This window comes from Citrobacter sp. wls619 (assembly GCF_005281345.1).
Lineage (GTDB): Bacteria > Pseudomonadota > Gammaproteobacteria > Enterobacterales > Enterobacteriaceae > Citrobacter.
The window spans coordinates 1-111564 of record NZ_SZXJ01000038.1 but is presented as its reverse complement, the minus strand read 5'-3'; the positions used below and the strand labels follow the sequence as shown (position 1 = coordinate 111564).

Annotated in this window: 92 protein-coding genes, 4 pseudogenes and 1 other annotated feature; of the genes and pseudogenes, 43 read left to right on the top strand and 53 right to left on the bottom strand. The window is 51.1% G+C overall.

Going from position 1 to position 111564, the window contains the following annotated elements; translation table 11 throughout:
- Positions 1-64 precede the first annotated feature (64 nt).
- The 4 genes and pseudogenes from plaP to FDX19_RS07740 form a co-directional block, all read right to left on the bottom strand.
- Positions 65-1426, bottom strand: a complete 1362-nt coding sequence (gene plaP / locus FDX19_RS07755) for a putrescine/proton symporter PlaP (protein WP_040231916.1) — start codon at positions 1424-1426, stop codon at positions 65-67.
- A complete protein-coding gene (gene yoeI / locus FDX19_RS25665) occupies positions 1416-1478 on the bottom strand; it encodes a membrane protein YoeI (protein ID WP_101741514.1) in 63 nt (20 codons plus the stop codon). The genes plaP and yoeI overlap by 11 nt, the downstream gene beginning before the upstream one ends.
- A 162-nt stretch (positions 1479-1640) precedes the next feature.
- Positions 1641-2625: pseudogene (locus FDX19_RS07745) on the bottom strand (LysR substrate-binding domain-containing protein).
- Between the two features lie 41 nt (positions 2626-2666).
- Complete coding sequence (locus FDX19_RS07740) at positions 2667-3491, bottom strand: SDR family oxidoreductase (protein ID WP_137382273.1); 825 nt, start codon at positions 3489-3491, stop codon at positions 2667-2669.
- A 174-nt stretch (positions 3492-3665) separates the two neighbouring features.
- Between FDX19_RS07740 and hisL the strand changes: the two genes are divergently transcribed.
- The 9 genes from hisL (at position 3666) to hisIE (ending at position 10989) form a co-directional block, all read left to right on the top strand.
- Positions 3666-3713, top strand: coding sequence for a his operon leader peptide (hisL, locus tag FDX19_RS07735; RefSeq protein WP_101741515.1), 48 nt, complete (start codon positions 3666-3668; stop codon positions 3711-3713).
- Positions 3689-3811 (top strand) — a sequence feature (His leader region). Its footprint overlaps the gene before it by 25 nt.
- 45 nt (positions 3812-3856) lie before the next feature.
- Positions 3857-4756 carry an ATP phosphoribosyltransferase gene (gene hisG / locus FDX19_RS07730; RefSeq protein WP_005128078.1) on the top strand — a complete coding sequence of 300 codons (900 nt, stop codon included), beginning with the start codon at positions 3857-3859 and terminating at the stop codon, positions 4754-4756.
- Positions 4757-4854: 98 nt separating this feature from the next.
- Positions 4855-6159 (top strand): histidinol dehydrogenase, encoded by a 1305-nt coding sequence (gene hisD, locus FDX19_RS07725; RefSeq protein ID WP_137382272.1) that lies wholly within the window; start codon positions 4855-4857, stop codon positions 6157-6159.
- On the top strand, positions 6156-7235 hold the full coding sequence (hisC, locus tag FDX19_RS07720; RefSeq protein WP_137382271.1) for a histidinol-phosphate transaminase: 1080 nt from the start codon (positions 6156-6158) through the stop codon (positions 7233-7235). The genes hisD and hisC overlap by 4 nt, the downstream gene beginning before the upstream one ends.
- Positions 7232-8299, top strand: a complete 1068-nt coding sequence (hisB, locus tag FDX19_RS07715; RefSeq protein ID WP_137382270.1) for a bifunctional histidinol-phosphatase/imidazoleglycerol-phosphate dehydratase HisB — start codon at positions 7232-7234, stop codon at positions 8297-8299. Before hisC ends, hisB begins: the two co-directional genes overlap by 4 nt.
- On the top strand, positions 8299-8889 hold the full coding sequence (gene hisH, locus FDX19_RS07710; protein WP_137382269.1) for an imidazole glycerol phosphate synthase subunit HisH: 591 nt from the start codon (positions 8299-8301) through the stop codon (positions 8887-8889). Before hisB ends, hisH begins: the two co-directional genes overlap by 1 nt.
- Positions 8889-9626, top strand: coding sequence for a 1-(5-phosphoribosyl)-5-[(5-phosphoribosylamino)methylideneamino]imidazole-4-carboxamide isomerase (gene hisA / locus FDX19_RS07705; RefSeq protein ID WP_137382268.1), 738 nt, complete (start codon positions 8889-8891; stop codon positions 9624-9626). The genes hisH and hisA overlap by 1 nt, the downstream gene beginning before the upstream one ends.
- A complete protein-coding gene (gene hisF / locus FDX19_RS07700) occupies positions 9608-10384 on the top strand; it encodes an imidazole glycerol phosphate synthase subunit HisF (protein WP_137382267.1) in 777 nt (258 codons plus the stop codon). The genes hisA and hisF overlap by 19 nt, the downstream gene beginning before the upstream one ends.
- Entirely contained in the window at positions 10378-10989 is a 612-nt protein-coding gene (gene hisIE, locus FDX19_RS07695) for a bifunctional phosphoribosyl-AMP cyclohydrolase/phosphoribosyl-ATP diphosphatase HisIE (protein WP_137382266.1), read from the top strand. The genes hisF and hisIE overlap by 7 nt, the downstream gene beginning before the upstream one ends.
- A gap of 46 nt (positions 10990-11035) precedes the next feature.
- Here the strand turns inward: hisIE and ugd are convergent, their stop codons facing one another.
- From ugd to FDX19_RS07575, 24 genes are all read right to left on the bottom strand, one after another.
- The gene (ugd, locus tag FDX19_RS07690; RefSeq protein ID WP_137382265.1) at positions 11036-12202 is read right to left on the bottom strand and encodes a UDP-glucose 6-dehydrogenase; all 1167 of its coding nucleotides are present in this window, start codon (positions 12200-12202) and stop codon (positions 11036-11038) included.
- 235 nt (positions 12203-12437) lie between these two features.
- A complete protein-coding gene (gndA, locus tag FDX19_RS07685) occupies positions 12438-13844 on the bottom strand; it encodes an NADP-dependent phosphogluconate dehydrogenase (RefSeq protein WP_040231903.1) in 1407 nt (468 codons plus the stop codon).
- 209 nt (positions 13845-14053) lie between these two features.
- Entirely contained in the window at positions 14054-15211 is a 1158-nt protein-coding gene (locus tag FDX19_RS07680; protein ID WP_048212025.1) for a glycosyltransferase family 4 protein, read from the bottom strand.
- Between the two features lie 242 nt (positions 15212-15453).
- Positions 15454-16470, bottom strand: a complete 1017-nt coding sequence (galE, locus tag FDX19_RS07675) for a UDP-glucose 4-epimerase GalE (RefSeq protein ID WP_137382264.1) — start codon at positions 16468-16470, stop codon at positions 15454-15456.
- Between the two features lie 385 nt (positions 16471-16855).
- Entirely contained in the window at positions 16856-17749 is an 894-nt protein-coding gene (gene galF / locus FDX19_RS07670; RefSeq protein ID WP_137382263.1) for a GalU regulator GalF, read from the bottom strand.
- A gap of 165 nt (positions 17750-17914) precedes the next feature.
- The gene (wcaM, locus tag FDX19_RS07665; RefSeq protein ID WP_137382262.1) at positions 17915-19303 is read right to left on the bottom strand and encodes a colanic acid biosynthesis protein WcaM; all 1389 of its coding nucleotides are present in this window, start codon (positions 19301-19303) and stop codon (positions 17915-17917) included.
- Positions 19304-19314: 11 nt separating this feature from the next.
- Complete coding sequence (gene wcaL / locus FDX19_RS07660) at positions 19315-20535, bottom strand: colanic acid biosynthesis glycosyltransferase WcaL (protein ID WP_137382261.1); 1221 nt, start codon at positions 20533-20535, stop codon at positions 19315-19317.
- The gene (gene wcaK / locus FDX19_RS07655; protein WP_137382276.1) at positions 20532-21812 is read right to left on the bottom strand and encodes a colanic acid biosynthesis pyruvyl transferase WcaK; all 1281 of its coding nucleotides are present in this window, start codon (positions 21810-21812) and stop codon (positions 20532-20534) included. The genes wcaL and wcaK overlap by 4 nt, the downstream gene beginning before the upstream one ends.
- A gap of 63 nt (positions 21813-21875) precedes the next feature.
- Positions 21876-23354 (bottom strand): colanic acid undecaprenyl disphosphate flippase WzxC, encoded by a 1479-nt coding sequence (wzxC, locus tag FDX19_RS07650; RefSeq protein ID WP_137382260.1) that lies wholly within the window; start codon positions 23352-23354, stop codon positions 21876-21878.
- Between the two features lies 1 nt (position 23355).
- A complete protein-coding gene (gene wcaJ, locus FDX19_RS07645) occupies positions 23356-24750 on the bottom strand; it encodes an undecaprenyl-phosphate glucose phosphotransferase (RefSeq protein ID WP_137382259.1) in 1395 nt (464 codons plus the stop codon).
- A 53-nt stretch (positions 24751-24803) separates the two neighbouring features.
- Positions 24804-26174 (bottom strand): colanic acid biosynthesis phosphomannomutase CpsG, encoded by a 1371-nt coding sequence (gene cpsG / locus FDX19_RS07640; RefSeq protein ID WP_137382258.1) that lies wholly within the window; start codon positions 26172-26174, stop codon positions 24804-24806.
- Positions 26175-26284: 110 nt separating this feature from the next.
- Entirely contained in the window at positions 26285-27721 is a 1437-nt protein-coding gene (gene cpsB / locus FDX19_RS07635) for a mannose-1-phosphate guanyltransferase (RefSeq protein ID WP_137382257.1), read from the bottom strand.
- A gap of 3 nt (positions 27722-27724) precedes the next feature.
- Positions 27725-28948: a colanic acid biosynthesis fucosyltransferase WcaI gene (gene wcaI / locus FDX19_RS07630; RefSeq protein ID WP_137382256.1), complete on the bottom strand. Its 1224-nt coding sequence runs from the start codon at positions 28946-28948 to the stop codon at positions 27725-27727.
- A complete protein-coding gene (locus FDX19_RS07625; RefSeq protein ID WP_048212036.1) occupies positions 28945-29424 on the bottom strand; it encodes a GDP-mannose mannosyl hydrolase in 480 nt (159 codons plus the stop codon). Before FDX19_RS07625 ends, wcaI begins: the two co-directional genes overlap by 4 nt.
- Before the next feature lie 2 nt (positions 29425-29426).
- Positions 29427-30392, bottom strand: a complete 966-nt coding sequence (locus tag FDX19_RS07620; RefSeq protein WP_137382255.1) for a GDP-L-fucose synthase — start codon at positions 30390-30392, stop codon at positions 29427-29429.
- Between the two features lie 2 nt (positions 30393-30394).
- Positions 30395-31516 (bottom strand): GDP-mannose 4,6-dehydratase, encoded by a 1122-nt coding sequence (gene gmd, locus FDX19_RS07615; protein WP_137382254.1) that lies wholly within the window; start codon positions 31514-31516, stop codon positions 30395-30397.
- A gap of 24 nt (positions 31517-31540) precedes the next feature.
- The gene (gene wcaF, locus FDX19_RS07610; RefSeq protein WP_137382253.1) at positions 31541-32095 is read right to left on the bottom strand and encodes a colanic acid biosynthesis acetyltransferase WcaF; all 555 of its coding nucleotides are present in this window, start codon (positions 32093-32095) and stop codon (positions 31541-31543) included.
- A gap of 9 nt (positions 32096-32104) precedes the next feature.
- Positions 32105-32851: a colanic acid biosynthesis glycosyltransferase WcaE gene (gene wcaE / locus FDX19_RS07605; protein WP_137382252.1), complete on the bottom strand. Its 747-nt coding sequence runs from the start codon at positions 32849-32851 to the stop codon at positions 32105-32107.
- 5 nt (positions 32852-32856) lie between these two features.
- Entirely contained in the window at positions 32857-34074 is a 1218-nt protein-coding gene (gene wcaD, locus FDX19_RS07600) for a colanic acid polymerase WcaD (RefSeq protein WP_137382251.1), read from the bottom strand.
- On the bottom strand, positions 34049-35266 hold the full coding sequence (gene wcaC / locus FDX19_RS07595) for a colanic acid biosynthesis glycosyltransferase WcaC (protein WP_137382250.1): 1218 nt from the start codon (positions 35264-35266) through the stop codon (positions 34049-34051). The genes wcaD and wcaC overlap by 26 nt, the downstream gene beginning before the upstream one ends.
- Positions 35267-35303: 37 nt before the next feature.
- Positions 35304-36146, bottom strand: coding sequence for a colanic acid biosynthesis glycosyltransferase WcaA (gene wcaA / locus FDX19_RS07590; protein WP_137382249.1), 843 nt, complete (start codon positions 36144-36146; stop codon positions 35304-35306).
- Between the two features lie 77 nt (positions 36147-36223).
- The gene (wzc, locus tag FDX19_RS07585; RefSeq protein ID WP_137382248.1) at positions 36224-38386 is read right to left on the bottom strand and encodes a tyrosine-protein kinase Wzc; all 2163 of its coding nucleotides are present in this window, start codon (positions 38384-38386) and stop codon (positions 36224-36226) included.
- Positions 38383-38832: a low molecular weight protein-tyrosine-phosphatase Wzb gene (gene wzb, locus FDX19_RS07580; RefSeq protein WP_137382247.1), complete on the bottom strand. Its 450-nt coding sequence runs from the start codon at positions 38830-38832 to the stop codon at positions 38383-38385. The genes wzc and wzb overlap by 4 nt, the downstream gene beginning before the upstream one ends.
- Before the next feature lie 5 nt (positions 38833-38837).
- Entirely contained in the window at positions 38838-39977 is a 1140-nt protein-coding gene (locus FDX19_RS07575) for a polysaccharide export protein (protein WP_040231878.1), read from the bottom strand.
- Positions 39978-40633: 656 nt separating this feature from the next.
- On the opposite strand from FDX19_RS07575, the gene FDX19_RS07570 reads away from it, so the two are divergent.
- Positions 40634-42217 (top strand): TerC family protein, encoded by a 1584-nt coding sequence (locus FDX19_RS07570; protein WP_137382246.1) that lies wholly within the window; start codon positions 40634-40636, stop codon positions 42215-42217.
- A gap of 43 nt (positions 42218-42260) precedes the next feature.
- On the opposite strand, the gene asmA is transcribed toward FDX19_RS07570, so the two are convergent.
- The 3 genes from asmA to udk all read right to left on the bottom strand — a co-directional run bounded on the left by asmA (position 42261) and on the right by udk (position 45455).
- A complete protein-coding gene (asmA, locus tag FDX19_RS07565) occupies positions 42261-44114 on the bottom strand; it encodes an outer membrane assembly protein AsmA (protein WP_137382245.1) in 1854 nt (617 codons plus the stop codon).
- Between the two features lie 26 nt (positions 44115-44140).
- On the bottom strand, positions 44141-44722 hold the full coding sequence (gene dcd / locus FDX19_RS07560; protein ID WP_003036774.1) for a dCTP deaminase: 582 nt from the start codon (positions 44720-44722) through the stop codon (positions 44141-44143).
- 91 nt (positions 44723-44813) lie between these two features.
- On the bottom strand, positions 44814-45455 hold the full coding sequence (gene udk, locus FDX19_RS07555; protein WP_005128328.1) for a uridine kinase: 642 nt from the start codon (positions 45453-45455) through the stop codon (positions 44814-44816).
- Between the two features lie 315 nt (positions 45456-45770).
- Here udk and FDX19_RS07550 point away from each other — a divergent pair, with 315 nt between their 5' ends.
- Entirely contained in the window at positions 45771-49100 is a 3330-nt protein-coding gene (locus FDX19_RS07550) for a diguanylate cyclase (RefSeq protein WP_137382275.1), read from the top strand.
- On the opposite strand, the gene alkA is transcribed toward FDX19_RS07550, so the two are convergent.
- Complete coding sequence (alkA, locus tag FDX19_RS07545; RefSeq protein ID WP_137382244.1) at positions 49068-49937, bottom strand: DNA-3-methyladenine glycosylase 2; 870 nt, start codon at positions 49935-49937, stop codon at positions 49068-49070. The genes FDX19_RS07550 and alkA overlap by 33 nt on opposite strands.
- 136 nt (positions 49938-50073) lie before the next feature.
- Here alkA and yegD point away from each other — a divergent pair, with 136 nt between their 5' ends.
- Complete coding sequence (gene yegD / locus FDX19_RS07540) at positions 50074-51426, top strand: molecular chaperone (RefSeq protein ID WP_137382243.1); 1353 nt, start codon at positions 50074-50076, stop codon at positions 51424-51426.
- A gap of 99 nt (positions 51427-51525) precedes the next feature.
- Here yegD and FDX19_RS25275 read toward each other — a convergent pair whose 3' ends face one another.
- Positions 51526-51585, bottom strand: a complete 60-nt coding sequence (locus FDX19_RS25275) for a type I toxin-antitoxin system Ibs family toxin (protein ID WP_137378378.1) — start codon at positions 51583-51585, stop codon at positions 51526-51528.
- Between the two features lie 279 nt (positions 51586-51864).
- Between FDX19_RS25275 and FDX19_RS07530 the strand changes: the two genes are divergently transcribed.
- The 7 genes from FDX19_RS07530 (at position 51865) to yegQ (ending at position 64374) form a co-directional block, all read left to right on the top strand.
- The gene (locus FDX19_RS07530) at positions 51865-53112 is read left to right on the top strand and encodes an MdtA/MuxA family multidrug efflux RND transporter periplasmic adaptor subunit (RefSeq protein ID WP_137382241.1); all 1248 of its coding nucleotides are present in this window, start codon (positions 51865-51867) and stop codon (positions 53110-53112) included.
- Complete coding sequence (locus FDX19_RS07525; protein WP_137382240.1) at positions 53112-56234, top strand: MdtB/MuxB family multidrug efflux RND transporter permease subunit; 3123 nt, start codon at positions 53112-53114, stop codon at positions 56232-56234. Before FDX19_RS07530 ends, FDX19_RS07525 begins: the two co-directional genes overlap by 1 nt.
- The gene (gene mdtC, locus FDX19_RS07520; protein ID WP_137382239.1) at positions 56235-59315 is read left to right on the top strand and encodes a multidrug efflux RND transporter permease subunit MdtC; all 3081 of its coding nucleotides are present in this window, start codon (positions 56235-56237) and stop codon (positions 59313-59315) included.
- Positions 59312-60724 carry an MFS transporter gene (locus tag FDX19_RS07515; RefSeq protein WP_137382238.1) on the top strand — a complete coding sequence of 471 codons (1413 nt, stop codon included), beginning with the start codon at positions 59312-59314 and terminating at the stop codon, positions 60722-60724. The genes mdtC and FDX19_RS07515 overlap by 4 nt, the downstream gene beginning before the upstream one ends.
- A complete protein-coding gene (baeS, locus tag FDX19_RS07510) occupies positions 60724-62127 on the top strand; it encodes a two-component system sensor histidine kinase BaeS (protein WP_137382237.1) in 1404 nt (467 codons plus the stop codon). The genes FDX19_RS07515 and baeS overlap by 1 nt, the downstream gene beginning before the upstream one ends.
- Positions 62124-62846 carry a two-component system response regulator BaeR gene (gene baeR / locus FDX19_RS07505; RefSeq protein ID WP_137382236.1) on the top strand — a complete coding sequence of 241 codons (723 nt, stop codon included), beginning with the start codon at positions 62124-62126 and terminating at the stop codon, positions 62844-62846. Before baeS ends, baeR begins: the two co-directional genes overlap by 4 nt.
- Before the next feature lie 166 nt (positions 62847-63012).
- A complete protein-coding gene (gene yegQ, locus FDX19_RS07500) occupies positions 63013-64374 on the top strand; it encodes a tRNA 5-hydroxyuridine modification protein YegQ (protein WP_137382235.1) in 1362 nt (453 codons plus the stop codon).
- Between the two features lie 269 nt (positions 64375-64643).
- Here the strand turns inward: yegQ and clpA are convergent, their stop codons facing one another.
- Both clpA and clpS read right to left on the bottom strand, forming a co-directional pair.
- Complete coding sequence (clpA, locus tag FDX19_RS07495) at positions 64644-66920, bottom strand: ATP-dependent Clp protease ATP-binding subunit ClpA (protein ID WP_040231864.1); 2277 nt, start codon at positions 66918-66920, stop codon at positions 64644-64646.
- 30 nt (positions 66921-66950) lie between these two features.
- The gene (gene clpS / locus FDX19_RS07490; RefSeq protein WP_005128368.1) at positions 66951-67271 is read right to left on the bottom strand and encodes an ATP-dependent Clp protease adapter ClpS; all 321 of its coding nucleotides are present in this window, start codon (positions 67269-67271) and stop codon (positions 66951-66953) included.
- Positions 67272-67593: 322 nt separating this feature from the next.
- On the opposite strand from clpS, the gene cspD reads away from it, so the two are divergent.
- A complete protein-coding gene (cspD, locus tag FDX19_RS07485) occupies positions 67594-67818 on the top strand; it encodes a cold shock-like protein CspD (protein WP_005128369.1) in 225 nt (74 codons plus the stop codon).
- A gap of 84 nt (positions 67819-67902) precedes the next feature.
- Here cspD and macB read toward each other — a convergent pair whose 3' ends face one another.
- Both macB and macA read right to left on the bottom strand, forming a co-directional pair.
- Positions 67903-69849: a macrolide ABC transporter ATP-binding protein/permease MacB gene (macB, locus tag FDX19_RS07480; RefSeq protein WP_137382234.1), complete on the bottom strand. Its 1947-nt coding sequence runs from the start codon at positions 69847-69849 to the stop codon at positions 67903-67905.
- Positions 69846-70961: a macrolide transporter subunit MacA gene (macA, locus tag FDX19_RS07475; RefSeq protein ID WP_040231863.1), complete on the bottom strand. Its 1116-nt coding sequence runs from the start codon at positions 70959-70961 to the stop codon at positions 69846-69848. The genes macB and macA overlap by 4 nt, the downstream gene beginning before the upstream one ends.
- Before the next feature lie 161 nt (positions 70962-71122).
- Between macA and FDX19_RS07470 the strand changes: the two genes are divergently transcribed.
- The gene (locus FDX19_RS07470) at positions 71123-72073 is read left to right on the top strand and encodes a VirK/YbjX family protein (protein WP_137382233.1); all 951 of its coding nucleotides are present in this window, start codon (positions 71123-71125) and stop codon (positions 72071-72073) included.
- Here FDX19_RS07470 and FDX19_RS07465 read toward each other — a convergent pair.
- Positions 72070-73728, bottom strand: coding sequence for an ATP-dependent endonuclease (locus tag FDX19_RS07465; protein ID WP_048212060.1), 1659 nt, complete (start codon positions 73726-73728; stop codon positions 72070-72072). The genes FDX19_RS07470 and FDX19_RS07465 overlap by 4 nt on opposite strands.
- 364 nt (positions 73729-74092) lie before the next feature.
- Here FDX19_RS07465 and aqpZ point away from each other — a divergent pair, with 364 nt between their 5' ends.
- The 4 genes from aqpZ (at position 74093) to hcr (ending at position 78618) form a co-directional block, all read left to right on the top strand.
- The gene (gene aqpZ, locus FDX19_RS07460) at positions 74093-74788 is read left to right on the top strand and encodes an aquaporin Z (RefSeq protein WP_170974360.1); all 696 of its coding nucleotides are present in this window, start codon (positions 74093-74095) and stop codon (positions 74786-74788) included.
- Between the two features lie 143 nt (positions 74789-74931).
- Positions 74932-75831 (top strand): lysine exporter LysO family protein, encoded by a 900-nt coding sequence (locus tag FDX19_RS07455; RefSeq protein ID WP_137382231.1) that lies wholly within the window; start codon positions 74932-74934, stop codon positions 75829-75831.
- Positions 75832-75986: 155 nt separating this feature from the next.
- Positions 75987-77639, top strand: a complete 1653-nt coding sequence (gene hcp / locus FDX19_RS07450) for a hydroxylamine reductase (RefSeq protein ID WP_137382230.1) — start codon at positions 75987-75989, stop codon at positions 77637-77639.
- 10 nt (positions 77640-77649) lie between these two features.
- Positions 77650-78618 carry an NADH oxidoreductase gene (gene hcr / locus FDX19_RS07445; protein WP_137382229.1) on the top strand — a complete coding sequence of 323 codons (969 nt, stop codon included), beginning with the start codon at positions 77650-77652 and terminating at the stop codon, positions 78616-78618.
- An 87-nt stretch (positions 78619-78705) separates the two neighbouring features.
- Here hcr and FDX19_RS07440 read toward each other — a convergent pair whose 3' ends face one another.
- Positions 78706-79140, bottom strand: coding sequence for a DoxX family protein (locus FDX19_RS07440; protein WP_040231860.1), 435 nt, complete (start codon positions 79138-79140; stop codon positions 78706-78708).
- A gap of 153 nt (positions 79141-79293) precedes the next feature.
- On the opposite strand from FDX19_RS07440, the gene poxB reads away from it, so the two are divergent.
- The 4 genes from poxB to FDX19_RS07420 all read left to right on the top strand — a co-directional run bounded on the left by poxB (position 79294) and on the right by FDX19_RS07420 (position 84721).
- Complete coding sequence (gene poxB, locus FDX19_RS07435) at positions 79294-81012, top strand: ubiquinone-dependent pyruvate dehydrogenase (protein WP_137382228.1); 1719 nt, start codon at positions 79294-79296, stop codon at positions 81010-81012.
- 155 nt (positions 81013-81167) lie between these two features.
- Positions 81168-82169, top strand: a complete 1002-nt coding sequence (gene ltaE, locus FDX19_RS07430) for a low-specificity L-threonine aldolase (RefSeq protein WP_137382227.1) — start codon at positions 81168-81170, stop codon at positions 82167-82169.
- A 10-nt stretch (positions 82170-82179) separates the two neighbouring features.
- Entirely contained in the window at positions 82180-83610 is a 1431-nt protein-coding gene (locus FDX19_RS07425; protein WP_137382226.1) for an SDR family oxidoreductase, read from the top strand.
- A 97-nt stretch (positions 83611-83707) separates the two neighbouring features.
- Positions 83708-84721 carry an NAD(P)-dependent oxidoreductase gene (locus FDX19_RS07420; protein ID WP_137382225.1) on the top strand — a complete coding sequence of 338 codons (1014 nt, stop codon included), beginning with the start codon at positions 83708-83710 and terminating at the stop codon, positions 84719-84721.
- Here FDX19_RS07420 and FDX19_RS07415 read toward each other — a convergent pair.
- Positions 84718-85548 (bottom strand): N-acetylmuramoyl-L-alanine amidase, encoded by an 831-nt coding sequence (locus tag FDX19_RS07415; RefSeq protein WP_137382224.1) that lies wholly within the window; start codon positions 85546-85548, stop codon positions 84718-84720. The genes FDX19_RS07420 and FDX19_RS07415 overlap by 4 nt on opposite strands.
- Entirely contained in the window at positions 85545-85868 is a 324-nt protein-coding gene (locus FDX19_RS07410; RefSeq protein ID WP_001160726.1) for a heavy metal-binding domain-containing protein, read from the bottom strand. Before FDX19_RS07410 ends, FDX19_RS07415 begins: the two co-directional genes overlap by 4 nt.
- A gap of 126 nt (positions 85869-85994) precedes the next feature.
- Between FDX19_RS07410 and FDX19_RS07405 the strand changes: the two genes are divergently transcribed.
- The 6 genes from FDX19_RS07405 to artJ all read left to right on the top strand — a co-directional run bounded on the left by FDX19_RS07405 (position 85995) and on the right by artJ (position 90576).
- Positions 85995-86510: a lipoprotein gene (locus FDX19_RS07405; protein WP_137382223.1), complete on the top strand. Its 516-nt coding sequence runs from the start codon at positions 85995-85997 to the stop codon at positions 86508-86510.
- Positions 86511-86736: 226 nt separating this feature from the next.
- Positions 86737-87465 (top strand): arginine ABC transporter ATP-binding protein ArtP, encoded by a 729-nt coding sequence (artP, locus tag FDX19_RS07400; RefSeq protein ID WP_137382222.1) that lies wholly within the window; start codon positions 86737-86739, stop codon positions 87463-87465.
- 16 nt (positions 87466-87481) lie between these two features.
- Complete coding sequence (gene artI, locus FDX19_RS07395; protein ID WP_003027298.1) at positions 87482-88213, top strand: arginine ABC transporter substrate-binding protein ArtI; 732 nt, start codon at positions 87482-87484, stop codon at positions 88211-88213.
- 6 nt (positions 88214-88219) lie between these two features.
- Positions 88220-88936, top strand: a complete 717-nt coding sequence (gene artQ / locus FDX19_RS07390) for an arginine ABC transporter permease ArtQ (protein ID WP_040231854.1) — start codon at positions 88220-88222, stop codon at positions 88934-88936.
- Positions 88936-89604 carry an arginine ABC transporter permease ArtM gene (artM, locus tag FDX19_RS07385; RefSeq protein ID WP_137382221.1) on the top strand — a complete coding sequence of 223 codons (669 nt, stop codon included), beginning with the start codon at positions 88936-88938 and terminating at the stop codon, positions 89602-89604. The genes artQ and artM overlap by 1 nt, the downstream gene beginning before the upstream one ends.
- Before the next feature lie 240 nt (positions 89605-89844).
- Complete coding sequence (artJ, locus tag FDX19_RS07380) at positions 89845-90576, top strand: arginine ABC transporter substrate-binding protein ArtJ (RefSeq protein WP_137382220.1); 732 nt, start codon at positions 89845-89847, stop codon at positions 90574-90576.
- 178 nt (positions 90577-90754) lie between these two features.
- Here the strand turns inward: artJ and phoH are convergent, their stop codons facing one another.
- The 4 genes from phoH to efeU all read right to left on the bottom strand — a co-directional run bounded on the left by phoH (position 90755) and on the right by efeU (position 95370).
- A complete protein-coding gene (gene phoH, locus FDX19_RS07375) occupies positions 90755-91543 on the bottom strand; it encodes a phosphate starvation-inducible protein PhoH (protein ID WP_170974359.1) in 789 nt (262 codons plus the stop codon).
- A gap of 519 nt (positions 91544-92062) precedes the next feature.
- The gene (efeB, locus tag FDX19_RS07370) at positions 92063-93346 is read right to left on the bottom strand and encodes an iron uptake transporter deferrochelatase/peroxidase subunit (RefSeq protein ID WP_137382218.1); all 1284 of its coding nucleotides are present in this window, start codon (positions 93344-93346) and stop codon (positions 92063-92065) included.
- A 5-nt stretch (positions 93347-93351) separates the two neighbouring features.
- Positions 93352-94479: an iron uptake system protein EfeO gene (gene efeO / locus FDX19_RS07365; RefSeq protein ID WP_137382217.1), complete on the bottom strand. Its 1128-nt coding sequence runs from the start codon at positions 94477-94479 to the stop codon at positions 93352-93354.
- A 57-nt stretch (positions 94480-94536) separates the two neighbouring features.
- A complete protein-coding gene (gene efeU / locus FDX19_RS07360; RefSeq protein ID WP_137382216.1) occupies positions 94537-95370 on the bottom strand; it encodes an iron uptake transporter permease EfeU in 834 nt (277 codons plus the stop codon).
- Between the two features lie 162 nt (positions 95371-95532).
- Here efeU and FDX19_RS07355 point away from each other — a divergent pair.
- A pseudogene (locus FDX19_RS07355) lies at positions 95533-95778 on the top strand (integrase core domain-containing protein); the annotation flags it as partial.
- Positions 95779-96025: 247 nt separating this feature from the next.
- Positions 96026-96430, top strand: coding sequence for a GNAT family N-acetyltransferase (locus FDX19_RS07350; protein WP_137382215.1), 405 nt, complete (start codon positions 96026-96028; stop codon positions 96428-96430).
- A gap of 126 nt (positions 96431-96556) precedes the next feature.
- On the opposite strand, the gene FDX19_RS07345 is transcribed toward FDX19_RS07350, so the two are convergent.
- Complete coding sequence (locus FDX19_RS07345; RefSeq protein WP_137382214.1) at positions 96557-96928, bottom strand: hypothetical protein; 372 nt, start codon at positions 96926-96928, stop codon at positions 96557-96559.
- A 141-nt stretch (positions 96929-97069) separates the two neighbouring features.
- Between FDX19_RS07345 and FDX19_RS25430 the strand changes: the two genes are divergently transcribed.
- Together FDX19_RS25430 and FDX19_RS07335 are read left to right on the top strand one after the other, a co-directional pair.
- On the top strand, positions 97070-97948 hold the full coding sequence (locus FDX19_RS25430) for a hypothetical protein (RefSeq protein WP_249357536.1): 879 nt from the start codon (positions 97070-97072) through the stop codon (positions 97946-97948).
- A 165-nt stretch (positions 97949-98113) separates the two neighbouring features.
- The gene (locus tag FDX19_RS07335; RefSeq protein ID WP_137382213.1) at positions 98114-98422 is read left to right on the top strand and encodes a hypothetical protein; all 309 of its coding nucleotides are present in this window, start codon (positions 98114-98116) and stop codon (positions 98420-98422) included.
- A gap of 564 nt (positions 98423-98986) precedes the next feature.
- On the opposite strand, the pseudogene FDX19_RS07330 reads toward FDX19_RS07335, so the two are convergent.
- Positions 98987-100180: pseudogene (locus FDX19_RS07330) on the bottom strand (IS4 family transposase).
- Between the two features lie 126 nt (positions 100181-100306).
- The gene (gene putP, locus FDX19_RS07325) at positions 100307-101815 is read right to left on the bottom strand and encodes a sodium/proline symporter PutP (RefSeq protein WP_137382212.1); all 1509 of its coding nucleotides are present in this window, start codon (positions 101813-101815) and stop codon (positions 100307-100309) included.
- A gap of 422 nt (positions 101816-102237) precedes the next feature.
- Between putP and putA the strand changes: the two genes are divergently transcribed.
- Both putA and FDX19_RS07315 read left to right on the top strand, forming a co-directional pair.
- On the top strand, positions 102238-106200 hold the full coding sequence (gene putA / locus FDX19_RS07320; protein ID WP_137382211.1) for a trifunctional transcriptional regulator/proline dehydrogenase/L-glutamate gamma-semialdehyde dehydrogenase: 3963 nt from the start codon (positions 102238-102240) through the stop codon (positions 106198-106200).
- A gap of 59 nt (positions 106201-106259) precedes the next feature.
- Positions 106260-106655, top strand: a complete 396-nt coding sequence (locus FDX19_RS07315) for a lysozyme inhibitor LprI family protein (RefSeq protein ID WP_137382210.1) — start codon at positions 106260-106262, stop codon at positions 106653-106655.
- Here FDX19_RS07315 and rutR read toward each other — a convergent pair.
- The 3 genes from rutR to FDX19_RS07300 all read right to left on the bottom strand — a co-directional run bounded on the left by rutR (position 106652) and on the right by FDX19_RS07300 (position 108599).
- Positions 106652-107290: an HTH-type transcriptional regulator RutR gene (gene rutR, locus FDX19_RS07310; protein WP_137382209.1), complete on the bottom strand. Its 639-nt coding sequence runs from the start codon at positions 107288-107290 to the stop codon at positions 106652-106654. The genes FDX19_RS07315 and rutR overlap by 4 nt on opposite strands.
- A 58-nt stretch (positions 107291-107348) precedes the next feature.
- Positions 107349-108263, bottom strand: coding sequence for a DMT family transporter (locus FDX19_RS07305; RefSeq protein ID WP_137382208.1), 915 nt, complete (start codon positions 108261-108263; stop codon positions 107349-107351).
- Positions 108264-108425: 162 nt separating this feature from the next.
- Entirely contained in the window at positions 108426-108599 is a 174-nt protein-coding gene (locus tag FDX19_RS07300; protein WP_003036022.1) for a general stress protein, read from the bottom strand.
- A gap of 385 nt (positions 108600-108984) precedes the next feature.
- On the opposite strand from FDX19_RS07300, the gene wrbA reads away from it, so the two are divergent.
- Together wrbA and FDX19_RS07290 are read left to right on the top strand one after the other, a co-directional pair.
- The gene (gene wrbA / locus FDX19_RS07295; RefSeq protein ID WP_003832057.1) at positions 108985-109581 is read left to right on the top strand and encodes an NAD(P)H:quinone oxidoreductase; all 597 of its coding nucleotides are present in this window, start codon (positions 108985-108987) and stop codon (positions 109579-109581) included.
- Positions 109582-109601: 20 nt separating this feature from the next.
- Positions 109602-109829, top strand: coding sequence for a YccJ family protein (locus FDX19_RS07290; protein WP_003036015.1), 228 nt, complete (start codon positions 109602-109604; stop codon positions 109827-109829).
- A gap of 40 nt (positions 109830-109869) precedes the next feature.
- On the opposite strand, the gene agp is transcribed toward FDX19_RS07290, so the two are convergent.
- Both agp and FDX19_RS07280 read right to left on the bottom strand, forming a co-directional pair.
- Positions 109870-111111 carry a bifunctional glucose-1-phosphatase/inositol phosphatase gene (gene agp / locus FDX19_RS07285; protein WP_137382207.1) on the bottom strand — a complete coding sequence of 414 codons (1242 nt, stop codon included), beginning with the start codon at positions 111109-111111 and terminating at the stop codon, positions 109870-109872.
- A gap of 88 nt (positions 111112-111199) precedes the next feature.
- Positions 111200-111564, bottom strand: a pseudogene (locus FDX19_RS07280) (transcriptional regulator); the annotation flags it as partial.

Genomic DNA, 111564 nt, shown 5'->3' with positions numbered 1-111564 from the left:
AACTGTCCAACATTATGGGGTCAGTTCAACAATGTCTCCGGTTTTTCGATGTCAGATTAGATTATTACGCGATATCTTCATCGTACTGCGGTACCGGGTTGCGGAAACTCTTGGTCACACAAGCCAGGTAGATCAGGCCAATACCAGCCCAGATCAGCCCCAGAACCATAGAGCTCTCTTCCAGGTTCACCCACAGCGCACCCACGGTCAGCGCACCGCACATCGGCAGGAACAGATACTGGAAGTGGTCTTTCAGCGTCTTGTTACGCTTCTCACGGATCCAGAACTGGGAGATTACCGACAGGTTAACGAAGGTAAACGCCACCAGCGCACCAAAGTTAATCAGCGCCGTCGCCATAACCAGGTCGAAGTTGATTGCCAGCAGGGCAATCGCGCCAACCAGGATGATGTTCATGGACGGAGTACGCCATTTCGGGTGTACATAACCGAAGAAACTTTTCGGGAATACACCGTCACGCCCCATCACGTACATCAGACGCGCTACGCCTGCATGCGCCGCCATCCCGGATGCCAATACGGTAATGGTGGAGAAAATCAGCGCGCCAACCTGGAAGAACTTACCGGCTACGTACAGCATAATTTCAGGCTGTGAAGCATCCGGGTCCTTGAAGCGAGAGATGTCCGGGAAGTACAGCTGCAACAGATAGGTGGAGACAATAAAGATCAGGCCACCGATCAGCGCGGTCAGGAAAATTGCACGCGGGATCACACGCTCAGCATCCTTGGTCTCTTCAGAGAGGTTGCTGATACCGTCGAAACCAGTGAACGAGAAGCACAGGATAGTGGCCCCCGTGATCATTGGAATCACGTGCGCATCACCTGACCAGAACGGACGGCTGCTCACCAGCGTACCCGCACCTTCCCCTTCGAACACGCCATAAACGACCATGCCGAGGATCACCGCAATCAACACGACCTGCAACAGCACGATCACGGTGTTGAAGTTCGCGACAGATTTGAGGCTGCGCAGGTTAAAAGCAGTCATAAAGGCCACCAGTGCTACCACGAAAATCCATGACGGTATCGACGGCACCAGCGCTTCAAAATAGATTTTCGCCAACAGAATGTTGATCATCGGTGCGAACAGGTAGTCCAGCAGTGATGACCAACCCACCATAAAGCCAACGGTCGGGCTAATGGATTTCTGGGCGTAAGTGTAGGCAGAGCCTGCAGACGGATAGCGACGCACCAGTTTACCGTAGCTCAGTGCGGTAAAAAGGATGGCGATCAGTGCAAAGGCGTAAGCTGTCGGGACGTGACCATCGGTCATTCCTGATACGATACCGAATGTATCGAACAGCGTCATCGGCTGCATATAGGCAAGGCCCATCATGACAACCGGAACCAGCGTAAGCGTTTTACGTAATTCCACGCGAGAGGTGTTTGGAGTAGCGTTATGCGACATGGTTATCCTCCATTACGGCGGAAACCGTCGCGTAAGCAAAAAATTGCCCCATTTTTTGTTAATCCTCAGCGACAACAACTGTCGATTTTTAAGTAAGTATCTATCCGGTACGAAGCCCGGCCTCTTTTATGAATGATTGGTTTGATGCAAAAAAATAACCGACGCGTATTAAAACGTCGGTTAATCTCATTTTTTGCAAGCGGCGCATTGTGCCCTAAATTAGGGCGAAATGACAAGAGAATGAGAGCCTCGTCAAAAAATATTTTTTCCTAACTGATTGATTTATCGACAACCGTTTTTACATAGACCCCCGCGATAGCACTATTTGCTAAAATTTCATCCCGCCACCATGCACTGGCTAATCCCGCGGTCTGCTCGTTCCAGCCAATCCACACGGGTTCAAACAAAATTTGCGCGACAACTTTCTTCTCAATCAGGGCCCCGCTGTCCAGAAATCGTTGTGCCAGATAGCGCGGAATATAACCACATCCCAGGCCACTTATCTGCAGTTCCAGTTTGGTTTTGAAGTCAAAAACGGTGATGGCTTCCTGATCGTCAAGAAGCTGAGAAGCCGATACGTTCGCGGGATGCACATTATCGCCGACCACAATGGCGCGAAAACGTTTGATCGTCCGGCGACTCAACGGTTCCGGCTCCTGCGCCAATGGATGATGGGGGGCAACAACAAAAGCCTGTTCAAGCACACCCAGACGCGCAAAACCAAAGTCACTCGCTGTGGGTGGGTCACGCATGGCACCCACAATGATATCGGCCCGGCCCTGAATCAGGGCATCCCAGGAGCCGCCCAGTACACCATTGATAAATTTAAGACGCGTCACGCTGTGGTGTTGATAGAAAGCTTCGATGAGCGGGGCAAGAAGCGAAAAGGGAAAGGTATCGTCTACGCCGATAACCAGTTCATTCTCCCAGCCTTCATGCAGTTTGATGGCCTGCTTTTCAAGTTCGCGCACGGTATGTAATACCTCGCGTCCCTTTTCCAGCAGCATCTGTCCGGTACGGGTAAATTTGGCCCGGTGTCCACTACGATCCAACAACTGAATATTGAGATCGCTTTCCAGTTTGTGGACGGTATAACTCAGCGCTGACGGCGTCTTAAACAATTTTGCGGACGCCGCCGCGAAACTCCCCTCTTTCTCTAACGCATCAAGAATGATCAGAACATCCAGCAGTGGTTTCATACTCGCCCCCTGGCGGTATACAGCGACACTCTGCTGATCTGTCACTCCATCGGCATCACCAGCGGATCGGGATACTGGTACTCAAATCCAAGCTCATTACAAATTCGGTTGCCATCAATGACTTTACCTTTACCGTTATCCACTCCGTCCCGGAAATCCGGTGGTTCCATCCCCAACAGACGTGCCATCTGAGGGTAGAACACATTGCGCGCCGGATGCATAGGCGCACATATATTATAGATGTGTCCCCCTTTAGGCGCTTGTAGCAGCAACGTGATAGCAGAAACCACGTCATCCAGATGCACCAGATTGACGCCATGCTGCCCATCAGGTGCAGTTTTACCCGCAAAAAAGCGACCGGGATGTCTGCCCGGTCCCACCAGGCCTGCCAGGCGCAGAATATCTACCGACGTTCCCGGCAAATTGTGCAGCCAGTCTTCGAGTTCTTTCAGGACACGACCACTTGCCGTGACCGGATTGCGTGGTGTGCCCTCTTTCACTGTCCCCTGCACATCACCATAAACCGAGGTAGAGCTGGTAAAAATAATCCGTGGAATACGATACGCCAGCGCACTGTCGACCAGTTCCTGCATTGCCTGCAAATAAAACGTCTCACCCGGGCCACTACGGCGTGCAGGTAGGGTGATGACCAGCGCATCCACATCCATTAGCGCATCGAGATCGTCAGGTTCACAGACCAGTTCAGGCTCCAGGCGCAGCGAGTAGCTTTCAATACCGCTCATTCGGGCCGCTTCCACCCCATCCAATGTGGTTTTGCTGCCGGTAACCTGCCAGCCCCTGGCTGCCAGAGACATGGCTAACGGCATGCCTAACCAACCTAATCCGACAATTGCGACCTTTTTCATGCCTTTTCTCCTGACTTTTGGCCTATAACCCAAGGCTACGCCAGCCCACGGTGGCTGACAATTCATAGTATCAATATGAAATGAATTAATGATCAAAAAAAGCCCTTGCTTTCCGTGGCTAAAGTGGTTTAGGTTAAAAGACATCAAATGAATAAGCATTCATCGAGAAAATTTATGACACGCGCTCAATTTAATCACCATCATCACCATCATCCTGACTAGTCTTTCAGGCGATGTGTGCTGGGAGACATTTAAATCTTCCAGCGGTGCATGAGCGTATGAGAAAGCCCCCGGAAGATTTCTTCCGGGGGCTTTTTTTTGTGCGTGACCCAAACCGATTCAGACAGGATAACGAGGAATAGAGAATGTTAGACAACACCCGCTTGCGCATAGCTATGCAGAAATCAGGCCGTTTAAGCGATGACTCACGCGAATTGCTGGCCCGCTGTGGCATTAAAATTAATCTTCACACCCAGCGTCTGATTGCGATGGCAGAAAATATGCCTATCGATATTCTCCGCGTACGCGATGACGATATCCCGGGTCTGGTCATGGATGGCGTCGTTGATCTCGGCATCATCGGTGAAAACGTGCTGGAAGAAGAACTGCTCAACCGCCGGGCACAGGGTGAAGATCCTCGTTACTTTACGTTACGTCGTCTGGACTTCGGCGGCTGTCGTCTTTCGCTGGCGACCCCGGTAGACGAAGCCTGGGACGGTCCGTCTGCACTGAATGGCAAACGTATCGCCACCTCTTATCCGCACCTGCTCAAACGCTATCTCGACCAGAAAGGGGTTTCGTTCAAATCCTGTTTGTTAAATGGGTCTGTCGAAGTTGCTCCCCGTGCGGGACTTGCAGATGCAATCTGCGATCTGGTCTCCACCGGTGCAACGCTTGAAGCCAACGGCCTGCGTGAAGTGGAAGTCATTTACCGCTCCAAAGCCTGTCTGATTCAGCGCGACGGAGAAATGGCCGATGCTAAGCAACAACTGATTGATAAGCTGCTGACTCGTATTCAGGGGGTTATTCAGGCTCGCGAATCTAAATACATCATGATGCACGCGCCAAGTGAACGTCTGGACGACGTTATCGCCTTGCTGCCAGGCGCTGAACGCCCAACGATTTTGCCACTGGCCGGCGATCAGCAGCGCGTGGCAATGCACATGGTTAGCAGCGAAACCCTGTTCTGGGAAACGATGGAAAAACTGAAAGCGCTTGGCGCCAGCTCCATCCTGGTGCTGCCTATTGAGAAGATGATGGAGTAATTCCACTTATGCTGCCCGGTGGCGCTTCGCTTGCCGGGCCTACAAGACCCGTAGGCCGGATAAACAACGTGCCATCCGGCAAAAAAAGGAAGACGATTATGAGCTTTAATACCATCATCGACTGGAATAGCTGTACTGAAGAGCAGCAAAGTGAATTACTGATGCGCCCGGCAATCTCGGCGTCAGAGAGCATCACCCGTACCGTGAGCGAAATTCTGCATAACGTAAAGTCGCGCGGTGACGCAGCGCTACGTGAATACAGCGCAAAGTTTGATAAAACTAACGTGAATGCGCTGAAAGTCAGTGCTGAAGAGATTGCCGCCGCCGGCGCACGTCTTGGCAATGACCTTAAACAGGCCATGGCAGTCGCCGTGAAAAACATTGAGACGTTTCATAACGCGCAACAACTGCCGGTCGTCGATATTGAAACGCAGCCTGGTGTACGCTGCCAACAGGTTACCCGCCCGGTAAATTCTGTTGGACTGTACATTCCCGGTGGCTCCGCGCCGCTCTTCTCAACGGTGTTAATGCTCGCCACCCCGGCCCGCATTGCAGGCTGTAAAAAAGTGGTGTTGTGCTCTCCCCCACCTATCGCCGATGAAATTCTGTATGCCGCGCAGCTCTGCGGCGTACAGGACGTGTTTAACGTTGGGGGCGCACAAGCGATTGCCGCGCTGGCGTTTGGCAGCGAATCCGTGCCGAAAGTGGACAAAATTTTCGGCCCCGGTAATGCCTTTGTGACCGAAGCCAAGCGTCAGGTTAGTCAGCGTCTGGACGGTGCCGCCATCGATATGCCAGCAGGCCCGTCTGAAGTACTGGTGATTGCCGACAGCGGCGCCACGGCGGATTTCGTTGCCTCTGACTTACTCTCACAGGCCGAACACGGCCCCGATTCCCAAGTGATCCTGTTGACGCCGGATGCCGGTATGGCCAGCCAGGTTGCTGAAGCAGTAGAACGCCAGCTTGCCGCGCTGCCACGCGCTGAAACCGCGCGGCAGGCGTTAAGCGCCAGTCGTCTGATTGTCACCCGCTCTCTCGCGCAATGCGTAGCGATTTCTAATGCGTACGGCCCGGAGCACCTGATCATTCAGACCCGCAATGCTCGCGAACTGGTCGATGACATCACCAGTGCGGGCTCTGTCTTTCTCGGTGACTGGTCACCGGAATCTGCCGGTGACTATGCCTCCGGGACTAACCACGTGCTGCCTACCTACGGCTATACCGCAACCTGCTCAAGTCTTGGACTGGCCGATTTCCAAAAGCGGATGACCGTACAGGAATTATCGCCGCAAGGTTTCTCTGCCCTGGCCGCAACCATCGAAACGCTGGCCGCCGCTGAACGACTGACAGCCCACAAAAATGCCGTTACCCTGCGCGTTAACGCCCTGAAGGAGCAAGCATGAGCACTGACAACATTCTCAGCGTTACTGATTTAGCCCGTAAAAATGTCCGTGAGCTAACACCGTATCAGTCTGCCCGCCGTCTGGGCGGAAATGGCGACGTCTGGCTCAATGCCAATGAGTTCCCCACCGCCGTTGAATTCCAACTGACTCAGCAAACACTGAACCGTTATCCGGAGTGCCAGCCGAAGGCAGTGATCGAGAACTACGCGCAGTATGCAGGCGTTAAGCCAGAGCAGGTACTGGTCAGCCGCGGTGCTGATGAAGGTATCGAGTTGCTGGTACGTGCTTTTTGCGAGCCGGGTAAAGATGCGATTCTCTACTGCCCGCCAACCTATGGCATGTATAGCGTCAGTGCTGAAACCATTGGCGTTGAATGTCGCACCGTACCGACTCTTGCCGACTGGCAACTGGATTTACAGGGTATCGCTGACAAGCTTGATGGCGTGAAAGTGGTTTACGTATGCAGTCCAAATAACCCGACGGGCCAGTTAATTAACCCGCAGGATCTGCGTTCACTGCTCGACATGACGCAGGGCAAAGCCATCGTGGTCGCCGATGAAGCGTATATCGAGTTTTGCCCGCAGGCCACACTGGCGGGCTGGCTATCGGAGTACCCAAACCTGGTGGTACTGCGCACCCTGTCTAAGGCGTTTGCCCTTGCCGGTTTGCGCTGCGGATTTACGCTAGCTAATGAAGACGTTATCAACCTGTTGTTGAAAGTGATCGCGCCTTACCCGCTCTCTACACCGGTGGCAGATATCGCCGCTCAGGCACTAACGCCGCAAGGCATTTCCGCTATGCGTGAGCGCGTGGCGCAGATTCTGCAAGAGCGTCAGTACCTGGTTGATAACCTGAAAACCCTCCGCTGTGTCGAACAAGTTTTCGACTCTGAAACCAACTATGTTCTGGCGCGCTTCACCGCATCAAGCAGCGTATTTAAATCTTTGTGGGATCAGGGCATTATCTTACGAGACCAGAACAAACAACCTTCATTGAGCGGCTGCCTGCGTATTACTGTCGGAACCCGTGAAGAGAGCCAGCGCGTCATTGACGCCTTACGTGCGGAGCAAGTATGAGCCAGAAGTATCTTTTTATTGACCGTGATGGAACCCTGATTTCCGAGCCGCCCAGTGACTTTCAGGTTGATCGCTTCGACAAGCTTGCCTTTGAGCCGGAGGTGGTCCCGGTCTTGCTAAAACTGCAAAAAGCAGGTTTTAAGCTGGTGATGATCACCAACCAGGATGGACTGGGAACACAAAGCTTCCCGCAGGCGGATTTTGACGGTCCGCACAACCTGATGATGCAAATTTTCACTTCACAGGGCGTTATATTTGATGAAGTACTGATCTGCCCGCACCTGCCGGCAGACGCGTGTGATTGTCGTAAACCCAAAGTGAAGCTGGTCGAGCAATACCTGATTGAACAGGTGCTGGATACCGAGAACAGCTACGTGATCGGCGATCGCGCAACCGACATTCAACTGGCGGAAAACATGGGCATCACCGGGTTACGCTATCACCGCGACACGCTGAACTGGGCAATGATCGGTGAGCAGCTAACCAAACGGGATCGCTACGCCCACGTTGAACGTAATACAAAAGAAACGCAGATTGACGTTAAAGTCTGGCTGGACCGCGAAGGCCGCAGCAAAATTAATACCGGGGTCGGCTTCTTTGACCACATGCTGGATCAAATCTCGACCCACGGTGGTTTTCGCATGGAGATAGCCGTCAAAGGCGATCTGTATATTGACGATCACCACACCGTTGAGGATACCGGGCTGGCTCTGGGCGAAGCCTTAAAACTGGCGTTGGGCGATAAACGAGGCATCAACCGTTTTGGTTTTGTGCTGCCGATGGACGAGTGCCTCGCACGCTGCGCCCTGGATATCTCCGGGCGTCCACACCTGGAGTACCGGGCTGAGTTTACCTATCAGCGCGTCGGCGATCTGAGTACGGAGATGATCGAACACTTCTTCCGTTCGCTCTCTTACACCATGGGTGTCACGTTACACCTTAAAACCAAAGGTAAAAATGACCACCACCGCGTGGAAAGTCTGTTCAAAGCCTTTGGCCGCACGCTGCGCCAGGCTATTCGCGTAGAAGGCGACACGCTTCCTTCTTCAAAAGGAGTGCTGTGATGAACGTGGTGATCCTCGACACCGGCTGTGCCAACCTGAACTCGGTGAAATCCGCCGTCGCACGCCACGGCTATGAACCGGTGGTTAGCCGCGATGCGGATGTTGTGCTGCGTGCCGATAAACTGTTTCTGCCTGGTGTGGGTACCGCACAGGCGGCAATGGATCAGCTACACGAGCGTGAGCTGATTGAACTGATTAAAGCCTGCACACAACCTGTACTGGGGATTTGCTTAGGTATGCAGCTGCTTGGTCGGCGCAGTGAAGAAAGCAACGGTGTCTCCCTGCTGGGGATTATTGATCAAGACGTACCCAAAATGACCGATTTTGGTCTGCCGTTGCCGCATATGGGCTGGAACCGTGTCTATCCACAGGCCGGAAACCGCCTTTTCCAGGGCATTGAGGATGGGGCGTATTTCTATTTTGTACACAGCTACGCTATGCCGGTGAACCCATGGACTATTGCGCAATGCAACTACGGTGAGCCCTTCACCGCAGCGGTACAAAAGGATAATTTCTTTGGCGTGCAGTTCCACCCGGAGCGTTCAGGTGCCGCTGGCGCGAAGTTGCTGAAAAACTTTCTGGAGATGTAATGATAATTCCGGCATTAGATTTAATCGACGGCACTGTTGTGCGTCTTCATCAGGGCGATTACGCAACGCAGCGTGATTACGGTACCGATCCCCTGCCCCGTTTACAAAGCTATGCCGCACAAGGCGCAAAGGTGCTGCACCTGGTGGACCTGACCGGTGCAAAAGATCCGCAGAAACGGCAAATACCGCTGATTAAAACACTGGTGGCTGGCGTAAACGTACCGGTGCAGGTAGGGGGCGGCGTACGTACTGAAGAAGACGTCGCCGCTTTGCTGGATGCGGGCGTTGCACGTGTGGTTGTCGGCTCGACGGCGGTAAAATCGCCCGAGCGTGTTAAAACCTGGTTCACGCGCTTTGGTGCTGACGCGCTGGTTCTGGCGCTGGATGTGCGGATCGACGAGCTCGGGAATAAACAGGTTGCGGTCAGCGGCTGGCAGGAAGACTCCGGCGTTTCACTGGAAGAACTGGTTGAGGCCTATTTACCCGTCGGTCTGAAGCACGTGCTGTGCACCGATATCTCCCGCGACGGCACGCTGGCTGGCTCAAACGTTGCACTGTACGAAGAAGTCTGTGCGAAATACCCCCAGGTGGCATTTCAGTCATCCGGCGGGATTGGTGGGATTGAAGATGTCGCCGCCCTGCGCGGAACCGGCGTTGGCGGCGTCATTGTGGGTCGTGCTTTGCTGGAAGGTAAATTCACCGTTGAGGAGGCCATCCAATGCTGGCAAAACGCATAATCCCTTGCCTTGATGTTCGTGACGGGCAGGTTGTCAAAGGTGTTCAGTTCCGCAATCACGAGATTATTGGCGATATCGTTCCTCTGGCAAAGCGCTATGCCGATGAAGGCGCAGATGAGCTGGTTTTTTACGATATCACCGCATCGAGCGATGGTCGCGTGGTGGACAAAAGCTGGGTATCATGCGTAGCAGAAGTAATCGACATTCCGTTCTGTGTCGCCGGTGGAATTAAATCACCCGAGGATGCCGCAAAGATACTGTCTTTCGGCGCAGATAAAATTTCTATCAACTCCCCTGCTCTGGCTGACCCAACGTTGATCAGCCGCCTGGCGGATCGCTTTGGCGTGCAATGCATCGTGGTGGGTATCGACACCTGGCATGATGCACAAACCGGGAAGTATCACGTCAATCAGTACACCGGAGATGAAAACCGTACGCGCGTTACACAGTGGGAAACGATCGACTGGGTAACAGAAGTGCAAAAACTGGGCGCCGGTGAAATCGTACTTAATATGATGAATCAGGACGGCGTGCGTAACGGCTACGATCTTGAGCAATTGAAAAAAGTGCGCGAAGTTTGCCACGTTCCGCTGATCGCCTCAGGCGGTGCCGGAACGATGGAGCACTTTCTCGAAGCCTTCAGGGATGCGGATGTCGATGGCGCGCTTGCCGCCTCCGTCTTCCATAAGCAAATTATCAATATTGGCGAATTAAAAGCGTACCTGGCAACACAGGGCGTGGAGATCAGGATATGTTAACCAAGCAACAATGCCGCGAGCTGGACTGGGAAAAAACCGATGGAATGATGCCAGTCGTCGTACAGCATGCGGTTTCCGGTGAAGTGCTGATGCTCGGGTATATGAACCCGGAAGCGCTGGATAAAACGATCGAAAGCGGCAAAGTGACCTTTTTCTCGCGTACTAAACAGCGCCTGTGGACCAAAGGTGAAACCTCTGGTCACTTCCTGAACGTAGTGAGCATTGCACCTGACTGCGACAACGACACCCTGCTGGCGCTGGTTAACCCGATTGGGCCAACCTGTCACAAAGGCACCAGCAGCTGTTTTGGTGAGTCCAGCCACCAATGGCTGTTCCTGTATCAACTGGAGCAACTGCTGGCTGAGCGCAAAACGGCAGATCCCGCCAGCTCCTATACCGCAAAATTGTACGCCAGCGGTACGAAGCGAATTGCCCAGAAAGTTGGAGAAGAAGGTGTTGAGACAGCACTGGCCGCGACCGTGCATGACCGTTTCGAGTTGACCAATGAGGCATCGGACCTGATGTATCACCTGCTGGTTCTGCTGCAGGACCAGGATCTCGATCTAACGACTGTGATTGAGAATTTACGCAAACGCCATCAGTAATAGAACGATACCGGCATCATGCCGGTATCGTTATTTCGCCGGGCGTTTAATCGTTACCGAATAAATCGCGGGTATACACTTTATCAGCGACATCCAGCAGTTCTTCAGCCATCCGATTTGAGATAATAACATCGGCCTCACTTTTGAATTTAGCCAAATCACGCTCAACCCGTGAATGGAAAAAACTCTCGTCTGCTATTACCGGTTCATAAATTATGACCGGGATACCTTTCGCTTTAATGCGCTTCATGATGCCCTGAATAGACGATGCCCTGAAATTATCCGAGCCGCTTTTCATAATCAGTCGATAGATACCGACAACTTTGGGTTTACGCGAAAGAATAGCATCAGCAATAAAATCTTTTCGTGTGCGGTTAGCATCAACGATGGCTGAAATAATATTATTAGGTACAGATTGATAGTTGGCGAGTAATTGCTTTGTGTCTTTTGGCAGACAGTATCCACCATAACCGAATGAAGGATTGTTGTAATGGTTACCAATGCGCGGGTCCAGACAAACCCCTTCGATGATCTGTCGTGCATTAAGCCCCAGGCTTTCTGCATAGCTATCAAGTTCGTTAAAATAGGCAACACGCATTGCCAGATAGGTATTTGCAAAAAGCTTAATGGCTTCAGCTTCAGTAGAATCGGTGAACAGCACCGAGATATCCTGCTTTATTGCCCCTTCCTGTAACAAGGCAGCAAAACGCTCAGCACGAGCAGACCGTTCGCCGATGACAATTCGTGATGGGTATAAGTTATCATACAGCGCCTTTCCTTCGCGCAGGAACTCAGGAGAAAAGATAATATTATCCGAGTTAAATTTCTGTCGCATAGTCTGCGTAAAACCAACGGGCACCGTTGATTTAATCACCATGAGCGCATCAGGATTTATTTCAATCACATCGCTGATAACTGATTCAACGCTGGAAGTATCAAAATAGTTTGTTTTCGGGTCGTAATCTGTCGGCGTTGCAATAATAACAAAATCTGCATTCTGGTAGGCGTCGTACTTGTCCAGCGTGGCTTTGAAATTTATATCGCTTGATTGTAGATACTGTTCAATTTCTTTATCGACTATCGGAGATATCCGATTATTTAGCATCTCGACACGTGAAGGGACAATGTCCAGAGCAATGACCTGATGATGTTGGGCGATAAGAAGACCATTTGACAGGCCAACATATCCGGTACCAGAAATGGTAATTTTCATTTCATGCTCTCAGTATTAACTTAATATTTAATCATGATGTCGTACATCCTGATAAGAGAATAATGTTTTAACGTTTTGTCGAATATTGTGTCAACGAAGGTTAAAACAATTCAGATTTTCTTGATCAGGGTACGCCAGAAATATTAAGTAAAGATTAAGCAATCAACGTAAATCAATCAGATTTAAGATAAAAAAAAGCCCGGTTAGAGAACCGGGCCAGTGACTATCAGAAGACTTATTCCATCCATTCGGTATGGAAAACACCTTCTTTATCAGTACGTTTGTAAGTATGCGCACCGAAGTAGTCACGCTGGGCCTGAATCAGGTTAGCGGGCAATACTTCTGCACGATAGCTGTCGTAATAAGCGACAGCAGCAGAGAATGTCGGAACCGGGATACCATTCTGCACGGCATAGGCTACGACATCACGCAGTGCCTGTTGGTATTCATCGGCAATATTCTTGAAGTACGGGTCGAGCAGCAGGTTCGCGATACCCGGATTTTTAGCGTAGGCATCGGTGATTTTCTGCAGGAACTGCGCACGAATAATACAGCCCGCACGGAAGATTTTTGCAATCTCGCCGTAATTCAGGTCCCAGTTGTGCTCGTCGGATGCGGCACGCAGCTGTGAGAAGCCCTGAGCATAAGAAACAATCTTACCGAGGTACAGTGCACGACGTACTTTCTCAATAAATTCGGCCTTATCACCCGCAAGCTGAGCCTTAGGTCCAGACAGGACTTTAGAGGCAGCAACACGCTGATCTTTCAGCGAAGAGATATAGCGTGCAAACACAGATTCAGTGATCAGAGACAGCGGTTCACCAAGATCCAGAGAGCTTTGGCTGGTCCATTTACCGGTACCTTTGTTTGCCGCTTCATCCAGAATGAAATCCACCAAATATTTACCATCTTCATCTTTTTTGGTGAAGATATCTTTGGTGATGTCGATCAGATAGCTGCTCAGTTCACCGTTATTCCACTCGGTAAAGGTGCTGGCCAGTTCTTCGTTGCTCAGGTTCAGACCACCTTTCAACAATGAATAGGCTTCGGCAATCAGCTGCATGTCACCGTATTCAATGCCGTTGTGCACCATCTTCACATAGTGACCTGCACCGTCGGCACCAATATACGTCACACACGGCTCACCATCTTCAGCAACCGCTGCGATTTTGGTCAGGATTGGCGCGACCAGTTCATAAGCTTCTTTCTGGCCACCCGGCATGATGGATGGGCCTTTCAGCGCACCTTCTTCACCACCAGAGACGCCAGTTCCGATAAAGTTAAAACCTTCAGCGGAGAGCTCACGGTTACGACGGATAGTGTCCTGGAAGAACGTATTACCGCCATCAATGATGATGTCACCTTTATCCAGATAAGGTTTCAGGGAGTCGATAGCTGCATCAGTGCCAGCACCCGCCTTCACCATTAACAGGATACGACGGGGTGTTTCAAGGGATTCAACAAACTCTTTTACCGTATAGTAAGGAACCAGTTTTTTCCCCGGATTCTCGGCGATAACCTCTTCCGTTTTTTCACGTGAGCGGTTGAAAACGGACACGGTGTAACCACGGCTTTCGATGTTGAGCGCCAGGTTGCGCCCCATCACAGCCATACCAACGACGCCGATTTGTTGCTTAGACATTATGTACTCCTGTCAGGTGTGAGTATCACGAGTTAATTTTCTCGCACTCTTGATGAAAGTATATTAACTCAAATGTAGCATTGTTCAGTAAACTGTCACAGCCCCATATTTACCTCAGTATGTCTCTTATATAAGAGCTACTTGCCAGGAATGAATTGGGGAATTGTTGGAGTTAACATATGTATTCAATTTTGCCATCCTGGAATATATTATTCTTTCTCGGGCGTTTTCAAGCATTCAATTTCCAGCTGGAGTATCTTCATCAACTTAGCATTTACTATGCTCGAATCAAATTTTTGTTGGGCAATTTGATAACTTGCATTTCCCATCTGGGGAATCAACTCAGGATTATATAAAAAGCAAAGCATTTTTTCAGCCAATGCTACTGGTGACCGAGGCTCAATTAAAAAACCATTAACACCATCAACAACGGTCTCCCGACACCCGGGTACGTCGCTGGTTATTACAGCACGTCCCATGGCCATCGCTTCCTGAGTACTGCGAGGAAAACCCTCACGCCATGAAGGCAAAACAAAAACACTCGCTTTAGCGAGCCAATCCTGAACATTATCCACATGACCAGGTAACTCAATGATGTTATTACTTTTTAATTCGTTGAGTCTCTCTATCGTGAGGCTACCAGGATTATGCAGATCAAGACTTCCCAGCATACAAAATTGTGTCTGTGGAAACTGATGTTTGACTATCCTTGCTGCTTCTATAAATTCGTAGACACCTTTTTCTTGTAAAAATCTGGCAACAAATATAAAAGAGACTGGATCAACTGGCGGAGGACAATACGGATAGTCCGACATATTTAAACCAATGCCGCCTAATACATGAACGTCTTTAACATAAATATTTTCATTTACTAAAAGATCTCTTTTATCATCGACATTCAATAACACTAAACTATCAATATGTTTAAAACTAATTTTGTATAACGAAACAAGTAATTTCTTTAGTAATTTTTTGCGTACAGAGACATGCCCTCCAGAATTGGTAAAAAAGAAACCAAGACCTTCAAGCATTGCATAACGCTTCTGTATTTTTGCAAACTTTGCTGCCAGTGTACCAAAAATGGCTGGCTTTGAAAAATATGAAAACACTAAATCCAAATTTAATGATTTCAGAGTTTTATATAACTTGTAAGTATTAACAACATCGGTAAATGGATTTAAACCAGTACGACTAAAAGAATAACAAACAGGAATAGCGCCAAATGATTTTACTTTTTCTTTAGTGCTATTATCATAATCAATTGCAAATGCATAGACCACATGCCCATTCTTACACAATGAATTAATCAGTTCTTTTCTGAATTGGATTAGACTTTCTGCTGTAGTACCGATTAATGCTATTTTCATAGTCAAGTTCTAAACTCTATTTCTGCATGTACTTTCAGATAATATCCTATCAGGAAATTATTTTAAGTTAGAATTTTACAAACAACACTATCCTATATGTAATAGTTATTTATTGTAATGACCTAAAAGACTGGTTTTATCAAAATAACAACGAGATAATCGTCGCAACTCACTCAGGAGGACAATAGTAATCAAATTAAAACGGGGGTAATATAAGACACAGTTTCATGATTTTAGATCTATCATGCCCTATAACCATTAGGATTTTTCTTTTGCCAGTTCCATGTATGATACATCATATCATCAATGTTAAATCTAGCTTTCCAGTTTAATATTTTCTCTGCTTTTGAAACATCAGCCCATGAAGCTGCGATGTCGCCAGGTCTCCTGGCTACAATCTCATAATTTATTTTTAGGTTACTTGCTTTTTCAAATGCTTTAATGACTTGTAAAACTGATACACCTTGTCCAGTTCCAAGATTGAATACTTCATATCCTTCAACATGATCAAGATGGCGTAATGCACTTACGTGTCCAGCGGCAAGGTCTACAACATGGATAAAATCCCGAACTCCCGTACCATCTACTGTGTCATAATCACCGCCGTAGACGAACAATTTTTCTAACTTACCAATTGCAACCTGCGAAATATACGGCACAAGATTATTTGGGATGCCATTAGGATCCTCACCAATCAAACCACTTGGATGTGCACCAGCGGGATTAAAATATCGTAACGCAATAATTTTTAATTTATTATTCGATTTTGCATAATCTGATAATATCTCCTCTAGCACCACCTTTGTCGTTCCATATGGACAAGATGCACTACCAACAGGAGAATCTTCCAGATTTGGTACTGGCGAACAATTTCCATAAACAGTTGCAGACGAGCTAAAGATAAACTTGTAAACGTTCGCTTCCTTCATCGCCTCAAGTAACGCAAGTGAACCGCTGACATTATTAATATAATACTCTAATGGTTTATCAACAGACTCGCCTACTGACTTCAGCCCCGCAAAATGAAGAACGGCCTCGATATTATAGCTCGTTAGGATTTTTTTGAGCTCATCTTTATCATTGATGTCTGCTTTGACGAATGGAATATTTTTTGCAACTAATAACTCAACGCGACGAAGCGATTCAATAGATGAATTGCTCAGATTGTCGAGCACCACAACTTCATACCCGCCCTCAATTAACTGTAAAACAGTATGTGAGCCAATATAACCTGTACCACCAGTCACGAGTAGAGTCATGCCATTTCCATAAGATGAATTTATTTTATTCTAACTGCAAATCTATTTGTTTAAATATGTACGTGTTCTTGTCAACTATTGTCAGAATAAACGAACCTACTTCAACACAATTACCTGCATGTTTTTTAAACACGCTACCGCCCTAGGCTCAACAGCTACCAATGCACTGCACACTTAAATTTTGGAGATCCTGAACAGCAGGATCTCCTCAATATTGTCGTATTAATTGTAGAAAGAAACAAGGAAAAAAGATGCGGTTAAACACCAATCGATACTTGTTGTTACTCATAAAAAAGCCAAGAGAAGCATCAACCAGCTAAGATATCACCCAGAATCTTCCATGCTTATTAAAACAACTAAACCTAATTAATATCGACCAAGACAGCTAAACACCAAGCAATTTCTCGATGCTCTTACGGAACTTCGGTCCCTCTTTCAGGTTACGCAGCCCGTACTTCACAAATGCCTGCATATAACCCATTTTTTTACCGCAGTCGTAACTGTCGCCCGTCATCAACATGGCATCAACAGACTGTTTTTTCGCCATCTCAGCAATGGCATCCGTAAGCTGGATACGTCCCCATGCGCCAGGTTGCGTGCGCTCAATTTCCGCCCAAATATCAGCAGAAAGCACATAGCGCCCTACGGCCATCAGGTCCGAATCAAGGGTTTGCGGCTGGTCGGGTTTTTCAATGAATTCAACGATGCGGCTGACCTTACCTTCGTTGTCTAAAGGCTCTTTGGTCTGAATAACGGAATACTCGGAAAGATCGCCAGCCATACGTTTTGCCAGCACCTGGCTACGCCCGGTCTCATTAAAGCGAGCCACCATTGCGGCCAGGTTGTAACGCAGTGGATCCGCGCTCGCCGTGTCAAGAATGACGTCAGGTAACACCACCACGAAAGGGTTGTCCCCGATTATCGGGCGAGCACAAAGAATAGAGTGGCCCAGACCAAGTAATTGCGCCTGACGGACGTTCATGATAGTCACACCTGGAGGGCAGATGGACTGCACTTCGGCCAGTAGCTGGCGCTTAACACGCTGTTCAAGCAGCGATTCAAGTTCATAAGAGGTGTCGAAGTGGTTCTCAACCGCGTTCTTAGACGCATGTGTTACCAGAACGATTTCTTTGATACCTGCAGCTACAATCTCGTCGACAATGTATTGAATCATCGGCTTATCAACGATCGGTAGCATCTCTTTTGGGATGGCCTTCGTGGCAGGCAACATGTGCATCCCGAGGCCCGCTACCGGAATAACTGCTTTTAAATTAATCATTAAGTCATTCACCTATTCAATAATTGCTGAATTATAGCTTTTTAGCTTGTTTTAGCCAGTATGAATTACATCACTCTGTTGGGACGCATGTTACGCCGCTTGCCGGCAGAATGCAGTAATCATATTCTTAGCCGGGTAGGTTTTTAGCCAGGAATGGTCGTAAAATTACCGGCCCGGTAGTCGAAAATTCACTGCCGCAACATTCACGACCTGCTGGTTTACGCTGTCAATATCAACTGAGCTTTGTCCTGCTTCATTAACGGCATGAACGTTGGCCAGCGAAAGCAAGGTACCCTGTTTGGCCATAAACTTACCGCGGACATCTTTGCGCAGATCAAAGTGCATCTTTAGCGCTGGTCCTGTAGTGGATTGCTGCATCACCTTGATATTTCGCAAGAAAAGATGCTGAGGTTTGTTGTGCAGCTCCAGCGTCGCGTGCTTCATCTCAACGTTGGTAATGGCCACAAATGAAGTTGCATTCCCTGAGGAAATCTGAATACCCCGTAATTTATAATCGAGATGTGTGTTATCCAGTTGAATATTATTTAACTTAAAGTTTTGTGGGATGGACAAATATCGTCCTTTGATCACACCGTAACCAATCAGCATCCCTGCGCTATTTTTCATATTGATATTATCGATAACGAAATTATCACATCCATAAATAGCGACTGTAGCATTATCGATACCCGCTTTCTTGCTGAAATCCGGGGTGATATTTTGCGCGGTAATATTACGAATGATAAAATGTTTGCCGTTCTCAACATGGACTAACTGCCGACAATCCGAGCCCGTTATATTTGCTACCACAAATCTTTTCACCGCCAGTTCGTCTGGATAGGTGTTGTCGTACGTACTACCTGCCAGCCCAATACCGATACCCCAGTTAACATTGCCGTTCGTACAATTAATACGCTCTATAACATGGTCTGAAATCACGATGTCACTGTCGTTTATCGCCACATTCCACTCGATGGCGTCACCCTGTAAATCACTAAAACGACAGTTGGTTATCCGTACGCCATCCATCTGGTTATGAAACCCCTGACGCAAGATCCCATAATTCGCATGAGTGACGGTAATGTCATCAATGGTGAGGTTACGCATCGCTCGCGGCGTTTTCCCCCCGATATAAATTTGCGCCACCGGGGCGAAACCGCTCATAGCTATGCCTTTTATCACACAGTCGGAGCCCCGAACATCAAGGGTAATATTTCGCAAGCGCCCCCCCTGCCCCCCTGTCACGCTACAGCCATCCTGCAGAATAAATCGCCCACGACTGCTGCTACTGACCCCGCCTTGCAGATGCAACGTTTTACCTGGCGGGATCTCGATTGCGGTATTGATATTCTTGCACTCCAGACCAGCAGGCACGACGACGGTTTGCGCGTCTATAAATGCCTGTCGGAAGGAAACCACCCAATCCTCGGGATTGTAATCCTGAATGTTGACGCTACCCGATGATTTAAGCGCCCGGGCAACGGGAGAATGGAGAACGACAAGCGCAGAACCTGCCGTCAGAAAAGTACGTCGGGAGAGTTTTTTCTCTGGCATACAACCTCGATTTACATCGTTTGCAGCAGGCTGGCTAGCTGTTTATTGATCGCCTGCTGGTTAAACTCAGCGGCTATTTTTTCGCGGGCGCACGCCACCACCGGCTTCACTTGCTCACAGTCGAGCATACTGACCGTCGCTAATCGCTCCGCGAGGGCCTGAGCATCATTTTCTGGTGCCAGCCAGCCTGACTTTCCAGAGTCCACCAGCTCAGGGATCCCACTGTGCACGGTAGAAACGACCGGTATCCCTACGGCCATGGCTTCCATCAACGCCACAGGGATCCCTTCCATGTCACCATCAATTCCCGTGACAGAAGGCAACAGGAAGACATCCGCCTGCTCAAGCATCGCCTTAACCTGATGGCTGGGTTTAAATCCTGACATTTCAATCACGTCATCCAGTTGATATTGCTCGATAAGCGTACGTAACCGACGCTCCCAAGGGCCAATTCCCAGAATGCGATAACGAAATGAGATACCTCGCGCCTTCAACTGGCGGCACGCGTCAATAGCGACATGCAGCCCTTTTTTCTCGGTTAACCGTGCAACGGAGAGAATTTCCAGCGGCGTGCCCGGCGCTTTCACCTCACGGGGTGTAAAACGCGTCATATCAATCCCCATACGCGATACCGCTATTTTATGCGGTGGACATCCCATATTCCGCAAACGTCCGGCCCAGAGATTGCTAATGGGCAACATCAAATCACCGCGCTGAAACAGCTTCTGATATTCGGGGGTATAGCGGGCAAGGATGTCACGATGTGAAACATCAATACCATGGAAGACAGTGGCTATTTTGCCGCGGATCACGTCGAGTTCACGTAGTTTGGCCGCCGTTACCCCTGCGGGTCCAAAGTGCGCAATAAAGACATCGGCCTGGAATGCTCGCGGGGTAAGCGCACAGATGGACGCTAAAATCAGATTACGCGCCTCATCGCCATAGCGTGGGACATTGAGCGCTTTCCAGGTCGCTGTCCGGGTAATGCCCTGTAACATCGTCGTGGTGCGATATTTCAGCTTTGCCAACCTGCCAGCCGGTTCTTTCAATAACCATCGTGTTTTTTCGCCCAGGCGGTAGTCCACATAGGAAGCATGGGTGTTATCAAGATCGCCCTGATATAACGCGATAATTTCAACATCATGCCCCATATCGATAAACGCGGTGATCTGATTCAGCACAAAGGTTTCAGAGGACAGCGGAAATTTAAGCAGGAAAAAGCTGACTTTCATTTCTCCTCCTGAATACGCGTTAATACCGATTGCACCATACGCCTACCGTGTTCACGTTCACGCTTAACGGCCTCCGCCACTCTGACGTTAAGTTCAACCAACTGTCCCAGGGTATTGGCAACCTTGCCTTCAAGGCTACCGTCCAGCAGATGGCGGATATCAACCGCCATTTCCGCTAACCCCAGTTGCTGCATAATTCCTGCCGATTTGTGTTCATAATTAATGGCTATCGCCGGCGTCATAAAGTTCATCGAGATGATGGCAGAGTGCAGGCGTGTGCCCACCGTCAGGTCACATGCGCCCAATATTTTTCCCATTTCGAGATCGTTTAGTTCATCCATGACCACGTGATAACGGGCCGGATCGTTAACGTACTGACGCAGGTTCAGTGCAACCATGCGATCATCTTTGTTGTAACTATCAATACCGGTACAGGTTGAGAGCGCTATCACCTGGTAACCTTCATCAAGGATCCGATTAACCACGCCGGCAAAGGCTCGCTCATAGAGCTGTTGTGTGGTCCCAAGACGCTCATCAAACGGCGCCAGTTCACGTAGTGTAATGGCGACTGTCTTCTGCTTTGCTGCCGTTTGTAGCCAGTGCTGTACGGCATAACCCGGCTCAAAGTCATCGTGATGGTTGTCGACCAGCCAGGCGGTATCCACACCCGACTCGACCTTCTCTGTCGTTATTTCACTGCGTTTCATCAGTTCCAGACTGACCGACTCTCGTAAAATTAACGCATTGCAGTGCCCAAAAGCGTAGTTCGCCAGCTGATTGAACTGTTCATCCTGAAATGGCCCGACGCTGTGACCAATCATGTACAGCGGTTTTTTAGCCATAAACGAACACAAGGCATGTTCAAACTGCGGCACGCCATACAGATCGACAAAAAACGATCCGCCAACCTGGATAATGGCGTCATAACGCGACAACAGGCGGACAAAGTCAGTAAATCCCTGAGCAATAGCGATATTGCGCAGATTTCCGGAATCGGTGACGCGCGAGAGCAGCACCTGATGCTGATAGCGACGACGCAGCACTTTCTTTACACGGCCCATGACGCCTGCAGCACTGTTATGCTGCTTCATTTGTGAATACAGTGGATCGCCCATCACCGGTCGGTTTAGTAACCAGGAGGAACTCACCGGGTAGCGGCTCATCACATCCACTTCCGTCTCTGGCTGGATCGTATTAATGGCATCCAGCAAACCGCGCAAAATGGCGCTGTCCCCGCGATTCCCGCAGGTGTGGTTGCCCAGAATCAGTAACTTCATCATGACCTCTTAAAATCAGTGCGGATGACGGTTTCGCCGTCCCCGGACGACAACACATGCAATTCACCCTGCACGGAGCAAGGCTTTCATTTTTTCACCACGGCAGAACTGGCGTTTGATTTCCACCACCAGCGGATCACGTGACAGCACAATCATCACGACAAACGCCAGCGCGCCAGCGGCTATCTGCAGGCTCAGCAACACACTTAACGGCAACTTGTTTTGCAATGTCATTCCCAGCGCGTAGCTCACCACCAGCGTGGGTAGGGAGAGCCAGAACGGTAGCCACAGGCTGAGCATGTACTGCCGATAGCTCGGTCCCAGTACCGGTTTGATCATCACGAAATAGCTCAGGATGGTGTTTATAATCTGTACCAGTAAAAAACCCAGCGTGACGCCAATCACACCCGCCATATTTCCGCCAACCAGGATGGCGGGGATAAACAAAAAGGTTTTGAAAATGTTGAATTTGAAACTGATATCAACCCGTGCTTTGGCCATCAGCAGAGAGCCTATCGGATTTCCGACTGAGCGCAGCAGACCTACAACACACAGCAGTTGCAGCACCGGAACAATACTGTTCCACTTTTCACCAAACACCAGCGGTACAACGTTATTCGATACCACCATCAGTCCCAGTAGGGCCGGGAAATTGATAATGCCAACAACAGATAGCAACTTGTAAAAATTGACCCGTAGTTTTTCGGTATCGTCCTGAATTTTGGCAAACGCAGGAAACAGTACTCGGGTAATTATCGGATTCAGTTTGATGGGCGGTACAACTGCCACGTTCCAGGCAAGATTGAAGCCTCCCGCCACGCCAGCCCCCAGGGTTCTGGCCAGCACCAGCGTTGAAAGGTTGGTGTTCACGTAATTGATAATGCTGTCCGCCGTCAGCCACGCCCCAAAGCGCAGATTTTGCGACACGGATGAAAGTGAAAAACACAGCCCTGGTCGATATATTTTGCGGCCAAAATAGCCAAACAACAGCGTGCGTAGCGTACTGTTCACCAGATACCCAACAATGGCCGTCATGGCGATCGGCCAAAAATGCGCGCTAACCACGGTAAAAGTAAAACCGGCCAGTACTGAACTGGTTTCAATCATGCCAATTTTGTTGAACGCCAGTTCTTTTTGCATCAGCGCACGGAACTGCTGCCCATGCGGGATCACCACAAACGCCAGCGCTAAGGCTTTAATCAGTGGTGCCAGCCCAGGGTTATTAAGCACATCGGCAATGGTTTCGCTGAGCGAAAACATAGCAATACAGACGACTATCCCCAGCCCAACGTTTAACCAATACAAGGTGGTTAGTTCAAGATAACCTATCTCTTTGCGCTGAATAATCGAGTTGGCGATTCCAAAATCAGACAGCGTGTCGGCCAGCGCGATAATCACCAGCGACACCGTTAATAACCCGAACTGATGATTATCAATAATCCGCGCCAGAACCGTCATCTGGATGAGCCCCAGACCGATGATGATTACCGTAGCAATGGCTGACCATTTGGCACCGTTGAGGGTTTTTTCTCGTAAACTCATCTTAATATGCCGCTTTATTGACGAAGCCTTTAAACACAGTCAGAAAAACGATTTTGATATCGAACCACACGCTCCATTCGCGAATGTATTCGAGGTCAAACTCTACCCGTTTTTCCATTTTTTCCAGCGTATCGGTTTCACCACGCCAGCCGTTGATTTGCGCCCAGCCGGTAATGCCTGGCTTCACCTTATGGCGCAACATGTACCCTTCTATCAGCTGACGATACTGTTCGTTATGCGCCACCGCATGTGGACGCGGCCCGACAATAGACATCCCTCCTGTCAGCACATTGATAAACTGTGGTAATTCATCCAGAGACGTCCGCCGTAGGAAATTACCCACGCGGGTCACACGCGGATCGTTCTGGGTGGCCTGGGTAACCACCGCATCGTTTTCCATCACCTTCATGGAACGAAACTTCCAGACTTTGATCGGTTTCCCGTCCATCCCGTAGCGGGTCTGACGAAAAATTACCGGCCCCTTTGAGGTCAGCTTCACCATCAGCGCAATGGCGCATAGCACAGGAGAAATAAGCAGCAGGATTAACGATGCCAGGACGATATCCTCCGCGCGCTTCAGCAGACGATTAATGCCTGAAAGCGGTGTGTCATACAGCGGTACCACCGGAACGCCGTTCATCTCTTCAATCCGCGAGTGCAGAATATTGAAGGTAAAGACATCAGGGATCAGGAGCACCGAACAGGTGGTATCAGCCAGTTCGCGTACCAGTTTTTTTACGCGCGCCCCATCGCTCATCGACATAGCGATATAGACGTTATGAATACGCGAAGCTTTGGCATCATCCACCAGCTGCTGCAGATTTCCCGCCCAATCCCGGGCGTTTTTCCCCGGTATGGGGTCGTGATAAACACCCGCGACCTCAAATCCTAACCACGGCTCATGGCGAAAGCTGTCCAGCAGCATCTGTCCAGCAGGAAGGTTCCCTGCTACCGCTACCCGTCGCGTGTTATAACCACGATTTCGCAACCATCCCGCCCCGTAGCGAATAAACGCACGACACAGCACCAGACCAATACTTGACAGCAGATACCATGCCAGCCAGAGCGCAAACCGATTATCAAAATCGTTATTAAAGGCAATCAGACCCGCGCAAAAAATCAGACTCAGCGTCCAGTTTTGCAGCAGCAGCACCAACTCAGTTGAAATTTTCACCCCGCGCCAGGAGCGGTAAAAATCCGTTATCCCGCCCAGCATTTGAAAAACGACCAGCGTGATTAACGCTACCAGCAGGTGCATATACAGGAAAGGCAAACCGCTCAGTTCGCAGACTATCCATAATCCACCAAACATGATGGTGATATCTGAAAAGCGTTGCACCATCGATATTAACGACGCATTGGTTTTGGCTCGTTCGCGCTTTTTTAGATGTGTCATCGTGGTTCCTGTTAGTCACCACTTGCCCTTATCGGGCAAGGGAAATACCAGCATTACTGATTTAGCAATGCCAGGAGAGTGCGCGTTCGCGCTTCCATCAGCGGAATGTCTCCGCGCGATTCCACGTTCAGACGCACTACCGGTTCGGTATTAGAGGAACGCAAATTAAAGCGCCAGTCGACAAACGACATGCTGATGCCGTCCGTTCTGTCCACCGCCAGCGCCTCACGCGAAAAGTACTGTTCTACGCGTGCAATCGCCGCCGCAGGTTCTGCCAACATGCTGTTAATTTCCCCACTCGCCGGGTACGCCGCCATTCTGTCCCGCACCAGTTCGCCCAAAGATAGTCCTTTCAGACAAACCAGTTCCGCAACCAGCAACCACGGGATCATCCCGCTGTCGCAGTATGCAAAATCACGAAAATAGTGATGGGCACTCATTTCGCCACCGTAGATTGCATCTTCAAGACGCATGCGCTCTTTGATAAATGCATGTCCTGTTTTAGACATCACTGGCGTACCGCCCGCAGCAACCACTCTGTCCACCGTGTTCCAGGACAAACGTGGATCGTGAATGATTTTCGCTCCTGGATGTTTCTCCAGAAACGCTTCTGCCAACAGACCAACGATGTAGTACCCCTCAATAAACCGCCCCTTTTCATCAAACAGGAAGCAGCGGTCAAAATCTCCATCGAAAGCAATCCCCATATCAGCACCGTGCTCAAGTACCGCATTACATGTATCCGCGCGGCACTCCGGCAGAAGAGGATTAGGGATACCATTAGGAAAATTGCCATCCGGGGTGTTGTGAATTTTGATAAACTCGACCGGCACCCCCATCAACCTGAAGCGTGCTTCGATGGCATCCACTACCGGGCCTGCTGCACCATTACCGGAATTCAACACCAACTTCATTGGCTTAAGATTGCTGGTGTTGATGTACCCCAACAGGTGGTTGATATAGGCATCACGCAGATTGAGAAGGGTAAAACTGCCACGATTTGCCTGATTGACGGGCGGGAATTCATTCGCTTCTGCCAGGCGTTGCACGTCACGTAGGCCGCTATCACCACTGATCGGCCGCGCACCTTCACGTACCAATTTCATGCCGTTGTAATCCATTGGATTATGGCTGGCGGTCACTTCAATACCGCCGTCAACACCAAGATGAAATGTGGCAAAATAAATCTCTTCGGTGCCTGACATACCAATATCCAGCACATCCACACCTGCATCCTGCAATCCTTTTGCCAGCGCCAGCTTGAGCGACTCACTGCTCAGACGCACATCACCGCCCAGTACCACCGTTTTCGGTTTCAGCAATTCACCGAAGGCACGGCCAATTCGCCATGCGATATTCTCATTCAGTTCTTCGCCCAACCTGCCGCGAATATCGTAGGCTTTGAAACAGGTTAATTCCGTCATGATTTACCCTTCTTCAGGCAACAGTTAGCCCTGACCCTATAAATGGCCAAAAATAGTGTTGTCGTAATTTGCCGGATGACGTAGCGCTTTCCCGGCGGAGTTAATAACCGTTAGACCCGCCCGTAACGATCTTCAAAACGCACTACATCATCTTCTTCAAGATAAGAACCAGAGCGTACTTCAATCAGATCGAGCGGAATTTTCCCGGGATTCTCCAGGCAATGGGTTGCTCCCAACGGAATATAGACTGACTCATTTTCCGCGAGCAGTTTGATATCATCATTGATTGTGACTTTCGCCGTTCCTGCCACTACAACCCAGTGTTCGGCGCGGTGCAAGTGCATCTGCATCGATAATCCCTCGCCAGGCTTAACGGTAATACGCTTAACCTGATAACGATCGCCTGCGTCAATAGAGTCGTATTTGCCCCACGGACGATAGACTTCACGGTGGTTATGATGCTCATGCCGGCCATCAGCCTTAATTCTCTCCACCACTTTCTTCACATCCTGTACCGCGTTGCGATCGGCAATCAGCACTGCATCTTTGGTCTGCACCACTACCAGGTCCTTCACGCCAACGGTAGTCACCAGGCCAGATTCCGCATATACATAGCTGTTTTCTGTTTCGTGGCTAATCACGTCACCGTGATGCACATTGCCTTCAGCAGTATGCGCACTGATTTCCCACAGTGATGACCACGAACCTACATCGTTCCAGCCAGCATTCATCGGCATAACTACCGCGTCTGCAGTACGCTCCATTACCGCATAGTCCACAGACTCTTCCGGACAGGCTAGAAAGGCCTCTTCACCTACACGAATAAAATCGAGATCGGGATCAACCAAGTTCATAGCTTTCTTGCAAGCTTCCAGAATATCGGGCCGGAATTTATTCAGCTCTTCCAGGTAGCGGCTAGCGCGGAACAGAAACATACCGCTGTTCCAGTAATAGTCACCGCTTGCGACATAAGCCTGAGCGGTTTCCAGGTTCGGTTTTTCAACAAACTGCGCAACATCAAAAGCAACCGCATCGGTATTGGCGGGGGAAATATCTCCACGTCGAATATAACCATAGCCAGTTTCAGCCTGATCCGGCACGATACCAAATGTGACCAGCTTTCCCGACTCGGCATAGGGCATAGCATTGAGAACCGCCTTGCGGAACGCCTCTTCATCAGCAATCATGTGATCCGCTGCCAGCACCAGCAGCAGCGGATCGCCCTGCGGGTTATGGCGTGTTGCCGCCAATGCAGCCAATGCAATAGCCGGAGCCGTATTGCGCCCAGCGGGTTCGAGGATAATATTATCGGTTAACTTGTGCAGTTGCCGTAGTTGTTCCGCCACAATGAAACGGTGTTGCTCATTGCAGATAACGACCGGGCTTTCACACTCCACACCCTTTAGACGGCAAATTGTCGTCTGTAACATCGTGAGGTCGCCCTTAAGACACAGGAACTGCTTTGGATACAACACACGGGACAATGGCCATAAACGACTACCCGAGCCACCAGCCATCACAACCGGAAAGAGTTTGGACTGACTCATCTTTTATCCCCGTATATCTGCAATAAATTGACCAAGCACGTTTTCTTTATCCAGCGTGCGTTCGGCATAGTGACGAGCCACTATGTTGACTTTCGGCATCAATAACGTCTGTTCAATACCACTTACAAGTGCGTTCACCGATTCCGGCTCCACGCAAACAGCAATACCAGGAAAGGTGTCACATAGCTGGCCCAGTTCGGTATCAGGCTCAGCGGTAATCACTGCATTACCACCAACAGCCAGGATATTGGTCAGTTTGGAGGGAAGAACGGCATCTGCTGCACCACGCTTTTGTACGACTAAATGGCAGTCCCCCATCTTCAGTAGCGCAGGTAGCACCTCATAGCGTTGCAACGGGAGAAATGTCACGTTACTCAGGCTCCGCCCGCTGACCATGTTTTCCAGCCTCGCTTTACCGCCTCCTTGCCCAACGATCACAAAATGCCATGGCTGATTACTGAGCCAGGCTGCCGCATCTATCACACTATCAAGTCCCTGCTTTTCACCGATGTTGCCTGAGTACAGAATAATTTTTTTATCCTTAGGTAACCCCAGTTCATGGCGCAGCGCCCAAGCTTCAGCGTCAGTTACATCACGAAAACGAGCCACTTCCGACCAATTTGGAAAGAAAATAACTTTCTCTGCTGACACGCCTTTATCCAGAGCTTTGTGCATCATTGAGCGAGAGATCGTTGAAACAAGATCCATGCGCTGCAGACCATTGCGTTCGAAGACGCTAGCCAACTTTGCCACTGTTCCGAATTTACCTTTCCCAGCCATCCCAAGGCCAAGCATGGCGTCAACTTCATAATCCTGAATGTGCAACAGCGTACGCGCGCCAGACAGCTTCGCCAGCAGGCGCATACCAGGTGTACAGAACAGTGTCGGCACAACGCCAATTATGCGATCCGGCTTCCAGCGACGCTGTGCCATCAGAGGGAAAAAGCTGGTCAGGGCAAAACTGCCTAAATGCAGCAGACGTTTGATCGTTGACGGTTGTTTCGGCACATATAGCGGACAGCGCCAGACGATCGCATCCCCCTCTTCACGGCGATAACGCCATGATGAATAGCAGTCATTGACTTTCCACTGGGGATAATAAGGCGGCGCGGTAATCACCCTAACGTCATGCCCCTGACGCGCCATCCATTCCACCATTTCACCGGTGTACTTGCCGATGCCTGTAAGCTCAGGAGAATAATTAATGCCATACACCAGGATCTTCATAAACCAGGCACCTCAGCCTGACGTTCCGACATAAAGTATGCCCGACTGTTTTCATGCACGTTGTCAGTCGCTAACAGCGACTGCGGCATCATCCAACGCCAGGTCTCGTGCTGCTCTCCGGGAAGTTGTAACTCTTTTTCCAACACCCTCAGACGAAAACCCAGCACGATGTAATGTGTCGAAAAATCCTGACCAGAAAAGTTATCGTCATAGAAGTGCTGCCAGACACCATAAAACTCAGCGGAGGACAGCGGTAAACGCACCCCCAACTCGGCTGTAGTTAACCGCTCAAAGGCCGTATGTAGCGACTCATCTTTTCGCACCCTACCGCCAGGTACAAACCAGTAGCCCTGTGCCGGTCGGTTAAGGCGTTTACCGAGCAAAAATTCCCCCTGAGCATTCTCCACAATCAAATCGATAGAAATCAGCGGAGTAGAACGTACAACGCCGGCAAACTCCTCATGACGTAAAAACATCGCTACCCCCGGTACCGTTGCTGATTCTCAAGGAACCACTGATACGTACTGGCAAGCCCCGCTTCCAGGGGTATCTCGTGATACCAACCAAGCTGGTGCAACCGTGTCACATCCAGTAGTTTGCGTGGTGTTCCGTCCGGTTTACTGGCGTCAAACACTACACGTCCTTTATAACCAACAACCTGCGCGATCGTTTGTGCCAGCTCACGGATAGTGCAATCCACGCCAGTGCCCACATTGATATGTGATAGCATCGGTTGGGTATACTCCTGCCAAACTTCTCGATCTAACTCCATCACGTGGATACTGGCTGCCGCCATATCGTCCACATGCAGAAACTCACGCATCGGCGTGCCACTGCCCCACACCACCACATCCGGCGCATTCTGCTCACAGGCTTCATGAAAGCGACGCAGTAACGCTGGGATAACATGCGAATTGCTGGGATGAAAATTGTCGTGGGGGCCGTACAAATTTGTCGGCATCACTGAACGGTAATCACGGTCATACTGACGGTTATATGACTCACAAAGCTTAATTCCGGCAATTTTGGCTATCGCATACGGTTCGTTAGTGGGTTCCAGCAACCCCTGCAGCAGTTCACTTTCAGCTATTGGCTGCCTGGCCAACTGCGGATAAATGCAGGATGAACCGAGAAACAGCAGTTTATTCACGCTATGCAAATGAGCCGCATGAATTACGTTGCTCTCAATAACCATATTTTCGTAAATAAAATCAGCAGGATAAGTATTATTAGCCACAATCCCGCCCACTTTGGCTGCCGCCATATAAACCTGGTCAATACGTTCAGTGGCAAAAAACGCCTGCACAGCACTGGCGTCCAGCAGGTTAAGTTGAGCGCGGGTACGCAGCACCAGCTCCACGTTTTCTCGCTGTGCGAGTTGCCTTACGATGGCGGCCCCCACCATCCCAGAATGGCCCGCCACAAAAATTCGTTGTTTCATCATCCTCAATGCTCCAGCGCAATGGCGACATCGTAACCATGAGATTTCAGCAGTGAATGTTTCTTCGCGGCATCCAGATCGTGAGCAACCATTTCAGAAACCATCTGGCGCAGTGTGATCTCCGGTTTCCAGCCCAGTTTTTCGTGTGCCTTTGTCGGATCGCCCAACAGCGTTTCCACCTCTGCAGGACGGAAATAGCGCGGGTCGACGGCGATCATCACATCCCCCGGTTTCACCCCTGGCGCATCATGCCCAGTCACCGAAACCACAATGCCTTTTTCATTCACGCCCTCACCTTCAAAGCGCAACGTAATACCGAGTTGGGCAGCGGCCATTTTCACAAACTGACGGACGGAATACTGCACGCCAGTGGCGATCACGAAATCTTCCGGCTGTTCCTGCTGCAGCATCATCCACTGCATCCTGACGTAGTCTTTGGCATGTCCCCAGTCACGCAGCGAATCCATATTGCCGAGGTACAGGCAGGACTCCAGCCCCTGGGCGATGTTGGCAATTGCACGGGTAATTTTGCGTGTGACGAAGGTTTCGCCACGACGCGGAGATTCATGGTTAAACAGAATGCCGTTACAGGCATAGATGCCATAAGATTCACGGTAATTGACGGTGATCCAGTAGGCATACAGTTTGGCGACGGCATAGGGCGATCGCGGATAGAATGGCGTCGTTTCTTTCTGTGGGATCTCCTGAACCAGACCGTACAGTTCAGAGGTGGAGGCCTGATAGAAACGGGTTTTCTTTTCCAGACCCAGGAAGCGAATCGCTTCCAACAAACGCAGCGTGCCGATCCCATCAACATCAGCAGTATATTCTGGCGAATCAAACGACACCGCCACGTGGCTCATTGCGCCCAGGTTATAGACTTCATCCGGCTGAACCTCTTGCAAAATGCGGGTCAGATTAGAGGAGTCCGTCAAATCGCCATAATGCAGATGGAATTTGGGATTACCCGCATGCGGGTCCTGGTAAATATGGTCTACCCGTTCGGTATTAAATGACGAGGCCCGGCGCTTAATACCATGAACTTCATAACCTTTTTCCAGCAGAAACTCTGCCAGGTAAGAACCATCCTGCCCGGTTACGCCAGTAATGAGAGCGACTTTTGACATGTTATTACCTCTTAAAATTCCCCTTCAGGGAGTAACGTTCTCGACGCGTTTACGCGTAACTACTGCGGGGTTACCCCGACATATGGCATTGGCCGGCAACGATTTAAAAACGCTGCTGCGTGCACCCACGACGGTGCCGTCACCAATCGTCACGCCAGGCGCGACAAAAACATCTGTCGCCAGCCAGCATTTCTCGCCAATCACAATTGGCGCGGCGCTAATATCAAAGTGTTGGCTGGCATAATCATGACTTCCGGTGCATAAATAGCTTTTCTGCGAAATAACCGCATGAGCCCCAATCGTAATATTACCCAACGTATATAGAACCGCGTCATCCCCCACCCAGGCGTAATCACCCAGTGTCAATTTCCACGGATAAGTAATTTTTACTGAAGGCCGAATAACTACGTTTTTTCCTATTTTTGCGCCAAATATCCTTAATAAAAAAGCACGCCAGCGGTACATAACCTGTGGTGACCAGTGAAATAATGTTGCCTGAACCGCCCACCATAATTGCACTTTAATTGCACCGCCGCCGCGAAAACCCTTCGGCACTGCGAAGCCGTTTAAATCCTGCATAGTGTGACCTTACGTTTTACCATATAAATGTTTTGTTTTACCGGTTGTACGCAGACGTATGTATTCAGAAAATTCAGCCCAAAAAACGGGCATGCGCAATATTTGACGCTGGACTCTTTTGGCATCCCGACACAATTCCAGATTATTCGTAGTCGATACCCCGCCCATGGAAAACTCCGACACTAAACCAGTCAACTTTTTAAAGGCGAACCCGGACTTGTATAATTTTGCTGCCAGCGCATAATCCGATGATACTTTATATTGCAAGTCATAATGCCAGGTTTGCAGGCCCGTCAGTGGAAAAAATATTGCCTGATGACTGGCTGGCAAACTGTGGTAGATATACCAACCGGGTTTAGCCCGGCGCGTCATTTTTTTACCATTGCCAAAATCCAGCAAAGCATCGCCAATCACCATCGTTTTATCACTCTGCGTTTTTAACTGGCGAATAAAATGTGCAGAATCAGCATGCAGAATATCTCCAGAGTTGAGAAAGAGAGCAAAACGCCCGTGTGCCATAGCGATACCTTTGTTCATTGCATCGTAGAGACCGTTATCAGGCTCGCTGACAAAACGTAACTGATGCTCTCCATTGAGATTCTCCAGGAACGCCGGCGTGCCGTCTGTAGACCCCCCATCGATAACAATCCACTCAAAGCTGATATCGCGCGCCTGCGCAAGATGCGCCAGTGACGCATGGGTTTTGACGATCCCGTCCAGATTGCGAAAAGCGACGGTGATAATACTCAGCAGCATGTAAATTACCTCGCGATATTCAGCGCTTTGCGCAAAATAAACGGACATACGATTAAAAATGCGTATTCCGGACTAAATACTGAACCGGTGAAAAACAACGACAACGGTGTAAAAAGATAAAGCTGCACCCGATAATTCTGATTATCACCAAACGCATTCATCATCATTTTCGTTACTTTTCCCAGGTACCACAGGGATAATATTACGGCGAACCACGAAAAATAGATAATTAACAGATACAAACCATTGTCTATCGTTTTACCTACATCTGCACCGTTAAAGATTCCGAATGATGCAACATATTCATAAAGTGAGCCAAATCTCACTACACCGTCGACATTCAGTAATGAATATCCAACCATAACCAACGGCCCGACTATGCGATAATAAGATGAAGAGCCTTCAGTGCCTAAATCACCAAGACGCGTCGCGATGTAGGGGAAGGCAAATATCACGCCCACCACAAACACACTCAGTGAGATAATCGCCAGGGGTAACTTCTTTTTTATCGCATCCTTATTCAGGTACTGAAACGTCCACTCCAGCAGGTAAAACAAAATAAATGTCATTACCCCTGAAAACGATCCTGACAATATCACCCCAGTCAGAATCATAGCATCGGTCTTGGGCGTTTTGATACCAAACTGTTTGATGCTGAGCCAAATTGAGATTAACGCCAGAGCGAAAAATGCGGGTTCAAAATAGAGTGCAGTGGTACGTTTTCCACCAAACTTAATAAAGTTCAGCACATAGCTATTGCTGTAAATAAGATATTTCGAAATAGCTTCCATTATACTGCTGCCACCGCTGAGAATGATCTGTGCCATTTCAACGGCCGCCAGACCGACCACTAACCCCACCACCAGCCAGAATAAACGCAAAATCTTAGGATAGTTATGTGGCGAAATGGTTTTGAAGCGAATACTCCACACCATGCCAATAATGATCACGGTATAGATAAACAACATGGCGGATGTTACATACTTACTGGCATCCAGCGATTGGCCAAACAGGTAGTTAAACACCGTCAGCCCCGCACCCACTCCCAACGCAATCAACAGCTTTTTAATATTGATACGGTCGACGAACAGCAGTAGCAACAGCGGTAAAAAAGTGACAACGGTGACAGGGAAACTTTCGCCCAGTTGCGCAAGCTTGACGTTAACCAGCAGATAAAGCAGCGGCAACACCAGATAGCTACAGACCCTGATAGTACGAGACATATTCCTCCAGCATCTGTTGTCCGCTGTATGCTGTCCGGCTCTGCTGGCTAAAGGTAGCCAACGTGGTGTCAAAGACTGCCTGTGCAATTTCTGATTTTTTCAGTTGTACCAGATGCAGAACATCCGCTTCACTGAACGTTTTACCGCCTGATTTTGCCAGCACTTCTTGTGCCGCCTCACTGTGCGTGGCGATAACCGGTACACCGATAGAAAGCGCTTCGCACAAGATCAGCGGATAGTTATCAACCCGCGAACTGAACACCAGCCCATCCATCTGATTTAGCGCCCCCATCAAGGTTCGTTTGTCACTTTCAAACCCATGGTTGACGACGTTTGATCCGGCAAACGGGGAAAACTTACCGAAGGTATGCAGCTCTATTTTGTCACCGAGCGCGATAAGCGCCTGGACCAGTTGCTGGCTGGTTTTGCCGTCATAGCGCAAATCGTGGGCTACCACGGCAATTTTCGGTCTGCCCAGCGGCTCATGCTGAACCGGCAAATCAGCAAGAATCGCTTCCGTCGCCACATCGATACCGTTATTGATGATGTGACAACGCCCGGCGCCGTACAGGCTATTAAATGCTTCCGCCACATGTTGACTGGGCGAGATAAACTGGCAGCCAAGCGCCAGCATCGTGCGAAACATTTGACGTTTTCCGGGCAGTTGCTGATGTGCTTTATCAACGTTAACCGGGGGATAGTTGCTTAACGTTGGGCATTTCTGGCAGCCCGTTTTCCAGCCTTCGCAGCCATCGGTAAAGGCGCAGCGTCCGGTAACACTCCAGTGATCGTGCAGCGTCCAGACCAGGGTGATATCGGGCTTATGTGCCTTTACCTTTTGGCAAAACGCCACCACCTCTTCGAGGTTCAGCCAGTAACTGTGCAGCACATGGAAATGCAGAACCAACGGGCCCGCGGTGCGGGTGATTGTGCGGTACATATTGTCGAGATTGCCAAACAGATCGCGGTTTGCGAGGCGAAACAGCGCAATATTCGCCGCCGACGTCAAACGCGGCGCATGTTTAATCACGTGCGGATAATTCCCGTGACTGGCGCTTTTCTTGCCTCCTTTGCCATAACCGTATACAAACCGCGACGACCACCCTTTTTCCAGTGCGCGCAGGTGTAAATCCAGCGCGACCCCGGCCGCCCCGCCTTCGGCAAGCCGAACATTAAATTGCAGAATATTCATTGCATTACCTTTGCTCTCACATGTTGACGCAGCATACTTAACGTCCTCGCAGACCGTCAGCCAGGCGTTTGCCGTTACGGATGGAAAGCAGCGTCAGCAATGTGCGCCAGTTCATCCGCTTGTTACGGATCTGATAAAGGGTAAACAGCTGATATTTTTTACTCGCCCGGTCAAATTTACCTTTGTGCTTGCGATAGAACTGGAAATAACCGGAGAACTTATGCGGAGAAGAAGTAATGCGCATCTCGCCGTGATTCACATGCAGGATCTGCGTCGCCTCTTTTACCTTCCAGGGTTTACCGTAGGCCACCACCATGCGCAGAAAAATGTCGTAATCCTGCGCGGCTTTTAACGTCGTATCAAACAGGCATGCTTTGAAACGCCAGGCCCAGCTAAAAACCTGATTACCAATGATATTGCGTTTATAAAATCGGCGGCGTGAGTACATCGATTTTGGATACAGCGGCAGACTGGCTGGCTGTGAATAAACCTCACCTTCACAGACATAATCATCAGCGTAGAGAAAAGCGTGCGTTACCAGTTGATGACGAGACTGAAGGAACGTGCTCAGGCGATTCGGCGTCCACTCATCGTCATCATCAATCCCCGTAATGTACTGCCCACTGGCCTGCATGATGGCCTGATTGCGTACTGCGCACGCGCCGGAGTTAATCTCGTTATGCGTATAGCTCACGCGTGGATCGTTTAACGCCTCAACAAACTGTTGCAGCTGCTCATACTCGCAAGAGCAATCATCGACAATGATCATTTCCCAGTGGCTATAGTCCTGGCGCAGCACCGATTTAATCGCCCGAATAGCCAACTGCTGGCGGTTCCAGGTGGGCATATAAATAGAAATTAGCGGGTTGTCTGTAGTCATTTTTTTGTCCCAGATAAAGTTGCCAGATAGCGCTACGCTTATCAGGCCTACATTCGATATGCGTTGCTGTGAGTTATCTATTTCGAATCCGACGTGTATTCGTATTCGTAGTAACCGTAATCCTGATACCCGCTGGCGCGCCGGAAAATGGAGTTGAGGATCACCCCTTTCACCTGAATACCGTTTTGATCGAAGCGACTCAGACTGGTTTCCACCTCTTTCAGCGTGTTGACCGCGTAACGCGCCACCATCAGCGTGGTTCCGACGTGGCGACCAACGATAGCCGCATCGGTCACGGCGAGTATTGGCGGCGTATCGATCAGCACCAGGTCATAGTTTGCGCTAGCCCAGGTCATCAGCTCGCCAAAGCGTTCACTCATCAGCAGTTCTGAAGGATTAGGAGGAACCTGCCCGCGAGGGACCAGGTCAAAATGTGCAATTGAAGTCGGCTTTGCGCAGGAGGGGATGTCTCCCTTGCCGCTCAGGATCTCAGACAGACCGTTGACGTTATTGGTCCCGAGCAGCTCATGGGTATAGCCTTTACGCATATCACAGTCGATCAGCAGCACGCGCTTGTGGGTCTGACTGATAACCGCAGCCAGGTTGGCACAGACAAACGTTTTGCCAATCGACGGGCTGACCCCGGTCAGCATCAGCACATTATTACGTGATTGCATCATGGCGAAGTGCAGGCTGGTACGCAGGCTGCGCACCGCTTCTATTGCCAGGTCAGTCGGATTACCTACCGCCAGCAACTGGCTCTGCTTATAGCGCTTAACGCCTTTAATGGTCTGCACGTTATCACGGGATTTTTGCCATTCGGACAAAGGAATGCTGGCATACACGCTGATGCCGTGCTCTTCAAGCACCTGCGGGCTTTCAATACCGCGATTGAACAGCGATCGCAGCAGCACGCCAACCACTGAAAGCATCAAGCCAAGCAGGATACTGCCGAGAATAATCAGCGCCGTTTTCGGTTTCAGGACACCGGGCTGGGCAATGGCGGGATCGACAATACGCACATCGCCGACCGTACTGGCTTCCGTGATCTTCAGCTCCTGCTGTTTATTCAGCAGTTGCATATAGACCTGCTGGCCGGACTCCACGTCACGCGTCAGGCGGACAATTTCCTGCTGCGTCTTCGGCATCGCCGTCACGCGCCCGTTCAGCTTGCTTTTTTCATCTTCCAGCGCCTGGCGTTTTTCCAGCAACGTGCGGTACGCTGGGTGCGCTTTGGTGAACAGTTTGGAGATTTCAGCTTCTTTAAAGGTCAGTTCATTTAACTGGGCATCAATATTGACCATCGAGTCCAGCACCGCTTTGGCCTCCAGCGGTAAATCAACGGAGTCTTTATCCTGACGAAATGCATTCAGCTTGTTTTCGGCAACGTCCAGACGGTTGCGCACCTCCGGTAATTGCTTTGCCAGAAACGCCAGGCTTTTAGCGGCCTCTTCAGATTTACGCTCCACGTTTTGTTGCAGATAGTTGCGGGTAATACTGTCGAGGATCTGGCGGATTTGCTCACGATCTTCTCCCGTGAAGGTCAGACTCAGCACCCCAGTATCTTTACCTGTTTCCGTCACCATCAGATTATTTTGCAGGTTGTTAATCGTGCCAAGCGTGGAGAACTTACTGACGGTAAATTCGCTATCCGGAATGGCATGAATCGCCTCAACCCGCATCGTTACACCGTCATGGTTCAGTAACTGCCCAACCTGACCACGCGCGCTAAAGCCGCCGTCACTCACCAGCTGATAACTTTTGTCGTTCAGTACGCTCAACGTGAAGGTCTGTTCATTCATTGACGTTGGCAAGGTGAAGGTCGTCACATTGACCGTTTCATTCTGGCGGCCCATCAGACGGTCCCAGCCGGCACCAAAAAGAGGAAATGAATCTTTGGTGACGGAAATGTCCAGATTGAGATCGTCTACCGTTTTGCCCAATACCCGTCGTGACTGAATAAGCTGAATTTCAGCTTCAGATGCAGGTGGCTTGTTGGATAACGCCGAGCCAATATCCTGAACTAACGAGCTGCCGGTGTTTTGCTCAATTTGTACCAGCGCATCGGCACTGTAGATCGGCGTGGCAAACAAAGTGTAGACCGCCGCACACAGCGCAAATGCGGCGGTTATGCCCAGTACCCACCAGCGTGCTTCGACTACGGTCCCCACCAGACGTCCGATATCGATTTCATCGTTGCCCGTTACCGGCGTGGCAGACTGTTTTTCTTTTTCTGTCATGATTTTCCCTGCTCCGCATTCAGTGCCTGGGCCCATTGATGGGCAGACCGCTCAAGTAGTGCATACACCGCATCAAACGCATCACGGCTTTTACGATACGGGTCAGGTATTTCGCGTTCGCTGTCCCAATGGCCGAACAGCATCACTTTGCCGCGCATCTCCGGCACCATTTCACACAACGCCGTAATATGGCGTTTTTCCATAGTCAGGATCAGGTCATACTCCCGGCACATCCGCCCCGAGATCTGCCGTGCACAATGGTTTTCCAGCGACACGTTATGTGCCTGCGCCACACTGATGGCGCACGGATCGGCGCCCTTGCCTACCAGCGCGCCGAGGCCAGCGGAAGACACCGTCAACGCCGGATGGAATTGCCTTAACAAGCGCTCTGCCGTCGGAGAGCGGCAAATGTTCCCCACACAGACAACTAAGATTTTGTTAAACATGGCGATTACCAGTTGTGAAGGTCGCTGGCCGTATCCGTCATATAACGAACACCGCTAATGGTCGGCAGCAACTGATTGATCAAACGGTTCCAGCGAGCAACCGGCGCGGTCGTGACATACACCACATCGTAAGGCTGAAGTCGGAAAGAGGTCGCCATCACCAACGATGTCGCATCAGACATATCAAGCTGGTAGATATTGGCTATCTTGCCGTTATGCCCACCCTCGCCTTTTAATGGACGAATAACAAAGATACCGCTGGCATTGGAGGTGGTCAGGTCGATGCCTTCCGCATTACCCAGCGCTTCGGTGAGTGTCATACCGCTGAAGTCCATCTTGAGGGTGCTCTGTTTTTTCACTTCACCCATCACGAACACTTTCAGATCGTCATTTCGCGGAACAAACAGAATATCGCCAGGATAGAGCAGACGGTTCTGGCTCAGATCGCCATTTTGCATTAGCGCTTGCAGAGAAATTCGTTGCTCCTGCCCTTTGTGGGTCAGCACAACGTTGCGCCAGTCGGCTGCTTCTGTAAGGCCGCCTGCGGCATTGATAGCATCAAGGATGGTAAGAGGTACGTTGGTGATGGCCTGTTGACCGGATTTATTCACTTGCCCGGAGACATACGCCTTTTGCGAGCGGAATGCGGCGATATTAACGTCCACCTGCGGGTCTGCGATGTACTTCGCTAAGCGCCCGGTAATATCACTACGAATTTCTGCCAACGTTTTTCCCACCACGCTAACTTTGCCAATGTAGGGATAAAACATGGTGCCGTCAGGTTGCACCCAGTTTCCCGTATCGCTTGAGCTACGATACTGTCCCGCAGGCGTGGTGAGTTCGGGATGATCCCAGACGGTGACATTCAGGACATCGCCGGGACCGACCCGATACTGATACCCGGAGATCTCCTGATCCAGCGACATATTAGGTTGAGCAACATTCGGGCGCGGACGCAATTGTTCAACCAGTCGTGGGGTAAGCGGATAAACATTCACCATCCGGTTGATATCAAAATCGGCATCCTGCTGCTTAATCACATCTTTGCCCATGGTAGACATATTGCTGCCCGGAAGCACGGTACAACCGTTGATCAATATTACCGACACCAATACTGGTATCAATTTAAGTTTGGATTTCATCATTGATTATTTATCACTTTGGCAGAGTCATTATCACGTGCGTTTTAAATAGTGATTACGCCTGTTTGCATTTACCTTGCCGTTAATTGAATAAGAATTTAACTGGCATCAGTCCTAAAAAAAATGAATTCATCTGCAGTCTCTTGACAGAATAATTTAGGTTTATCATCAGGCGACCAGGCACGCTACCGCCCCTGGCTTCATTAGCTACCAATGCACTGATTAATTTATATTTTTACCGTCCTCGCAATTTTCATCATATTCATAGAACCTGCCCATCAGAAATAGCATGGTGCGATACTGGCAACATATTTCTCTTTTGATTATTACGGGAAGAATTGTTGCAGCTAACCGAATAGCAGGCAAGATAACAAGTCCTGAAACGTAGTCTTTTAAGATTAATATTAAGCGTGAGATTTTTATATTTTTAGGATTTTATTGATGTTGACAATGTTAATATATAAATATCCAATCTGCGATATTTCCTAAATATAACTGGATGAATAAAGCCATTTCTTGCAGTTACCTTCAGGCTATTTTCTCGCCCCTGTCCTGATATAAAGGGCAGAGAAATCCCTTCTCGCCATTGCATTTTTCGTCGGTTTTACCCATGATCGAATTGTGACAATTGTCATATAACTATGGGTATAGCATTTACTATGGAATGGATTGCCGATCCGTCAATCTGGGCCGGACTCGTCACGCTAATCGTGATAGAACTCGTTCTTGGCATTGATAATCTTGTTTTTATTGCCATCCTCGCGGAGAAACTCCCGCCATCCCAGCGAGATAAGGCGCGTATTACCGGGCTACTATTGGCAATGGTTATGCGCCTGCTGCTACTGGCGTCAATATCATGGCTGGTGACGCTGACCACGCCTCTGTTCAGCATTCGGGACTTCAGCTTCAGTGCCCGTGACCTGATCATGCTATTTGGCGGCTTCTTCCTGCTGTTCAAAGCGACGATGGAGCTTAACGAAAGGCTGGAAGGGAAAGACAGCGACAATCCCACCCAACGTCGGGGTGCGAAATTTTGGGGCGTGGTCGCGCAAATAGTGGTACTGGATGCCATTTTCTCACTGGACTCGGTGATCACCGCTGTTGGTATGGTTGATCATCTGGCGGTCATGATGGCGGCGGTAATTATTGCCATCAGCCTGATGATGCTGGCCAGTAAATCGTTGACCCGTTTTGTTAACAGCCACCCAACTATCGTTATTCTGTGCCTGAGCTTCCTGCTGATGATTGGTTTCAGCCTGGTCGCGGAAGGCTTTGGTTTTCGCATCCCGAAAGGCTATCTGTACGCAGCTATCGGCTTCTCAGTCATGATAGAAGCCCTGAACCAGTTGGCTATTTTTAATCGTCGTCGTTTCCTGTCGGCTAACCACACGTTACGCCAGCGTACCGCCGAGGCGGTGATGCGCCTGATAAGCGGTCAAAAAGAAGATGCCGAGCTGGATGCCGAAACTGCCGCCATGTTGGCGGATCATCATGAAGGTCAGATTTTTGCACCACAAGAACGGCGGATGATTGAGCGCGTACTGAACCTTAATCAGCGAACCGTCAGCAGCATCATGACGTCACGCCATGATATCGAGCACATTGATCTCAATGCGCCGGAAACAGAAATTCGCACACTACTGGAGAAAAACCAGCATACGCGTCTGGTCGTAACCGGAGAAGATGAGCAGGAAGAACTGCTCGGTGTGGTGCATGTGATTGACCTTCTGCAACAGTCGCTGCGTGGCGAACCGCTCGATTTGCGCGTCTTGCTTCGCCAGCCATTGGTATTCCCGGAAACCCTACCGCTTCTTCCGGCGCTGGAGCAGTTCCGTAATGCCCGTACGCACTTCGCTTTTGTGGCCGATGAGTTTGGTTCGGTGGAAGGAATTGTGACGCTGAGCGACGTGATGGAAACCATCGCGGGTAACTTGCCAAATGAAGTCGAAGAGATCGACGCTCGTCATGATATTCAGAAAAACGCCGATGGGTCGTGGACGGCAAACGGTCATATGCCGCTGGAAGACCTGGTGCAGTATGTCCCGATCCCATTAGATGAGAAACGTGAGTATCACACCATCGCCGGGCTGTTAATGGAGTATCTGCAGCGCATCCCGAAAACCGGAGAGGAAGTACAGGTTGGTGATTATTTGCTGAAAACCTTGCAAGTAGAAAACCATCGGGTGCAGAAAGTCCAGTTGACACCACTGCGCAGTGAAGAAGAGATGGATTACGAGGTATAAGCGATATGCCGGATGGCGCTAAAGCGACATCCGGCAATAGAGATCAGAGTTTATCCAGCAGCTTTTTAACGTCTTTGCCGTTGCGAGAGTCTTTGTTGCGATCGGCCCAGTCGTTCAATCGACGTTTTGCTTCATCCTGCATATGCTTACGCAAGAGTTGGTCCACCTGCAGGTTATAGTTCAACGACTGCCACTTGCCATAGACCCTGAGCGGAACCGGGGTCGCTTTGAGGAAATCGATTAATTTGCTTTCCCCATGCCATCCGCCCAGCACGCGTACGTTAAACTGAGTATCACAATTTTGCTCAACCAGATCTAACGTGCCCTTACCCGAAAGCGCCAACATGGCAGACTCCCCTTCCATGTTATCCAGCGTAACCTTGCCATTATCCAGCGTCAGATCGGTCACTAAGCGATCCAGCCGCGTCGCATTATCCAAATCCTGTTGTGAGCTTGCATTGCCGCCGCTACGTTCAACCGCCTGTTGCACCAGTTGCTGGAAGTTCATGCCTTCCATACGCGTGCCGCTCATCTCAACATTGGCCTGTCCTTGCCAGCTGTGACGAAACGCCTGCGCATCAATGTCAGAGCCCGAAAAATCGCCAGTCAGTGACAGCTTGCCAGTAAGGGCTATCGGATAGTCAAAGGCTTTCAGGATAGTGCCGATTTCTACGCCTTCCAGCCGTGGGTGAAAGACTGCCCGTGGAGAGCCTTTTCTGGCATCCAGCGAGCCAGGAAGCGAGATCAATCCACCGTCACTTTTTCCCTGCAACTCATTGATATTCAACAAGCCAGCCTGGTTGACGATTTTTGCAGAAACATTATCAAATGCCATTTTCCGCCAGAGAACTTTATCCGCCTGTAGTGCAATATTGGCGGAAAATCCTTGCAGCCCCTGATAAGAGACGGCATCAACCTGCGAGGCAATGACCGGCCGCGCCAGCGTCGACTGGCTCTGACTCTGCTGTGCCCCGGTATCTGTCGCCGCCAGAGCGTCATGCTGTACGATCAGGTTATCCAGATTGAGCTGGCCGAATTTCAGATCGACGTCCCATGCGGGTTTCTCCGCCAGCGTCACCTGCGCTTGCCCGGCGAGTGAACTGTCATTGGCAGTTAAGTTAATCTGCGTAAAGTTGAGCTGTTTTTTCTCTTCCTGCCACCGGGCCTGAAGCTGACCCTGGCCGCGGATCCCCTGCGGCGGCAAGTCTGCGCCCTGTAACTGCCAGCTCAGCTGCTCAATGTTAGCGACTAAATCATGCGGATAGTCAGACGCATCGACAGCGCCGCTGATCGACAACGTCAGGTCGCGCTGGTCGCGGTTAACACGGCCGGTGAAATCGAACGTTCCGCGATGCTGGGCGTCCTGTTCCATATTCAGGTGAATATCACGAACCGTTATCTGTTCATCGTCTTCATGCTGGAATACCAGAACGCTGTCAGCCACGCGCAGGCGAGCGATATCGAACGACCATCCACGATCTTCTGCCAGATCCGGCAGTGTATTATCTTTTGGCGCAACAGGGGCATCGACTCCGCGCACAGCCTCGGTTTCAGGTATGAGTTGAATCACCGCGCCTTTGAGCATGACTTGCTTTACGCTGAGTTGGTGACTCAACAACGGCCACAAGGCGACGTCCAGACGCATATTGTCGGCACGAACCAGAGGTTCGCTGGCGCCTTCGGCCGTTAGTACCATGCGCCCGGAGAGAATGCTCAACTGGGGCCATACGTGCCAGCGCAGAGGACCATCCAACTGCAGTTGATATCCGCTACGCGCAGCAACTTGCTTCACCATGTATGCGCGGAAATCGTTCGGATTCACCAACAATACTAACGCAGAGAAACCGGCCACCAGCACGACCAGAAGAATCATCAGCGTCGTCAGAAATCGTCTCATGCTATCCCCAATGGACTGAAAAACACTCAGTCTTTATCGATCCGGCTGGCTACCGCGCCCTGCTGATCGCGATACTTCGCATCCTGGCGACGGTTGTAAGGTCGCGCTGCCGGGCCGGAAAGCGGTTCGAAGCTCAGCGCACCAATCGGCATACCGGGGCGCAGCGCCAACGGTAATTTTCCTGAGTTGTAAAATTCCAGGACGATGCAGCCCGACCAACCCGGATCAATACGGTGTGCCGTAACGTGTACCATCAGGCCCAGACGTGCCAGCGAAGAACGACCGTCTAACCAGCCAACAAGGTCGGAAGGCAGCGTAACGGATTCGAAAGTTACCGCCAGCGCTAATTCACCCGGATGCAGGAAAAACGCTTCACCATCTTTGAGGACAATTTCATCACTCATTACGCGGTCAAGCGCAGCGCTGACCTCATCCTTCGGCCCGCTCAAATCGATATACGCCGCCGTATGACCGCGGAACGTACGAAATTTGTTACCAAGACGCACATCTACCGTTGCGCCATTGATACGCTCGACAGGAGGACGTGGATTGATCGACAGACGACCTTCATCCAACCAGGCTTCAATATCTCGGTCACATAAACGCATGGCACTTTCTCCTTTCGTGCTTCAACCCCTTAATGCCAGGCGCGTTAAGGGTGAACCAGGTTATCACTGAACGGTACACAATTCGCTGAACTTATTCAAAGAACTGACTGATTTTCGCCTTCAGAATATCGATAGCAATGCGGTTTTTACCGCCGCGAGGCACGATGATATCGGCGTATTGTTTTGAAGGCTCAATAAATTGCAGGAACATCGGACGTACGGTTTTTTGGTATTGCGCCATCACCGAATCCATTGAACGACCACGTTCATTCACATCCCGCTTGATACGGCGCATCAGGCAAATATCCAACGGCGTATCAACAAAAATAGAGAAGTTCATTTCATCGCGCAAACGCGCATCCGTCAGCAATAAAATGCCTTCCAGGATAATGACTTTCTTGGGTTCAATATGAATAGTTTCTTGTGTGCGCGTGTGTTCAACATAGCTATAAACGGGCAATTCAATGGCGGAACCACGTTTAAGTGTTTGCAGATGCTGAAACAGCAAACTGTGATCCATTGCGTTCGGATGGTCGTAGTTCGTTTTTACGCGTTCTTCCATCGACAGATGGCTTTGATCTTTGTAATAGCTGTCTTCGGGAATAACGCCAATATGTTCGTCACCGACTTGTTCACGCAATTCGCGATAAAGGGTGCTGGCAATAAGACTCTTGCCGGAAGCCGATGCGCCGGCAATGCCGATAATGACGCACTGATGGGACTGATCAGTCATAAATTTAGCGACCTGATTAACCTGGATGTAAGGAAGGGCGGCGTCGAAACGCCAAACGCGGCAATTATAGGGATTTCAGCAGCGCGATGCCAGCCCAGGCTGCACCAATGCTTTCCCTGTCGCAAATTAAAACGGTTAATTTTAAAGCAGGCTCAATTTTTATTCACCCGCCTTAGGAATTAATGGCTTGAGCGTGTTAATTTATGAGCAACTGGCGTATAAATTGTAAATTATTTGTACTAGCATAAACAAAGATTAAACGTGATGCGGCTGGTAACTCTGCTGGCCGACATCGGCTATTTGGGTAAAGTGGTAATGAGTAAACAATTCCAACATGTTTTAGTTACCCTACCCCATCCTCTGCTGCGCCTGGCCAGTTTAGGTCTGGTAGCATTTATCTTTACGCTATTCTCGCTGGAGCTGTCGCGTTTCGGTACCCAACTGGCACCGCTTTGGTTTCCAACCTCAATCATGATGGTGGCGTTTTACCGCCATGCAGGAAAAATGTGGCCCGGGATAGCGCTGGCTTGCTCATTCGGCAGCATCGGTGCGTCTTTGCTGTTTTTTCCTGGCGGTTCGCTTAACTATGCCTATACGACCATCAATATTATTGAAGCGGTCGCCGGCGCGATGTTATTGCGCAAACTGCTCCCCTGGTATAACCCCTTACAGAATCTGAATGACTGGGCGCGTTTGGCGTTAGGTAGCGCCGTCATACCCCCGCTGTTAGGTGGTGTGCTGATGTGGCTACTGCTCCCGGAGGGAACCTCGTTAAATACGTTTCTCATTTGGGTGCTTTCCGAATCCATCGGCGCGCTGGCGCTGGTGCCATTAGGTCTGTTATTCAAGCCTCATTATCTGCTGCGCCACCGCGATCCACGTTTACTGCTTGAGACCCTCATCACGTTGCTCGTCACCTTAACGTTCAGTTGGCTCTCCATGATGTACGTGCCGTGGCCGTTTACCTGCGTCATTGTTTTGCTGATGTGGAGCGCCGTCCGTTTGCCGCGTATGGAAGCATTTTTAATTTTCCTCAGCACCGTCATGATGGTCTCTCTGATGTTGGCTGCCAACCCATCGCTGCTCTACACGCCAAAAGCGAATGTGATGACAAGTATTCCGTGGCTGCCGTTTTTGATGATTCTGTTGCCAGCCAACATGATGACTATGGTGATGTACGCATTTCGGGCCGAGCGAAAACACATCTCTGAAAGCGAATCGCGTTTTCGTAATGCAATGGAATATTCCGCGATTGGCATGGCGCTGGTCGGTACCGAAGGGCAGTGGTTACAGGCAAATAAGGCGTTGTGTCAGTTTCTTGGCTACAGTCAGGAAGAGCTGAGAGCGCTGACCTTCCAGCAACTCACCTGGCCGGAAGATCTGAATAACGACCTCGAACAACTCGGCATGTTGGCCCGTGGTGAAATCAACAGCTACTCCATGGAAAAGCGCTACTACACGCGCGCGGGCGACGTCGTCTGGGCATTGCTGGCCGTTTCGCTGGTACGCCACAGCGACAACACCCCGCTCTACTTTATTGCGCAGGTTGAAGACATAAACGACCTGAAGCACACCGAGTGGATGAATAAGCGGCTGATGGAGCGCATTACCCTCGCCAACGAAGCGGGCGGTATCGGTATCTGGGAATGGGAACTGCAACCCGACGTGATCAGTTGGGATAAGCGCATGTTCGATCTCTATGAAGTCCCGCCACATATCAAACCCAGTTGGCAAGTCTGGTACGAGTGCGTCGTGCCGGAAGATCGCGAGCATGCTGAAAATGTGATTCGCGACTCTCTGGCCGCACGAATTCCCTTTAAGCTAGAATTTCGTATTGCAGTACGTGACGGAGTGCGACACATCCGCTCGTTGGCTAACCGGGTACTAAATAAAGACGGAGAAGTTGAACGCTTACTCGGCATCAATTTGGATATGACCGAGGTGAAGCAACTCAACGAAGCGTTGTACCAGGAAAAAGAGCGCCTGCACATCACGCTGGACTCAATCGGCGAAGCGGTGATTTGTATTGATGTCGACATGAACGTGACCTTTATGAACCCGGTGGCCGAGAAGATGAGCGGCTGGCAGCAGGACGACGCGATAGGTATTCCGTTACTGACAGTGCTGCGTATTACCTTTGGCGATAACGGCCCATTGATGGAAAACATCTACAGTGCCGATATGTCGCGTACTGCCATAGAGCAGGAGGTGGTTCTGCATTGCCGTAACGGCAGCAGTTACGACATTCAGTACAGCATTACGCCACTCAGTACCCTTGACGGCGGCAGCATTGGCTCCGTGCTGGTCATTCAGGATGTCACCGAGTCACGTAAGATGTTACGCCAACTGAGCTACAGCGCGTCGCATGATGACCTCACCCATCTTGCTAACCGGGTCAGCTTCGAGAACCATCTGAAACAATTACTACAAGCCGTACACGATACGCATCAACGCCATGTTCTGGTCTTTATCGATCTGGATAGGTTTAAAGCCGTGAACGATAGCGCGGGCCATGCCGCTGGCGATGCCCTGCTGCGCGAACTGGCTTCTCTGATGCTCAGCATGCTGCGTACCAGCGATGTACTGGCACGTCTCGGTGGCGATGAATTCGGTCTGTTGCTGCCTGATTGCAACATCGAAAGCGCTCGCTTTATCTCAGGCCGTATTATCAGCGCCATCAACGAGTATCAGTTCAGATGGGAAGGCCGTCTGCACCACATAGGCGCCAGTGCGGGTATTACGCTGATCGATGAGAAAAATAATGTCGCGACTGAGGTCATGTCTCAGGCAGATATCGCCTGCTATGCCGCCAAAAACAGCGGACGTGGCCGGGTCTGCGTGTATGAGCCTCAGCAAAGTCAGACGCACACCTCACGGGAACTGCTGTCGTTTGATGAACAGAAACACATTATTGCGCACAACCCGATGCTCATGATCGCCCGGGGTGTGGCCTCTCCACGCATTCCTGAGACATTCAGCTTCTGGCTCCTCTCACTGCGCCTGGGAACAGAGGACGGTGATGTTATCGAAGAGCATATCTTCCGTACCGGACTCGTTGACCCTGCGCTTAATCATGCACTTGACCGCCGGGTTTTTAACGAATTTTTCCAGCATGCTGCGACGGCGATTGCCAGTAAGGGGCTCAGTATTGCCCTTCCCCTTTCTGCCGCTGGGCTGTTGAGTACCGAACTTGTGGATGAACTGCTGGCGCAGTTACAACGTAGTCCGCTACCACCTCGCTTATTACACCTGACCATTCCAGCCGGAGTGATGAAATCGCATCCAGCTCAGAGCCTATCGGCCATTCAGCGGCTTCGTCACGCGGGTTGTCGGATTATTTTAAGCCAGGTTGGACGCGACTTAGAGATCGTTGAAAATCTGAAATTTCACACCGTCGATTACCTGTTACTCGACAGTGAGATCAGTGCCAGTGTTCACGGCAACCTGATGGATGAAATGTGGGTTTCTATTATCCAGGGCCATGCACAGCGACTGGATATCAAAACGATCGCCGGCCCCGTGCAAATGCCGCTTATTATGGACGCACTTTCTGGTATCGGTATTGATATGATCTACGGCGACATCATTGCTGATGCTCAGCCGTTGGATCTGCTACTCAATACCAGCAACTTCGCTATCAACTGACGGCTGCCACCCTTCCGTATACCAGATATGCAATAACGCATAGGAGCGCCACGGCTTCCAGCGCTCGGCATAACGCCGGATCTGGGCTGGTGTCATGCCCGGAAAGCGTTGTTTGATCAAATAATCGTCAGGAAGAAAAACATCTTTCGCCTGCCAACCGCGTAGAGCGAAATAATTGGCAGTCCAGCGGCCTATACCGGGAAACGTTTGTAAGTGCTTTACGCCTTGCTCAATATCAGCTGGTGCAACCAATGCAAGCCTTCCGGTAAGCGTTGCTCGTGCCAGATGAATGAGCGCTTCGGCGCGTTTGAGCGGCATCCCTAAGGCTTTCAGATGCAAAGGCTCAGCAGCAGCCAGCGCTTGTGGTGTGGGAAAACACACATACTCAGGCGCCTCATCAAGCCTGTCACCGTAGGCGTGTACAACTTTCGCGGTCAGTTTTGCCGCCATGGCAACGCTCACTAACTGGCCTAATATCGCCCTCACACCTTGCTCAAAAGCATCGACAGAGCCAGGCAGTCGTAGGCCAGGACGCGCTGCGCCCAGACTGCCCAGTGCGTTAGCAATATGCTGTGGGCAGCAGCCAAGATCGAATAACCGCTCAATTTTGGCCAGGCATTCTGGCGCAACGGGCTGTAGCCCCGGACTTAGCCTGACCTGAAGCTGGTTTGTCTTCAGGTCAGGCATCACGCTCACCAGCCCGCGATACTCACCGATTGCCAGGCTCCTGGCGTAATGCAGCTCCCCGACGGTTTCGACGCCCTCCACCGCACGGGCGGCAAGAAACCCTAGCATCCAGGACCAGTCATAGGGCGGCTGCCAGCTCAGTGTTAACATTCAGGTGTCCTTTTTAGTTAAACCTACAGCATAAACGGTATTCAATCGATACGCCTTGCTTTCATATTCCAGTTGTCGGGGCGGCAACATTTCGCTAAAGTCACGCCCCTTCTTCACTGGCATGGGGATTTCTACGGTGTTTATTGGTTTTGACTACGGTACGGCAAACTGTTCAGTAGCCGTAATGCGTGACGGGCAGCCACACTTGCTCAAAATGGAAAATAACAGCACATTACTGCCCTCAATGCTTTGTGCGCCTACGCGTGAAGCGGTGAGCGAATGGTTGTATCGCCATCATGATGTCCCTACGACGGATGCCGAAACACAGGCGCTACTGAGTCGTGCGATGCGTTATAACCGTGATGAAGACATCGATGTTAGCGCCAATAGCGTGCAGTTTGGTCTGGCGTCACTGGCGCAATACATTGACGACCCGGAAGAGGTTTACTTTGTTAAATCGCCAAAATCATTCCTGGGTGCCAGCGGCCTGAAGCCGCAGCAGGTTGCGCTGTTTGAAGATCTGGTCTGCGCGATGATGCTGCATATTCGCAATCAGGCGCAAAACCAGCTACCTGAAGCCATCACCCAGGCCGTTATCGGTCGCCCGATCAACTTCCAGGGGTTAGGCGGTGATGATGCCAACGCCCAGGCGCAGGGTATCCTTGCGCGTGCTGCAAAGCGTGCTGGTTTTCAGGATGTGGTTTTTCAGTACGAGCCGGTAGCCGCGGGTCTGGATTTTGAAGCAACCTTGCAGGAAGAAAAACGCGTACTGGTGGTGGACATCGGCGGTGGTACCACTGACTGTTCGCTACTGCTAATGGGACCGCAATGGCATCAGCGCGCCGATCGCGAAAACAGCCTGCTGGGACACAGCGGTTGCCGCGTGGGCGGTAACGATCTGGATATTGCGCTGGCCTTTAAACATCTGATGCCACTGCTGGGTATGGGCGGCGAAACGGAAAAAGGCATCGCATTGCCGATTTTACCCTGGTGGAACGCGGTCGCGATCAACGATGTTCCGGCACAAAGTGATTTCTACAGCGCCGCCAACGGACGTTTACTCAACGATCTGATCCGCGATGCACGTGAAGCAGATAAAGTGGCGCTGCTGCTTAAAGTCTGGCGTGAACGCCTGAGTTATCGCCTGGTTCGCAGCGCAGAAGAGAGCAAAATTGCGCTTTCTGACCAGACAAACGTTACCGCGGCACTGCCGTTTATCAGCGATGCGCTGGCCACCGCTATCAGCCAGCAAGGACTGGAAGCGGCGTTAAACCAACCGCTGGCACGTATTCTCGAACAGGTTCAGTTAGCGCTGGATAACGCGCAGGAAAAACCGGATGTCATTTATCTGACCGGCGGTAGCGCCCGTTCACCGCTTATAAAAAAAGCCCTTGCTGAACAGCTTCCGGGGATCCCTATCGCCGGTGGCGATGACTTTGGCTCTGTCACCGCAGGGCTGGCTCGCTGGGCGGAAGTGGTTTTCCGCTAAGTCGCTCGCAGGCTGAAAAACGTGCATATTGACATCATCGTTACTGTGGATTACTTTCAGGAGTGAGGGTTAGGGAGGTTTTACCCTCCCCCTGGTGTCTTAGTAAGCCGAGAAGCTAATGACTAAGAGTATCACCAGTATGATGACCTGCTTCATCATAACCCTTTCCTTTTTTTGGCCCCTTCCTCGGGAGGGGTTTTCCCGTTCCAGCGTCCCGCTGAAATCTCTGGCTTGCCTCCTTATTGCCTTGACCACACTCTGGCACACTATTTCGCATTGGTGATTTTCGCTGCTGATTGTTGCGTAATGCCTCGCAAAGCCGCGCCGTCATTCAGACGAATCCCTACAGTGTTTCATAATTCCTCCATTTTTCTCCCTTGTTCACTGGCTAAACTAGTATCATTCCGCGAAACGTTTCAGGATGAGAAACTCATAACAATGAAAGGCCGTAACAAATCCCGCTGGGTGATAGTAATCGTGATCGTCGTGGCCGCCATCGCCGCCTTCTGGTTCTGGCAAAGTCGCAGCGAACCCCAGGGAACAGCCCCCGGCGCAACCCGTCAGACACAACCCGCTCCGGCAACGGGACGGCGAGGAATGCGTTCCGGTCCGTTGGCTCCGGTTCAGGCGGCCACGGCAGTCGAACAAGCGGTTCCACGCTATCTGACCGGGCTGGGTACCATTACTGCCGCGAACACCGCGACGGTGCGCAGTCGCGTGGACGGCCAACTCATCGCCATACACTTTCAGGAAGGGCAACAGGTGAAAGCCGGCGATCTGCTGGCCGAGATCGACCCGAGCCAGTTTAACGTTGCGTTGGCGCAGGCGCAGGGACAGTTAGCGAAAGATAAAGCCACGCTAGCCAATGCGCGTCGCGACCTCGCCCGCTATCAGCAATTGGTCAAAACGAATCTGGTCTCTCGTCAGGAACTGGATGCGCAACAGGCGCTGGTCAACGAAACACAAGGGACGATAAAAGCCGATGAAGCCAGCGTCGCCAGCGCGCAATTGCAACTCGACTGGAGCCGGATAACGGCTCCAGTTGATGGTCGGGTAGGTCTGAAGCTTGTGGATGTGGGTAACCAGATATCCAGCAGCGATACCACCGGGATTGTCGTCATTACACAAACCCATCCTATTGATCTGGTTTTCACTCTGCCAGAGAACGATATCGCGACCGTCGTACAGGCACAGAAATCGGGGACGCCACTGAAAGTTGAGGCCTGGGACCGTACCAACTCGCAAAAACTGAGCGAAGGCGTGCTGCAGAGCCTCGACAACCAGATTGACGCCACCACCGGCACCATCAAAGCAAAGGCCCGCTTTAACAACCAGGACGATGCCTTGTTCCCGAATCAGTTTGTTAACGCTCGCATGCTCGTCGATACGGAACAAAATGCCGTCGTGATCCCGACTGCCGCACTACAAATGGGTAACGAAGGCCACTTTGTCTGGGTGCTGAACAGCGACAACAAAGTCAGCAAACATCTGGTTAAACCGGGAATTCAGGACAGTCAGAACGTCGTTATCTCCGCCGGGCTGTCCGCGGGCGATCGCGTCGTCACCGACGGGATTGATCGTCTGACGGAAGGGGCTAAAGTCGAGGTCGTGGAGGCTCACGCCGCCACCGCTAGCGACGACAAAGCCGCACCGCGCGGCTATGGCAAAAAAGGAGCGAGCTCCTGATGCAGGTGTTACCTCCCGGCAATACAGGCGGCCCGTCCCGCCTGTTTATTCTGCGCCCCGTCGCCACCACGTTGCTGATGGTCGCGATTCTGCTTGCCGGTATCATCGGCTACCGTTTTCTGCCCATTGCGGCATTACCGGAAGTGGATTACCCCACCATTCAGGTCATAACGCTCTATCCCGGAGCCAGCCCGGATGTCATGACGTCTGCGGTTACCGCTCCACTTGAACGCCAGTTCGGGCAGATGTCCGGCCTGAAACAAATGTCCTCCCAAAGTTCCGGTGGTGCATCGGTCGTCACGTTGCAGTTTCAACTGACCCTGCCACTGGATGTTGCCGAGCAGGAAGTTCAGGCCGCCATCAATGCCGCCACCAATTTATTACCGAGCGATCTGCCTAACCCACCGGTCTACAGCAAAGTTAATCCAGCGGATCCGCCGATCATGACGCTGGCCGTCACCTCGACCGCCATGCCGATGACGCAGGTGGAAGATATGGTGGAAACCCGCGTCGCACAGAAAATCTCCCAGGTTTCTGGTGTTGGCCTGGTGACACTTTCTGGCGGCCAGCGTCCGGCGGTCCGCGTGAAGCTTAATGCCCAAGCGATTGCAGCGCTCGGTCTGACCAGCGAAACCATCCGTACGGCGATTACCGGTGCCAACGTCAATTCCGCCAAAGGGAGTCTTGATGGGCCAACGCGCGCCGTTACACTTTCCGCTAATGACCAGATGCAGTCTGCCGATGAGTATCGCCAGTTAATCGTTGCCTATAAAAATGGTGCACCGGTACGACTTGGTGATGTCGCCACCGTCGAACAAGGTGCAGAAAACAGCTGGCTTGGGGCATGGGCCAACAAACAACAAGCCATCGTGATGAACGTACAGCGTCAGCCTGGCGCAAATATTATCGCCACGGCGGACAGTATTCGGCAAATGCTGCCGCAACTGACGGAAAGCCTGCCGAAATCGGTGAAGGTAACTGTACTTTCGGATCGTACGACCAATATTCGCGCTTCCGTTGCCGACACTCAGTTCGAACTGATGCTGGCGATTGCGTTGGTCGTCATGATTATCTACCTGTTTCTGCGCAATATTCCTGCCACCATCATTCCTGCGGTTGCCGTTCCGCTATCGCTGATCGGGACCTTCGCTGTAATGGTCTTTCTTGATTTCTCCATCAACAACCTGACATTGATGGCGCTGACCATCGCCACGGGTTTTGTGGTGGATGATGCCATTGTGGTTATCGAGAATATTTCGCGCTATATCGAAAAAGGGGAAAAACCACTGACCGCAGCCCTGAAAGGTGCAGGCGAGATTGGTTTTACCATCATCTCCCTGACGTTTTCATTGATTGCAGTATTGATCCCACTGCTATTCATGGGCGATATCGTCGGGCGCTTGTTCCGCGAATTCGCCGTTACGCTGGCGGTGGCGATTCTGATTTCTGCCGTCGTATCGCTCACCCTTACGCCGATGATGTGTGCGCGCATGCTCAGTCAGGCGTCATTGCGTAAACAAAACCGCTTCTCCCGCGCCTCAGAAAAAATGTTCGATCGGGTGATTGCCGGATACGGACACTGGCTGGCAAAAGTACTTAACCACCCGTGGTTAACGCTTAGCGTAGCCCTCGGTACGTTGGCGCTGAGCGTCATGCTGTGGGTGTTTATCCCAAAAGGCTTCTTCCCAATTCAGGATAACGGCATTATTCAGGGTACGCTGCAGGCTCCGCAATCCAGTTCATTTGCCAGCATGGCCCAGCGTCAACGCCAGGTTTCTGATGTGATCCTCCAAGATCCCGCGGTAGAAAGCCTGACGGCCTTTGTGGGCGTTGACGGCACTAACCCCGCGCTGAACAGTGCGCGTCTGCAAATTAATCTTAAACCGTTGGATGAACGCGACGATCGCGTACAGAAAGTGATCGCCCGATTACAGGATGAGGTAGACAGAGTCCCTGGCGTTGACCTTTATCTACAGCCCACGCAGGATCTGACGATTGATACCCAGGTCAGCCGAACGCAATACCAGTTTACGTTACAAGCTAACTCTCTTGACGCCCTCAGCACGTGGGTCCCACAGCTGCTTGAAAAACTGCAGCAGTTACCACAATTGTCTGATGTTAGCAGCGACTGGCAGGATCAAGGGTTGGTCGCGTATGTGAACGTCAATCGTGACAGCGCCAGCCGTTTAGGGATCAGTATGGCGGATGTCGATAACGCCCTGTATAACGCCTTCGGACAGCGTTTGATTTCGACTATCTACACGCAGGCGAACCAGTATCGCGTGGTGTTAGAGCATAACACTGACAGCACACCGGGACTTGCAGCGCTGGATACCATTCGTCTGACCAGTAGCGATGGCGGAATCGTACCGCTCAGCGCCATCGCCAGCATTGAGCAGCGTTTTGCCCCGCTATCGATTAACCATCTCGATCAATTCCCGGTAACGACTATCTCGTTCAATGTGCCAGATAATCAGTCGTTGGGCGATGCGGTACAGGCGATTCAGGATGCCGAAAAAACACTTAACCTGCCCGCAAATATCACCACTCAGTTCCAGGGCAGTACGCTGGCCTTCCAGGCTGCCCTGGGCAACACTATCTGGCTGATTGTGGCGGCAGTGGTCGCGATGTATATCGTGCTCGGCGTATTGTACGAAAGCTTTATTCACCCGATTACGATTCTCTCTACGCTTCCCACTGCGGGTGTCGGGGCGTTGCTGGCGCTCATGATTGCCGGCAGCGAACTGGACGTGATCGCGATCATCGGCATTATTTTGCTCATCGGGATCGTGAAGAAAAACGCCATCATGATGATTGACTTTGCCCTTGCCGCGGAACGTGAGCAGGGAATGTCACCGCGCGATGCCATTTTCCAGGCCTGTCTGCTGCGTTTTCGCCCTATCCTGATGACCACGCTGGCAGCGCTACTGGGGGCGTTGCCACTGATGCTAAGCACCGGTGTAGGTGCAGAGTTACGCCGTCCATTAGGTATTGGCATGGTTGGCGGTTTGCTGGTCAGCCAGGTCCTGACGTTGTTTACCACACCGGTGATTTACCTGCTGTTTGACCGACTGTCGCTGTATGTGAAAAACCGCTTCCCGCGTCAGCGAGAGGACGCGTAAATGAAATTTTTCGCTCTCTTCATACACCGTCCGGTGGCGACCATTCTTATTTCCGTCGCCATTACCCTGTGCGGCATACTGGGCTTTCGTCTGTTGCCAGTGGCCCCCCTGCCGCAGGTTGATTTTCCGGTAATCATGGTCAGTGCATCACTACCGGGAGCATCACCAGAAACAATGGCGTCATCTGTAGCAACCCCACTGGAACGCTCGCTTGGGCGGATCGCGGGCGTAAATGAGATGACATCAAGCAGCTCGCTTGGTAGCACGCGCATTATTCTCGAATTTAAATTTGACCGCGACATCAACGGTGCAGCACGGGACGTACAGGCCGCCATTAACGCGGCGCAAAGCCTGCTGCCCAGCGGGATGCCCAGCCGCCCAACGTATCGGAAGGCCAACCCTTCAGATGCCCCGATCATGATCCTGACGCTGACATCGGACACGTACTCGCAAGGTGAATTATACGATTTCGCCTCGACGCAACTGGCGCAGACCATCGCACAAATCAACGGCGTCGGTGATGTGGATGTCGGAGGAAGCTCTCTTCCCGCCGTGCGCGTGGGGCTTAATCCGCAGGCGCTGTTTAACCAAGGGGTATCGCTGGATGCGGTGCGTAGCGCTATCGATAACGCCAACGTGCGCAAACCGCAGGGCGCTATCGAAGATGAAACCCATCGCTGGCAGGTACAAACCAACGATGAGCTAAAAACCGCGGCGGAATATAAGCCAGTTATCATCCACTATAACAACGGCGCAGCTGTGCGACTGGGGGATGTTGCATCTGTCAGTGATTCAGTGCAGGACGTACGCAATGCGGGGATGACCAATGCCAAACCGGCCATTCTGCTGATGATCCGCAAACTGCCAGAAGCCAATATTATTCAGACGGTCGACAGCATTCGCGCCAAATTACCGGAGCTACAAACGATGGTCCCGGCCGCTATCGATCTGCAAATCGCCCAGGATCGTTCACCCACTATCCGCGCCTCGTTGGCTGAAGTAGAGCAAACGCTGATTATCTCCGTGGCGTTGGTTATCCTGGTGGTATTTGTCTTCCTGCGCTCCGGGCGTGCCACCCTGATCCCCGCCGTTGCGGTTCCGGTCTCGCTGATTGGTACGTTTGCCGCGATGTATCTGTGTGGATTTAGCCTCAACAACCTGTCGTTGATGGCGCTAACCATCGCGACGGGTTTTGTCGTCGATGATGCCATTGTGGTACTGGAGAACATTGCGCGCCATCTCGAAGCGGGAATGAAACCGTTACAGGCGGCGCTACAAGGCACGCGCGAGGTGGGTTTCACCGTTCTCTCCATGAGCCTGTCGCTGGTGGCGGTGTTTCTGCCACTGCTGTTAATGGGCGGGCTGCCAGGCCGTCTGTTACGCGAGTTTGCCGTCACCCTGTCGGTGGCTATCGGTATTTCACTGCTGGTATCGCTGACGTTGACGCCGATGATGTGCGGCTGGATGCTCAAATCCAGCACGCCACGCGAACAATCGCGTAAGCGGGGATTTGGCCGTGTACTGGTGGCATTACAGCAAAGCTACGCCACGTCGCTGAAGTGGGTGCTACGCCACACACGCATGGTGGGCGTGGTGCTACTCGCAACCATTGCCCTGAACGTCTGGCTCTATATTTCAATCCCCAAAACCTTCTTCCCGGAGCAGGATACCGGCGTACTCATGGGCGGGATCCAGGCCGATCAGAGCATTTCGTTTCAGGCGATGCGGGGCAAACTGCAGGACTTTATGAAGATCATCCGCGACGATCCTGCGGTGAATAACGTCACCGGGTTTACCGGCGGCTCACGCGTCAACAGCGGAATGATGTTTATCACCCTGAAGCCTCGTGGCGAACGTCACGAAACGGCGCAACAGGTGATCGACCGCCTGCGTGTGAAGCTTGCCAAAGAACCCGGCGCAAACCTGTTTCTGATGGCGGTGCAGGATATTCGCGTCGGCGGTCGTCAGGCTAATGCCAGCTACCAATACACTCTGTTGTCAGATGACCTCGCCGCACTACGCGAATGGGAACCGAAAATTCGTAAGGCGCTGGCCGCCCTGCCCCAGCTGGCGGACGTTAACTCCGATCAGCAGGACAACGGCGCAGAAATGAATCTGACCTACGATCGTGACACCATGTCACGTCTGGGAATCGACGTTGAAGCTGCCAACAGCCTGCTGAATAACGCCTTTGGTCAGCGACAAATTTCAACCATCTATCAGCCGATGAACCAGTACAAAGTGGTGATGGAAGTCGACCCACGCTACACCCAGGATATCAGCGCCCTGGACAAAATGTTCGTCATCAACAGCGATGGCAAAGCAATACCGTTGTCGTACTTTGCCAAATGGCAACCGGCAAATGCGCCGCTATCGGTGAATCACCAGGGGTTGTCTGCCGCCTCAACCGTATCATTTAACCTGCCGACCGGTTCTTCACTTTCTGAAGCAACGGAGGCCATCAACCGAACCATGACCCAGCTTGGAGTACCGTCAACGGTACGTGGTAGCTTTGCGGGTACCGCGCAGGTATTTCAGGACACCATGAACTCACAGGTGATCCTGATTATCGCCGCCATCGCCACCGTCTATATCGTGCTGGGTATGCTGTATGAAAGCTATGTTCACCCGCTGACTATTCTCTCCACGCTGCCTTCTGCCGGCGTTGGGGCCTTACTGGCGCTGGAGCTGTTCAATGCCCCGTTCAGCCTAATCGCCCTGATAGGGATCATGCTATTAATTGGCATTGTGAAGAAAAACGCCATCATGATGGTCGATTTTGCGCTGGAAGCGCAGAGAAATGGCAAGCTGCAGCCGGAAGAAGCGATTTTCCAGGCCTGCCTGCTGCGCTTTCGCCCAATAATGATGACCACGCTGGCGGCCCTGTTTGGTGCGCTGCCGCTGGTATTATCCGCAGGTGACGGCTCTGAACTGCGTCAACCATTGGGGATAACCATTGTTGGCGGGCTGGTTGTCAGTCAGCTACTGACGCTGTACACCACTCCGGTGGTCTATCTCTTTTTCGACCGTCTGCGTCTGCGTTTTTCGCGTAAAAACAGCAAACCGGTAGCAGAGTTATGACAGAACTTCCCGACAGCACCCGCTGGCAGCTTTGGATTGTGGCATTTGGCTTTTTTATGCAATCGCTGGATACCACCATCGTCAACACCGCGCTTCCCTCGATGGCCAAAAGCCTCGGGGAAAGCCCACTGCATATGCACATGGTCATTGTGTCGTATGTACTTACCGTCGCCGTAATGCTCCCTGCCAGCGGTTGGCTGGCCGATAAAATCGGTGTGCGCAATATATTCTTCACCGCGATCATTCTGTTTACGCTGGGATCGCTATTTTGCGCCTGGTCCGGAACGCTGAATGAACTGGTAATGGCTCGCGTGTTACAAGGTGTAGGCGGCGCGATGATGGTGCCCGTCGGCAGGTTGACGGTGATGAAAATCGTCCCACGCGAGCAATACATGGCGGCAATGACATTCGTCACCTTGCCCGGTCAGATTGGTCCTCTTCTGGGCCCGGCATTAGGTGGTATCCTGGTGGAATATGCCTCCTGGCACTGGATATTTCTGATTAACATTCCGGTTGGCATTGTCGGGGCAATAGCGACGTTAATGCTGATGCCCAACTACACCATGCAAACTCGCCGTTTCGATCTTTCTGGATTCATGATGCTGGCTGTCGGCATGGCGGTACTCACGTTAGCGCTCGATGGTAGTAAGGGAACCGGCATTTCCCACATCACGCTGGCAGCGCTGGTTATCTGTGGCGTACTGGCGATCCTGCTGTATCTGAAACATGCCCACAACAACCCTCGTGCGCTGTTTAGCCTGCATCTGTTTCGTACACACACCTTCTCGTTAGGGCTGTTCGGCAGCTTTGCCGGGCGGATTGGTAGCGGGATGTTACCGTTCATGACCCCGGTATTCCTGCAGATTGGATTGGGCTTTTCGCCATTTCATGCCGGATTGATGATGATCCCGATGGTGCTGGGCAGTATGGGAATGAAACGCATCGTGGTCCAGGTCGTCAACCGGTTTGGGTACCGTCGCGTACTGGTCACCACCACGCTTGGCCTGTCGATAGTCAGCCTGTTGCTGATGAGCACCGCGTTACTCGGTTGGTATTACGCCCTGCCGTTCATACTGTTCTTACAGGGGATGGTCAATTCTACCCGCTTCTCCTCAATGAACACGCTGACGCTAAAAGACCTGCCGGATGACCTCGCGAGCAGCGGCAACAGCCTGCTGTCAATGATCATGCAACTGTCGATGAGTATCGGGGTAACCATCGCCGGTCTGTTGTTAGGCATGTTCGGACAGCAGCATATCGCCATCGACAGCGCGTCTACGCATACCGTCTTTATGTATACCTGGTTGTGCATTGCGTTCCTTATCGCACTGCCCGCCCTCATTTTTGCCCGCGTGCCGAACGACACGCAGACCAACGCGGTGATTTCACGGCGCAAAAGGAGCACCTGATGAAGTTCTGGCGGCCCGGTATCACCGGCAAACTCTTTCTGGCTATTTTCGCCACCTGCATTGTGCTGCTGATCAGTATGCACTGGGCCGTGCGCATTAGCTTCGAACGCGGTTTTATTGACTACATCAAACACGGTAACGAACAACGCCTGCAAATGCTCAGCGATGCGTTAAGCGAGCAGTACGAGCAGCACGGCAACTGGCGATTCTTACGCAATAACGATCGTTTTGTTTTCCAGATCCTGCGCTCTTTTGAACACGACAATGACGATGATAAACCGGGACCCGGCATGCCGCCGCACGGCTGGCGTACGCAATTTTGGGTGGTCGATCAAAGTGCCCGTGTGCTGGTCGGCCCGCGCGGCCCAGTTCCTCGTGACGGCATGCGCCATCCCATACGCGTTAACGGTAGCGAAGTGGGCGCCGTGATCGCCTCCCCCGTAGAACGGCTGACGCGGAATACGGATATCAATTTCGACATGCAGCAAAGACGATCCAGTTGGCTTATTGTGGCGCTCTCCACGATCCTTGCCGCGCTGGCGACGTTTACGCTGGCGCGCAGCCTGCTCGCCCCGGTTAAGCGGTTGGTGGAAGGCACACACAAACTGGCGGCCGGCGATTTTACCACCCGCGTGGTTCCCACCAGTACCGATGAACTGGGTAAACTGGCGCAGGATTTCAACCAGCTCGCCAGTACGCTGGAAAAAAACCAGCAGATGCGCCGGGACTTTATGGCTGATATCTCTCACGAACTGCGCACGCCGCTGGCTGTTTTGCGCGGCGAACTCGAAGCCATTCAGGATGGTGTCCGCCAGTTCACGCCCGACTCCGTTGCCTCTTTGCAGGCTGAAGTGGGTACGCTCACCAAACTGGTAGACGATCTCCACCAGCTTTCTATGTCTGATGAAGGGGCGCTGGCCTACCAGAAAACCTCGCTGGACCTGATCCCTCTGCTGGAAGTGGCGAGCGGCGCGTTTCGCGAACGCTTCGCCAGCCGTGGACTGACGATCCAACTTTCACTCCCGGACAGCATGACGGTCTTTGGCGACAGGGATCGCCTGATGCAACTGTTTAACAATCTACTGGAAAACAGCCTGCGCTACACCGACAGCGGTGGCGGTCTGCATATCAGCGCCGAACAGCGCGAACGGATGGTGTTATTAACCTTCGCCGATTCCGCCCCCGGCGTTAGCGACGAACAGCTACAGAAACTGTTTGAACGTTTTTATCGCACCGAAGGGTCCCGTAACCGGGCCAGCGGAGGGTCCGGGCTGGGGCTGGCGATTTGCGTCAACATTGTCCAGGCGCATAATGGTCTGATCCGCGCCGCCCATTCGCCTTTTGGCGGGGTTAGCATTACAGTAGAGTTACCGCTGGAACGCGACTTACAGAGAGATGTATGACTGAGTTACCCATTGATGAAAACACGCCGCGTATTCTGATCGTGGAAGACGAACCCAAGCTGGGGCAACTGCTCATCGACTACCTGCGTGCGGCAAGCTATGCCCCTACGCTCATCAACCACGGCGATCAGGTGTTGCCTTACGTACGCCAGACGCCGCCCGATCTGATCTTGTTAGATCTGATGTTGCCAGGTACCGACGGTCTGACTTTGTGTCGGGAAATTCGTCGTTTCTCTGACGTCCCGATTATGATGGTGACCGCCAAAATCGAAGAGATTGACCGCCTGCTGGGGCTGGAGATCGGTGCAGATGACTACATTTGTAAACCGTACAGCCCGCGGGAAGTCGTCGCACGAGTGAAAACGATCCTGCGCCGGTGTAAGCCACAGCGCGAGTTGCAACAGATGGATGCAGAAAGTCCGCTGATCGTCGATGAAGGCCGTTTTCAGGCATCGTGGCGTGGAAAAATGCTCGACCTGACGCCCGCTGAATTTCGCTTACTCAAAACGCTATCGCATGAACCGGGAAAAGTGTTCTCCCGCGAGCAATTGCTCAACCATCTCTACGATGACTACCGCGTCGTTACCGACCGCACCATCGACAGCCATATCAAGAACCTGCGCCGCAAACTGGAATCGCTGGATGCAGAGCAGTCGTTTATCCGCGCGGTCTATGGCGTAGGATATCGCTGGGAAGCCGATGCCTGCCGGATTGCTTAATCTGCCAAAAGTCAATCAAGGCCGGGTAAGGCAAAACGCCCACCCGGCACAATAACTTTACCTGCCCGTCACGCAGCGATACAATGCCCGCCCTTAATGTGGGGGCACTCCCCCAACCGTTTCATTCAGTGAAGCGAGTCTGACCTGTCATCAGAACGAGAAAACTATGTTTAAACCGGAACTCCTTTCCCCGGCGGGAACGCTGAAAAATATGCGTTACGCTTTCGCCTATGGCGCAGATGCTGTGTATGCGGGCCAGCCGCGTTACTCACTGCGCGTACGCAACAACGAATTCAACCACGAAAACCTGCAGCTCGGCATTAATGAAGCCCATGAACTGGGTAAAAAATTCTATGTGGTGGTTAACATTGCCCCGCATAACGCCAAGCTGAAAACCTTCATTCGTGACCTGAAACCCGTTGTGGAAATGGGGCCGGATGCGCTGATCATGTCCGATCCGGGTCTTATCATGCTGGTGCGTGAGAACTTCCCCGATATGGACATTCACCTGTCGGTACAGGCTAACGCCGTAAACTGGGCAACGGTAAAATTCTGGAAGCAGATGGGGCTGACCCGCGTGATCCTGTCCCGCGAACTGTCGCTGGAAGAAATTGAAGAGATCCGCACTCAGGTGCCGGATATGGAGCTTGAGATCTTCGTTCACGGCGCCCTGTGCATGGCCTACTCCGGTCGCTGCCTGCTCTCTGGCTACATCAACAAGCGTGACCCTAACCAGGGTACCTGTACCAACGCCTGTCGCTGGGAATACAACGTGCAGGAAGGTAAAGAAGATGTGGTGGGTAATATCGTGCACAAATACGAACCCATCCCGGTACAAAACGTGGAACCGACGCTTGGGATCGGCGCGCCTACGGACAAAGTGTTTATGATTGAAGAAGCCCAGCGTCCGGGTGAATACATGACCGCGTTCGAAGACGAACACGGCACTTACATCATGAACTCAAAAGATTTACGCGCAATTGCCCACGTTGAACGCCTGACCCAGATGGGCGTACATTCGCTGAAAATCGAAGGCCGCACCAAGTCTTACTATTACTGCGCCCGTACCGCACAGGTCTATCGTAAAGCCATTGACGATGCTGCAGCCGGTAAACCGTTCGATCCGCAACTGCTGGAAACGCTGGAAGGCCTGGCGCATCGCGGTTACACCGAAGGGTTCCTGCGCCGCCATACGCATGACGACTATCAGAACTACGAATACGGTTTCTCCGTTTCCGAGCGTCAGCAGTTTGTCGGCGAATTCACTGGCGAGCGTAAAGGCGAGCTGGCAGCCGTACTGGTGAAAAACAAATTCACCGTCGGTGACAGTCTGGAGCTGATGACGCCACAGGGTAACGTCAATTTCACCCTTGAGCAGATGGAAAACGCCAAAGGCGAAGCCATGCCAGTTGCGCCGGGCGATGGTTACACCGTGTGGATGCCAGTACCAGAGGATATCGATCTGAATTATGCATTGTTGATGCGTAATTTTACCGGTGAGTCCACGCGCAACCCACATGCTAAGTAGTTAATTACGGTTATTTTTCAGCGTTCGGAAGATTCTTAGAAATCGATCACATACCGTTTCGTTCATTAAGGGTATTATCGCTTCCGCTGAAAAACATAACCCATAAATGCTAGCTGTACCAGGAACCACCTCCTTAGCCTGCGTAATCTCCCTTACGCAGGCTTATTTTTTGCCTGCCGTTTAAACTCTGCGAGTCCCCCCTATTCTATTCACGACTTTCAGGCGAAAAAAAACCGGGCATTACGCCCGGCTTATTATGTGATTAGAAATTAATGTGCAGCTTCTGGCTTGTGCTTTTGCGCACTCTGGAAACCGTAGGTCAGCTCATTTTTTTCTTTATCCAGCGCGACGGTAACCTGACCGCCATCCACCAGCGAACCAAACAGCAATTCGTTGGCCAATGGTTTTTTCAGGTTGTCCTGAACCACTCGCGTCATCGGACGTGCGCCCATTGCGCGGTCGTAGCCTTTTTCCGCCAGCCAGTTACGTGCTTCCTGACTCACTTCCAGAGAGACACCTTTCTGATCCAGCTGAACCTGCAGCTCAACAATAAATTTATCCACCACCTGATGAATCACCTCAGTAGAGAGATGATCGAACCAGATAATGTTGTCGAGGCGGTTACGGAATTCCGGCGTAAACACTTTTTTGATTTCGCCCATCGCATCAGTACTGTTGTCCTGGTGAATAAGCCCAATCGATTTACGCTCAGTTTCACGTACCCCGGCGTTGGTCGTCATCACCAGCACCACGTTGCGGAAATCCGCTTTACGCCCGTTATTGTCAGTCAGCGTACCGTTATCCATGACCTGCAGCAGCAGGTTAAAGACATCCGGGTGCGCTTTTTCAATTTCATCCAGCAGCAGTACAGCATGCGGATGTTTAATCACCGCATCGGTCAGTAAACCGCCCTGGTCGAAACCGACATACCCAGGAGGCGCACCAATCAAGCGGCTGACAGTATGACGTTCCATATATTCGGACATATCAAAACGCAGCAGTTCGATGCCCAGCGCTTTAGACAACTGCACCGTGACTTCGGTCTTACCGACGCCAGTCGGTCCGGCGAACAGGAACGAACCGACAGGTTTATGCTCATGACCCAGACCGGCACGGCTCATTTTGATCGCTTCAGTCAGTGCTTCAATGGCTTTATCCTGCCCGAACACCAGCATTTTCAGACGGTTGCCCAGATTTTTCAGCGTATCACGATCGCTCTGTGAAACGCTCTTCTCCGGGATCCGCGCAATGCGGGCCACGACGGACTCGATATCTGCCACGTTGACGGTTTTCTTGCGCTTGCTGACCGGCATCAGACGCGCCCGCGCGCCCGCTTCATCAATCACGTCAATCGCTTTATCCGGCAGATGACGATCGTTAATGTATTTCACCGCCAGTTCAACCGCTGCACGTACCGCTTTGGCGGTGTAGCGAACATCATGGTGCGCTTCGTACTTCGGTTTCAGACCGTTGATGATCTGCACGGTCTCTTCCACTGACGGCTCAGTGATATCGATTTTCTGGAAGCGACGCGCTAACGCACGGTCTTTCTCAAAGATATTGCTGAACTCCTGATAAGTGGTTGAACCTATCACACGGATTTTCCCGCTGGAGAGCAGCGGCTTGATTAGGTTAGCCGCATCCACCTGGCCGCCCGATGCCGCACCCGCACCGATAATGGTGTGGATCTCATCGATAAACAGAATGCTGTTGGTATCCTGTTCCAGTTGTTTCAGCAGCGCCTTAAAGCGTTTTTCAAAATCACCGCGGTATTTGGTCCCCGCCAGCAATGAACCGATATCCAGAGAGTACAGCGTACAATCTGCCATCACTTCCGGCACATCCCCCTGGACAATACGCCAGGCGAGACCTTCGGCAATCGCCGTTTTCCCCACGCCGGATTCACCCACCAGCAGTGGGTTATTTTTACGCCGACGACACAGTACCTGAATGGCGCGCTCCAGCTCTTTTTCGCGGCCAATAAGCGGATCAATCCCGCCCACGCGAGCCAGCTGGTTAAGGTTAGTCGTGAAGTTCTCCATACGGTCCTCCCCGCCAGCTTGCTCTTCGTTATTTGGCTGATTCCCGGAGTCAGAAGACTGACTCGGTTCGTCTTTACGCGTGCCATGAGAAATGAAATTCACCACGTCCAGGCGACTGACTTCATGCTTACGCAGCAGATAGGCCGCCTGTGATTCCTGCTCGCTGAAGATAGCAACCAGCACATTAGCGCCAGTCACTTCATTGCGCCCGGAGGACTGAACATGAAAGACAGCACGTTGCAAAACACGCTGAAAACTCAGCGTCGGCTGCGTGTCGCGCTCTTCTTCGCTGGCAGGCAATACGGGTGTGGTTTGTTCAATGAAGGCTTCGAGTTCCTGACGCAGCGCCACCAGATCCACAGAACACGCTTCCAGCGCTTCGCGGGCCGATGGGTTACTGAGCAACGCCAGTAACAAGTGCTCGACGGTCATAAACTCATGTCGGTGCTCGCGCGCTCTGGCGAAAGCCATGTTTAAACTGAGTTCCAGTTCTTGATTGAGCATAGGCACCTCCCCCAATATTTATGCCTGCATTCAGGCTTTTTCCAGCGTACACAGCAACGGATGCTCGTTTTCCCTCGCATATTTGTTCACCATCGCCACTTTGGTTTCAGCAACCTCGGCGGTGAATACGCCGCAGATGGCTTTACCTTGATAGTGAACGGCAAGCATCAGTTGCGTTGCACGTTCTACATCATAAGAAAAGAATTTTTGTAACACGTCAATAACAAACTCCATCGGAGTGTAATCATCATTGACTAATATCACTTTATACATAGATGGCGGTTTTAGCGCGTCGCGCAATTTGTCTTCCGCCAGCTGTTCGAAATCCAGCCAGTCGTTCGTCTTACCCATTGTCAGTCGTCATCTTCAGTTACGGTTACCGGCAGAATAACTTGCCGCTGACAAGAGCCTATGCGCACAATCAATCTACCTCAATTATTAGATAACTATCATCTATCAGTGTCATCCGCGACATCTGTCACATATCCGACAATAGCGTTAACTGCTTCAAATTTTGATGCATTTTTACCCTATTCCACCTGCCTGGCGCTTGACGCCTCGCCTGATTTCTCTAAATTGTAGTTTCGAGAGTTGGCGAGGTTTTGAACAGCCCCCACTCCGCCACCGGTTCATTCCATCTTACTTATATAAGATTTACGAAGGATGTCGAAGTATGGAAACGGGTACTGTTAAGTGGTTCAATAATGCCAAAGGGTTTGGTTTCATCTGCCCCGAAGGCGGTGGTGAAGATATCTTCGCCCATTACTCCACCATTCAGATGGATGGTTACAGAACGCTAAAAGCCGGACAGTCTGTCCAGTTTGATGTCCACCAGGGGCCAAAAGGCAATCATGCCAGTCTTATCGTGCCCGTCATTGAAGCAGAAGCTGTCGCATAGCTCTTCTGTCTCATTGTGTACATCCCGCAGACAAAATGCCAGCCCCTGAGGCTGGCATTTTTATTTCGTATGCAATACAACACGTTATTCTCGTGCCAGGGCATCAACGGGATCCAGACGCGCTGCATTACGGGCCGGAAGCCAGCCAAACAAAATTCCGGTGGCGGTTGAACACAGGAAAGCCGTTAACAGCGCGACAGGAGAGAAACCAATTTCCCACCCGGGCAGGAACAGCTGTAGCGTAAAGGCAATTAACATCGACAAACTGATGCCGAGCGCGCCTCCCACCAGACACACCAGCACAGCCTCAATTAAGAATTGCTGTAACACATCGCTGGCCCGCGCCCCCACGGCCATCCGAATACCGATTTCACGCGTACGCTCTGTCACCGATACCAGCATAATGTTCATCACGCCGATCCCGCCCACCACCAGTGAAATCACCGCCACCAGCGTCAGAAAGAGCTGTAATGTACGTGTGGTTTTTTCGGCGGTTTTCAAGATGCCATCCATGTTCCAGGTGAAGAAATCTTTTTTGCCATGACGCAGCGATAACAGACGGGTGAGTTGCTGCTCGGCCTGGGCGCTATCAAACCCCTCTTTTACCCGCACGGTAATAGAGTTTAACCACGATTGCCCCATGATCCGCCCTGACATGGTGCTGTATGGCAGCCAGACGCGCAGGATCTTGCTGCTGCCAAACATCGATTGTTTTTCTTCCGCGACGCCAATAACGGTGGCTGGCATATTTCCCACCAGAATAACCTCACCCACCACTTTCGCTTTGCTGGGGAACAACTGACGTCGGGTATTGCTGTCGAGCACCACCACCTGCGCCCGCCCCGCCAGCTGCTCTGCATTAAAGGTGGCACCCTCACTGAACGTCATGCCATAGACGTTGAAGTAATCACCGCTAACGCCGTTTGCGCTGGCGGCGACATCAATATTGCCATAGCGCAGGCGCAAGTTCTTCGATACCGCAGGCGTAACGGAACTGACCCAGGGTTGCTTCTGAATCGCGACTAAATCGTCATACTTCAACGCCTGCTGATATTGCGGATCGTCGTCGCCGAAATCTTTGCCTGGATAGATGTCAATAGTATTCGTACCGATAGCACGAATGTCTGCCAGCACCAGCTGTTTTGCCGCATCGCCCACCACCACAATCGACACCACCGACGCGATGCCGATGATAATACCCAGCATTGTGAGCAGTGTACGCATCTTGTTGGCGGCCATGGCCAGCCAGGCCATGGTCAATGCTTCACGAAAACCGCTGACAAACTGGCTCCAGCCAGAAGCCGTCGTCACCGTTGGTTCAGCAATATCACGTCCGGCAGCGGGCTTTTGTGGTGGCGGATTACGCACAATCTCGCCATCACGAATTTCAATGACGCGTTCTGCCTGGGCGGCAACCTGGCTGTCGTGCGTGACGATGATGACCGTATGCCCGCGATCGCGTAGCTGATGCAGAATAGCCATCACCTCTTCGCCGGAGTGGCTGTCCAACGCGCCAGTGGGTTCATCGGCCAGAATGACCTGACCACCGTTCATCAACGCACGGGCAATACTGACACGTTGCTGCTGACCACCGGAAAGCTGGGAAGGCTGATAATCAACGCGGTCACCCAATCCCAGACGCTGAAGTAATTCCTGAGCACGAGCCAGACGCTGCTTGCGTTCAGTCCCGGCATACACCGCCGGGACTTCAACGTTTTGCGCCGCCGTTAAATGTGACAGCAAATGATAACGCTGGAAGATAAAGCCGAAATGCTCACGTCGCAGTTGCGCTAACGCATCGCTATCCAGGGTGGAAACATCCCGCCCCGCAACCCGATAGGTTCCACTGGTCGGCTTGTCCAGGCATCCCAGAATGTTCATCAGCGTCGATTTACCTGAGCCAGACGCCCCGACAATCGCCACCATTTCGCCGGCCTGAATGCGCAAGGAAACGTCCTTTAATACCTCGACCTGTCCCTCGCCTGACGGGTAACTGCGGCGGATATTGCTCAATTCAAGCAATGCCGTCATTGTGCCACTCCCGCTTTACCCTCACCGGTGATCACTTCATCACCCTCTTCCAACCCTTTCACAATTTCTACGTCGGTATCATTACGGGCACCGATGACCACTTCGCGCTCGCGAGTTTCACCATTGCGCAGCAGCCTGACGTTATAGCGGTTGTTGCCAATAGGATCGCCCAACGCCGACAGCGGGATCGTCAGCACATTTTTAACGTCGGTGAGCTGGATGTGCACCTGTGCGGTCATATCAAGGCGCAGGATCCCTTTCGGGTTAGGCACTTCGAAGCGCGCATAGTAGAAAATGGCGTCATTCACCTTCTCAGGCGTCGGCAGGACATCTTTGAGCACACCTTCATACCGTGTCTGCGGATCGCCCAGCACAGTGAACCAGGCTTTTTGGCCCGGCTGCAGGTGAATAACGTCTGCCTCGGAGACCTGCGCTTTTACCAGCATGGTGCTCATATCTGCCAACGTCAAAATGTTGGGCGCCTGCTGGGCGGCAATCACGGTTTGCCCCTGGAGGGTGGTGATTTGCGTCACTTCACCCGCCATTGGTGCGACGATTCGCGTGTAATCGAGGTTCGTTTTTGCCGTATCAAGGGAAGCCTGATTACGCTTAATTTGTGCATCAATAGTGCCAATCTGCGCCTGCTTGACCGCCATTTCGGTCGCTGCCGTGTCGAGATCCTGCTGCGAAACCGCCTGCGTTTTCGCCAGTTGTTGCTGACGAGAAAGCGTTACCCGTGCCAGTTTCCACTCTGCTTCAGCTTGTAAACGCTGAGCCCGCAGCTCCATGAGCGTCGCTTCTACTTCTTTGATTTGGTTTTGCGCCTGCTCGGGATCGATAACGCCGAGCAACTGATCCTTTTTAACTTTATCGCCAATGGCTACTGACAGCGTTTTTAACTGCCCACTCACTTGGGCACCAACATCAACTTTGCGTAATGCATCCAGTTTCCCGGTGGCCAGCACACTTTGCTGGAGATCGCCTGGACGTACAATTAACGTTTGATACTGTGGTAGTGGCGCATTAAGCGTTCGCCAAAGTGAAATCATCGCCACAATAATGATGATGGCGAGGAGAAAATACCGTTTTTTAATTTTTCCCTTGAGCTTCATAAATGTCCCAGTGTCCCCCAATACGCCCACCAGAGTGGAGTGATAACCATCAACGATAAATTAACAGACGTTGAAAAGTGCAAAGAATAACAGAGTTATTGATGAACCGTTAAGGTCCACTGTGCTGAAATTAGTATCAGAGTATCTATTGGATTGTTATTATGAGCCAGCTAACAGAAAGCACTTTTCATTCTTCCAGACCCGCCACAAGTTTTAGTCTTTTTTGTCGTCTGACAACCGGACAATGGCGACCAGGTAAATTTTGGCATCAACGCAGCTTTCGCCGTAAGTTTGTATGGCGTTCATTGCTGATGCCACGATTAACACGTGAATGGATGGCTGAGCTGGCGCAATGGCCGGATCTCGAGGAAATTCTCGCGATCCAACCCCGTATACCGGTTCGCCAGCATCGCGCGTATCTCGCAGTCAACCTTGACCGTAAAGCAAAACTCGATGCGGTGCGTTTTCATTACAATGTTATCCGCAACGCTTTTTCATCGACAGAATTTAATAATTATTTAAGTGCAGATGGGTTACAACTGGCACAAATTGAAGGCAAAGACAGCGCAATATACACCATTATAATGTCCTCATTTATTGCCCTGGATAAAGAAGGTGAGAGTACCATTCTTGTCCGTAATAGTGAGGGCGAGACATTAGCAGAAATGACCTTCACCCTGTGTAACTATGAAGGCCACAGCGCACTTTTTATTGGCGGCTTGCAGGGGGGTAACCGATTAATGCCGCACGAAGAAATTCAAAAAGCGACAAAATCATGCCATGGTTTGTTTCCTAAACGTATTGTAATGGAAGCTATTTGTCGTTTTGCAGAACAATTGAATATTGAACAAGTACTGGCCGTCAGCAATGACCAGCATATTTTTCGCAGCCAGCGTTACCATGATAAAAACAAGGTGATTCATTCTGACTACAATTCATTTTGGGAGTCAGTGGGCGGCGAATGTGACAGCAATGGCTACTATCATATTCCGCGTACGCTGGCGCGTAAAAGCGAAGCAGATATTGCCAGTAAGAAGCGCGCGGAATATCGCCGCCGCTATCAGTTACTCGACAGTATCCACTCGCAGTTATCAGTCATGTTCCGCCGCTAATCCGCTCGCCCGCGTGCTAACCACAGCACGCGGGAAAACATTTTCCGCAGCAACGTTGGCACCGCTTCAACACCGCGTCGCCCCGCTTCCATCGCCACTTCAATCGCCAGATCCGGTTTTGACGAGCGATGGATCGCCTTCGCGATAATTTTCCGCATATTCATCGGCACATTTTCCGGTATTTGCGCCACCCGATGAAAGACGTCCGAGAACCCCTGGCGGTACATAAAGTGTTCCATATCCAGCGCAGGTAACATGGTCAAATGCTCGCGCTCTTCCTCTTTATCATCGTTCAGCAGGCTGCGTACCGTAGCCGCATACTTTTTCCCCGCCTCATCGCCATCGACCAGCACATGCCACTCAATTCCCATCCGGCGGGCAAACTTCACCAGGGGTTTAAGCCCTGACTGGGCAAATTCAATGACTTTAATCCCTTCAGCATCAAAGTGATGCCCACACTGACGAGCCAGCTCGTTAATGACCCATGTTTCTGTTTCTCCCTCCACCAACAGCCAGCAACGGGCAAACAGTGAAGACGCCCGATTAAAACGGATGTGGAAGGCAATGCGCCGCCCATCTTCCGCATTGAGTCCTCCCGGTCCCAGTCGCCAGGCGGCGACGCGAGAAGATTCTCGTACCAGACGGACAACATGTTCCACGGGCGTAAGCGACAACAATTCACCAGAGTTGGTCGTCGTCACTCGCTGGAGGGGAAGCAGATTCAACAGTTGCCAGGCTACAGACAACATAATGGGGTGTAAGCGCGTTTCAGGATCTTCTACCAGTAGCAACGGACGAGCGTCTTTATCCAGTCTTAGCGACCCTTTGGCCTGTAACAGCGTGGAAAACAGCCCCAGCAGAATCACACGGTGCGTACGCCCTCCAGGTTTATCAATCATACGGTTGATAATATCCAGGTAACGCCAGCTGCGCTGCTCGTTGTTGGAGCGTCGGCGCATCAAACGATAGCGGGACTGACCAGAACCTTGTTCCGAAAAGTAGTGCTCCAGCAGTTGAACCATCGCCGACAGCCCCTGGCGAATCTGCCCATCCGTCAGATTCTGCGGTCGGGTGGCCAACTCACGTGCCATAAAATCCAGTTGACGCGCAGTCACTTCAACATCCGCGGAATCCGGCACCGTTCCATTCCGGATCCGCCGCATAAAACGCGCATCACGTAAACGTAATACTGGCATCAAACGCACCAGATGACGCGCCTGATCGTTAATATTGTCGATGGGCAACGGGTGGCCTTCGCCATCAAGAAAACTGCGTAATGTCAGGACGCTGCCGTCATCAGCGCACTCGCCTTCCAGCCGATAAAAAATACGGTGATAGTTATCATGGCACGGCGACCAGCACGCTTCTAACGGGCGATATCGGCGCACACGATGGCGACCCGGTTGAGATTCACGAAATGTCAGGACAATATGCAGATGATGTTCCCGGCCCTGGATGTCACCCGGTGGGAACCAGAAATCTTCGCGGTTAAAGTGGTACAAATCCGACTCCGGCGACAACAGCAGGGTTAACGCATCCAGCAGGCTGGACTTACCCCACGCGTTTTCCCCAATCAGCACGTTGTTTTGCTCCAACATCAACGACAGCCGATTAATACCACGAAACCCAACAATCTCAACGCGTTCGAGAATCATATAGCCTCCGGAAATGCTCACTTTTTCCTTCAAGTTATCAGGAGTATAACGGTAAGCGGGCGCTCAGAACACCCAATATCATCCGCAGATAAATCGAAAGAGTTAAGAATATTCTCTTTAAAAATTACTTATGAATATAATTTCAGACGTCAATCATCAGATTTCTGATAACTGAACTATGCTTTATTCACCTGAACTCCAAAAAGGATTCGCATCACATTGCCTTAAATCAAATTTTTTTATTAATTTAAGTGGCGAAGGGATGAGATTTTTTTCTAGAATAAGCGCGCTTTAATCATCGTCCCTTTTAGCGATGAAATACCGGGATAGAAAAACTAACCCGGAACTTTTAATTGAGGTGGTTATGTTCAGGAAATTAGCAGCCGAATTCTTCGGCACGTTTTGGCTTGTTTTTGGCGGGTGTGGTAGTGCAGTGCTGGCCGCGGCTTTCCCGGAGTTAGGTATTGGGTTTGCCGGTGTCGCCCTGGCGTTTGGTCTGACAGTATTAACCATGGCATTCGCTGTGGGTCATATTTCAGGTGGCCATTTTAACCCTGCAGTGACATTCGGTTTATGGGCTGGCGGTCGCTTCCCGGCGAAAGACGTTATTGGTTATGTTATTGCTCAGGTTGTGGGCGGTATTGTAGCAGCAGCGGTACTTTATCTTATTGCCAGCGGCAAAGCCGGTTTTGATGCAACAGCCAGTGGCTTCGCCTCAAACGGTTACGGTGAGCATTCACCTGGCGGATATTCCATGCTTTCTGCCATCGTAATTGAAATCGTTCTGACCGCAGGTTTCTTATTAGTGATCCACGGTGCGACCGATAAACATGCCCCGGCAGGTTTTGCGCCAATTGCCATCGGTCTTGCATTAACGTTGATTCACCTGATCAGTATCCCGGTCACCAATACATCCGTAAACCCGGCGCGTAGTACTGCGGTTGCTATCTTCCAGGGTGGTTGGGCATTGCAACAGCTTTGGTTGTTCTGGGTTATGCCGATTATCGGCGGGATCGTCGGCGGTCTTATTTACCGCACCCTGCTGGAAAAACGCGATTAATCGCTAACAACAAGGCCTGATGAACTGTCAGGCCTTTTTTTCCTCGCTATATTTCCTTTTATTTGCAACTTTACTCCCCTCTTTGCTTTCAGTAGTGTGTGCAGGCGCATTTCGTCTTACTTCTCAGCAAGGATCGGGGTTTCATGTTCTCAGGGCTGTTAATCATTCTGGTACCCCTTATTGTGGGTTACCTCATTCCGCTTCGACACAGAGCCGCATTAAAACTCATCAATCGGCTGTTGAGTTGGATCGTCTACCTTATTCTCTTTTTTATGGGGATCAGTCTGGCGTTTCTGGATAATCTCGCCAGTAATCTGTTATCCATTCTTTATTATTCTGCCGTCAGTGTGACGGTCATTCTGCTGTGCAATATCGCAGCGCTGCTGTGGCTGGAGCGCTCACTCCCCTGGCGACACAGCCACCAGCAAGAGAAGCTCCCCTCCCGAATCGCGATGGCGCTGGAGTCGCTACAGCTTTGCGGCGTCGTGGTGCTGGGTTTTCTGTTGGGTCTTACCGGATTGTCGATACTGCAGCACGCGACCGAAGCCAGCGAATATACGCTGATCTTTTTATTATTCCTGGTTGGGATCCAACTACGAAACAGCGGTATGACATTAAAGCAGATCGTGCTGAACCGTCGGGGCATGATTGTTGCCGTGGTCGTGGTGGCCAGTTCTCTGCTGGGTGGCGTCATTAATGCGCTGATCCTCGGCCTGCCGTTGAAAACAGCACTAGCGATGGCATCGGGTTTTGGCTGGTATTCCCTGTCAGGCATTCTGTTGACCGAATCATTCGGCCCAGTAATTGGCAGCGCCGCCTTCTTTAACGACCTGGCGCGTGAGTTAATTGCCATTATGCTGATCCCTGGACTGGTGGTCCGCAGTCGTTCAACCGCATTGGGTCTTTGCGGGGCGACATCAATGGATTTCACGCTGCCCGTGTTACAACGCAGTGGCGGTCTGGAGATGGTGCCCGCAGCCATTGTGCACGGCTTTATTCTGAGCCTGTTAGTGCCACTGTTAATGGCCTTTTTCTCCGCCTGATACGCAGACAAATACCTCTCTGGCGGTAGTCAGCTACCGCCAAAATTGCGCTAAATCAATCTCCCTGCAAGTTGTAGCAGAAATCCCTTTAATCCCTTCACGCGCAGGCATAACCTTAAACATGTATATTAAATATAACTTTAAAAGGTGTGACCATGTTTTGTGTGCAATGTGAACAAACCATCCGTACTCCGGCAGGAAACGGCTGCTCTTACGCGCAGGGTATGTGCGGTAAAACTGCTGAAACCTCCGATCTGCAGGATCTGCTGATTGCTTCCCTACAAGGTCTGTCTGCATGGGCTGTTAAAGCGCGTGAATACGGCATCATCGACCATGAAGTTGATAACTTCGCGCCGCGTGCATTCTTCTCCACGCTGACCAACGTGAACTTCGATTCCCCGCGTATTGTTGGCTATGCTCGTGAAGCTATCGCGATGCGCGATGCACTGAAAGCGCAATGCCTGAACATTGATGCTAACGCCACTGTTGAAAACCCGATGGCCGACCTGCAACTGGTCAGCGACGATCTGGGCGACCTGCAACGTCAGGCCGCTGAATTTACCCCGAATAAAGACAAAGCGACCATCGGCGAGAATATCCTCGGACTGCGTCTGCTGTGTCTGTACGGTCTGAAAGGTGCGGCAGCTTACATGGAGCACGCACACGTTCTCGGCCAGTACGACAACGATATCTACGCTCAGTACCACAAAATCATGGCATGGCTGGGAACCTGGCCTTCCGACATGAACGCTCTGCTGGAGTGCTCAATGGAAATCGGCCAGATGAACTTTAAAGTGATGAGCATTCTGGATGCCGGTGAAACCACAAAATACGGTCACCCAACCCCAACCCAGGTCAACGTGAAAGCAACCGAAGGCAAGTGCATTCTGATCTCCGGTCACGACCTGAAAGATTTGTACAATCTGCTTGAGCAGACTGAAGGCACCGGCGTTAACGTTTATACCCACGGTGAAATGCTGCCAGCACATGGCTACCCGGAACTGCGTAAGTTCAAACACCTGATCGGTAACTACGGCAGCGGCTGGCAGAACCAGCAGGTTGAATTTGCTCGTTTCCCTGGCCCAATCGTCATGACCTCTAACTGCATCATCGACCCAACCGTTGGCGCATATGATGACCGCATCTGGACCCGTAGCATCGTCGGTTGGCCGGGTGTGAGCCACCTCGAAGGTGATGACTTCGGTCCGGTTATTGCTCAGGCGCAGCAGATGGCTGGCTTCCCGTACAGCGAAATTCCTCATCTGATCACCGTCGGTTTCGGTCGTCAGACGCTGCTGGGTGCAGCTGATACCCTGATTGACCTGGTGAGCCGTGAAAAACTGCGTCACATCTTCCTGGTTGGCGGTTGTGACGGCGCACGCGGTGAACGTAACTACTTCACCGATTTCGCCACCAGCGTACCGGATGACTGCCTGATCCTGACTCTGGCCTGTGGTAAATACCGTTTCAACAAACTGGAATTCGGCGATATCGAAGGTCTGCCGCGTCTGGTCGATGCCGGTCAGTGTAACGATGCCTACTCTGCCATTATCCTGGCCGTCACTCTGGCTGAGAAACTGGGTTGTGGCGTGAACGATCTGCCACTGTCTCTGGTGCTCTCCTGGTTCGAACAGAAAGCGATTGTCATCCTGCTGACCCTGCTGTCACTGGGTGTGAAAAACATCGTGACTGGCCCAACTGCACCTGGCTTCTTCACACCCGATCTGCTGGCTGTACTCAACGAGAAATTTGGTCTGCGTTCCGTGACCACCGTTGAAGAAGACATGAAGCAGCTGCTGAGCGCGTAAGGAGTAAAGAATGACAATGCCAACCCATCAGTGCCCGTGGCGGATGCAGGTTCATCACATCCATCAGGAAACGCCGGATGTGTGGACAATTTCGTTGCTATGCCACGACTATTATCCCTATCGTGCCGGGCAGTATGCACTGGTCAGCGTACGTAACTCAGCGGATACGCTGCGTGCTTACACCATCTCTTCAACGCCGGGCGTAAGCGAGTACATCACGCTGACCATCCGCCGCATTGACGACGGTGCAGGTTCTCAGTGGTTAACCCGCGACGTGAAGCGCGGCGACTACATCTGGCTGTCCGATGCCATGGGTGAATTTACCTGTGAAGATAAAGCGGAAGACAAGTTCCTGATGCTGGCTGCCGGCTGTGGCGTAACGCCAATCATGTCGATGCGTCGCTGGTTGGCGAAGTACCGTCCACAAGCCGACGTGCAGGTGATTTTCAACGTTCGCTCGCCAGAAGATGTCATCTTTGCCGATGAATGGCGTGAGTATCCGGTGACATTAGTCGCTGAAAACAATGCCACTCAGGGTTTTGTTTCCGGCCGACTGACCACCGAACTGCTGAAGAGCGTCCCGGATCTGACCTCACGAACCGTGATGACCTGTGGCCCGGCCCCGTATATGGATCTGGTCGAAAAAGAAGTGAAAGCGCTTGGCGTAACACGCTTCTTTAAAGAGCAGTTCTTCACTCCGGTGGCCGAAGCGGCAACCAGCGGCCTGAAGTTCACCAAGCTGCAACCTGCACAAGAGTTCTATGCGCCGGTTGGCACGACGCTACTGGAAGCACTGGAAAGCAATAAGGTTCCGGTCGTTGCCGCCTGTCGCGCAGGCGCGTGCGGTTGCTGCAAAACCAAAGTAGTTGATGGTAACTACACGGTCAGCAGCACCATGACGCTGACCGATGCGGAAATTGCGGAAGGTTACGTTCTGGCGTGTTCCTGTCATCCGCAGGGCGATCTGGTACTTGCGTAAATAGTCATTGCCGGATGGCATACTTATCCGGCCTACAAGAACCGTTGTAGGCCGGACGAAGTATTAATACCTTCATCCGGTCATTTATCACCGCCAGGCTGAATTACCGCCCAGAGCATATTTTCCTGCGCCCAAAAACGCCACCGCCATCGCGCCAACAAAAAAGTACACCAGACTCTCAATCGCCCAGGCGCCGGTTTTGTCCAGAGACCAGGTTTCTCCCATCCCGACCATCAGCCACGCCACAATCATTGTAAACGCCAGCCCTAATGCCGCCGGGCGTGTCAGTATCCCTAGAATAATCAGGCAAGGCGCAACAACCTCCCCCAGCAAAACACCGTATGCAATAAAGCCGGGGAACCCTTTGGCTATCAGCATGCCACTGATGCCATCAATACCCGCAAACAGTTTATGCAGCCCATGGAACAGCATCAGCCCCCCAACAGCGAGGCGTAACAAAAACTTGCCAAAATCTTCGTGCGTCAGCGTCCGGTTAACTGCATTTAATAGTTTTGTAACCATTTGAATTCATTCCTTGTTTTACCATTTCTTCTGCCAAGCTACGCTTTATCTTCGTGAAATGTAAGCTGCCGAAAATAAGGGGGTAATGAGAAGCATAACTATTATCTTCATCTAAACTTGTAACCGGTATCACATTAAAGGAGATGGAAAACCATGAAACAAACGGTTGCCGCTTTTATTGCTAAAACCCTTGAACAAGCTGGCGTTAAACGTATTTGGGGTGTGACGGGCGACTCACTGAATGGCCTCAGTGATAGTCTGAATCGTATGGGAACGATTGACTGGATGCCAACCCGCCATGAAGAGGTTGCCGCTTTTGCCGCAGGCGCAGAAGCCCAACTGACCGGTGAGCTGGCTGTCTGTGCCGGTTCATGCGGACCGGGAAACCTGCACCTGATTAATGGCCTGTTTGATTGCCACCGCAACCATGTCCCGGTGCTGGCAATTGCTGCACATATTCCTTCCAGTGAGATAGGCAGTGGTTATTTTCAGGAGACCCACCCGCAGGAGTTGTTCCGCGAATGTAGCCATTATTGCGAGCTGGTTTCCAGTCCCGAGCAGATCCCCCAGGTACTGGCGATTGCAATGCGAAAAGCCGTATTAAACCGCGGTGTCTCGGTTGTCGTCTTACCTGGCGACGTCGCGCTAAAACCCGCGCCGGAAAGCGCCAGTACGCACTGGTATCACGCACCGCTGCCAATAGTTACGCCAGCAGAAGAAGAAATTAAAAAGCTGGCGCAACTGCTGCGTTATTCCCGCAATATTGCCCTGATGTGCGGCAGCGGTTGTGCCGGGGCACATAAAGAGCTGGTCGAATTTGCCGCTAAAATAAAAGCCCCGATTGTTCACGCCCTGCGTGGTAAAGAGCACGTTGAATACGACAACCCTTACGACGTCGGCATGACCGGATTAATCGGCTTTTCTTCCGGGTTCCATACCATGATGAATGCCGACACGCTGATCTTACTCGGCACCCAGTTCCCTTATCGTCCGTTCTACCCTACCGATGCCAAAATTATCCAGATTGATATCAACCCGGCGAGCATTGGCGCACACAGCAAAGTGGATATGGCGCTGGTGGGCGATATCAAATCCACGCTTCGCGCCCTGCTTCCACAGCTAGAAGAAAAAACCGATCGACAGTTTTTGGACCAAGCGCTGGAGCACTATCGCGATGCACGCAAAGGGCTGGATGATTTAGCCAAGCCCAGCGATAAAGCCATTCACCCACAATATCTGGCACAACAAATCAGCCACTTTGCCGCGGACGACGCCATCTTCACTTGCGACGTTGGTACGCCAACGGTGTGGGCCGCACGCTATCTGAAAATGAACGGTAAACGCCGCCTGCTAGGATCGTTTAACCACGGTTCAATGGCAAACGCCATGCCACAAGCGCTCGGTGCGCAGGCGACTGAACCAGGCCGTCAGGTCGTCGCGATGTGCGGCGATGGTGGCTTCAGCATGTTAATGGGCGATTTCCTCTCGGTTATGCAAATGAAGCTCCCGGTGAAGATAATCGTGTTTAACAACAGCGTACTGGGATTTGTGGCGATGGAGATGAAGGCGGGTGGTTATTTGACCGACGGAACGGAACTACACGACACCAACTTCGCACGTATCGCCGAAGCCTGTGGTATTACCGGCATCCGCGTAGAGAAATCCGCTGAGGTCGATGAGGCCTTGCAACGCGCCATGTCAATCGATGGTCCGGTGCTGGTCGATGTCGTTGTGGCGAAAGAAGAGCTCGCCATTCCACCACAAATAAAACTCGAACAAGCGAAGGGATTTAGCCTGTATATGCTGCGCGCGATCATCAGTGGACGCGGTGATGAAGTGATCGAACTGGCGAAAACGAACTGGCTCAGGTAAAACATCCTTATTAAATCACACACAAAATCATTCATGACGCATCAAGGCGGCTAGCCCGAAAATCCCCAGGAGCATAGGTTTACTATGTGACTGGGGTTTAAGGGTGCGGCCAACGCCGAGGCAGCGTGAAGGATGAAGTGTAATAAGGAGACACCATGATTGATTTACGCAGTGATACCGTCACCCGCCCCAGTCGCGCCATGCTGGAAGAAATGATGGCAGCCCCGGTCGGGGACGACGTTTACGGAGATGACCCTACCGTTAACGCCCTTCAGCAATACGCCGCTGAACTTTCTGGTAAAGAAGCGGCTATTTTCCTGCCTACCGGCACTCAGGCTAATCTGGTTGCGTTACTCAGCCATTGTCAGCGCGGCGAAGAGTATATCGCCGGTCAGGGTGCTCATAACTATTTGTATGAAGCTGGCGGCGCCGCAGTGCTCGGGAGTATTCAACCCCAGCCTATTGATGCTGCGCCAGACGGTTCTCTGCCACTGGATAAAGTGGCAGCAAAAATCAAAGTGGATGATATCCATTTTGCCCGCACGCGCCTGCTCAGTCTGGAAAACACCCACAACGGTAAAGTGTTGCCACGTGAGTACCTGAAGGAGGCCTGGGAATTTACCCGTGAGCGAAACCTTGCCCTGCACGTTGATGGTGCACGTATTTTTAACGCCATCGTCGCCTACGGCTGTGCGTTAAAAGACGTTACTCAATACTGCGACTCGTTCACCATTTGTCTTTCCAAAGGTCTGGGAACGCCGGTGGGCTCACTGCTGGTCGGCAGTCATGACTACATCAAACGCGCGATTCGCTGGCGTAAAATGACCGGCGGCGGAATGCGTCAGGCCGGGATTCTGGCGGCAGCCGGACTGTATGCGCTGAAAAATAACGTCGCGCGCTTACAGGACGACCACGACAACGCGGCCTGGATGGCAGAACAGTTGCGTGAAGCGGGAGCCGACGTCATGCGTCACGACACCAACATGCTGTTTATCCGTGTTGGCGAGGAACATGCCGCAGCACTGGGCGAGTATATGAAGGCGCATGGCGTGCTGATTAACGCCTCCCCGATTGTGCGTCTGGTGATGCATCTGGACGTGTCACGTGCGCAACTTGCTGAAGTCGTCGCCCACTGGCGTGCTTTTTTAACCCGCTAAGGAGTCAGGCGTGCCGCAACAGATTTTAGTTCTTGGCGCCAGTGGCTACATTGGTCAGCATCTGGTTCAGGCGCTCAGCCAGCAAGGGCATCAGGTGCTGGCTGCGGCACGTCGCATTGAGCGACTGGAAAAGCAGCAACTGGCCAATGTTAACTGTCATAAGATCGATTTAAATGTACCGGATACTTTGCCGCCGCTGCTGGCGGGTATTGATACCGTTTACTATCTGGTTCATGGCATGGGCGAAGGGGGCGACTTTATTGCCCATGAGCGCCTGGTCGCAGAAAACGTGCGCGATGCGCTGCGTACGACCCCGGTCAAACAACTGATCTTCCTGAGCTCATTGCAGGCTCCCAGACATGAGCAGTCCGATCACCTACGTGCGCGCCAGATCACCGCAGATACGCTACGCGAATCCGGTGTACCGGTGACTGAGCTACGTGCAGGCATTATCGTTGGCGCAGGTTCCGCTGCGTTTGAAGTCATGCGCGACATGGTCTATAACCTCCCCGTGTTAACCCCGCCACGCTGGGTACGTTCTCGCACCACGCCTATCGCGCTGGAAAACCTGATGTATTACCTGGTGGCGTTGTTGGACCATCCGGCAAGCACACACCGCGTACTCGAAGCAGCAGGCCCGCAGGTATTAAGCTACCAGGAGCAGTTTGAGCACTTTATGACCGTCAGCGGTAAGCATCGGCTGTTGGTCCCTATCCCCTTTCCGACCCGCTGGATCTCCGTCTGGTTTTTAAATGTCATTACTTCGGTTCCGCCGACGACGGCGAAAGCGCTAATCCAGGGGCTTAAGCACGATCTGTTGGCTGATGACACCGAACTACGGATGCTGATCCCACAACCGCTGATTGCCTTCGACGACGCGGTTCGCAGTACGCTGAAAGAAGAGGAAAAACTGGTTAACTCCAGCGACTGGGGGTATGACGCTCAGGCTTTTGCACGCTGGCGTCCTGAATATGGGTATTTTGCCAAACAAGCCGGTTTTAGCGTGGAGACTTCCGCCAGCCGGAAAGCGTTGTGGCAGGTCGTGAACCGCCTCGGGGGTAAAGAAGGTTATTTCTTTGGCAACATGTTGTGGAAGACACGTGCGGCGCTGGACCTGCTGGTGGGTCACAAGCTGGCAAAAGGTCGGCCCCAACATCCATTGTTGCAGGTGGGTGATACCGTTGATAGCTGGAAAGTCATCATCGTTGAACCGGAAAAGCAGCTCACGCTGCTGTTTGGGATGAAGGCACCTGGTCTCGGTCGTCTGAGCTTTACGCTGGAAGAAAAAGGCGATCACCGACGCATTGATGTCCGGGCATGGTGGCACCCGCACGGGATGCCCGGTCTCTTCTATTGGCTGTTGATGATCCCGGCGCACTTGTTCATTTTCAGAGGGATGGCGAAGCGTATTGCCAAACTTGCAGAACAAATCACAAACTAATGATAAAAAGAGACTGTATTCTTTCATGTTTCCCATTGCATACGAGCGTATTTCACGGAAGAATGCGCACGACGTTTTTTAAACACAGTGGATTGATATGAAGGTACTGGTTACCGGAGCCACCAGCGGCTTGGGCCGAAACGCGGTTGAGTTTTTGTGCAGAAAAGGCATCAGCGTCAGGGCCACCGGTCGCAACGAAGCGATGGGTAAGCTGCTGGAAAAAATGGGGGCAGAATTTGTCCATGCGGATCTGACCGAGCTGGTCTCTTCGCAGGCAAAAGTGATGCTCGCAGGTATCGACACACTATGGCACTGCTCCAGTTTCACCTCACCGTGGGGCACGCAGGAAGCCTTCGACCTGGCCAACGTCCGCGCTACCCGTCGTCTGGGCGAGTGGGCCGTTGCCTGGGGCGTGCGTAACTTTATTCATATCTCCTCTCCCTCACTGTATTTTGACTATCACCACCATCGTGATATCAAAGAGGACTTCCGCCCACATCGCTTCGCCAACGAATTCGCCCGTAGCAAAGCCGCTGGTGAAGAGGTTATTGCACTGTTAGCTCAGGCCAACCCGCAGACCCGTTTTACGGTCTTGCGTCCGCAAAGCCTGTTCGGCCCTCATGATAAAGTGTTTATCCCTCGTCTGGCGCATATGATGCATCACTACGGCAGCATTCTGTTGCCGCACGGCGGAAGTGCGCTGGTAGATATGACCTATTACGAGAACGCGGTGCATGCGATGTGGCTGGCAAGCCAGACAACCTGCGATAAACTGCCGTCAGGTCGTGCCTATAACATCACCAACGGCGAGCATCGCACCCTGCGCAGCATCGTGCAGAAGCTCATTGATGAGCTGAATATTGATTGCCGTATTCGTTCGGTTCCTTATCCGATGCTGGACATGATCGCCCGCAGCATGGAACGTCTTGGTAATAAATCGGCTAAAGAACCCAAGCTCACGCATTACGGTGTGTCGAAGCTTAATTTTGATTTTACGCTGGATACAACGCGCGCTCAGGAAGAGTTAGGCTATCAACCCGTAGTCACGCTGGACGAAGGGATTGAACGTACCGCGGCCTGGTTACGCGACCACGGCAAGCTACCGCGCTAACCCTGCCCGTATTTCTCCAGTAACGCCTCGGCAATCGCCTGGGTTTCAGCATCCGCCACGCCGTTCCACAACGCCGGGCGGAAGTGCATCTGGAACGCCATAATCACCCGCTGTTGTTCACGTTGCGTCATTTCAGGTTTAACGTCGTAGCCATAGCGCGACAACACATCGAGCAACGAGACGGTGTCTACCGGCGTATGAGGCGCACGTCCGGCGAGATAAAACATGACGCGCTGCGTATCCGGCCACGCGCCAATGCCCTGTGCTGCCAGTTCACGCCACGGAAACAGGGGACCGGGATCGTCTTTACGCTGTGGCGCGATATCCGCATGAGCCACGACGTTTTGTGGCTTGATGTCGTAACGGGCAATAATATCCTTTGCCAGCGGGATCAGCGCCTGGATCTGTGTTGCTTCAAACGGGGTGAAATATTTTGTTCCCGCCGACTTTTGCCAGCCGCGATTTTCCAGCTCAATACCAATTGATGTGTCATTGATGCGTGTGGCGCCACGCCAGAAGCTAATCCCCGCATGCCAGGCTAAATCTTTTTCCGGGACCAGTTGCCAGATACGTGGCTTGCCGTGATACAACGGCGGTACTGCCGGGATCAAATAATGTGAGCTGACGTTTTTATCCGTCAGCGTAGCCAGTGATGAATCAAAATCATCTGCGGTGTAATGAATAACCAACACCTTAATGCGGGGATAGGCCGCCTGAGCCTGACGGCGGGTATCTAACTGATATCCGTCTTTATCGATAATCCCTTTCTCGCCGGCACACCCGGCCAACAGCAGCGCGAACGCCAGCAGCCACAGCAGACGCTTCATCGGCGAGTTTTTACCGCGGTACCGCTGACGCTGACCATCAGCATACTGCTATCTTTCCCGACGGTCTCGTAATCAATATCGATACCGACAACCGCATCAGCGCCCAATGCTTTGGCTTGTTCGCCGAGTTCCTGGAAGGCTATTTCCCGCGCTTTACGTAATTCTTTTTCATACGCGCCGGAGCGCCCACCGACGATATCACGGATACCCGCAAAGAAATCGCGGAAGATATTTGCGCCTAAAATAGCTTCGCCGGTTACCACACCGCAGTATTCCACGATGCTCTGCCCTTCAAGCGTAGGGGTAGTCGAAAACTGCATGGTTAATCTCCTTGTTGCGCTAAGAGCACGATCTCAAAAGCATTATCGAACCGATCCACTATCATTGAAAGGATATATTCTATCAACGTAGAACACTAATCGTAGAAAGCTAATAAGGAAATCATTATGCGCTACTCGAAACTCTCTCTGCTGGTCCCCTGTGCACTTCTTCTCAGCGCCTGTACTACCGTGACGCCGGTCTATAAAGATAACGGCACGCGTAGCGGTTCATGCGTAGAAGGCGGGCCAGACAGCGTGGCCCAGCAATTCTATGATTACCGCATTCAGCATCGTAACAATGACATCACCGCCCTACGCCCGTACTTAAGCGACAACCTGGCGAAACTGCTGAACGATGCCAGCCGTGATAACGCGCATCGCGAACTGTTTAACAGCGATCCGTTCTCCAGTCGCGCCACGTTACCGGACAGCGCCAGCGTCGCCAGCGCATCAACCATTCCGAATAGTGATGCACGCAATATTCCGCTGCGCGTCGAACTCAAACAAGGCAATCAGAGCTGGCGCGATGAAGTGCTGATGATCCGTGAAGGCCAGTGCTGGGTGGTCGATGATGTGCGTTATCTGGGTGGCAGCGTACACGCGCCAGCCGGGACGCTGCGCCAGTCTGTCGAAAACCGCTAACCGCCCCATTCACCCACCTGAATCATAACCCCCATAAATTGTCTGGCATTCTGCATAGAATGCCGACAATTATTCTTGCCCACTGGTGGCCCCGCTATTTTGTGCTATGTTTAGATAAGAATGCGGTTTGCATTTAACTTTTAACGCATAAATATTGCATAACTATTCTGTCAAAGGTAGTATCTGCGGCTTCAATAGCTATCAGACTGCCAGTATACGAGTGTCAATGAGTATTCAATTAAACGGCATTAACTGCTTCTACGGCGCACATCAGGCGCTGTTCGATATCACGCTGGATTGCCCTCAGGGTGAAACACTGGTGTTACTTGGCCCAAGTGGAGCCGGGAAAAGCTCGCTACTGCGTGTACTCAATCTGCTTGAGATGCCGCGCTCGGGCACGCTCTCTATTGCGGGTAACCGTTTCGACTTCACGAAAACCCCGTCCGATAAAGCCATTCGTGAGCTGCGTCAAAACGTGGGCATGGTCTTCCAGCAATACAATCTTTGGCCGCACCTGACGGTACAGCAAAACCTGATTGAAGCGCCCTGCCGCGTACTTGGTCTGACGAAAGAACAAGCACTGGCGCGTGCTGAAAAACTGCTTGAGCGTCTGCGCCTGAAGCCTTACAGCGATCGCTATCCACTGCATTTGTCCGGTGGCCAACAGCAGCGTGTGGCGATTGCCCGTGCGTTGATGATGGAACCGCAGGTGCTGCTGTTTGACGAACCTACCGCAGCGCTTGACCCGGAAATCACGGCCCAAATCGTCAGCATCATTCGTGAGCTGGCGGAAACCAAAATTACTCAGGTGATCGTCACCCACGAAGTGGAAGTTGCCCGTAAAACAGCCAGTCGTGTGGTGTATATGGAAAACGGTCATATCGTCGAGTTTGGGGATGCGAGCTGCTTTGCCAACCCGCAAACCGAAGCGTTTAAAAACTATCTTTCTCACTAAGATTCGGGACAATACAATGAAAAAAGTTCTGATTGCCGCGCTAATCGCAGGTTTTAGTCTTTCCGCTACCGCAGCCCAAACCATTCGTTTCGCTACCGAAGCGTCCTATCCTCCGTTTGAATCCATCGATGCTAATAACAAGATCGTGGGCTTTGACGTTGATTTGGCGAATGCGCTGTGTAAAGAGATTGACGCCACCTGTACGTTTACCAATCAGGCCTTCGACAGCCTGATCCCCAGCCTGAAGTTCCGCCGCTTTGACGCGGTAATGGCCGGTATGGACATCACCCCAGAACGTGAAAAGCAGGTCCTGTTCACGACGCCTTACTACGACAACTCGGCACTGTTTGTCGGCCAGCAGGGTAAATACACCAGCATCGACCAGCTGAAAGGCAAAAAAGTCGGCGTACAAAACGGTACCACGCACCAGAAATTCATCATGGATAAACATCCGGAAGTGACTACCGTGCCGTATGACAGCTACCAGAATGCCAAACTCGATCTGCAAAACGGTCGTATTGACGGCGTATTTGGCGATACCGCAGTGGTGACCGAGTGGCTGAAAGATAATCCTAAGCTCGCCGCGGTTGGCGATAAAGTGACGGATAAAGATTACTTCGGTACCGGTCTGGGCATCGCGGTGCGTCAGGGTAATACCGAGCTGCAGCAGAAATTTAACGCTGCGCTGGAAAAAGTGAAGAAAGATGGGACTTACGAAACCATCTACAACAAATGGTTCCAGAAGTAATATTTGATGAATGAATTTTTTCCTTTAGCAAGCGCCGCCGGGATGACCGTCGGCCTTGCCGTTTGTGCGCTGATTATTGGCCTTGCGCTCGCCATGTTCTTTGCCGTCTGGGAGTCTGTAAAATGGCGTCCAGTGGCATGGGCAGGTTCAGCGCTGGTCACTATTCTGCGCGGGTTACCAGAAATTCTGGTCGTTCTGTTTATCTATTTCGGTTCCTCTCAACTGCTGCTGACGCTGGCCGATGGCTTTACGATCAATCTCGGGTTCGTGCAAATCCCCGTTCAGATGCAGATTGAAAACTTCGACGTCAGCCCGTTCCTGTGCGGTGTGATTGCGCTGTCATTGCTTTACGCAGCCTATGCCTCACAAACGCTGCGCGGTGCGTTGAAAGCGGTTCCGCTTGGACAATGGGAATCAGGCCAGGCGCTGGGTTTATCTAAAACCGCGATTTTCTTTCGCCTGGTGATGCCGCAAATGTGGCGCCATGCTCTGCCGGGTCTGGGAAACCAGTGGCTGGTGTTGCTGAAAGATACCGCGCTGGTTAGCCTCATCAGCGTGAACGATCTGATGCTACAAACCAAAAGCATTGCGACCCGTACTCAGGAACCCTTTACCTGGTACATCGTCGCGGCGGCTATTTACCTGGTGATTACGCTGGTGAGTCAGTACATTCTCAAACGCATTGACCTGCGCGCGACACGTTTTGAGCGGAGACCAGGCTAATGCTTGAGTATTTACCTGAACTACTGAAAGGGCTGCACACCAGCCTGACGCTGACGGTCGCCTCGATTGTGGTGGCACTGGTTCTGGCGTTGGTTTTCACTGTTATCCTGACACTGAAAACGCCGGTGCTGGTTTGGCTGGTTCGCGCTTATATCACGCTGTTTACCGGTACACCGCTGCTGGTGCAAATCTTCCTGATCTACTACGGACCAGGGCAGTTTCCGGCATTGCAAGAATATCCGGTACTGTGGCATCTACTCTCTGAACCGTGGTTGTGCGCGTTAATTGCGCTGTCGTTAAACAGTGCGGCCTATACCACGCAACTGTTTTACGGTGCGATTCGAGCAATCCCGGAAGGCCAGTGGCAGTCCTGTGGTGCGCTGGGGATGAGCAAAAAGGATACGCTGGCCATTCTGCTGCCGTATGCCTTTAAACGCGCCCTCTCCTCGTATTCCAACGAAGTGGTACTGGTCTTTAAAAGTACCTCTCTGGCGTACACCATCACACTGATGGAAGTCATGGGCTACAGCCAACTGCTGTACGGCCGTACCTATGACGTCATGGTCTTTGGTGCCGCTGGCGTGATTTACCTGATCGTCAATGGCTTGCTGACGTTGATGATGCGCCTGATCGAACGTAAAGCTCTGGCGTTTGAACACCGGAATTAAGTCGATGGCGCGACGGTTTATGCGCCGATGTCGGCCGGATAAGCTGCCAGCACCGCCATCCAACAAGTGTGCATAATGCAAAAACATAAAGACGGACAACATTCTAAATTGTCCGTCTTTTTTTATATCACAAAAAATATTTAATCATTTTTATTGCATATAAATTCATTAAATGGCATTGTGAATCCACGCCGCAGACACGGTAAAATAATCATAAGATTGACAGACGGGAGTTCCACCATGAAAAAGTTAGTACTGGCCGCATTACTTGCTACTTTCGCCGCTGGCGCCGCAGCTGCTGATAAGATTAGTTTCGGTGTATCCGCAACCTACCCACCATTCGAATCACTGGACGCCAGCAATAAAATTGTCGGTTTTGATATCGATCTGGCAACAGCATTGTGTAAACAAATGCAGGCTGAATGTACTTTTACTAATCATGCTTTCGATAGCCTGATCCCCGCGCTGAAATTCAAAAAATATGATGCGGTAATTTCCGGTATGGACATTACGCCTGAACGTAGCAAGCAGGTTTCCTTCACCCAGCCGTACTATGCCAACTCCGCGCTGGTGATTGCCAAAAAGGACACCTATAAAACCTTTGCCGATCTGAAAGGCAAACGCATCGGCATGGAAAACGGCACCACGCACCAGAAATACCTGCAGGACAAACATCCTGAAGTAAAAACCGTGGCCTACGACAGCTATCAGAATGCAATTATCGACCTGAAAAATGGCCGTATTGATGGCGTATTTGGCGACACTGCCGTCGTTAACGAGTGGCTGAAAACTAACCCGCAGTTAGGCGTGGCTACCGACAAAGTGACCGACCCACAATACTTCGGTACGGGTCTTGGCATCGCGGTTCGCCCGGATAACAAAGCCCTGCTGGAAAAACTGAACAGTGCGCTGGCCGCCATCAAAGCTGACGGCACGTACCAGAAAATCAGTGACCAGTGGTTCCCACAGTAACCTCAGTCTTGTTTAAAAGGCCGCGACTCGCGGCTTTTTTATTGCTATTTCCCCATGCGGGATACAACGTGAACACCGGACCTCACCAACAATGTCAGCCACGCCATCAGTCCGTTGTGCTCACAGGGGGGACAAAAAACAAAGCCCGGTTTCCCGGGCCTTGAAGACGCAAAACAGATCAGTTGTAAGCATTAAGCGTCCGCTGACACAGTGCCGAGCGAACGCAATCATCTTTGTTGAATCGAACGATCCCAACCATGTCATCTTCTTCGAAACGGGCCAGCGCATCGCTTAGCCCTGAACGAACATGAGCAGGGAGATCGCACTGGGTAATATCCCCATTCACAATCACCGTCACATTCTCTCCGAGGCGAGTCAAAAACATCTTCATTTGCGCAGCAGTCACATTCTGAGCCTCGTCCAGAATGACAACGGCATTTTCAAATGTACGTCCCCGCATATACGCGAACGGCGCGATTTCTACCTTACCAATCTCAGGTCGCAGGCAATATTGCATAAAGGAGGCTCCCAGACGTTTTACCAGCACGTCATAAACCGGACGAAAATAGGGAGCGAACTTCTCAGAGACATCCCCAGGTAAGAAGCCGAGATCTTCATCAGCTTGCAGAACTGGACGGGTTACAATGATCCTGTCCACATCTTTGTGGATCAGGGCTTCTGCTGCTTTCGCCGCGCTGATCCAGGTTTTACCACACCCTGCTTCACCCGTGGCGAAGATCAGCTGCTTACTCTCGATAGCATTCAGGTAGTGCGCCTGAGCTTCATTTCGCGCCGTGATCGGTGAGGCGTCACGGCTATCACGCGCCATACCAATCGCTTCTACGCCGCCCATCTGCACAAGCGAGGTGACCGATTCATCTTCGCGCTGTTTATGGCTACGCGAATCCCGCCTCAGCACACGTTTTGCTTCGCGACGAGCTTTGATCACTGCTTTTTGTCTTCCCATGGATAGCACCTTGAGTTGTAGGTATACATCACACGCGCCGTTGGCGGCACGATTATGCGCACGAACATCTGAGGGTTGGCTTCCTTGTAAGCCATTGCCTGCCTTCGGATAAGACGCCATACACGGCTACGCGCACCGTACAGGGTGTCAGTTACAAGGATAAGAAGTGAAAGGGAGAGAGATTTAACGGTGACGAGATGGCTACCGGAAGAAAAACGTCCGCGTAAGGGACTGCAATGACTGTGAAAAACGTGTCCAGTACAGGACTTTTCCATTCGCGATCTCCATAGTGAATGACTATCACCGCCGGGAACTACCGCTATTACTTATAATTACATCATAACCTTTCGTTAATGCAACAATATTTTTACTTATTGTTAACTTAATTTCATCTTATCGCCAGCAACAGTCTCTTGCAGAGAGATGACAGAATTATTTCAGTCGCCGCGATCATGAAAAATAATTTTTTCATTCATCAGAGTGTCAGGAAACGCCCCGCAGCGCTGCGGGGCACAATCATCATGCTTCGAGCAGGGCTTGCCCCAGATAGTGGTCAGCGGTTTTGACACCAGGCAAAGCAAAGAAGTAGCCCCCACCAATAGGTTTGACATACTCCTCAAGCGCTTCACCGTTCAGGCGTTTCTGAACCGTCAAAAACCCTTTTTCCAGGTCGTGCTGATAGCAAACAAACAACAGTCCCATATCCAACTGCCCGGAATTGGTCACGCCAAGCGAATAGCTGTAGCCACGACGCATCATCAGGCTGGTCTCTGTTTCTTTCGTGCGCGGGTTCGCCAGACGAATATGGCTGTCGAGTGCAATCACCTCGCCTTCGGGATCGTTGGCGTAATCCGGCACATCATGCTCGTGCTGCATTCCCAGCGGTGCGCCGGTATGTTTATCGCGGCCGAAAATCGTTTGCTGCTCTTTAAGCGGCGTACGGTCCCAGAATTCCACGCGAAACTGGATGAGCCTGACGGCCTGATAGCTACCATCTTGTGCCCATGCCGGTTCCCCCTGCTCCGCAGTGACCCACACCACGTTTTGCATCAGCGTGGCATTGGCAGCGTCGGGATTCGCGGTTCCATCCTTAAATCCCAGCAAATTGACGGGAGTCTCTTTACCTTTACTGCGTGCGGCATGATCAGAGATAAACCCTTCACGTTTCCAGCGTACGCTGAGCAGATCCGGCGTGTGCTTAATGATATCGCGCAGCGCATGGATAACGGTGTCCTGCGTATTGGCGCAAATCTGCAACAGCAAATCGCCATGGCATAACGCCGCATCCAGAGAATCATTCGGAAAACGCGTCATTTTTTGCAGTTTTTTCGGCATCTGTGCTTTCAGACCATAACGATCATCAAACAGTGAAGATCCAACCGACAGCGTCATCGTCAGATTATCCGGCGCTATGTATCCCCCAAGAATACCGGAATCCATTGGCGGTAAACGTGGATTCGGCGTTTCTGGCGCCGGCCCACCGGTGGTTAGAAATGCAAACCGGCTGGTCAGTAAACGAAACAGACGCTCAAGGTCAGCTTTATCGCTGGCGAGCACATCAAACGCCACCAGCATCATTGAGGCTTGCTGCGGCGTCAGGATCCCGGCCTGGTGCTGGCCATAAAACGGTTGTTTCTCACTGCGTGCATCAGGTGACAGTGTTCCCGGCGCACTTTGCGTTTTTTGCGCGTGAGCGACCGGGCATCCGCCCGCCAGCGCCAGTGCCCCACCCAGCGCCCCCATCCCTTTCAGTAAACGTCGGCGTGACGGTTCGCTCACGCCGTTTTCATTATCGTGCTGCATAGTGCTTAATCCAGACCCAGAACACCGCGTAATTGCGACAAGTCTTCCGCCAGCGTCGTGATTGGCCCTTTCAGCGCATTACGATCGGCATCGGTCAGTTTGTCATAGGTTTCAAAGCCATCTTTGGTACGGTATTTGCTCAGAATGGTATCGACTTTTTTGAAGTTCGCATCCACCTTCGCCAACAGATCAGCATTGGATTTTTGTAACTGAGGGCGCAGGAGATCGACAATTTTCTGCGCGCCATCGACGTTGGCCTGGAAATCCCACAGATCGGTATGGCTGTAGCGATCTTCTTCCCCACTGATTTTGCTGGCAGCGACTTCTTCAATCAGCCCTGCTGCCCCGCCAACCACTTTCGACGGTGGGAAAGCCAGCTCGCTAATACGCGTCTGCAGGTCAAGAACATCGCTGTTTAATTGGTCGGCGTACTTGTCCATACCTTTAGTGGTATTGTCGCCAAACAACGCTTTCTCCAGACGGTGGAAGCCGGTGAATTTAGGATCGGCGGCTTTTTGCTCATAATCATCTTCACGCGCATCTATGCTGCCGTCGAGATCGGAGAACAGTTCAGCAATCGGTTCAATACGCTCATAATGCTGACGGGTTGGCGCATACAGCGATTTCGCTTTTTCCAGATCGCCCGCTTTGATGGCATCCGTGAAGGCTTTGGTGCCCGTCACCAGTTGCGCTGTTTCTGCCGTTACATAAGCTTTGTATTCAGTAATTGCACCACTCAGGCTCAGCAGAGCATCGCTGTGCGCGGCATCTGCCGTTGCCGTCCCCTTGACGATCAGCTTGCCTTTCGGATTGGTAAGCAGACCGCAGGTCATATCGTATTCACCCGGCTGCAGGTTAGCCGTCATTTTTTGGCTAAAGCCGGGCGCAATGTTTTCACGCTCTTCGACCACCATCACGCCTTTGAGGATCTCCCACTCCAGCGCTTTTTGACTGTGGTTCTGAATGATGAACTGAGTCTTCCCGGCATTCACCGTGATTGTCATCGGTTCACACTGTTTGTCATTTACCGTGACTTTTACCTGCGGGATATCAGCAGCGTGAGCGGTAAAAGCAGAAGTAAACAGCGTGGCAATACCCAACTGCAGCGCACTACGGCGGAAATTAATCGTCATGACCCATCCCTATAAAAAGTATGTTGTAACTAAATGATATTCTTGCATCACGTTTTATCAGGGTGCGGTCCGTGATGCCGTAGTGCCTGAACGAGGTGGCAGTGCAAACATAATCAATGCCGGAATCAGATAGATAAACCAGACAGCAACTTCACTAACACTTGGCGCTTCCTGATAACCGAAGATCCCTTCCATCAATGTGCCAAACAGCGAATGCGTTGACAGAACGCTGCTCATATCAAACGCCACGTCCTGAAAATGATTCCATAACCCGGCTTCGTGGAATGCACGAATGGCCCCCGCAGCAAGACCTGCGGCAACCAACAAAATGAACAGACTGGTCCATTTAAAGAAAGCCCCGAGATTGAGGCGGATCCCACCGAGATAAATCAGATAACCCAGTACCACCGCGGTTGCCAGTCCCAGCATCGCACCTAGCGGTGGCCAAATACCCACATCCTGCTGAAATGCCGCCAGCAGAAAGAAGACAGACTCCAGCCCTTCACGAGCGACGGCAAAAAAGACCATCATCACCAGCGCCCAGCCATGATGATTGCCTTTCTGTAACGCGTTATCGACAGCCTGTTCCAGTTGAACTTTGACGTTGCGCGATACTTTACGCATCCAGAAGACCATCCAGGTCAGGATCACCACGGCAATAAGCGCCACGATACCTTCAAAGAGCTCCTGCTCTTTTTGCGGGAATTCGCCCGTAGTTTCATTGATGAAAATTCCCAGCGAGAGGCACAGCACCGCCGCCAGCAACACACCAATCCACATCACGCCAATCCAGCGACCACGCTGAGTTCGTTTCAGGTAGCTGGCAATCAGGCTGACAATCAGCGCGGCCTCTAACCCTTCGCGCAACATAATTAGAAATGGAACAAACATGCGAAGTACCCTTTAACGTTATTCTCAGTCAACTGATGCAAAGAAAAGTAAATTACAGTGATAGTGATTATCATTACAGCAAGGAAAAACTCAAGCAGAATGTTTTGAGAATGATGACTTAATGTAAACAGTTAGGTGGGTAACAGTGTAAGTAACCTCTCACCACTGGCCACGCCGGAAGGGATGAACCAGAGCTGGTCTGTCGATTTTGTGCTTGCTGCTCTGGCCTGTGACCGTCGTTTTCGTACGTTCAATGTCGTTGATGACGTTAACCGGACATACCGTACAGAAATACTCGATTTTTATCTGTTCAGAACGCTGGATGAAGTGCGGGATATCACGGAATAATGGTTGTCAGAATATAACTGTGAACGCCCGCATGAATCACTGTACAATATGACGCCGTAGGAATATCGACAACACCATTTCTTGGCTGAATTCTCAAAAATGTCTCGAACTAAAGCAGAACTATTTACACTTATGATTAAGTACTTTTATATAAAAATCATCTAATTATCAATACTAAATCATTGGACTATGATTAGGCGTATTAATTGAAGTGTGAATATATGGATTAGGTTTCTTGGTTTAAATGATAAGTGCTACATCACGTTGTGTTATTACATGAACTTATCCACGCAAGCAGGAGGCAGTAATGAACATAGTTGATAATCCAGAAAAAGAAATATTAGAAATACTTCAATCCCAATTAAGCTATGAAGATAACAATAGTTCTTTCGGGGTGGGTATCGTCGATTTATGGAGTGATATCCCTGATTGGCACTGTATAGCACTGGCTGATGACAATGTACCTATAGGGGCATGTACAGTACTCAATACTGGTGAACTCTATAAACTTTATGCATCTCCAGCTCATCGACATAAGAAAGTAGCGGCTAATCTTGTTCTACATGTAATATCAGTGCTTAAAGCCGCTGGTGAAGATAAGATGTTTATTGAAGTAGCGAAACAATCTCTTCCATTCTGGAACAAATTCATTGTTTTTAATAATATTAAATTTGAACAAGTAGATGACTTTAAAATAATTTTGGAAATCTAATTTATTAGATGAAGTACCACACGATTCAAGCAATGCGGCACTTCAAAAATTACTAATTATTTTAATCACGATACATGTGATACTCGATAGTACTAACCTATTCGAACAAGGTTGTACTACCCTCTTTCACTTAGGCTGTTGCAATAAATCACATACTGATAATGTTAGTACTATATCATATGAACCTTGCCTATCATTATAATCCAAATAATCAGCAAGTTCTTTTTTACTTATACCTAAATCACTTAAAACATAATCAGCTGCTGCTATAGCACGTTCTGAAAGTTTACCCTCTTGTACCTTTGAGTTATCCGCGAGGATATCTTTTAGATAACCACCATAAGCGAGGGTTAAGAAAGTTACACGTGGGCACCCTTTCTCCCTTGATGATTTCTTCAGTGTTTGTTTGCTAATGGCATCGTTCCAGGCGTCGAGCGGCTCCATACCTTCAGTGATTAGTGTATACGCCTGTAGTGCTGCATCAGAGTAGATTCCCATTCCTACCTCATAGTGAACATACATAGAATGAATATAATTAATTCATTATATTATAAAAATCAATAACACTCAGAGTTTACCGCCAGTATGTACATAAGCGTATGATCTAGCGCTTTTCTTAAGCCGGCGGCGCGATGTGATATGAGCGATAACATAGATGAAATAAAAGAAGAAACTAGCTTTTTAGATGTTATTAAGGACACAGTAATTCATCGTTTAACTACTCCTTTTTACTTCTATATTATCAGTTCTTTTATATTTAGTAATTGGGATAAAATTTTATATCTAATATATGGTACTGAATCAATTGAAACACGAACTTCAATTATTCAAATGGAAGGCATTAATTACTTTGATCCGCTGTGGCATGGGCTAGTTATTGCAGTTATTATGCCTTATTTTTCACGTTTACTCGAAATAATACATTTAAGCTCTGACATCTGCCAAAATTGGTTATCTAAAAAAAGAAATATTGCTGCTTTAAGAAGCGAAGATCATTTAGAGAGTCAGAGGCATACAAATATTTTGAATAACAAGAAACGTTCTGAGGCTTACGAAGGGTTACTAACCGCAATAGAGCAACACAATGTTAATCTTGATGAACTTAAAAACCAATCGAAATCAGCTTATAACTTATATCTTCAAATTTGTAAAAAACACTCTTCATTTTTATCACTAATATCTGGAGAAGTTGCTAATGTTGTTAATCTTCGGTCAGTATTGTATCAGAATGAATTGACTCTTGACAAAATAAAAAATGATTTAACCGTAAACTTAAAGAGGTTTAATAGTCCCGATAATTCAATTTCAACTGCAAACTTTAAACAATATATGCTATTTGATATCAATATGATTGATGAACACTTAGAATTATTGAAAAAGATAAAATCAAAAAATTATTTCAACCATGATGAAAATTCAACAATAGATATTGAATATGATCTGAATAACATTTTAGATGAATTACATCAATTGACCAAGAAATTAGATCCTGATATTCTACACTCAACTACTGTTTAACTTTCCGAATAGGGGCGTAATGCCCCTATTCCACTTATTACTTCTCATATCGGCGTTCTTTTCTTTTATCCATCCATGCAATCACTTATCCGTTTTATAAACGTTCAATGTATGCGAACTTGTGTCTATCCTTTCCTTATAACATCATAGTTGAGGGTAGGTTAATTGCTTGAAAAATTTAAAGAAACATGGTTTATCACTAAGGTTGAAAATGTGATTCAAACCGAAATAAATTATCTTTCTGCACTTCTTAAATCACATACTGAAGATGTTGCACATACTATCTTCATGCACCAGTATCGACATGATTCATACCCATTCTCAAAGTTCGATGGAAAGCATCGATTGAATGCTAACATTGTGGCGGTTCATTCAGTGCTTACTTTTATAGCCACTTATTGCAAGCAGGGTCAAATAATTATTCATGGTGAAGATTATTTAGGGTTGTTGAAAAAAATTGTTTGGATTTTATGAGGCGATTAGAAATGACTGATATCAATACACACGAAGTTGCATTCATTGAAATGTTTTCTAGTGAACTCTTCATTCAGGTATTCCCTGATCCTGGTACTAACTAGGATTTATGGTGCCTAAAAGAGTAAACTACTGCCAGTATGGGAAATAGAGTTCAGGTACTGACTGGATCAATGCTATGAGTAATGTCTCTATGGCGTTGCTGTGGTAGTGGGTGCTGTTACTGCACAGAAGTATTTTAGCAGGAAAAGTGAAGGATTAGCGCATGATAATGCTCAAGACTTGAGTAACATGCTATACCAAAAATACACGATAGCAATTTTTTACCTTCTAGTGGAATTAACCTACACAGATGAAAGCTGTGATTCAGAAATGATTAACACAACATTAGAACTATCTGAAATAACAATACCATTGAAACTCTGATGGCAAATTGCCAGACCACAATTAAATCAATAGAAACATTTGAAAAGAACTTATTGAAAATAGACAGTTACTTCAATACTGGTTTAATCGATAAAAAAAGCCCGCTCGCGGCGCTGAGGAATCCCCACAAACTCAGCGCTAATAAACCAGCACCATACTTCGGTAGGTTTTGGCGAGGTGATTAAGAACGGTGCTCAGCACCATTCGTCTTAAAATTAGTGGGGAGTGTCGCAGGACATTCTCCGCTAACGCCAGATATGAGATCACCCGCCGTGATTTAATACTGTTGGCCTGGTATCTCAGGTGTAATCCTTTATTTTCAGCACGATAGCCAATAAGCCACAGCACTATTGTACTCAGCGTTGCCAGCAGACTCAGCACCAGCATTCTTCCCGCTGAACGGCTGTAACTCGCCCGGAGTCCGAACCCGAAGCGTTCGCTTTTTTCATCCCGGAAGTTCTGCTCTATCTGCATACGAAGACTGTATAACTTCATGATTTCACGTGACTTAAAATCGTCTGCGCTGCTGAAGATAAGCCACGGTTCTTTTGCTGAAGAACGCCCGTCCTGAGCCTGAGAGTTCCGTTTTATACGGCACCTTGAGTGCCGGTGTTTCCTGCCTTTCGCTTCTTTCCTGTGCAGATAAAAATGACCATCACACCGCGCATATTCAGCCCGCGCAAGCGTACCCGGCCCCAGATATTCCGGTTTGCTGCTGGCCTGTAATTCCTGACGCCTGAACCAGCACTCCCCTTTGCTGTTCAGCCGCATCTGAATATTCCCCCTGACGCGACCAATAAAATCCTAGCCGAGTGACCTGATATGCCGGAACCATGCGTTCTGGAAGCCCGCATCGGTAATGATTATGACTCTGGCCTCCGGGTTTACCGCCCCGGCAAGGGCATCTAGGAAGTCTTTTTGTATCTGCGAGTTCTGTTGTTTTTCTGACGGGACTATCCAGCTTAGCAGGGGAAGCGAGCGTCTGTCGCAGAGCAGGCTGGCGCGTAGAACATGGTATTCCTGAGACGGATAACCACTCCAGTCACGGCAATAACACACAGCGATAATTTTTGCGTCAGCATGGTAATAATGCCTTTGAAAATCAGAGGAATATCAGAATGGAGTGATTTTATTGCCCAGCAGGCGGTCAACGCGTTTGATTTTATTTTTGACCTGAGCAGGGCCGGGTAAATAACGTCCGATACTGGTCAGCGTCAGTGATGCACCGCTGATTAAAGCAAGAGTGGCATCCAGCAAGGCATTTTGTCGGTATTTGTGAAACGGAGCTAAGGCATCGCGGAAGAAATTCTGACATACTTGATAAGCAGGCATAGAGGTGATCTCATTGAATTGGTTGCACAATCAGTAGATCACAAAACTCTATGCCTGTCTTTTTTCACCCGCCCATTACTGAGGATTCCTCAGCGCTCGCGGCGGGCTTTAAAAACAATACAGCGATTATTCTTCCTGCAAACGCGACGGCGGTGCTGAATGATAATGAGCATCAGCCTCGGCAAAACGTTTCTGCATTGCTGCTGATGGCGCTTTACCCCACAGACTGAAGACTACAATCCCGATACTGCCAAACACGAAGCCCGGGATGATTTCATACAGACCCAACCAGGCAAACTGCTTCCAGACGATAACCGTCACAGCACCAATGACCATCCCAGCCAGCGCGCCGTTACGGGTCATACGCGACCACATTACGGAGAACAGAACAACCGGACCAAAGGCAGCACCAAAGCCAGCCCAGGCGTAGCTCACCAGGCCGAGTACACGGTTCTCTGGGTTTGCCGCCAGCGCGATGGACACCAGCGCCACGACCAGCACCATGATACGCCCAATCCATACCAGCTCTTTCTGGCTGGCATTTTTACGCAGAAACGCTTTGTACAAATCTTCGGTAATCGCACTGGAGCATACCAGCAGTTGGCAGCTCAGCGTCGACATCACCGCTGCCAGGATCGCAGACAACAGGATACCGGCAATCCATGGATTGAACAGGATCTGCGCCAGTTCAATAAACACACGCTCGGCGTTCTGGTTCACGGCGCCCGCCAACGACGGGTTGTTATTGAAGTAAGCAATGCCGAAGAAACCAACGGCAACAGCGCCAGCGAGACACAGAATCATCCAGGTCATACTGATGCGACGTGCGTGGACAATACTATGGTGGGAATCGGCAGCCATAAAGCGTGCCAGGATATGCGGCTGACCGAAATAACCCAGTCCCCATCCCATCAGGGAAATGATGGCAACAAAGTTAAGCCCTTTGAACATATCGACGTTTTCAATGCTCTTTTGCTTAATCACTTCCAGCGAGTCTTCAAATCCGCCGACACCAATAATCACCATCACCGGTGTCAGGATCAGTGCGAAGATCATCAGGCTGGCCTGTACGGTATCGGTCCAACTCACCGCCAGGAAGCCGCCAATAAAGGTATAAATGATCGTCGCGGCCGCTCCCGCCCACAGCGCGGTTTCGTAGCTCATACCAAAGGTGCTTTCGAATAAACGCGCCCCTGCCACAATACCTGAAGCACAATAGATGGTGAAAAACAGCAGAATAACCAGTGCAGAGATAATTCGCAGGATACGACTTTTATCTTCAAAACGGCCGGTAAAGTAATCCGGCAACGTCAGCGCGTTGTTATTATATTCGGTGTGTACACGTAAACGCCCGGCCACCAGTTTCCAGTTGATCCACGCCCCTAATACCAGGCCGATAGCGATCCAACTTTCTGAAATCCCCGACAGGAAAATCGCACCTGGCAGCCCCATCAGCAGCCAGCCGCTCATGTCGGATGCCCCGGCGGATAACGCCGTGACGAACGGACCCAGACTGCGTCCACCCAGAATATAGTCATCAAAGTTTTTGGTCGAACGCCATGCAATAAACCCTATCAATATCATGCCAAAAATATAGACACAGAATGTGACTAACATCGGTGTGCTAATAGCCATCAAAACTCTCCAAAATTATGTATCGGCAATGCCGTGGCTTGCCGTTTTATTACCCTGCCGGAACGTGGCAAAGATATCTGTATTGACCAGGGCGACCGTATCCTGCCGGAAGCCATGACCATTCACAATCGATTTAACACACCATTTACATCAATTTCGATCCAGAGTAGATAGCATTTTTCTGTAGGTTGCACTCTCTCACATTTTTTCTGGTTGCACCTTTAAAAAGTGTTAACTACCGCAGAGAAAAAGATTCTGCGTTTTTTACAGCCCTCGTTATAAACATCATCCTTATTAACATTTCATTCATTTTCAAGCTTGCAAACCAAGTCACATTTAACACGGTTGCACAAAGTTGCAACATGGTGGATATTTCTCGGTAACTATCAGCCCCGTATTTCAGTACAACAGGAGTAAATGGCATGGGAACCACCACGATGGGGGTTAAACTGGACGACGCCACGCGCGAGCGGATTAAAACAGCAGCATCACGAATCGATCGCACGCCGCATTGGCTTATCAAGCAGGCCATCTTTAATTATCTCGAAAGACTGGAAAATGACGATGCGCTTCCGGAGCTGCCTGCCCTGCTGGCGGGTGCAGCAAATGAGAGCGAGGAATCCACTGCGCAACAAAATGAAGCGCACCAGCCTTTCCTTGAATTTGCAGAGCAGATCCTGCCGCAGTCTGTTTCCCGTGCGGCCATTACCGCGGCATATCGCCGCGCTGAAACCGATGCGGTACCCATGTTGATGGAGCAGGCTCGTCTGCCGCAACCTATCGCAGAGCAGGCCCATAAACTGGCCTATCAGTTGGCAGATAAACTGCGCAACCAAAAGACGGCCAGCGGGCGTGCCGGCATGGTCCAGGGACTGCTGCAGGAATTCTCCCTTTCCTCACAGGAAGGCGTCGCGCTGATGTGTCTGGCTGAAGCACTGCTGCGTATTCCCGACAAGGCCACCCGCGATGCGCTGATCCGCGACAAAATCAGCAACGGTAACTGGCAATCACACATCGGACGCAGCCCGTCTCTGTTCGTTAACGCTGCAACGTGGGGATTGTTGTTTACCGGTCGTCTGGTCTCCACCCATAACGAAGCCAGCCTCTCACGCTCGCTGAACCGCATCATCGGCAAGAGCGGTGAACCGCTGGTGCGTAAAGGCGTCGACATGGCGATGCGCTTGATGGGTGAGCAATTCGTCACCGGAGAAACCATTGCAGAAGCACTGGCTAACGCGCGTAAACTGGAAGAGAAAGGCTTCCGTTACTCCTATGACATGCTGGGTGAGGCCGCGCTGACCGCCGCCGATGCCCAGGCCTATATGGTCTCCTACCAGCAGGCGATCCATGCCATTGGTAAAGCCTCAAACGGGCGCGGTATTTATGAAGGCCCAGGGATCTCGATCAAACTGTCTGCACTGCACCCACGCTACAGCCGTGCGCAGTATGACCGCGTGATGGATGAGCTTTATCCGCGCCTGAAGTCGCTGACCCTGCTGGCGCGTCAGTACGACATCGGCATTAACATCGATGCCGAAGAGGCTGACCGACTGGAGATCTCCCTCGATCTGCTGGAAAAACTGTGCTTTGAACCCGAACTGGCAGGCTGGAACGGGATTGGTTTTGTTATTCAGGCCTACCAGAAGCGCTGCCCGTACGTCATCGACTACCTGATCGACCTGGCAACCCGTAGCCGCCGTCGCCTGATGATCCGTCTGGTTAAAGGTGCGTACTGGGATAGTGAAATCAAACGTGCCCAGATGGACGGTCTGGAAGGTTATCCGGTCTACACCCGCAAGGTGTACACCGACGTTTCCTATCTGGCCTGTGCGAAAAAACTGCTTGCGGTACCGAACCTGATCTACCCGCAGTTTGCCACCCACAACGCGCATACGCTGGCGGCAATTTATCAGTTAGCAGGCCAAAACTACTATCCGGGCCAGTACGAATTCCAGTGCCTGCACGGCATGGGTGAACCGCTGTACGAGCAGGTCACCGGCAAAGTCGCAGACGGTAAACTCAACCGCCCATGCCGTATTTATGCCCCCGTCGGCACACATGAAACGCTTCTGGCTTACCTGGTTCGTCGCCTGCTGGAAAATGGCGCCAACACCTCGTTCGTCAACCGTATTGCGGATACCACCCTGCCACTGGATGAACTGGTCGCCGATCCCGTTGAAGCGGTCGAGAAACTGGCGCAGCAGGAAGGTCAGGCCGGGCTGCCGCATCCGAAGATTGCGCTCCCGCGTTCCCTGTATGGCAAAGGCCGCGAAAACTCCGCAGGGCTGGATTTAGCGAATGAACACCGCCTGGCCTCGCTGTCTTCTGCCCTGCTCAATAGCGCGCTGCAAAAATGGCACGCCAAACCGATGCTCGAACATCCGGTCGCTGACGGTGAAATGACGCCGGTCGTCAACCCGGCTGAGCCGAAAGACATTGTGGGCTACGTGCGAGAAGCGACTCACGCTGAAGTGGAGCAGGCGCTACAGAACGCCGTCAATAATGCCCCTATCTGGTTTGCTACACCGCCACAAGAACGCGCCGCCATTTTGCATCGCGCCGCTATTTTGATGGAGGGCCAGATGCAGCAACTGATTGGCATTCTGGTGCGTGAAGCGGGCAAAACCTTCAGCAATGCCATTGCAGAAGTGCGCGAAGCCGTTGACTTCCTGCACTACTATGCCGGACAGGTTCGTGATGATTTCGACAACGAAACGCATCGTCCGCTCGGTCCGGTGGTCTGTATCAGCCCGTGGAACTTCCCACTGGCCATTTTCAGCGGACAAATTGCGGCTGCGCTGGCAGCAGGTAACAGCGTGCTGGCCAAACCTGCGGAGCAAACCCCGCTGATTGCCGCTCAAGGCATCGCTATTTTGCTGGAAGCCGGTGTACCGCCAGGCGTAGTACAACTGTTGCCAGGTCAAGGGGAAACCGTCGGCGCGCAACTCACCTCCGATGAACGCGTACGCGGCGTCATGTTCACCGGTTCAACGGAAGTCGCCACACTGTTGCAGCGAAATATTGCTACCCGTCTGGATGCGCAGGGTCGTCCAATTCCGCTCATCGCTGAAACGGGCGGGATGAACGCCATGATCGTCGACTCCTCCGCGTTAACAGAACAGGTTGTGGTGGACGTGCTGGCCTCTGCGTTTGACAGCGCCGGACAGCGTTGCTCGGCACTGCGCGTCCTGTGCCTGCAGGATGATATTGCCGATCACACGCTGAAAATGCTGCGCGGCGCGATGGCCGAATGTCGTATGGGTAACCCAGGCCGTCTGACCACCGATATTGGGCCAGTTATTGATGAAGAAGCCAAAGCCAATATTGAACGTCATATTCAGGCCATGCGTGCCAAAGGACGTCCGGTATTCCAGGCCGTACGTGAGAACAGCGATGATGCGCGTGAATGGCAAACCGGGACCTTTATTGCACCAACGTTGATTGAGCTGGAAAGCTTTGATGAGCTACAAAAAGAGGTGTTCGGCCCGGTGTTGCACGTCGTGCGTTACACCCGTAATAACCTCGGCAATTTGATTGAGCAAATCAATGCGTCCGGTTACGGCCTGACGCTTGGCGTGCATACTCGTATTGATGAAACCATCGCGCAGGTCACCGGGTCCGCGCACGTTGGTAACTTGTACGTTAACCGTAATATGGTCGGTGCTGTGGTCGGCGTGCAGCCATTTGGTGGCGAAGGATTGTCAGGAACCGGCCCCAAAGCCGGTGGCCCACTGTATCTGTACCGCTTGCTGGCAAACCGTCCGGAAAATGCACTGGCCGTCACGCTGGCCCGCCAGGATGCAGACTACCCTGTCGATGCACAGCTTAAATCAGCGCTGATTCAACCGCTGGAGGCGCTCACCGCATGGGCAAGCGATCGTCCGTCGCTGCATGCGCTCTGCCAGCAGTTTGCCGAACTGGCACAAGCAGGAACCCAGCGTTTGCTGCCAGGGCCAACCGGCGAGCGCAATACCTGGACGCTGTTGCCACGTGAACGCGTGCTGTGTATGGCCGATAACGAGCAGGATGCGCTGGTGCAGGTTGCTGCTGTGGCCTCGGTTGGCAGTCTCATCCTGTGGCAAGATGATGCTTTCCATCGCGAACTGGCAAAACGTCTGCCTGCAGCCGTCTGTGGGCGCATTCAGTTTGCCAAAGCAGACACCCTCACCGCACAGCCGTTCGATGCCGTTATCTTCCACGGTGATTCTGACCAGCTACGCGCACTGTGCGAATCGGTAGCGGCACGGGAAGGTGCGATTGTTTCGGTGCAAGGATTTGCCCGCGGCGAGAGCAATATCCTGCTGGAGAGGCTGTATATTGAACGTTCGTTGAGCGTGAATACCGCCGCGGCGGGTGGGAACGCCAGCCTGATGACAATCGGCTAAGGTTATGGTTAATTAAGGCTCCGGTTACGGGGCCTTTTTTTATTAAGCCAGAGGGAAGCATGAAACGAATTGTACTGACCTGTGCAGCACTGCTGCTAAGCAGTCACGCACTGGCGGATGACTGCGCAAACGCAAACAACCAGATTGAAATGAATACCTGCGCCGCTGAGCAGTATAAGACGGCCGACACAAAGCTAAATGAGACTTATCAGAATGCACTGAAGCGCGCCGCCCCCACCCAACGTGATTTACTGAAAAAAGCACAGGTCGCATGGATTACCCTGCGCGATGCAGACTGCGCATTGATCAGTTCAGGCACGGAAGGTGGCAGCATACAGTCGATGATCACCAGCCAGTGTTTAACGGACAAAACCAACGAGCGTGAAGCATTTCTCGCCTCCCTCTTGCAATGTGAAGAGGGCGACTTAAGTTGCCCGTTACCCCCCGCCAACTAGCGCACACGGATCCCTTCAATAATCATTCGCTGTACGCTCTCCACCGTTTGGTTAAAAAAGGCTTCATCACGCAGCGTTGCGCCCGTCACTGCCTCGACCTGTGGGGCAAAGTCAGCGTAATGTTGCGTTGAAGCCCAAATCATAAAAATCAGATGATGCGGGTCAACCGGCGCCAGTTTTCCACTGCTGACCCATCCGGCAATCAATGCGGATTTCTCGTCAATCAACGTTTTAAGATCGCCCGTTAATTCCGTCATCAACAAAGGTGCGCCTGCCAGCATTTCCATACAAAACAGTCGCGATGCCTGAGGATAATCGCGGGACACTTCCAGTTTGAGTCGGATGTACTCTTTAATCGCCAGCAGCGGTGCAAAGTCCTCGCGAAAGGCCTTCAGCGGCGCCAGCCAGATATCAAGGATCTGGCGTAATACGGCAATATAGAGCACCTCTTTAGAAGGGTAGTAATAAAGCAGATTCGTTTTAGACACCCCCGCCAGTTCCGCAATCTGCTCCAGACGCGTGCCATGAATGCCATACTGGGAAAAGACATTTAATGCCGCGGTTAAGATAGCCTGGCGTTTTGCACTCACGGCCTGCGAGCGTTTACCTGTTTTTTTCTCTGCGCCTTGAGCCATGCACCCTCTCCTTGTTCTGAGGGCGCCAGCATAACAAATCGCACACTGAAACGTTAAATTAAAGCGACTCGGGCGGAGCCTCATGCTGAACGGCTTTCTTCTTTTTGAACTTCAGTTCGCTGACCAGTACGCCAATGATAATGAATGCCGCCCCCAACAGAGCAAGCAGCGGCAGGCGTTCCCCTGCGAGCCGACCAAAAATCCCCGCCCATACAGGCTCACCGGTATAGATTACCGTTGCGCGTGTCGGCGAAACGCTGCGCTGCGCCCAGTTCATGGTAACCTGGATAATCGCGCTAAAAATACCCAATCCTAATGCCACGACCAGCAAGCCTGTCGACATGGGAGGAACCGACTCACCTGCGGGCCCCATCGCAATAAACGCCACCACCGAAGCGGTTGCCAGTTGCACCACCGTGACCCGACGTACATCCACTTTTCCAGCCCATGCGCTGATCAGGATAATTTCTGCCGCTATCGCCACCGCACCCACCAGCGTGATCCACTCCCCTTCACCAAGCGCCAGTAAATTGCCATCCGGCCCGGCAAGAAAGATCAGTCCGATAAAGGCCAACACAATACCGACGCACGGCATCACCCCTGGCATTCGTCCCAGACACAACCACTGCAGCAGCGGTACCAGTGGTACATACATCGCAGTAATGAATGCCGACTTGCCGCTGGGAATAGACTGTAATCCCCAGGTTTGCAGGCTATAGCCCAGCGCAATTGCTACGCCAATCGCCACTCCGGCTTTGACTTCCAGCCATGTCAGCCCACGCAATGTACGCAATGACAGCAACGCCACCGCCAGTGCCGCTGTCGCAAAGCGCACGCCGACAAAGAAAAAGGGACCGCTCAGCGTGACAGCATATTGCACAGCCAAAAACGTTCCGCCCCAGAACATGGTGATCACAATGAGGATCGCCTCCTGGGGTTTAACAGAGAAGGAATAACGAGAAAGTAATGACATGAGACACCCGATTAGCTGAATGTCATTAGTCTGCGTTGCGTTTTGTTACAGTTCAACCTTGCAGACAAAAAAAACCGCCGGAACGACCCGGCGGCGGTGGCGACGTAACGTCTGTCTCTGAATACTCAGCCGTCACGATATCTCTAACAGACAGCCCGACAATTACGATTTGTTATTGCCGTGGCTATTCTTGCCCCCTTTCTTGCCTGCTTCTGAAGCGCGTTGCGGGTCATTCTTGAAGTTGCCCCCGCTGTGCTGGCCACCTTTTCGACCTGCTTCTGATGCTCTTTCACGGTCTTCCGCAAAGTTGCCGGAACCGCCCCGATGGTTTGCCATTACTGACCTCCGTCATTGATTAGCCATCATATTGCATAGGTACTGAGGAGTGATACCTCACGCAGCGCATGGGCCGAGCCCTGATGTTTACTGCGTGGGATTAAGCATAGTGAAGAGTAACCGGATAACCGGTGAACTGTAATATTCTGCAACAGGAATGGCCGTAAGATGTTAATAATCGCGGTGTGAAATCAATAAGTCTTTCTTATGGCTACCAAATTCTGTCAGGTTAAAAATGTATCATTTTGCAACAAAAACAGTTGTTATAAAAATTGTTATAAATCAAAGAAGTGATTGTGAAATTTGCACTCCTGGCCGTACGTCATATCTTTAAAGGGAGGTAGCGAATCGCTACGGACACGGTTAACTCGAGGAGTAGTGTAAAATGGCAAAAGTTCTGGTGCTTTATTATTCCATGTACGGACACATTGAAACCATGGCCCATGCAGTCGCAGAAGGCGCAAATAAGGTAGATGGCGCGGAAGTCATTATTAAGCGTGTGCCAGAGACAATGCAGCCTGAAATCTTCCTGAAAGCAGGCGGTAAAACGCAAAACGCACCAGTCGCAACCCCGCAGGAACTGGCTGATTACGACGCCATTATTTTTGGTACTCCCACGCGCTTTGGCAACATGTCAGGTCAGATGCGTACCTTCCTGGATCAGACCGGTGGACTGTGGGCATCTGGCGGCCTTTACGGCAAACTCGCCAGCGTATTCAGTTCAACAGGCACTGGCGGCGGTCAGGAACAAACCATTACATCAACCTGGACAACGCTTGCCCACCACGGGATGGTGATTGTTCCCATTGGTTATGCGGCGCAAGAGCTGTTTGATGTCTCACAAGTTCGTGGCGGTACGCCGTACGGCGCAACCACCATTGCCGGGGGTGACGGCTCCCGACAGCCAAGTCAGGAAGAGTTATCTATCGCCCGCTATCAGGGTGAATATGTCGCAGGTCTGGCAGTAAAACTCAACGGCTAATCTTCAACAGGAGGATTCGAATGCCAACTCAAGAAGCGAAAGCCCATCGCGTCGGCGAATGGGCAAGTCTGCGCAACACATCGCCAGAAATAGCCGAAGCCATTTTTGAAGTCGCTCACTATGACGAGAAACTGGCGGAAAAGATTTGGGAAGAAGGTAGCGATGAGGTACTGATCAAAGCCTTTGAGAAAACTGACAAAGATTCACTCTTTTGGGGTGAACAGACTATCGAACGCAAAAACGTTTAGCATTCTGACTCCCCCGTTTACACGGGGGAGTTTTCCTCGCTTACTTCGCCGCCGCATTCAGTACGCTATCGAATTTATCAACAGGGCAAAAGCCATTGGCATCAATCGGACAGCCTTTCAGTTCCAGCGTCACACGTTGGGCCGGGGATTTGAGCGTCAGAACCTCCGCATTTCGCAGCTGCTGTGCACTCTGATACACATACTCAATTTTCATCAGATCGCGATTTGCGTTGCTGTCATGCCAGCGCTGGAAGACAATTTTCCCGCCAATCGGCGTACGTTCGTTCTGGTCATGAAGCTGATACGGTTTAAAATCCAGTGCCGTAAGCAATGAAGCAATGTTCGAGTCATGTCCCACCAGCAGCGTAATTTTCGGCGCTTTCGCCCGTTCAGTCACCAACGCATTGTCGATATATTTGACCAACGGTTTGGCGACGTTTTGCGCCACTTCTGCAGAGGTGAACAGGCTGTCCTGATAACCATTTTTCAGCTTCGACAGCACCTTCCACTGTTGATCGGATTTGATCTCCCCCCAGGCGACCTTGTCCATCGGGAAACCCTCGTAATATTGCAAGGTGAAGGCATCAACCAGCGAATTCCCCACCTTCAGCGGCCCGGAAACACCAGGCTCTTGCTGGTACTTCGCACTGAATGTGTCTTTCGCATCAGTCAGGGAGCACTGCTGTTTTTCTTTGCAGGACGGCGAATCTTTGTAGTTGGTGATTTGCTCAAGCAGTTGGTAACTGTCGTCGAGCTGCATCTGGCCGCGCTCTTTCTCCATCGCCTGAACAGCCTGCTGACTGAATGCCGCAGAATCATCGGTGATCACCGGGTTAAAAGTGGGGTCCATGGTACCCATTTTATCCTGATGATGGACCGGAACGTCACAACCCGGGAAAGCTCCCGTGACAAAAAACTGCGCCGTAGCGACCGTACGCTGCAGGCTGTTAGCATAGGTGTAAACCGTGCCCGGGGCCGGACATTCACCGGATTTCACCATGCCCTGCTCTGCCAGCCATTCACGCATGTAATGGCCCATATAAATTTCCAGCACGCCGCCCTTCGTGGTGAGTTGTCCGCCTGGGACATCCCACTCCGGCCACTGTTTGGGGGTAGACTGCTCGAGAACGCTGCCATTATTGGCTAAAGGTGCACGTAAGTTATGTCGGCTCATCATCAATACTTGCTGAAGCTGATAACCTTCCGGTGCCGTCTGCGCCTGTGCAGCCGTTGACAGCAATACAGCCCCCGCCACGACGGTGGCGATTAACGATTTTTTCATCCCTACGACCTCTTGTTGTTATCAATCACCACAGAGTGTGACAGATATATGACATTTTTCCGGGAACGCTTTCGCAAAAATGAGGGATCTACCGTGTCGGTTTAATGCCAAACTCCGTCTGAAGTTTGCGCACACCAAGCGGGGTAAAGGTGACGTGGCGGCTACCTGTCTGCGTTTTAATCCACTTCTGTTCGCTAAACCAGCTCAGCAATGTAGCACCGAGCACGCCGCCAGGATGATAACGTCGCTCACTCCAGTCCAGACAGCCGCAGCTTACTTTTCGTCGGGTAACTCCGGCACAAAGAACAATCCCCATTTCTGCCAGTTTTTGCTGCCCCAGAGCGGTCAGCGTTTCGCCATCCGCTGTTAACCATTGCCGGGCAACCAGGGTATCAAAAAGCCTCACTGCCACTTCGCCCGCAAGGTGGTGTGAGTTCAACTGATGGACGCAAC

Coding starts and splice junctions, on each gene's coding strand:
- putP (WP_137382212.1), bottom strand. CDS start 101,815: ATGGCTATTAGCACACCGATGTTAGTCACATTCTGTGTCTATATTTTT.
- FDX19_RS07525 (WP_137382240.1), top strand. CDS start 53,112: ATGCAGGTGTTACCTCCCGGCAATACAGGCGGCCCGTCCCGCCTGTTT.
- dcd (WP_003036774.1), bottom strand. CDS start 44,722: ATGCGTTTATGTGACCGAGATATTGAAGCCTGGTTGGATGAAGGTCGT.
- yegQ (WP_137382235.1), top strand. CDS start 63,013: ATGTTTAAACCGGAACTCCTTTCCCCGGCGGGAACGCTGAAAAATATG.
- FDX19_RS07415 (WP_137382224.1), bottom strand. CDS start 85,548: ATGAAGCGTCTGCTGTGGCTGCTGGCGTTCGCGCTGCTGTTGGCCGGG.
- baeS (WP_137382237.1), top strand. CDS start 60,724: ATGAAGTTCTGGCGGCCCGGTATCACCGGCAAACTCTTTCTGGCTATT.
- FDX19_RS07300 (WP_003036022.1), bottom strand. CDS start 108,599: ATGGCAAACCATCGGGGCGGTTCCGGCAACTTTGCGGAAGACCGTGAA.
- hisH (WP_137382269.1), top strand. CDS start 8,299: ATGAACGTGGTGATCCTCGACACCGGCTGTGCCAACCTGAACTCGGTG.
- baeR (WP_137382236.1), top strand. CDS start 62,124: ATGACTGAGTTACCCATTGATGAAAACACGCCGCGTATTCTGATCGTG.
- agp (WP_137382207.1), bottom strand. CDS start 111,111: ATGAAAAAATCGTTAATCGCCACCGTCGTGGCGGGGGCTGTATTGCTG.
- hisA (WP_137382268.1), top strand. CDS start 8,889: ATGATAATTCCGGCATTAGATTTAATCGACGGCACTGTTGTGCGTCTT.
- wrbA (WP_003832057.1), top strand. CDS start 108,985: ATGGCAAAAGTTCTGGTGCTTTATTATTCCATGTACGGACACATTGAA.
- FDX19_RS25430 (WP_249357536.1), top strand. CDS start 97,070: ATGAGCGATAACATAGATGAAATAAAAGAAGAAACTAGCTTTTTAGAT.
- ugd (WP_137382265.1), bottom strand. CDS start 12,202: ATGAAAATTACCATTTCTGGTACCGGATATGTTGGCCTGTCAAATGGT.
- aqpZ (WP_170974360.1), top strand. CDS start 74,093: ATGTTCAGGAAATTAGCAGCCGAATTCTTCGGCACGTTTTGGCTTGTT.
- FDX19_RS07515 (WP_137382238.1), top strand. CDS start 59,312: ATGACAGAACTTCCCGACAGCACCCGCTGGCAGCTTTGGATTGTGGCA.
- FDX19_RS07410 (WP_001160726.1), bottom strand. CDS start 85,868: ATGCAGTTTTCGACTACCCCTACGCTTGAAGGGCAGAGCATCGTGGAA.
- hcr (WP_137382229.1), top strand. CDS start 77,650: ATGACAATGCCAACCCATCAGTGCCCGTGGCGGATGCAGGTTCATCAC.
- FDX19_RS07570 (WP_137382246.1), top strand. CDS start 40,634: ATGGAATGGATTGCCGATCCGTCAATCTGGGCCGGACTCGTCACGCTA.
- wcaI (WP_137382256.1), bottom strand. CDS start 28,948: ATGAAGATCCTGGTGTATGGCATTAATTATTCTCCTGAGCTTACAGGC.
- macB (WP_137382234.1), bottom strand. CDS start 69,849: ATGACGGCATTGCTTGAATTGAGCAATATCCGCCGCAGTTACCCGTCA.
- FDX19_RS07305 (WP_137382208.1), bottom strand. CDS start 108,263: ATGTCATTACTTTCTCGTTATTCCTTCTCTGTTAAACCCCAGGAGGCG.
- FDX19_RS07465 (WP_048212060.1), bottom strand. CDS start 73,728: ATGATTCTCGAACGCGTTGAGATTGTTGGGTTTCGTGGTATTAATCGG.
- plaP (WP_040231916.1), bottom strand. CDS start 1,426: ATGTCGCATAACGCTACTCCAAACACCTCTCGCGTGGAATTACGTAAA.
- wcaL (WP_137382261.1), bottom strand. CDS start 20,535: ATGAAAGTCAGCTTTTTCCTGCTTAAATTTCCGCTGTCCTCTGAAACC.
- hisIE (WP_137382266.1), top strand. CDS start 10,378: ATGTTAACCAAGCAACAATGCCGCGAGCTGGACTGGGAAAAAACCGAT.
- wcaC (WP_137382250.1), bottom strand. CDS start 35,266: ATGAATATTCTGCAATTTAATGTTCGGCTTGCCGAAGGCGGGGCGGCC.
- cpsG (WP_137382258.1), bottom strand. CDS start 26,174: ATGACGGAATTAACCTGTTTCAAAGCCTACGATATTCGCGGCAGGTTG.
- artP (WP_137382222.1), top strand. CDS start 86,737: ATGAGTATTCAATTAAACGGCATTAACTGCTTCTACGGCGCACATCAG.
- hisB (WP_137382270.1), top strand. CDS start 7,232: ATGAGCCAGAAGTATCTTTTTATTGACCGTGATGGAACCCTGATTTCC.
- artJ (WP_137382220.1), top strand. CDS start 89,845: ATGAAAAAGTTAGTACTGGCCGCATTACTTGCTACTTTCGCCGCTGGC.
- rutR (WP_137382209.1), bottom strand. CDS start 107,290: ATGGCTCAAGGCGCAGAGAAAAAAACAGGTAAACGCTCGCAGGCCGTG.
- hcp (WP_137382230.1), top strand. CDS start 75,987: ATGTTTTGTGTGCAATGTGAACAAACCATCCGTACTCCGGCAGGAAAC.
- efeU (WP_137382216.1), bottom strand. CDS start 95,370: ATGTTTGTTCCATTTCTAATTATGTTGCGCGAAGGGTTAGAGGCCGCG.
- galE (WP_137382264.1), bottom strand. CDS start 16,470: ATGACTCTACTCGTGACTGGTGGTACAGGTTATATTGGCTCACATACT.
- artQ (WP_040231854.1), top strand. CDS start 88,220: ATGAATGAATTTTTTCCTTTAGCAAGCGCCGCCGGGATGACCGTCGGC.
- FDX19_RS07575 (WP_040231878.1), bottom strand. CDS start 39,977: ATGATGAAATCCAAACTTAAATTGATACCAGTATTGGTGTCGGTAATA.
- FDX19_RS07680 (WP_048212025.1), bottom strand. CDS start 15,211: ATGAAAATAGCATTAATCGGTACTACAGCAGAAAGTCTAATCCAATTC.
- wcaE (WP_137382252.1), bottom strand. CDS start 32,851: ATGCTGCTGAGTATTATCACCGTCGCTTTTCGCAATCTGGACGGGATC.
- FDX19_RS07405 (WP_137382223.1), top strand. CDS start 85,995: ATGCGCTACTCGAAACTCTCTCTGCTGGTCCCCTGTGCACTTCTTCTC.
- cpsB (WP_137382257.1), bottom strand. CDS start 27,721: ATGAGTCAGTCCAAACTCTTTCCGGTTGTGATGGCTGGTGGCTCGGGT.
- FDX19_RS07420 (WP_137382225.1), top strand. CDS start 83,708: ATGAAGGTACTGGTTACCGGAGCCACCAGCGGCTTGGGCCGAAACGCG.
- clpS (WP_005128368.1), bottom strand. CDS start 67,271: ATGGGTAAGACGAACGACTGGCTGGATTTCGAACAGCTGGCGGAAGAC.
- ltaE (WP_137382227.1), top strand. CDS start 81,168: ATGATTGATTTACGCAGTGATACCGTCACCCGCCCCAGTCGCGCCATG.
- FDX19_RS07470 (WP_137382233.1), top strand. CDS start 71,123: ATGAGCCAGCTAACAGAAAGCACTTTTCATTCTTCCAGACCCGCCACA.
- wcaA (WP_137382249.1), bottom strand. CDS start 36,146: ATGACTACAGACAACCCGCTAATTTCTATTTATATGCCCACCTGGAAC.
- poxB (WP_137382228.1), top strand. CDS start 79,294: ATGAAACAAACGGTTGCCGCTTTTATTGCTAAAACCCTTGAACAAGCT.
- efeB (WP_137382218.1), bottom strand. CDS start 93,346: ATGCAGCACGATAATGAAAACGGCGTGAGCGAACCGTCACGCCGACGT.
- clpA (WP_040231864.1), bottom strand. CDS start 66,920: ATGCTCAATCAAGAACTGGAACTCAGTTTAAACATGGCTTTCGCCAGA.
- gndA (WP_040231903.1), bottom strand. CDS start 13,844: ATGTCTAAGCAACAAATCGGCGTCGTTGGTATGGCTGTGATGGGGCGC.
- FDX19_RS07620 (WP_137382255.1), bottom strand. CDS start 30,392: ATGATGAAACAACGAATTTTTGTGGCGGGCCATTCTGGGATGGTGGGG.
- wcaD (WP_137382251.1), bottom strand. CDS start 34,074: ATGTCTCGTACTATCAGGGTCTGTAGCTATCTGGTGTTGCCGCTGCTT.
- artM (WP_137382221.1), top strand. CDS start 88,936: ATGCTTGAGTATTTACCTGAACTACTGAAAGGGCTGCACACCAGCCTG.
- FDX19_RS07455 (WP_137382231.1), top strand. CDS start 74,932: ATGTTCTCAGGGCTGTTAATCATTCTGGTACCCCTTATTGTGGGTTAC.
- hisD (WP_137382272.1), top strand. CDS start 4,855: ATGAGCTTTAATACCATCATCGACTGGAATAGCTGTACTGAAGAGCAG.
- gmd (WP_137382254.1), bottom strand. CDS start 31,516: ATGTCAAAAGTCGCTCTCATTACTGGCGTAACCGGGCAGGATGGTTCT.
- alkA (WP_137382244.1), bottom strand. CDS start 49,937: ATGTTAACACTGAGCTGGCAGCCGCCCTATGACTGGTCCTGGATGCTA.
- FDX19_RS07345 (WP_137382214.1), bottom strand. CDS start 96,928: ATGGGAATCTACTCTGATGCAGCACTACAGGCGTATACACTAATCACT.
- FDX19_RS07350 (WP_137382215.1), top strand. CDS start 96,026: ATGAACATAGTTGATAATCCAGAAAAAGAAATATTAGAAATACTTCAA.
- FDX19_RS07530 (WP_137382241.1), top strand. CDS start 51,865: ATGAAAGGCCGTAACAAATCCCGCTGGGTGATAGTAATCGTGATCGTC.
- asmA (WP_137382245.1), bottom strand. CDS start 44,114: ATGAGACGATTTCTGACGACGCTGATGATTCTTCTGGTCGTGCTGGTG.
- FDX19_RS07740 (WP_137382273.1), bottom strand. CDS start 3,491: ATGAAAAAGGTCGCAATTGTCGGATTAGGTTGGTTAGGCATGCCGTTA.
- cspD (WP_005128369.1), top strand. CDS start 67,594: ATGGAAACGGGTACTGTTAAGTGGTTCAATAATGCCAAAGGGTTTGGT.
- FDX19_RS07625 (WP_048212036.1), bottom strand. CDS start 29,424: ATGTTTTTACGTCATGAGGAGTTTGCCGGCGTTGTACGTTCTACTCCG.
- FDX19_RS07315 (WP_137382210.1), top strand. CDS start 106,260: ATGAAACGAATTGTACTGACCTGTGCAGCACTGCTGCTAAGCAGTCAC.
- artI (WP_003027298.1), top strand. CDS start 87,482: ATGAAAAAAGTTCTGATTGCCGCGCTAATCGCAGGTTTTAGTCTTTCC.
- wzxC (WP_137382260.1), bottom strand. CDS start 23,354: ATGAGTTTACGAGAAAAAACCCTCAACGGTGCCAAATGGTCAGCCATT.
- wcaM (WP_137382262.1), bottom strand. CDS start 19,303: ATGCCAGAGAAAAAACTCTCCCGACGTACTTTTCTGACGGCAGGTTCT.
- wzb (WP_137382247.1), bottom strand. CDS start 38,832: ATGTTTAACAAAATCTTAGTTGTCTGTGTGGGGAACATTTGCCGCTCT.
- hisC (WP_137382271.1), top strand. CDS start 6,156: ATGAGCACTGACAACATTCTCAGCGTTACTGATTTAGCCCGTAAAAAT.
- wcaK (WP_137382276.1), bottom strand. CDS start 21,812: ATGAAGTTACTGATTCTGGGCAACCACACCTGCGGGAATCGCGGGGAC.
- udk (WP_005128328.1), bottom strand. CDS start 45,455: ATGACTGATCAGTCCCATCAGTGCGTCATTATCGGCATTGCCGGCGCA.
- hisF (WP_137382267.1), top strand. CDS start 9,608: ATGCTGGCAAAACGCATAATCCCTTGCCTTGATGTTCGTGACGGGCAG.
- hisG (WP_005128078.1), top strand. CDS start 3,857: ATGTTAGACAACACCCGCTTGCGCATAGCTATGCAGAAATCAGGCCGT.
- putA (WP_137382211.1), top strand. CDS start 102,238: ATGGGAACCACCACGATGGGGGTTAAACTGGACGACGCCACGCGCGAG.
- FDX19_RS07550 (WP_137382275.1), top strand. CDS start 45,771: ATGAGTAAACAATTCCAACATGTTTTAGTTACCCTACCCCATCCTCTG.
- galF (WP_137382263.1), bottom strand. CDS start 17,749: ATGATTAATTTAAAAGCAGTTATTCCGGTAGCGGGCCTCGGGATGCAC.
- phoH (WP_170974359.1), bottom strand. CDS start 91,543: ATGGGAAGACAAAAAGCAGTGATCAAAGCTCGTCGCGAAGCAAAACGT.
- mdtC (WP_137382239.1), top strand. CDS start 56,235: ATGAAATTTTTCGCTCTCTTCATACACCGTCCGGTGGCGACCATTCTT.
- wcaF (WP_137382253.1), bottom strand. CDS start 32,095: ATGCAGGATTTAAACGGCTTCGCAGTGCCGAAGGGTTTTCGCGGCGGC.
- efeO (WP_137382217.1), bottom strand. CDS start 94,479: ATGACGATTAATTTCCGCCGTAGTGCGCTGCAGTTGGGTATTGCCACG.
- FDX19_RS07290 (WP_003036015.1), top strand. CDS start 109,602: ATGCCAACTCAAGAAGCGAAAGCCCATCGCGTCGGCGAATGGGCAAGT.
- FDX19_RS07440 (WP_040231860.1), bottom strand. CDS start 79,140: ATGGTTACAAAACTATTAAATGCAGTTAACCGGACGCTGACGCACGAA.
- macA (WP_040231863.1), bottom strand. CDS start 70,961: ATGAAGCTCAAGGGAAAAATTAAAAAACGGTATTTTCTCCTCGCCATC.
- wzc (WP_137382248.1), bottom strand. CDS start 38,386: ATGACAGAAAAAGAAAAACAGTCTGCCACGCCGGTAACGGGCAACGAT.
- wcaJ (WP_137382259.1), bottom strand. CDS start 24,750: ATGACACATCTAAAAAAGCGCGAACGAGCCAAAACCAATGCGTCGTTA.